The sequence below is a fragment of the Leisingera coralii genome (genome assembly GCF_049056525.1).
Taxonomy (GTDB): Bacteria; Pseudomonadota; Alphaproteobacteria; order Rhodobacterales; family Rhodobacteraceae; genus Leisingera; species Leisingera coralii.
Genome location: NZ_JBHUPT010000034.1, coordinates 57,672 through 169,499 on the forward strand (window position 1 = coordinate 57,672; position 111,828 = coordinate 169,499).

Consider the following 111,828-nt stretch of genomic DNA (forward strand, 5'->3'; position numbering starts at 1 on the left):
CGGGAAGCCGCGCTCCTCTGCCACCCGGCGCGCGTCATGGATATCGATCCCCGCGCAGCAGGCGCCCTTCTTGGCCAGCGCCGCGCCATGATCATACAGCTGCAGCGTCACGCCGACCACGTCATAGCCCTGATCGGCCAAGTATGCTGCAACAACAGAGCTGTCGACGCCGCCGGACATGGCGACCACCACCCGGGTTTCCGAGGGCGGTTTGGCAAAGCCGAGCGAGTTCAAGGTGGTGTTGTGGTCCAGCGCCATGGGGCAGCTCCTGAAGGCAAGGGGGCAGGCGCCGCAGAATATAGGAAAATCCTAACGACTCTCAAGGGGTGTGGTTCACGCGCCGTTAAGCCTGATCGGAAATTCTTTTGGCGGACCCCAACGAGTAAGATCTTCAAAGGGAAGACGGATGTTTTTGAAGAAAGTCGACGGCCCGCGGGCAGTCACCCTGCCGGACGGAACCATCATGACCCGGGCGGATCTGCCGCCGGAAACCACCAAGCGCTGGGTGGCCTCGCGCAAGGCTGCGGTTGTGCGCGGCGTGCTGTACGGGCTGCTGCCGCAGACCGAGGCGATGCGCCGCTACGGCCTCAGCGAGGAGGAATTCCGCAGCTGGGTTGCCGCCGTGGCCGACCACGGAGAAGAGGCGCTGAAAACCACACGGCTGAAGAAATTCCGCAACCCGGACGCAAAATAACTTGGGCCGCCCTTGAGTTGCATTCGTAAATTAACCATCATGGTAACGGGGCATTAACTTTTTTCCACCAAGGTTAACAAGACCTGAGGGAAACAGTGTACAGGCGGAGAATAAAATATGCGCATTCTTTTGGTTGAGGATGACCCGACCACAGCGAAAAGCATCGAGCTGATGCTGACCCACGCCAACCTGAACGTCTATTCGACGGATCTGGGCGAGGAAGGGATCGATCTGGCCAAACTCTACGACTACGACCTGATCCTGCTGGATCTGGGGCTGCCGGATATGAACGGCCATGAGGTGCTGCGCCAGCTGCGCATGTCCCGCATCGAAACCCCCATTCTGATCCTGTCCGGTGCCGATGATACCGACAACAAAATCAAGGGGTTCGGCTTTGGTGCGGATGACTACCTGACCAAGCCTTTCCACCGCGAGGAGCTGGTGGCGCGGATCCATGCGATCATCCGCCGTTCCAAGGGCCATTCGCAGTCGATCATCAAGACCGGCAAGATCTCGGTCAACCTGGATGCCAAGACGGTTGAGGCCGACGGCAAGGCTGTGCATCTGACCGGCAAGGAATACCAGATGCTGGAACTGCTGAGCTTGCGCAAGGGCACCACCCTGACCAAGGAGATGTTCCTCAACCATCTTTATGGCGGTATGGATGAACCGGAACTGAAGATCATCGACGTTTTCATCTGCAAGTTGCGCAAGAAACTCAGCAATGCGACCGGCGGCGAAAACTATATCGAAACCGTCTGGGGCCGTGGCTATGTTCTGCGCGATCCGCAGGAGGACCATATGTCCGGCGGCCAGCGGATGGCGGTCGGCGCCTGAAAGAGTGAGGATCCAGGCGGTACGTAACATGTGCTGCCAGTTGTAAAGGCCTGCCGCTTGGCGGGTCTTTTTCATTTCTGCCGGCGGCGTGGTCTGCACGGACAGAGGCGCTGGACGCGGCGCGCGCGGCGTCCTATCACCAAGGGTGAGAACGAAGAGGGACCGCGCGTGGCAGAGAATTCGGAAAAAGACGTGGCCGGCCTGACGGCGCAAGACGCCCGGGCAGAGTTTCTGGCGCTGGAAGACAAGCTGCGGGCAGCGGATCTGGCCTATCACCAGGCCGATGCGCCGGAGATCAGCGACGCCGAATATGATTCGCTGAAACGGCGCTACCAGGCGCTGGCAGAGGCCTATCCTGAACTGGCAGAAGAAGCCTCCCAGTTGGGGGCGGTCGGCGCGCCGGCGGCGTCCGGATTTGGCAAGATCACCCACGCGGTGCGGATGCTGTCGCTGGGCAATGCTTTCGAGGATGAGGACGTCACCGATTTCGACCGCAGTATCCGTAAATACCTCGGCCTGGGCGGGGAGGCCGCGCTAGGCTATACGGCCGAACCCAAGATCGACGGGCTGTCGCTGTCGCTGCGCTATGAGCAGGGGAAACTGGTGCAGGCCGCCACCCGCGGCGATGGCAGTGTCGGGGAAAACGTGACCGCCAATGCGCTAACCATCAGCGATATACCGCAGCAGCTGGACGGCGCGCCGGAGGTGCTGGAGGTCCGTGGCGAAGTCTATATGAGCCACGCCGATTTCGAAGCATTGAACGCCCGCCATGCAGAGCGCGGCGGCAAGATCTTTGCCAACCCGCGCAATGCCGCCGCCGGATCGCTGCGGCAGCTGGACGCGGAAATCACCCGTGCCCGGCCTTTGCGGTTCTTCGCCTACAGCTGGGGCGAGCTGAGCGAACCTTTGGCGGAAACGCAGATGGAAGCAATCGCGCGGCTGCAGTCCCTTGGGTTTCAGACAAACCCGCTGACTCGTCTTTGCACCAGCGTTGCGGACATGATTAATCACTACCGCAGCATCGAGGAGCAGCGCGCGACGCTGGGCTATGACATCGACGGCGTGGTCTACAAGGTCAATGATCTGGCGCTGCAGGGGCGGCTGGGGTTCCGTTCCACAACGCCCCGCTGGGCTATTGCGCATAAATTCCCGGCCGAACTGGCCTGGACCCGGCTGGAGGCCATCGACATCCAGGTCGGACGCACCGGTGCGCTGAGCCCGGTGGCGCGGCTGACCCCGGTGACCGTCGGCGGGGTGGTGGTGTCCAATGCCACGCTGCACAACGAGGATTACATCCAGGGCCGCGACTCCAAGGGCGAGGAAATCCGCGGCGGCAAGGATATCCGCATCGGCGACTGGGTGCAGATCTACCGGGCTGGCGATGTGATTCCCAAGGTCGCCGATGTTGACCTGGCCAAACGGCCCGACGGCGCAGAGCCATACCAGTTCCCGCATACCTGCCCGGAATGCGGCAGCCCGGCGGAGCGGGAGGAGGGCGACGCCGTCCGCCGCTGCTCCGGCGGTCTGATCTGCCCGGCGCAGGCGGTGGAAAAGCTGAAGCATTTCGTCTCCCGCGCGGCTTTCGACATCGAGGGGCTGGGCGCCAAGCAGGTGGAGCAGTTCCATAGCGATGGCTGGATCAAGGAGCCCGCGGATATCTTTGATCTGCAAGAAAATTACGGCTCTGGCTTGCAGCAGCTGAAGAACCGCGAGGGCTGGGGGGAGAAATCCGCCGACAATCTCTTTGCCGCGATCGAGGAAAAGCGCACGATCCCGCTGGCCAAGCTGATCTTTGCCCTCGGCATCCGCCACGCGGGTGAGGTTGCCGGCCGCGACCTGGCGCTGCACTACCGGGACTGGCAGGTGATGGCGGATGCAATTGACGCGGCCCGTCCGGCCGCCTTGGCGCACCGGGCCGCGGATGAGGCCGAGGAGGCGGAGCGGCAGGCCGCCGCGGATGAGGGCCGCCGCGCCCGGATTTCGGAGACCCGGGCAGCCGCCGTCGCCGCCTGCTCGGTTCCGGCAGAGGCCGCGGCCGCCTGGGCGGACCTGACCGGCGTTGACGGGATCGGCGCGGTACTGGGCCTGTCCCTGTCCGATGCCTTTGCCAACCCGGAGGAGCGCGCGGCCATCGATCGGCTGGTGGCCAAGCTGACCGTCGTGCCGCCTGATGCGCCGGCCGCGGACAGCCCGGTGGCGGGCAAGACCGTCGTCTTCACCGGCACGCTGGAGAAGATGACCCGGGCCGAGGCCAAGGCACGGGCAGAGGCACTGGGGGCCAAGGTCTCGGGCTCCGTTTCCAGGAAGACCGACATTCTGGTGGCCGGTCCCGGGGCAGGGTCCAAGGCCAAGAAAGCGGCGGAGCTGGGCATTCAGACGCTGGACGAAGACGGCTGGCTGGAGCTGATCGCAGGGGCATGAGCGGGCGTCCGGAGATCCTGTTTCGGCTGTTTGCCGGCGCCGAGACCCTGCAGGGTATCGGCCCGAAAACCGCGCAGAGCCTTCTGCAGATCGATATAGAAACGCCGCGGGACCTGTTGTTTTCGCTGCCTTATTCAGTGGTGGATAGGCGGCGCCGGGGCACAATCCGCGGGTTGGAGTTGCCGGCAACGGTGACGGTTGAGGTGACCGTCGGCCGGCACCGGCCCGCGCGCAACAAGGGCGGCGCCTACCGCATCCACGTGGAGGACGCAGAGACAGAGTTTCAGCTGGTCTTTTTCCACGGCCGCAGCCGCTATCTGGAGGCGCAGCTGCCGGAGGGGTCCCGCCGGGTGGTCTCGGGCAAGCTGGAGCTTTTTGACGGGCTGGCGCAGATGGTGCACCCGGACCACATGCTGCCGTTGGAAGAGGCGCATGAGATCCCGGAGTATGAGCCGGTCTACAGCCTGACCCACGGGGTTTCACAGAAAACCATGTACAAGGCAGCGCAAAGCGCGCTGTCGCGGATGCCTGAGCTGGCGGAGTGGATCGATCCGGCGCAGATGCTGAAGGAAAACTGGCCCGCCTGGCACGAGGCGCTGCAGTCCGCCCATGCGCCGCAAGGCCCGGATGACCTGAGTCCGCTGTCTCCGGCGCGGGCGCGTCTGGCCTATGATGAGCTGTTCTCCCATCAGCTGACCCTGGCGCTGGCGCGGCAGACCGAACGCAAGGCCCGCGGGATCGAAAGCCATGCAACCGGACGCCTGCAGTCGCGCGTTCTGAAGGCGCTGCCTTACAAGCCCACCAACGCCCAGGCGCGGGCGATCGAGGAAATCTCTGCCGATATGGCCTCGGCCAAGCGCATGAACCGGCTGCTGCAAGGCGATGTGGGCGCCGGGAAAACCCTGGTTGCTTTCATGGCCTTGCTGGTCGCAGTTGAAGCGGGCGGGCAGGGGGTGATGATGGCCCCGACCGGGATTCTGGCGCAGCAGCACATGGAGGGGCTCGCGCCGCTCGCTGAAGATGCCGGGGTGGTGATCGAGATCCTGACAGGCCGCGACAAGGGGGCTGAGCGCAAGGCCAAGCTGGCGGCGCTCAAGCGCGGCGATATCCAGGTGCTGGTCGGCACCCACGCGGTGTTCCAGCAGGATGTGGAATTCCGCGACCTGCGCCTCGCGATTGTCGATGAACAGCACCGCTTCGGCGTGCGCCAGCGGATGGAGCTGGCAGAAAAGGGCAAGGGCGCCGATGTGCTGGTGATGACCGCAACGCCGATCCCGCGCTCGCTGGCGCTGGCGCAATACGGCGACATGGATGTCTCGGTGCTGGATGAGAAACCGCCGGGGCGCAAGCCGGTCAAGACCGCGGTCATCAGCACCGAACGGATGCAGGAGGTGGTCGACCACTTGCGCAAGGCGATCGGCGAGGGGCGGCAGTGCTACTGGGTCTGCCCGCTGGTCGATGAGTCGGAGCTGAGCGACCTGACCGCGGCGGAGGAGCGTTTCAAGCATCTGCGCGCGGTTTTGGGCGAGGGCACCGCCGGTCTGGTGCATGGCCAGATGCCGCCCGCCGAGAAGGATGCCGCGATGGCGGCGTTCCAGGAGGGCAAGACCAAGGTTCTGGTGGCCACCACGGTGATCGAGGTTGGGGTGAACGTGCCCAACGCCTCGATCATGGTGATCGAGCGGGCGGAGATCTTTGGCCTGGCGCAGCTGCACCAGCTGCGCGGCCGGGTGGGGCGCGGCAGCGCCGAGTCGACCTGCCTGCTGATGTATCAGCCGCCGCTGACCGAAGGCGGGCGCAAGCGGCTGGAGGTTTTGCGCGAGACCGAGGACGGCTTCCGGATCTCGGAAACCGACCTGCAGATGCGCGGCGCGGGCGACATGATCGGCACCGCGCAATCGGGCCTGCCGAAGTTCCGGATTGCCGACCTGGAGCGCCAGGCCGGGCTGATGGCGGTCGCGCAAAGCGATGCGCGGGCGCTGCTGGCAGCAGACCCCAAGCTGGAAAGCGCCCGCGGCAAGGCGGCGCGGGTGCTTTTGTGGCTGATGAAACAGGATCAGGCAATCCGTTTGATTACAGTGGGTTAGCCTGCGTTTCGGCGCGTGTTTCCCACTGATGTTCCACTCCGTTCGCAAATGTTCTCAAAAAGTTCTTTACAGCTGCGGCTGAAAATGAGAACAAAGGGGCAACAAATTTGCCAAAGAGCGAAAAGACAGACTGGAGGAGGCCCGAGCAATGTTTGCACAGATCAAGACCACGATTCAGAACGCCCATTCCACCCTGCTGCAGGACGCCATCGGCGCGGCCTCGCTGATGGTGATGCTGGTGGCCGCGCTGCATTTGCCGGGCCTGCTCTGACCCGCCGTCCGTTTTCCTGAATGCCTTTGCTGTGCCGGGCCGGCCCTTTCCTGTCCCGGACTGCTCAAGGGATCAACCGCCTGTCCCGATCCCCGAATGGATTGCCTCAAGATCCAGCCTGGCCCGCCCGGGTCCCGCACAGCAGAGCATGACTGCCGCCGCCATCCTGCCCGGATGCGCGGCGGTTTTTTGTTGGACGGGCTGAGGCAGCAGCACATTCACCCTTGCAAAGCTGCAAGGGCGGGCGCGGGTTCTGCTGTTTATGGCAGTCAGTGACGCAGGGCGCCGGCGTCAGGCGCATTGCTCCTTGGCGGCGGTCTGCATGGCTTCCAGGGTGGCCTCCAGCGCCAGCATGATTGAGGCGTGGCGGTTCTTGAACTCGCGCGCGGGCTGCAGCACTTCCAGCCCGTCAAAAGGGGCCTCGGGCACCGGGCCGTCCTGGGTCAGCATGGCCTTCAATTGATCGCGCGCGGTCTCGACCTCTGCCAGCGTGCGGCCGATCACATTGGCGCCGACAACGGCTGCCGAGGCCTGTCCCAGCGCGCAAGCCTTTACGTCCTGGCCGAAATCCGTGATCCGCCCGTCCTCGACGCTGATATCGACGGTGACGGTGGAGCCGCACAGCGGGGAGCGTTTCTTGACGGTGGCGTCCGGTGCCTCCAGCCGTTCGAGATGCGGAATATCCGCGGCCAGCGCCAGAATGCGCGAAGAATACAGCTTGATCAGATCGGATTCGCCAGACATCGCTTTCCCGGGCTTTCCCTGCTTGGTGGTTCCCCATACATAGGGAGCCGAACAGCAGATGCAAAAGGTTTTTAGCCATGTCCTTTGATCCCGCCAGCCTGACTTACAATGACGCGGGCCTGATCCCCTGCATTGCGCAGGACGAGGCCTCGGGCGAGGTGCTGATGATGGCCTGGATGAATGCCGATGCCGTCGCCCGGACGCTTGAAACCCGCCGGGTCACCTACTGGTCGCGCTCGCGCCAGGCGTTCTGGATCAAGGGGGAGACCTCGGGCCACGTGCAGGAGCTGGTGGATCTGCGGGTCGATTGCGACCGCGACTGCCTGCTGGCGCTGGTGCGCCAGACCGGGGCGGCCTGCCACACCAACCGGCGGACCTGTTTCTATACCGCGCTGCGGGAGGGGGGCGAGGTCGAGCTGATGAAGCCGATGGAGTGAGCCGCGCCCGCGGGGACGGCCCTGCCGGGCCGTGCCTCCGGCGGGGATATTTTCAGCCAGAAGAAGCCGGCAGGCCCACCATGCCGCGGATGTCTTGCGGGGTGGCGCCCTCGGCGCGGTATTTGGCGATCGCGCGGGCGTCGTCGCGTTTGGCGAGCCGTTTGCCATGTTCGTCGCGGATCAGGCGGTGGTGGTGGTAGACAGGCGTCGGCAGGCCCAGAAGGCTTTGCAGCAGCACGTGGATCTGGGTGGCCTCGAACAGGTCGGCGCCGCGCACCGCATGGGTGATGCCCTGGTCCGCGTCATCCGCCACCACCGACAGGTGGTAGGAGCTGCCCATGCTGCGGCGCACCAGGATGATGTCGCCAACGCTTGAGATCAGCTGCTCAGGATCGAGCTGGCGGGTGCCGGCAAATTCCGGTCCGGTCTCGGTGAAGCTGCGCAGCCCAGCGGTTTGGACGGCCTTTTCCATGTTCAGCCGGACCACGTCACGGTCTGTGGCCTCACCGGGCGGGCGGCCGCGGCAGGTGCCGGGGTAGATGCGGCCGTCGGGGCCGAATTGCGGCACACCTTCCTGCGGCGCCCCGGCCGCGGCCTCGATATCAGCGCGGTTGCAGCCGCAAGGGTAGGTGAGCCCCATCGCGGTCAGCCGGTCCAGCGCGGCGCGGTAGCGGGGCAGCCGCTCTGACTGGCGCATCACCGGCTGCGGCCAGGAGAGGCCGAGCCAGTGCAGGTCGTCATAGATCTGCGCTTCCCATTCGGGCCGGGCGCGGGACTGGTCGATATCTTCGATGCGCAGCAGGAAGCGGCCGCCCTCGGCCATGGCCATATCATGCGCCAGCAGCGCGGAATAGGCGTGGCCCAAGTGCAGCGGTCCGGTTGGCGACGGTGCAAAACGTGTGGTGAATGTCACGCTTTCTCAATTACATAGACGGTGGACTTGAGGTTGATGCCGGGAAGGTGGTCCCCGTGTTCCCGGAATAGCAGCCGTGCCGCCGAACAGTCCAGCCATTCATTGAGCTTGCCGGTATAGGCGCGGTCCTCCAGCGCGTGGTCGTTGTAGGAGAAGGCAAACAGCCCGCCGCGGTCCAGCCCGCGCATGATCACGTCAAAGGTTTCCGGCGGTGCTGCGCCGGTGCCCAGAACGCCGCAGCCGGCGATAGCGCGATAGGTTCCCGGCTTGACCGGCGTCTTATCAGTGACATCCAGCTGGTTCAGCTGCCGGTAGGCGCCTTTGGCGCGGGCTTGGGCCAGCATTTCCGGCGAGGGCTCCAGACCGTCGACGACGTTATAGCCGGCTGCACGCAGCGCCAGGCCGCACAGGCCGGTGCCGCAGCCGAAGTCGAGGACCGGTGCGTCCGGTTCCGGCAGGTATTTCCACAGCGCCGCGGCGATGCGCCCCGGCGTTGCATAACCGTTTTCCGCAATTTCAGCGTCATACGAGGCGGCCCAGCGGTCATAGTGGTCACGGGTCGCGTCCTGGCTGGTAAGGCCATAGGATTTACCGAGGAATTTTTCACTCATGCAATAATCCTAGACCCGTGCTTTGTGCAGCGTCTAGGAAAAGTTTCCGAGCCACTCCTGCCAGACTGCCTTGGCGCGGTCGGTATAGGCCTTGTAGCGGTCCTTGCGGCCGCGGCGGCCGCCTTTGAGGCCGTCGACCGGGCGGAACAGGCCGAAGTTCACGTTCATCGGCTGGAAGGTCTTGGCCTCGGCGCCGCCGGTGATGTGGTGGATCAGCGCCCCCATGGCGCTGTCCTGCGGCACTTCGGGCAGCGCCTGGCCGAGGATCTCAGCCGCGGCCAGGCGGCCCGCCAGCAGGCCCATGGCGGCGCTTTCCACATAGCCCTCGACGCCGGTGATCTGGCCGGCAAAGCGGATGTTGGGCCTGGACTTCAGCCGCATCTGCGCATCCAGCAGGGTGGGCGAGTTGATGAAGGTATTGCGGTGGATGCCGCCAAGCCGGGCAAAGCTGGCGTTTTCCAGTCCCGGGATCATCTTGAACACTTCGGTCTGGGCGCCGTATTTCATCTTGGTCTGGAAACCGACGATGTTGAACAGTGTCCCCAGCGCGTTGTCGCGGCGCAGCTGCACCACGGCATGGGCTTTGACATCCGGCTGGTGCGGGTTGGTGAGGCCCACCGGCTTCATCGGCCCGTGGCGCAGGGTTTCACGGCCGCGTTCCGCCATCACCTCGATCGGCAGGCAGCCGTCGAAATATCCAGCGGTCTCGCCCTCGTGGAATTCGGTTTTGTCAGCTGACAACAATGCGTCGATGAAGGCCTCGTACTGGTCCCTCGTCATCGGGCAGTTGAGGTAGGCGGTGCGCTCTTCCTCGGTCTCGCCCTTGTCATAGCGCGATTGCATCCAGGCCTGGGACATGTCGATGCTCTCGGCATAGACAATCGGCGCGATGGCATCGAAGAAGGCCAGCGCCTCGGCGCCGGTCTCGGCCTGGATCGCCTTGCCCAGTTCCGGCGAGGTCAGCGGGCCGGTGGCAAAGATCCAATGGCCGTCCGCGGGCAGTTCGGTGATCTCCTCATAGGAGACCGACACATTCGGATGCGCCTTCAGCTTGGCGGTCACAGTTTCGGCAAAGGGGTCCCGGTCAACCGCCAGGGCGCCGCCGGCGGGCAGCCGGTGCTCATCCGCGGTGGTCATGATCAGCCCGTTTGCGGCGCGCATTTCCCAGTGCAGCAGGCCCACGGCGTTCTGCTCGTCATCATCCGAGCGGAAGGAGTTCGAACACACCATCTCGCCCAGGTTTCCGGTCTGGTGGGCAAAGGTTTCCACCTTGGGGCGCATTTCGTGGATTACCACCTGAACACCCATGTTTGCCGCCTGCCAGGCCGCTTCCGAGCCGGCCATGCCGCCGCCCACGATGTGCAATGTCTGTGCCGAATGATCTGTCATGCCCGCCACATAGGGCAGGGGACGGGCCTGTGCAACAGGCTTGGGCGCAGGTGGCTGCGGCAGAGCTGCCGCTAACTGCGCACATGCGCCGTCTGGGTGTCAGTTTGTCCGGGTGGCGGGGAAATTTGGGGCCGCCGCTGCGGGAATGATCGGCCGGTGAGAGAGAACCGGTTGGAGGGACCCTTCCGCAGCAGCAGCCCAAATTGTGCAGGCCAGTGACTGTGCGCCGGCCTTGCCCAATCTTTGCCATCTTTCCGCCCGAATTAAAAGGCAGTTGGCTGGCTTCTTAAGGAAACAATATGTTCCGATTGGTAAACAAAGCCTAAAGTTCTCCGAAAATTTTCAGATAAACTTACTCCTGCCAGTCGGGCGTGCGTTTTTCGATAAAGGCGGCCATGCCTTCGATGGTGTCGCGGTACATCAGGTTCTCGACGATCACCCCGCTGGTATAGGCATAGGCCTGGTCCAGCGGCATCTGCAGCTGCTCGTAAAACGCCTGCTTGCCGATCTTCACCGCCGCGCCCAGTTTCGAGGCGATGGTTTCCGCCAGCTTGGTGGTTTCCGCCTCCAGCGCCTCCAGCGGCACGGCGCGGTTGGCCAGCCCCAGCTCCACCGCGCGGGCCGCGTCGATGAAACCGCCTGTTGTCAGCAGCTCAAAAGCCTGCTTGCGCGGGATATTGCGCGACAGCGCCACCATCGGGGTGGAGCAGAAGAGGCCGATGTTCACCCCGTTGACGCCGAACCTGGTGCTCTCCGCCGCCACCGCCAGATCGCAGGACGCAACCAGCTGGCAGCCCGCCGCGGTGGCGATGCCATGGACCTGGGCGATAACCGGCTGGGGCAGGGATTGCAGCCCCGTCATCACGCTGGTGCAGCGGGCAAACAGATCTTGGAAATAGGCTTTGCCGCCGTCCTCAGACGCGCGGCCCGCGGTCATCTGCTTGATGTCATGGCCCGCGCAGAACCCTTTGCCGGTGCCGGACAGGATCACCACCTTGATGCTGCTGTCTTCGCGCAAGGCGTCGATCTGTTCCTGCAGTGCCGCCAGCATCTCGTCCGACAGCGCGTTCAGCTTTTCCGGCGTGTTCATCGTCAGCCGGGCGATAGCCCCCGTGTCGCAACGTTCCAGAATTGCCATCTTGCTCTCCTCCCAAGGGTTGCGGCAACTCTAGTCAGCGCGAAGGGAAAGGAAAAGCATGGCACTGGCATTTGATGTCGCAGGTCTGACGGACTACCTGCACGAGATCTTTCCGCAGGTGAAGGACGACTTTGCCATTGATGCGATGGATGAGCATGGCCTGCGGATGCGCCTGCTGACCGCGGAGCGGCACCTGCGGCCGGGCGGCACCGTGTCGGGCCCGTCGATGTTTGCGCTGGCCGACTGCGCGATCTATGCGCTGATCCTGTCGCGGCTGGGGCGCGAGGCGCTGGCGGTGACCACCAATTGCTCGCTGGATTTCATGCGCAAACCGGTCGCGGGCGCGGATGTGATCGCCGACGCGCGGCTCTTGAAGCTGGGCCGGGTTCTGGCGGTGGCCGATGTGCTGATGTACTCGGAAGGCCAGGATGAGCCGGTCGCCCGCGCCTCGATGACCTATTCGATCCCGCCCAAGCGTTAGAGCGCGGTCGCGAGCGGCTGGCCGACCTTGACCAGCGTTTCCCGGCCCTTGGCGCTGTTGGCCACCAGATCATCCGCAAACCGGATCCTGCCGGGCTCGAACACAACGACCACGGTGGAGCCGCCGAACTTGAAATAGCCCTTCTCGTCCATCTTCTGCACCGTGCCTTCGGTGCGGGTGTTGACGATGGAGCCGACGCCAAAGGCCCCCACCTCGACAAAGCAATAGGTGCCCAGGGTTTCGGTCTCGATCAGCGTCCAGGTCCGCTTGTTCTCGCCGAACACATCCGGCCCCGCCCCCAGCGCAATCGGGTTCACCGAATGCAGCGCGCCGGGAATGTCCCGGGCGCCGGTGATCCGGCCGCCGGCGGGGAAGTGATAGCGGTGGTAGTCCGCCGGGCACAGCCGCACGATGGCCAGCGCGCCGCCGGTGAAACGCTCGGCAATGCCCGGCAGCATCGTGCGGACCGACATCGGGTAGCCTTTTACCGGGACAAAGACATCCTCCGCCAGTTCCGGGAACACCAGCACCCTGCCGTCGGCGGGAGAGACGATGTCCTTCGGATCATCGCTGAAGGGCCGGGCTTCGGGTTTCAGGTGGCGCACGAAGAAGTCGTTGAAACAGCCGTAGCTTTCGGCAGGCGCGGTGGCCTCATCCATGTCGATCGAAAGCTCGTCGATCACTGCGCGGATCTTGCCCCGGGAAAACCGCGAGTCGAACCAGGCGCCCATCAGGCGGCTGATCAGGGAGGAGTGGAACAGCAGCTTCTCGATGGGCCGCGCGCTGGCGTTCTGATAGGCCCAGCGGATCCATTTCTCGCCCAGCACCGCTTCTTCAAAGGTCTCGCCGGTCTCGCGGTCAACAACAAGGATGGGGTTGCGCTGCATTTGGCCTGCCACGTCTGATTAAGGTCCCGCCGCGCCTAGCAAAGACCGGCAGCCAGGCCAAGGGGTATCGGCGCGCAACGTTAGGGCCGGGGCCGTCCAGCACGGAAGGCGGGCGCGGGGCGCTCGGGCAGGAGTGGTACTCAAGCCAAGAAAAAGGGGGCCGGAGCCCCCTCATGCCTCCCGCTTACGGGAACAGCTTCTTCACGTAGTTCGGCAAGGCGAATGCGGCCTTGTGAACCTCCGGATTGTAGTAGCCGGTGTCGATCCCGGCGGCGGCAAAGCGTGCCTCCAGATCGGCCAGGCTCACGTTGCGGGCCTTGTCCGAGTGGCTGCCCCAGCCAAAGGCCATCGGCCCGCCGGCATAGGTCGGCACGGTGGCCAGATAGCACGACGCATCGGCAAACAGCGCCTGGAACGCCCGCAGGGTGCCGGTCAGCTCATCGCCCTGCATGAACGGCACGCCGTTCTGGGTGACGATGATGCCGTCCTCGGTCAGCGAGCGCGCGGCGTGGCCGTAGAAAGTGTCGGTGAACAGCACTTCACCGGGGCCGATCGGGTCGGTCGAATCGACGATGATCACGTCGAACTTTTCGGTGTTCTCTTTCATGAACACCGCACCGTCGTTGATCACCAGGTTCAGGCGCGGATCGTCAAAGGCGCCCTGGCTCAGCATCGGCAGATACTCTTTCGAGAAATCCACCACGCCGCCGTCAATCTCCACCATGGTGACATGCTCGACCGATGTGTGGCGCAGTGCCTCGCGGGCCATGCCGCCGTCGCCGCCGCCGATGATCAGCACGCGCTTTGCATTGCCATGCGCCAGGATCGGCACATGGGTCAGCATCTCGTGGTAGATGAAGTTGTCGCCTTCGGTGGTCTGCACCACGTCATCCAGCGTCAGAATGCGGCCGAACTGGCCGTTCTGGAACACTTTCAGGCGCTGGTGCTCGGTGTTGCTGTCATAGAGCATCTCGTCCACGCGCAGACGCTGGGCGTAATGCGTGTGCAGACCCTCGGTGACCCACTCGTATTTGGCGGCATCGCTCATGCCGCCACCTCTTTGGCGATCAGCTCCTCCCCGCGCAGCAGTTCGCGCACTTCCACCATGTCGGTGGAGAAGGCCTCTTTCAGCACGCCGACGGCTTTCCACGGCTCTGCATCGCCGCACATGAAGACGTCAAAGGCGCCATAGCCGATTTCCGGCCAGGTGTGGACGGAGATGTGGCTTTCGGCCAGAACGGCCACGCCGGACACGCCCTGGGGCGAGAATTTGTGGGTGTGGATGTGCAGCAGGGTGGCGCCGCAGACCTCGACACATTTGCGGAAGGCGTTCTGGATGCGCTCTTCGCAGTCCAGGCCGGTGCCCTTCATCACTTCGATGATCAGATGGGTGCCGGCAAACACCTTGCCATCCTTGCGGATGAAATGGTCTTCGCGGTCCGAATCCACAATGGAGTCAATGTTCGCAGCAGTTACACCGCGGGCGGTATCTTCCTCATGGGCGCCTGTCTCCAGACCGATCCCCAGTTGGAAGAGGTTGGCGTCTTTCATGGCGCTCCCCTTCGTTCCAGTAGATGACAATCCAGACGGCCCTTAGCGCCCCCCCGGATAAGAGTCCGGGGTTGGGATCGGTGCCGAAAGTGAGGGGGCATGTAGGACCCATGAAAGATTCGTTCAACCTTTAATTTCCGCATGGCTGGTAACGCGTGGGCGGGCGGGTCCCGAACACGCGCCACGAGCGCAGAAAACCTGCGCGCAAAAAAAAAGGCCGGGGCGAACCCCGGCCGTCAGGTTGTTCTATTGCCCAGGGGATCATGGGCGCCAGAACGGAAGAGTGGCTTCATAATGGGCGTCGGCGCGGCTCAGCCCGATGTCTTTCAGCTGCGCGTCGCTCAGGTGTTTCAGCTGGCACCGGGTTCGGTGGCGCAGGCTCCACTTGGTCACCAGCACGGCAAAAAGGACGGCCCACTGCGCCAGCACCGGCAGGGCCGGGCGGCTGTTCAGAAAGGACATGTTCGATTGTGCCATTTGCGTGTGCTGTGCCATGGGAGGCTTCCTTCGTATTGTGTTGATACAATCCTGTTGATTTGTCGTAGTGTTCTGATACAAAGGGGTAGGCGTATTGTCCAAGGATGGATTGTAATGGGTACAATTTGGCCGCAGAGCCTGGGAGAGGCCAAAGGTCCGAAGTACAAGAAGGTGGCAGACACGATCCGGTCTGCCGTCGAAGCCGGCAGTTTGAAAATTGGTACAAAGCTGCCGCCGGTACGCGATCTCGCGTACCAGTTGAGCATTACCCCAGGCACCGTTGCCCGCGCCTACAGCATCCTGACAGATGAAGGAGTGCTGGAGGCCGAGGTCGGGCGCGGCACCTTTGTAGCCGAAAAGAAAACCCCGGTGCCGGATGACGTATGGTCGCGGCAGCTGCATTTGGCGGAAGCCCGCGATCCGGGCCATGTCAGCCTGTTCAGCCCGCGGATTGCCGACATGGGGCAGGTGGCCGCGGTGCGCGAGGCGCTGCACAAGGTGGCGGAGGGCGACGCGCGAAAATTCCTGAACTACCCGACCCGCGATGCCTATCTGCCGGTGCGCCAGGCGGCGGCCGCCTGGGTGGCACAGTCACCGGTCGGCACCGTCACCGAAAATGACATTGTACTGACACATGGCGGCCAGAACGGGCTGATGGTGGTGCTGCAGGCGATCCTGCAGGGGCCGCAGCCGGTGATCATGGTCGAGGATCTGACCTATGCCGGGTTCCGCCGCGCGGCGGAGCTTCTGCGGGCGCAGGTGGTCGAGGTGGCAATGGATGAACACGGCATCCGTCCGGATTCGATGGAGCTGGCCATCCGCAAGACGGGCGCCACGGTCCTGTGCACCAGCCCCGAGGTGCATAATCCCACCGGGCTTTACACACCCCTGGAGCGGCGCAAGGAAATCACACGGATTGCCCGCCGCCACGGGGTGCAGATCGTCGAGGACGACTGCTACCGCCTGGGCGAGTCGCGGGCGCCCAGCTACCGGGCGCTGGCGCCGGAACTGGCCTGGCATGTGTCCTCGATCTCCAAGATCCTGACGCCCGCGTTGCGCGTCGGCTTTGCGCTGGCGCCGGAGGGGCGGGCCGCGGACCTGCGGCGGGTGGCGGAATACGGCTATTTCGGGCTGGCGCAGCCGCTGGCCGATCTGGTCCGTATCCTGCTGACCGATCCAAGGCTGCCAGGGCTGGTGGAGAACGTGCGCGCCGAGATGGCCCGCTATGTGCGGGTGGCGGTCAACGCGCTTGGCGGCTTTGACCTCAACTGGAACCCGGATGTGCCGTTCCTGTGGCTGCGGCTGCCGTCGGGCTGGCGGGCGGCGGCCTTTACCCGCGCGGCGGAGGCCAACGGGGTGCAGATCCGCTCTGCCGATGAATTCGCCCTGCGCGACGGCCGCGCCCCGCACGCGGTGCGCATTGCCATCAATGCCCATGTGCCGCTGAAGCGCTTCGAGGAGGCGATGCTGCGCCTGCGTGCCCTGCTCGACAACCCGCCGGAGCAGATCAGCGTCTGAATTTGTGGGGTAAAATAATACCCATTTTGCAACATGTTGAAAAGAAACAATTTATTCTTGTTTACCCCTGTTGACGCGGCAGTCTGATCCCCGTAAACCCCGTCCATCGCATTCAGGCGGACCCGTCCCGGGATTCTGCCTTCACGACAAACAGGATTGACCTGCCATGAAAACCTTCTCTGCTACTCCGGCAGACATCGAGAAGAAGTGGATCCTGATCGACGCCGAGGGCGTTGTTCTGGGCCGTCTTGCCTCGATCGTTGCCATGCGCCTGCGTGGCAAGCACAAAGCCTCGTTCACTCCGCATATGGACATGGGCGACAACGTCATCATCATCAACGCCGACAAGGTGCAGATGACCGGCAAGAAGCGCGACGAGCACTTCTACTGGCACACCGGCCACCCGGGCGGCATCAAGTCGCGCACCAAACAGGAGATCCTGGAAGGTGCACACCCGGAGCGCGTCGTGTTCCAGGCCGTCAAGCGCATGCTGCCGGGCAACCGCCTGTCGCGCCAGCAGATGACCAACCTGCGTATCTATGCCGGTGCCGAGCACCCGCATGAAGCCCAGGCCCCCGAAGTTCTGGATGTCAAATCCATGAACAAGAAAAACACCCGGAGCTGATATCGATGGCTGATCAGATCAACACTCTCGAAGAGCTGGGCGCCGTTGCAGGCGTTGAGGCCGTTGCCGAAGAAACCATCGCGCGTGAGCCGGTTCGTGACGAACTGGGCCGCTCCTATGCCACCGGCAAGCGTAAAGACGCTGTTGCCCGCGTCTGGATCAAGCCGGGCTCCGGCAAGGTCGAGGTGAACGGCAAGGAAATGAACAAGTACTTCGCCCGTCCGGTGCTGCAGATGATCCTGCGCCAGCCGTTCCAGGTTGCCGGCGTTGAAGACCAGTTCGACGTCTACGCCACCGTCAAAGGCGGCGGCCTGTCCGGTCAGGCCGGTGCGGTCAAGCACGGCATCTCCAAAGCGCTGCAGCTGTACGATCCGTCGCTGCGCGGCGCGCTGAAAGCGGCCGGCTTCCTGACCCGCGACAGCCGCGTTGTGGAACGTAAGAAATACGGTAAGGCCAAAGCCCGCCGTTCGTTCCAGTTCTCGAAGCGTTAATTCGGAACACATCCAATTCGAAAGGGTCCGCCGCTGGCGGGCCCTTTTTTTTGCTGCTCCGCATTTGCCAAAATCTTTCAGGGTTCTTTTAGAAAGATTTCCTAATTTGTGTCCGGATTCGAGTGACCAGGAAACGAAGGCAGGACAGAAAATGGCATCACCGGAAAACTTCAAGACTGCCCCGATCGGCAATGGGCAGCTGGAAATCGGCCGCTTCACCCACGGCTATGAAGAACTGGATATCCATGGGCAGGACGGCGGCGCCAATGTGTCCATTGGCTCGTTCTGCTCGATCGCCAGGGGGGTGCGGATCATGCTGGATGCCTCGCCCATGCTGGACCGGACCACCGCCTTTCCCTTTGGCGAGGTTTTTACCGAACAACTCGGCGGCGCCGGGGTTCACGTGCCGCAGCATGGCGGCGGCGACGTTGTTATCGGCAATGACGTCTGGATCGGCGCCAACGCCACTTTGCTCGCCGGTGTGACCATCGGCAACGGCGCCGTCATCGGCCCGAATGCCACTGTTGCCTTCGATGTCGGCGCTTACGAGGTCTGGGCGGGCAACCCGGCGCAGCTGGTGCGCAAGCGGTTCGACGATGCGGTCTGCGAAAAGCTGCAGGAGCTGCGCTGGTGGGACCTGCCGCTGCCGCTGATCCAGGAAATGGCGCCGCTGCTGTCGGCCCAGCCAACGGTGGATCTGATCGAAGGGCTGCAGGGTATCGTCGCCGACCTGGTGACGTTCACGGACCAGACCGCGGACGAAAGCGCAGCCTGAGGCAGGGTGTTGCCCTTGGCAAACCGTCCTGATCTGCGGCCCGGAACCGGCCAGGTTCCAGGGCCGTTAACTTTTTGGCGGAATTGGCGTAACATGGGCTGACTGCTTCCTGTTGGGGGGGACAGCTGCCATGCCGCAAACCATTTACGAGAAATACGGCGGGTTCAGTGCCATCAGCCGCGTCGTGATGACTTTCTACGAGATGGCGCTCGATTCCGATCAGATCGGGGACTACTTCGCCGATGTGGATATGGCGCGGCTGATTGACCATCAGACCAAGTTCATCTCCTCGCTGCTGGGCGGGCCCGCCTCCTTCAGCGACGAACGGCTGGAGGCGGTGCACCGGGCCCTCGGCATCACCCATGAGGATTTCGACGAAATGGCGGCCCTGCTCAAGGAGGCGCTGGAGCAGCACGGCCTTTCTGAGCCCGATGTGCGGACAACGCTGGCTGCGATCGAGTCCAAGCGCAACATCATCGTCACCCGGGAGGCGGCATGAGTATTGCTGCCATCAACGAGCAGCTGCTGCGCGCGATTGGCGTGGGGGTTGCTGTGGTGCGGGCCTCTGATCTTGGGTTTGTCTTTCACAATCAGCCCTTTGCGGAATGGTTCGGCACCCCGGGACCGGATGCGCCGCTGACCGAGACCATTGACGGGCTGAACCGCGAGGACCTGGCGCCGCTCTTCGAGGAGGGGCTGCGCTATTCGGCGGAACTGAAGATCAAGCGCAAGCGCCGCACCCTGGTGTTTGCCATCAACATCTCGCAGGCCCGCCATCTGGACGAGCCGCTGCTGGTGGTGGAATGCCAGAACATCACCCGCATCCGCGAGCTGGAAAGCATGATCGACAGCTATTCCGCGATGGTCGAGCGCAACACCCGCGAGCTGGAGCGCGAGAAGGAGCGGGTGGAGCGGCTCTTGCTGAACCTGATGCCGCGGCAGGTCTACGAGGAGTTCAAGACCTTCGGCGTGGTCACCCCGCAGCTTTACCCGCAGGTCTCCGTGGTGATGCTGGATTTCGTGAATTTCACTGATTTCGCCTCCCGCACCGATCCGACCGTGACCCTGGGAGAGCTGAACGACATCTTCACCGCCTTCGACCGCATCGTCGAGCAATACGGCTGCGAGCGGATCAAGACCATTGGCGATGCATACCTGGCGGTGGCCGGGATGCCGGAACCGATGCCCGAACACGCCACCGCCGTGGCCCATTGTGCCACCCGCTTCCTGCGCTATCTGGACCGCCGCAATCAAAGCCACCAGCACACGTGGCAGGCGCGGATCGGACTGGGCACCGGCTCTGCCGTCGGCTCCGTGGTGGGCATCCAGAAGTACGTCTATGACGTGTTCGGCCCGGCAGTAAACCTGGCCTCCCGCCTGCAAGTCTTCGCCAACCCGATGAAAATCGTCGCGCCCGAAGAGATGAAGGCGGCGCTGTCGGAGGAATTTCACGTCACCGATATCGGCCCCGAGGACATCAAGGGCATCGGTGAGGTGAACCTGATCAATGTCGGCGACGAGCTGAGCGCGCCGCAGCCCGCCAGCCGGTTCTAGCTGTACAGGCTCAACTATCTGGTGCAATCAGCCCCAGCCCGCGCAGGTAAATGCCGATGCCGCTCTCCAGCAGATCCTCGGGCGGGAACGGGGAGGTGGCGCCGGGAGAATTGCGGGCATAAAGCTCCACCACCCCGTGGCTCATCGCCAGAACATGCGCCGAGAACATCGAGGCCGGCGGCCGTTTGTCGGCGGGAATATGCTGGCTCAGGTCCGCTGCGGCGCGTTCCAGGATCTGCCGGGCGCGGGCGGCGGCGTCGGCCAGCTCCGGCGTTCGGTTCACCGAAATACCGCTTTCAAACATGGCGATGTAGTGGCCCGGGTGCTTGCGGGCAAAGGCCAGATAGGCGCGGCCTGTCGCCTCGAACGCCGCCAGCGCCGAGGGCTGGTACTTGTCATAGGCGTGCTGCATCAGGTCGGCGAACATGATGTAACCCTGGCGCGCAGCTTCGGCGATCAGATCCTCGCGACCCTCGAAATGGCGGTAGACCGCCGCCGGGGTGACGCCCGCCTGCTTGGCGGCTTCCGACAGCGTGAACCCGGTCGGGCCCTTGGCCTCGATCAGCTGCAGGGCGGCTTCGACCAGCGCCTGGCGCAGGTTGCCGTGATGATAACCGCGTTTAGGCATCCCAGATGTCCGGGCCTCCGCAAATTTCCGTGTCCAGGGCGCCGATGGCCTTGGCGTCCTTGTTGTCATAATCAATGCCGCTCAGCACCGCGCGGATCGCCGCCAGCCGCGCCCGCCGTTTGCCATCCGAGCGCACGACGCTCCAGGGGGCCTCCGGGCAATGGCTGCGCGCCAGGGTCTCGGAGATCGCGGCGGTGTACGCGTCCCATTTCTCCAGCCCCTTGACGTCGATCGCGCTCAGCTTCCATTGCTTCAGCGGATCGGATTCCCGCTTCAGGAACCGCCGCAGCTGCTCCGCCCGGCCGACATTGAGCCAGAACTTGAACAGCTGCACGCCGTCGTCCACCAGCGCCTGCTCAAACCCCTTCACCTGGTGAAAGAACCGCTCGCGCTGTTCATCGGTGCAGAAGCCGAACACCTTTTCCACCACGCCGCGGTTGTACCAGCTGCGGTCGAAGAACACGATCTCGCCGCCCGACGGCAGATGCTGGATATAGCGCTGGAAATACCACTGGCTCTGCTCCTCTTCGGTGGGTTTGGCCAGCGCCACAACCCGGGCGCCGCGCGGGTTCAGGTTTTCGCGGAAGCGCTTGATGGTGCCGCCCTTGCCGGCCGCATCGCGGCCCTCCAGCACAATGGCAATGCGCGCGCCGCTGGCTTTGACCCAGGCCTGCAGCTTGACCAGTTCGATCTGCAGCGCCTCCAGCTCCTTCTCGTAGGTCTTGCGCGCCATCCGCTCCCGGTGCGGGTAGCTGGGGCTGAGGATTTCGTCCTTGTCCGCATCCTGGATCGCCTTGCGGATCTCCTCCGGCGCGCCGGTCTCAAAGAAGCGGCTGATGGCCCCGTCAAATGGCAGCGTCATGTGCAAAACCCTTCTGTCCTCAACCCCTTATATGGGCTGGCAGTATGGAATGTGAATCGCATTAACGCAAACGTGCGCGGGCGGCGGCGCGGTGCACCGCGGCGGCCACCTCATCGGTTGCCACGTGGTGCGGCATGTGGCCGATCCCCTCCAGAAGGGTCAGGCCGGCCCCCGGGACGTCGCGGGCAAGCTGCCGCGCGTGGATATTGGGGCTGACAGTGTCATCCGCGGTGCCGTGGATGATTTCGACGGGCACCCCGATCTGGGGGTACTGCGGCGCCAGGGCTTTGACTTCCGCCAGCAGGTTGGCCCGCTGCCGGGCATTGGCCCGCAGGGACTTGCGCCGCAGCGTCAGGCCGATGCCGAAATGCTGGGCATAGCCCTCCGGCACCGCCTGCGGGGCAAACACGGCGTCCAGCGTTTCCATGACGGTGGCACGGGACACAAAGGCGGTGAGGGCCGGAACGGCGAACGCGCTGCCGATCCGCGAAGACGTCACCCTGTAAAAGATGTCCAGCGGCGTGTCCCAGGGGTGCGACACCCCGGCAACGGACACCAGTGCCGCAAGCGCTTCGGGGTGGTCGACCGCCCAGGCCAGCGCCACCGCACCGCCATAGCTTTGCCCCAGCACAACAGGCTTTTCCGCGCCCAGCTGCGCCGCGGCCTGGCGCAGCACATCCGCCTGCTGGCGGATCGTCGCGCCGGTGCCGTTCAGGCGGTCGGAATAGCCCAGCCCCGGCCGGTCGAAGACCAGGATACGGAAATCCCTGGCCAGCGCGGGCGCCAGCCGGAACGTCATGTCCCGGGTATTGCCGCTGGAGCCGTGGATCAGCACCAGATCCGGCGCGCTGCCCTTGGGCCGGCCCATCTCCACCACATGCACCCGGTGGCGGCCGACCACCAGAACTTCCCCTTGGGGCGGGTGGCTGGCCTCGGCGGCCGCCTCGCGCCGCCCGGCCTGCCACACGGTCAGCGCGGCGCCGGTTGCGGCAGCAAGGCTCAGATAAACCAGCACCTTAGCGGCCGATCTGATCCAGTTCATATGGCGTGGTCTGGTAGATCTCATTGATCCAGTTGCCGTACAGCAGATGCGCATGGCTGCGCCAGCGGTTCTGCGGCTTCTGGCTGGGATCATCGTTCGGATAATAGTTGTCCGGCACGTTGATCGGGGTGCCATTGGCCACGTCGCGGTCGTACTCCTGCTTCAGCGTATCACTGTCGTACTCAAAATGGTTGAAGATATAGAGCGCACGGTGCGCCTTGTCCTCCACCAGGCAGGGGCCGACCTGATCGCTGCCCAAGAGGGTCCGCAGCCCCGGCGCGGCGTCGATCTCATCCTGCTTCATTTCAGTCCAGCGGCTGACCGGGATCACGAAATCATCCGAGAACCCGCGCAGGTACGGCGAGGCCGGCGCCAGGTTCCGGTGACGGAAGCAGCCGAACGCCTTGTGGTCCAGCATGTGCTTCTTGACGCCGTGGAAATGGTTGATCATCGCCATGCCGCCCCAGCAGACGCCAAAGGTCGAATGCACGTTGGTCTGGGTCCATTCGAACACCTCGCGCATCTCGTCCCAATAGGTGACCTCCGGAAACTCCAGATGCTCGATCGGTGCGCCGGTGATGATCAGCCCGTCGTACTTCTCGTGCTTGATCTCCTGGAAGGAGTGGTAGAACTCCTCCATGTGCTCGGCCGCGGTGTTCTTGGTCTGATGCTCGGTCATCCGGATCAGGCTCAGCTCGATCTGCAACGGCGTGGCGCCGATCAGCCGGGCAAACTGATTCTCGGTCTGGATCTTCTTGGGCATCAGGTTCAACAGCCCGATGCGCAGGGCCCGGATATCCTGACGCGCCGCCTGATCCGGCGACATGACCATCACGCCTTCGTTCGTCAGAACGTCATAGGCGGGGAGGTCTGCGGGGATCTTGATGGGCATGTCACTGTCCTGATTTACGGAAGGGTGTACGATATAGCGGAGGTTGTCAGATAAGCGGCTTAGCCGCGGGCCTCAAGAGCCGAGGCGATCAAATCCACGAAACCGGCCTCATCCTTGACGGCTGAGATCTGGTCGGCGGTGACGGTGATGCCCCAATTGTCCGCCATCGCCTGATAGCGCGGCTGGCGGTGCGCCAAGGCCTGGGCATAGGTCCAGCGGATAAAGGCATCGGGGTCCACATCCCCCTCAGCTACGCCATTTTCCTTGAGATACTCTTTCCAGACCCGGTCCAGGAACTCCGGCTGATAGGACATCGGCTTGGGCGCGCGGTCAAAGCGGCGCACCAGCTCGGCGGTGTGGGCGTCGCTGCCCTTGATCCAGACCATCAGCGTGTGCTTGCTGAGCTCCGACAGGATCTGGTCATTCGGGTCATTTGCGTCCACCCATTCACAGATCGACCCGCCGGTGTCGCAGATGAAATTCGGGTAGCCATAAAGCTGCTGGGCGCGGTCCGCGAAATACTCGGTGTCCAGCAGCGCCCGGATCTCGGCCACCCGGAACTGCTCCTGGCGGCGTTTGTACTCTGTGATTGGCAGCCCGCCCTTGGCGGTGTCGCCGGGCTTGCCCAGATAGGCAGAGACCGGGCGCAGGTTCTCAAAGGTGATGTTGGAGCCGATGAAGATCGAATCCGTCAGCAGCAGCTCGCGCAGGAACGGCACTTTCATCGCCTCGGCCTTGGCGTTGTCGGCGATGTATTCGCCCATGTAGCGGGTGCCGATGCGGTAGTCGATCGAGTAATGGAACCAGCTGCCGGCTCCGCGCAGGACGTTGCTGACATAGGTTTTGCCAAGCCCGGACATGCCAAAGAACAGCACCCGTTTGCTGGGGGCGTCGCGCCAGTCCTGTGCGGAAGAGTAAAGCATGAGATCCCAAGTCCCTGAAGGTTTCAGGCCTTGCTAATCCTCTGCGCGGGCTGGGTCAATTCCGTGCGCGCTTGCGACGCAACCGCGGTTTGCCGTTCAGGATGACAAGCCCGGCCGCCAGGAGGGCAAAGCCCGCATAGGCCTGCGGCTTCAGCGCTTCGCCCAGCACCCAGGCGCCCAGCAGGATGGCGACCGGCGGGATGATCAGCGTGACCAGCATCAGGTTGCCGCTGCCCGCCAGCCCCAGCACCCGGTAATAGAGCAGATAAGCCCCGGCCGTGGCGATCAGCGAGAAATAGGCGACAGAGATCCAGGTGCCCGTCTCCAGCGCCAGCACAGGCGCGCCGTCAATCAGCAGTGCGGCCGGAACCAGGCACAGGGTGGAGCCGGTCAGCATCCCCGCCGCCGCCACCTGCGGTGCCAGGCCGGACAGTTTCAGACGTGCCCATGCGCTGGCAAAGGCATAGGACACCGTGCCCGCCAGGACCGCCAGCTGGGCGGTGCTGCGGATGTCGAAACTGGCAAATTGCTCCAGCCCGATGGCCGTGGCCACGCCCAGGAAGCCAAGCCCCACTCCCAGCGCCTTGCGCGCCGTCAGCCGCTCGTCGGCAAAGACCAGGGCCGCCACGATCACCCCGAAAATCGCCGTCGCCGCGTTCAGGATCGAGGTGAGGCCGGTTTCGATATGCAGCTGCCCCCAGGCCATCAGCCCGAAGGGAATCACGTTGTTCAAAAGCCCCATCACCAGGAAGGCGCCCCAGACCCGCGGCTCCTTGGGCACCGGCAGCCGCATCAGCAGCACGACGGCCCACAGGAACAGCGCCGCCCAGCCGCAGCGGTGCAGCACCAGGGTGACAACGGGGATTTCATCCAGGGCGATGCGGATCGACAGGAACGATCCGCCCCAGATCACGCCGAGCAGGATCAGCTCGGCCCAGGCGCGGGGGGATATGGTCTTTTGCGGGCTCATGACGCTCAGCTAGCGCGCGGGCAGGCATCAAGCGACCCGTTTCTTGCGGCAAAAGAAAACCCCGCCCGGAAAAGGGGCGGGGCAGAGACCGTGTCTGCAGTTTCTGCTGCCTGCCAGAGGATCAGAAGTTGTAGCCGACCTTCAGGCCAAAGCTGACGGCGTCGTTGTCCTGGAAGTTGGAGACCGGGTTGCCGCCCGGCGAGGCGACCGCATCGCCCAGCTGCGTGTAGCGGATGCCGGCAGAGATGGTCATCCTGTCCTGCTGGTACTGCACGCCAAGGCGGATTGCCTCATAGCCATGGGTCGGCGCCAGCGGCGACACCAGGTCATCGCCGTCCACATCAGCATAGATCAGCGCCAGCGAGCCGGACCATTGCTCGTTGAAGCGGCGGCCAACACCCAGCGTGTAGGTAAAGGAGTCGTCCAGGTCGATCAGGTCACGGCCAAGCGTCGTGGGAACCAAGTCGGTCACACTGTGTTCGGCCCAGCGGATGCTGCCGAACAGCAGCGTGTCCTTGGCGACACCGGTCTGGAAGTCCAGGTTCACCGATTGCGGCGTCTTGGTCGTGGTCGAGGTGGATGCGTTCGCGGCGGGGAACCCGGCAAAGGTTTCGTCCACATTGAAATCATGTTCGATTTCGGAACTGTAGGTCAGCGCTGCGCGCAGGGCGATCTCGGGGATCTCGTAGGCCACACCGGCCACCCAGCCAAAGGCGCCGTCCTTGTTCACTTTCACATTGTAGGTGCCGCCGGGAATGGCCCCGTATGCGGCGCCGGCCAGGTTGATTTGGCCATCGATCTCCTGGTAGCGGAGGCCGCCATGGACGCTGAAGCGCTCATTGAACTTGTAGCGCAGGAGGGCGGTGACAGCGTTGGAATCCGCCTGCGCGGAGGTGCCGCCAAGCAGCACGGAACCGCCCTCCGGATAGTCTACGTCCACACCCCAGGGCTGATCAAAGATCAGGGCAAACGACAGCTGCTCGTTGATGTCACGCTTGTACCCCGCGCCGAACATGCTGAAGCGGTCGCCGACGTCTCCGGTGGCCGAGCCGAGCGGGTTCAAGGCCGTCCGGTCGTTGCCCGACAGGTCCACGGACGTGGTCGCAAACGAGAATTCGGCGTAGGTGCCCTCTTCGAAGATAATGCCGATCGGCTGGCCGGTTCGGTCCAGACCGCTGGCCATGGCGGAGCCCGATACCAGCGCCAAAGCCGCCGACGTTGCAAGATAGCGTTTCATTGTTCCTCCCTGTATTGCGGCCTGTGCGGGCCGCTTTACGGGAACGTAAACGGGCAGAAATCCGCAGATCAACGGTAACCAAGCGGCAACTTGCCGGAAACGATCAATTCCGGGCGGATCTGACGGGATTTCCTGCAACTATGTTGAGATAATTTGCGATGCAGATGACAGCCGCGCCGCTCAGCACCCAGGCGTCCAGCGCCTCGCCGTAAATCACCATGCCCAGGATCGCGATGGCGGGCAGGCGGGCAAAATCGACCGGCACCACCACGCTGGCAGGCGCCAGCGACAGGGCGGTGGTCAGGCAGAAATGCGCGGTCAGGCCGGCGACGCCAATCAGCACCAGCCAGGGCAGGGTGACGGAGTCCGGCAGCGCCATATCGCCGTCCCAGCCCGCCGCCAGCAGCCCCATGCCCAGTTGCATTGCGGTGAGCCAGAACAGGATCGAGGCGGTTTTCTCGTGCCTTGTCAGCCGTTTGGTCAGGATCGCGGTGAGCGCAAAGAAAATCGCGCAGCTCGCCGCCGCCCCCAGGCCCAGGCTGAGGGTATCCGGACTGGGGCGGGCGACAATCAGGATGCCGGCAAAGCCCAGCCCCGCCGCCAGCATCCGCCGCCGGGTCAGCACCTCGCCCAGCAGCAGCGGCGACAGGATGATGACCCACAGGGGCGAGGTGAACTCCAGCGCAAAGACCTGCGCCAGCGGCACCAGCGTCACCGCGAGGAACCACAGGTTCTGGCCGGTGAAGTGGAAGATATTGCGCAGGAGATGCACGCCCAGCCGGTCCCGCTGCACCTGATGCCAGCGCCCGGTGGCCGACAGCAGCACCGCCACGATCAGCAGGCCCACCATGCTGCGGTAGGTCATGATCTCGAAGGTGTCCAGCGTCAGCCCGGCCTCGCGGCCGGCAATGGCCATGGCGGAAAAGGAGACGATGGCCCCCACCATCCACACTGCCGCCAGTCCCGCGCGCGATTCACCCTCTGCCATGCCGGCGTCTCCCCGTTTTGCTCAGGCGGGAACAGACAGGGATCCCGGCCGGGGGTCAAGCACAAGAAAGGCCCGGCAGCGGCAGGCGCGCAGCCGCGCCGGGCAGTAAATTCCGCAGTGCCGTCCGGCCAGGCTCGCTGCTGATAATTCTGCGCGCCGGGATAGCCCAATTCTGCACGGGTTTTTTCGCCGCAGAAACTGGACAGGCGATTTCAAAAGACGTGCCGCCGGCCCTCTTGGTCTTGATGAAGATAAGTTTCAGCGGGTGGCAAATGGTCATTGGATTTTCCAAACCGGCGGTGTTTGGGGAGCTGTTCCATCAACACCTGGCGGATTGGTTGACCGGCCCGGACAAAAAGAAACCCCGGCCGCTGGGCCGGGGTTCTTGAATGCTGGGTCATTCCCACTCGATGGTGCCCGGAGGCTTCGAGGTGATGTCATAGGTGCAGCGGTTGATGCCCTTGACCTCGTTGATGATCCGTGTGGCGGTCTCGCCCAGGAACTCGTGGCTGAACGGATAGTAGTCCGCGGTCATGCCATCGACCGAGGTCACCGCGCGCAGGGCGCAGGCATAGTCGTAGGTGCGGCCGTCGCCCATCACGCCGACGGTGCGGACCGGCAGGATCGCCACGAAGGCCTGCCAGATCTCGTCATAGAGGCCATGTTTGCGGATCTGGTCGATATAGACCGCATCCGCCTCGCGCAGGATGTCCAGCTTCTCGCGGGTGATCTCGCCCGGGCAGCGGATCGCCAGGCCCGGCCCCGGGAAGGGGTGGCGGCCGATGAAGCTGGCGGGCAGGCCCAGCTCGTGGCCCAGTGCGCGGACCTCGTCCTTGAACAGCTCGCGCAGCGGCTCCACCAGCTTGAGGCCCATCTTCTCCGGCAGGCCGCCGACGTTGTGATGCGACTTGATGGTGACCGACGGGCCGCCCGAGAAGGACACGGATTCAATCACGTCGGGGTACAGGGTGCCTTGCGCCAGGAACTCGGCGCCGTCGATGGTGTCGGCGTGTTTCTGGAACACGTCGATGAACAGCTTGCCGATGATCTTGCGCTTGGTTTCCGGGTCCGACTGGCCTTCCAGCTCGCCGAGGAACAGCTCGCTTTCATCCGCGTGGATCAGCTGGATGTTGTAGTTGTCGCGGAACATCTTGACGACTTCTTCCGCTTCGTTCTTGCGCAGAAGGCCGTGGTCGACAAAGACGCAGGTCAGCTGGTCGCCGATCGCCTCGTGGATCAGCACCGCCGCAACCGAGGAGTCGACGCCGCCGGACAACCCGCAGATCACCTTCTTGTCGCCGACCTGCTCGCGGATCTGGCGGATCGCCTCGTCCTTGTAGGCGCCCATGGTCCAGTCGCCGGTGAAGCCCGCGATCTTGACGAAGTTCTCGTACAGCGTCTTGCCGTTCGGGGTGTGGTGCACCTCGGGGTGGAACTGCACTGCAAAGAAATTGCGCTCCAGGTCCGCGGTGATCGCGAAGGGGGCGTTGGGGGAGGTGCCGTAGACCTTGAAGCCCGGCGCGATCTCAGAGACGTGGTCGCCGTGGCTCATCCAGACCTGCTCGCGCTCTTCCAGGAACCAGCCGGTGAGCAGCGGGATGCGCTCCTCGGTCGGGGTCACATAGGCGCGGCCGAATTCGGCGGTGCCGTGGCCCGAGACCACCCGGCCGCCAAGCTGGTGCATCATCACCTGCTGGCCGTAGCAGATGCCAAGGATCGGCACGCCGTAGTCGAAGATCTCCTGCGGCACGCGCGGGGAGCCCTCGCGGGTCACGCTGTCGGGGCCGCCCGAGAAGATCACCGCCTTCGGCGCCATCTCGCGCACAAAGTCCATGGTGACATTCTGATAGGGGTGGATTTCGCAATAGACGTTCAGCTCGCGCAGGCGGCGCGCAATCAGCTGCGTGACCTGGCTGCCAAAGTCGATGATGAGAAGGCGGTCATGGGATGTCTCTGTCATGCACGCGCCATAGGGCAGGAACGCATTTTCTGCAAGGGGGTTTGGCGCTTGGCCCGCGCGCGGCCCGGTTTTTCACGGCGGCGTGCCCCGGAGGCCGTGACAGGTATGCCAAAGTCCACCGCCGCGGTGGAAAATGCCCCGTCAATGTCGCTTTTCAACTTGAATGGCCGTAATCCTGCGGCGCGGCGCCGCGCGGTGGCTATAATACCCTCCGCAATGAAATGCCTGTGGTGAGGATAAACCATGACAGAAGCAGCACCGCGCCGTCGTGCCCGCGGTTCCGGCGGCGGCGCCGCCCGCCGCGCCGAGCGCACCAGCGTCAAGATCGAGACCGCCAAGTACATCGAGCGCAACATTCCGAACTTCGAGATCCTGAATGAGGAAGCGCTGGAGATCATCGAGTACAACGCGGAAACCATCCTTGAAGAGGTCGGCGTCAACTTCGTTGAAAACCCGGCGGCGCTGGAACGCTGGCGCGAAGCGGGCGCGGATGTGCAGGGCGAGCGCGTGCGCATCCCCCGCGGCCTGGCCCGCAAGCTGTGTGAAACCGCGCCCGCGGAATTCACCCAGCATGCCCGCAACCCCGAGAAATCGGTGGTCATCGGCGGCCGCAACCTGGTGCTGGCACCGGTCTACGGCCCGCCGTTCGTGCGCGACGCCAATGGCGGCCGCCGCTATGCGACCATGGCCGACTTCAACAAGTTCGTGAAGCTGGCGTATATGTCCAAGTGGCTGCACCACTCCGGCGGCACCGTCTGCGAGCCCACCGACATCCCGGTGAACAAGCGTCACCTGGACATGCTGATGGCGCACATGACCCTCAGCGACAAGCCGTTCATGGGCTCGGTGACCGAACCCAGCCGCGCCCAGGACTCTGTCGACATGGCCGGCATCCTGTTCGGCAAGGAGTTCGTGCAGAACAACACCGTGATGACCTCGCTGACCAACATCAACTCGCCGATGACCTTCGACGACGTGATGATGGGCTCGCTGGAAGTCTACGCGCAGAACATGCAGGCCTGCATCATCTCGCCGTTCATCGTCGGTGGCGCCATGGCGCCGGTGTCGGTTGCCGGCACGCTGACCCAGGTTCTGGCCGAAGTGCTGACCGGCGTCGCCTACAGCCAGCTGGTCCGCCCCGGCGCGCCCGCGATCTTCGGCGCCTTCGTGTCCTCGATCGACATGAACTCCGGCGCGCCGACCTTCGGCACCCCCGAGGCATCGCTGGTCACCTATGGCGCAGGCCAGCTGGCCCGCCGCCTGAACCTGCCGTTCCGCTCGGCCGGCTCCTTCTGCGGCTCCAAGCTGCCGGATGCGCAGGCAGCCTATGAAACCGCTAACTCGCTCAACATGGGCCTGCTGTCCGGCGTGAACTTCATGCTGCACTCCTGCGGCTGGCTCGAAGGCGGCCTGGTTGCGGACTTCGAGAAGTTCGTGATGGACGCCGACCAGCTGGGCGCGCTGCACGGTCTCGCCAAAGGCATCTCGGTGGACGAAAACGGCCAGGCCATGGAAGCCATCCGCGAAGTCGGCCCCGGCGGCCACTACCTCGGCTGCGCCCACACCCAGGCCAATTTCAAATCGGCCTTCTGGAAGTCCGACCTGCTCGACTACAAGCCGTTCGAGCAGTGGGAAGAGGAAGGCGCGCGCGACACCTATGCGCTGGCAACCAACCGGGTAGAAAAGCTGCTGGCCACCTACGAGCAGCCGGCCATGGACCCCGCCATCAAGCAGGCGCTTGAGGAATTCGTCGCCGAGAAGAAGGCCTCGATGCCCGACGCGTTCATGTAATCGCCCGGGAAAAGTTCAGGGGCAGGGGGCCGCGCTCTCTGCCGCTTGGAAACGGCGGTCCGCAAGGGCCGCCGTTTTTGCGTCGCCAGTACGCCCTGCGGCGCGCAGATAGCCCGCTTCGCCGGCCAGCGCGATCAGCACATCCACATGGCGGATCATCGAATAGCCCGCTTCGCCGGCCTTGCGCGCGGCGTTCAGGGTGCTTTCCATCTCCAACAGCCGCATCACCGCAGCGGCCGGCTTGGGCAGTGTCCCATAGCCCAGAATCCGCCGCAGATCGCGCTGGCGGCAATAATTCCGGGCTCCCAGGCGGGCCGCCCTCGACAGGATCCGCGGGCGCTTGAGCAACGCGAGCCGGCTGAATACATCCTGCATTGTGCTCTCCTTTCCAATCTCTGTGCAGGACCTGCTATAACACAACCTATTGTAGTGTTGCGGGGAGGGCGCTATCGGCGAACGGTCCGTTTTGTGATGATTATTCATTTTCTGGAAACAATAGCGCCTGATCTGAATTTCTGTTCAAAATCAGTCGGGTGACCGTGGAGGAGCCTTTGGGCGCAGTGCGCGCGGCCGGCGGGTGGGCCCGACTGACGACCGGGGGTCTGAAAATGCAAAACCTACCGCACGCACCCTTGCCTGGCTGGGTGCCGCTTGAAACCTGCCGTTATCTTCAGCACACGGAGGCGGGCCGCCCGATCAGGCAGCTGGCCCGCAAGGCCGGGTGCCACCCGTCCACAATTCTGCGTCAGGTCCGGCGGGTGGAGACGCTGCGGGACGATCCGCTGATCGACGACGTGCTGACCTATCTTGCCGGGCGTTTTCAGGCCGCCGCCGCCAAGCCCGGCGCGGCTGCGGACAAACCCGCTGCGCGCGGCCTGTCTTCCGGGTTCGAACGCGAGGCGGCCAGTGTGCTGACGCTGCTCAGCCGCGGTGGCGCGGTTCTGGCGGCGGCCGAGGGCATGGAAATGGCGGTTGTGGTGCGGGAAGGCCAGGACAGCGACGGCCAGAAAGTCGCCGTGTCCCGCCCGCTGGCCGGGGCGCTGGCGCTGACCGGCTGGATCTCCTGTTCCCGCCGGGGCCGGATCAGCCGCTACGCCATAACGCAATCCGGCCGCAACGCGCTGAAACGGATCATTGCGGATCAGGAGAACCGGGCCAGGGCGCGGCTGGAGGGCGGTTTTGCCGAGGCGCAGGCACCGTTCATGGCGGCCGGTGCCGGCGGCAAGCCCGGCTATTGCCGCAAGCCGCGCTATGGCACCTCGGAAACCCCGCTGGAGATGCTGGCGCGGCTGTCGGACAAGGACGGCAAGCCGTTTCTCTCCCCGGGAATGGTAAGCGCGGGCAAGCGGCTGCGCGAGGATTTCGAGCTGGCGCAGATCAGCAGCCACCTGATGCAGGAGAAGCTCTATTTCACGCCGGGCAGCCAGGCCCTGCGCAGCAACAGCCACGAGGCCGGCGCCGCCGCCCAGCAGCGCACGACGGAGGCGCTGCAGAAACTCGGCGCGGGTCTCAGCGACATTGCCCTGCGCTGCTGCTGCCATCTGGAGGGGCTGGAAACCGCCGAGCGCAGCCTGGGCTGGCCGGCCCGGTCCGGCAAGGTGGTGCTGCGCATCGCCCTGCAGCATCTGGCGGACTTCTACGGCGAGACCAGCGCCCTGGAGGCGGAGCTGATCGGCTGACAGTCTGACGCCTGCAAAAGAAAACGGGCCCGCACCTGGCGGACCCGTGAAAATGCCTGAAATGGCAGCGCCTTAGGCGGCGACTTCTGCCTTGGCTTCTTTCAGGTGCTTCAGCACGGTCTCCGGGGAGGAGACGCCATAGGGGTCTTCGCCGTGGTTGTCGGACAGGCCCGGCTCTTCGAACCAGGCTTCGACCACGCCGTTGTTGACGATGGCGGCATAGCGCCAGGAGCGGTTGCCGAAGCCCAGGTTGTCCTTGGCGACCAGCATGCCCATCTTGCGGGTGAACTCGCCGGAGCCGTCCGGGATCACTTCCACGTTTTCCAGCTCCTGGGCGCGCGCCCAGGCGTTCATCACGAAGCTGTCGTTCACCGACATGCAGTAGATCGCGTCGATGCCTTCGGCCTGGAAGTCGGCAAAGCCTTTTTCAAAGCCCGGCAGCTGGTAGGTGGAGCAGGTCGGGGTGAAGGCGCCCGGCAGCGAGAACAGCACAACGCGCTTGCCTGCAAAGTAGTCAGCGGTGGTCTTGTCTTCCCAGCGGAACGGGTTCGGGCCCTCGATCGACTCGTCGCGCACGCGGGTGTGGAAGGTCACGTCGGGCAGCTTAACGCCAGCTTTCATCTCTGAATCTCCTGAAGGTTCATGCTCGTTCGGCGCGCAGACTTAAAATGATTCTAAGCCGGTATCAACACGTCCATGAGTCCAGGATGCAGGTTATATTGCTGCGCCGCGGCAGGCGGCGCAGATGCGCCTTTCAAGGCGCGGATCGCGGCATGTTCCGGCCGCCAATCTTTCCTTTCAGCCGCCGGGCGCGGCGCTAGGCCGCAGCCTTCTTGATCGTCACCGTGGTGCCGCGCACCTTCCGCTCAGCGGCGGCGGTGAGGTCATTGAATTTCTTCAGCGTCGCCAGCAGCTTCTTCTTGTCCTTGGAGTCGTTGATCGCGCCGGGGAACTTCTTCTTCACGGCCTGGTACTGGTCGTTGATCTTCTTCAGATCCTTGAACTTGGCCGCCGCCGCCTTGAGATCCGGCGCCGCCGCCTTGAGGCCCTGGCCCGCCTTGTCGATCGCCGCCACGCAATGGGCGTTGATCGCCTTTACCAGCGCGCCGACCTGGTTGGTGTATTTCTTCAGATTGCGGTCCACCAGCAGCTGCGGCAGCTCGGTCGCGTCCATCTTCTTGTCATGGCTGTCCGGCTTTTCCTTCAGGATCTTGTCGACCTTCTTCTGGAAATTCGCCGCATAAAGCTTCTGCGCGGCGTTCAGCTTGCCCTCGTATTCCGAGGCCTTCTTGACCGCGGCAATCTCCTTGTCCAGCTCCCCCTGCAGCGCCTCGATATCCTTCTTGGAGGCCGAGGACTTGGCGCGTTTCTTCAGGTCCTTCCCGATGTCGGCGGCCAGCTTGTTCATCTTGGCCAAATGCGCCTTGGCATCGGTGCAGAAGCTCTTCATCGCATCGACGTCGCCCTGAAGAATGTCCACCGCCTTGTTCCAGGTGATCAGCCCGTCCTTGGAATGCTTGTTCTTCTGGAAGTCGGCCAGCTTTTCGGACTTCACCCCGTCAGCCCGCGCCTTGGCCAGGCTCTCGCGGAAATAATCCTCGCCCTCCCAGGCGTTGCCCAGCGAAATCCCGATCCGCTTCTTGATCTTCTCGCCCTCGGCGGTGGTGAATTTCTTGGTGCCCGCAGCCAGCTTCTTGTGCTCCGCCTTGAACTTCTCCAGCTCCTTGGCCATCACGCCCTCCCTGTACCGTTTAACCGTGCATTCGCCCTGCACAGCTTGACTATGTGCGGCGATGCGGCGCTTTGGCAAAGGAAAACGGCACCTGTATAAGGCGGCGCAAGCCATGATCAGGCCGCAAGGCAGGGTTGACGATATGCCCGTGCCAAGCCAAATCAGCTATGGTACACCCGCAAGGAAGCCAGAGGCCGGAAGGGAAATTCCACGTGAGAGACCTAAAGATCCCGGAGCAGCGCCACCCCGAAAAGGCGCATCGTCCCGACAACGCTCAGCCCAAGAAGCCAAGCTGGATCCGGGTCAAGGCGCCGGGCGGCAAGGGCTATGCCGAAACGCACAAGATCATGCGCGACAACCAGCTGACCACGGTCTGCGAGGAAGCGGGCTGCCCCAACGTCGGCGAATGCTGGAGCCAGGGTCACGCCACCATGATGATCATGGGCGAGATCTGCACCCGCGGCTGCACCTTCTGCAACATTGCCACCGGCCGCCCCGACGCGCTGGACGCGTTTGAGCCGGGCCGGGTTGCCCACGCGGTGCAGAAGCTGGGCCTGAACCATGTGGTGATCACCTCCGTCGACCGAGACGACCTGGAGGATGGCGGCGCCGAGCATTTCGCCCAGACCATCCGCGCCGTGCGCCACCGCAGCCCCAAGACCACGATTGAGATCCTGACGCCCGACTTCATCAAATGCGATGACAGCGCGCTGGAACTGGTGGTCGAGGCCAAGCCCGACGTCTTCAACCACAACCTGGAAACCGTGCCGGGCCTGTACCCTGAGGTCCGCCCGGGCGCGCGCTACTTCCACTCCCTGCGCCTGCTGCAGCGGGTGAAAGAGCTGGATCCGTCGGTCTTCACCAAATCCGGCATCATGGTCGGCCTGGGCGAGGACACGCAGGCGGTGAAACAGGTGATGGACGACATGCGCGCCGCTGACATCGACTTCCTGACCATCGGCCAGTACTTGCAGCCCACGCCCAAGCACCACGCGGTTGACCGTTTCGTGACGCCTGAGGAATTCAAGACCTACGAGAAAGCCGCCTATGGCAAGGGCTTCCTCATGGTCTCGGCGACGCCGCTGACCCGCTCCTCCTACCACGCAGGCGATGACTTTGCCCAATTGCGCGAGGCCCGCAACAAGAAGCTGGGCCTGGCATGACGCCTGAGCGTCTGGCGCAGCTCACCCGGCTGCGCCACGCCCTGCATCAGATCCCCGAAGTCTCCGGCGCCGAGGAAAAGACCGCTGCCATGGTGGCGGGCTACCTGCGCCAGCATCAGCCCGACAAGCTGCTGACCGGTCTCGGCGGCCACGGTATCGCTGCCGTTTATGAGGGCAGGGAAGACGGCCCCACCGTCCTGATCCGCTGCGAGCTGGATGGCTTGCCGATCGAGGAGCTCTCGGATCAGCCCTACCGCTCCACCCACACAGGCCGCGGCCACCTCTGCGGCCACGACGGCCATATGACGATGGTGGCAGCGCTGGCCGAAGACCTCGCTGCCAGCCGTCCTGCCAAGGGCCGCGCCGTGCTGCTGTTCCAGCCCGCCGAGGAAACCGGCAAGGGCGCCGCGGCCGTGATCGCTGATCCCGCATTTGCACAGATCGCCCCGGACTATGCCTTCTCCCTGCACAACCTGCCGGGGCTGCCGGTGGGGCAGGCAGCGCTGTGTACTGGCGCCGCCAACTGCGCGTCCCGCGGAATGCGGATCAAGCTGACCGGCAAAACCTCCCACGCCGCCGCACCGCAGGACGGGGTGTCCCCCGCCGGTGCAATCGCCCTGCTGCTGCCGGGCCTTGCTGCTTTGGGCAGCAGCGGTGATCTGGGACCGGAATTCGCCCTGGTCACCCTGACCCACGCCCGGCTGGGCGAGGCCACCTTCGGCATCGCACCGGGCCAGGCAGAGGTCTGGGCCACCCTGCGCACCGTCACCGACACCCGCATGGAACAGCTGATCACCGCGGCCTCGGGCCTGGTGGAACAGGTCTGCGCGGCAGAGGGGCTGGGGCACTCGATCGAATTCGACGACGTCTTCGACGCCTGCACCAACAATCCGGAGGCGGTTAAGCTGCTGCGCGCAGCGGCAGCGGAGGCGGGCCACCCGGTGCAGATGCGCGGCATGCCCCAGCGCTGGTCCGAGGATTTCGGCCAGTTCGGCAAAACCGCCAAGACTGCGATGTTCTGGCTGGGCTCCGGAGAGAACCAGCCGCAGCTGCACAACCCGGATTACGATTTCCCGGACGCAGCGATCCCGGCCGGGGCCGGGATCTTTCTGCAGACGGTCAGGACCCTGCTGGGCTGACCGTCACTTGGTCAGCGCATCGACCACGGCCACTGCGCCGATGATCGCGAGGGTGCCTTTGACAACCTCAAAGATCTGGTTGTCCTTGCGCACATACTGGTGACCGTCGCGAGGCGGCTTCAGCCCCCAGCGGCCATAGTCATCCACGTAGACCCAGTCGTCACCGCGGATGCGGCCGTCATGGCGGCTGTGATCGTGATCATCGTCATGATCGTGGCTGTGGCGGTGTTTGCGGTGGTGCCGTTTCTTGACCTGGCCGGGGGCGTAATGGGCGGCGCTTTTGCCGTGGCCATGCGCCCATTCCGGCGGCCCTGCGGGGGCCGCTGCGGGGGCAAGGGCGAGGCTCGTGGCAGCCGCTGCGGCCAGCATCAGACTTTTCTGCATTTGCGGATTTCCTGTGAACTCTGCGTTTGGAGTCCAGATGCGCGAGCCGGGCAGAAAAGGCAAATCCGCTGCGCTGAAAAGCGCTGTCCGCCGGCGGAAACCAGCGGACTGGCGCCGGTTCCTGGCAGCGTGCAGGTTCCTGATTTCTGTGGCATTTCTGCACGGAAATAGCGGCAGGCTGCACGGGCGGTGTACAGGAGGTGCACAGGGGGTGCACGCAGGGTGCCCCCAGTTTTCGGGGGGCGGCGGCCTGATCAGCCCTCGTCGGTGAACCGCACCTTGCCGATATGCGGCAGGTTCCGGTTGCGCTGCGCATAGTCGATTCCGTAGCCCACGACAAATTCGTCCGGGATCTCGAAGCCGATCCAGTCGGCCCGGAAATCCACCTCGCGCCGCGACGGCTTGTCCAGGAGCGCGATGGATTTCAGCCGTGCCGGTTCGCGGCTCTTCAGCAGGTTCACCACGTGGTTCAGCGTGTGGCCGGTGTCGACGATATCCTCTACCACCAGCACGTCGCGCCCTTCAATGGCGCCGCGCAAGTCCTTGAGAATACGTACTTCCCGGCTGCTTTCCATCGCGTCCCCGTATGAGGAGGCCTCCAGGAAGTCGACTTCGATCGGCAGGTCCAGTTCCCGCACCAGATCGGCGATGAACACGAAACTGCCGCGCAGCAGGCCAACCACGACCACCTTGTCTGTGCCTTCGAATTCACGGTGAATTTCCGCGCAAAGCTCCTCGATCCGCGCTGCAATCGCCTTGGCCGAGATCATCACATCAATGACATATGGACGCTGTGACATGGCTGCCCCCTTGAATTTCCCGCGCGTACATAGGACATGACGCCCGGTAATTGTAGCAGAAAATCAGCGGACAGATGCCCACACACTCGGAAACCCGCCAGATGCCCTATTCGGCACAGCAGATGTACGATCTGGTGGCCGACGTCGCGCGATACCCCAAGTTCCTGCCCTGGTGCGCTGCCGCCCGCATCCGCAGCCGGGCGCCGCTGGGTGAGGCCGAGGTGATGGAGGCGGATCTGGTGATCTCCTTCAAGGTCTTCCGCGAGCGGTTCGGCAGCCGGGTAACCCTTTATCCAGGCGAGAGAAAAATCGATACTGAGTATCTCGATGGCCCGTTCCGCTACATGAAGTCCCACTGGATTTTCACCCCGCGCGAGGACGGCACCTGCGACGTGTCCTTCTTTGTCGATTTCGAGTTCAAGAACGCGGTGCTGCAGGGCATCATCGGGGTAGTCTTCAACGAAGCGATGCAGCGCATCGTGCGTGCATTCGAACGCCGCGCGGCGGAGCTGTACGGGTAAGCTCCGGCAGGCCGGAAACCAGTTGACTTAAAGCTGGCTTCAAGTCGTATCACCGCGGGGCTTTTGATTTTTCCAACGGAAGGAACCCCCGGAATGGAGCAGGATTTCTGGCAGGCGCGCTGGCGCGAGAACCGTATCGGCTTTCACGAAGCGGCGCCCAACACATTGCTGACTAAACACTTTTCCCGGCTCGGACTAAAGGCCGGGCAGTCCGTCTTTGTGCCGCTCTGCGGCAAGGCGCTGGATCTGGACTGGCTGGTTTCTAAGGGCCTGCGCGTGACTGGCGTCGAGTTCAATCAGGGCGCGGTGGAAGAAGTGTTTGCCCGCCAGGGGCTGGAGCCGGAGGTGGTGCAGACAGGCGCGCTCACACGGTATCAGGCAGGGGAGCTGACGCTTTATGCGGGGGATTTCTTTGCCCTGGCTTCAGCGCATCTGGGACCGGTGAACGCGGTCTATGACCGTGCTGCGCTTGTCGCTGTAAAGCCCGAAGGCAGAACGGCTTACGCCGCACATCTGAACCGGATCACGGGCAATGCCAGGCAGCTCCTGATCGGGTTCGATTATGACCAGTCCCTGATGGACGGGCCGCCGTTTTCGGTGCCGCAATCAGCCGTGCAGGCGCTGTATCAGGACAGCCATGACATCACCCTGATCGAAGAGCGCGCCGCTGGGGGCCGGGTCGGCGAACGCTGCAACGCGCTGGAACAGGCCTGGCTGCTAACGCCCTCGACCTGAAACGAAAACGGGTCCCCGAAGGAACCCGTCCGGCGCCGGAATTGCGCCCTCTGCCGTGAGTGGTGGCATTTGCCGCAGCCGGGATCAGCTGTTCATGTCGTATGCGCGCTCACCGTGAACAGACAGGTCAAGGCCGTTGGTCTCGCTTTCGAGGTCCACGCGCAGGGATGTGATCGCGGCGGCGACTTTCACCAGCACGATGGTCACCACCACGGTGAAGATGCCGACGATGACCAGCGCGCCCAGCTGCGCGGCCCAGGCACCGGCGCCGAAGACGGCGATCATGATGGTGCCGAAAATACCGCCGACGCCATGCACCGCAAAGACGTCCAGGGTGTCGTCGATCTGCATCTTGTTGCGGATCAGGTTGACCGCCTCCTGGCACAGCACGCCGGCAACGGCACCGATCATCAGCGCCTCAACGGGGCCGACAAAGCCGGAGGCCGGGGTGATCGAGGCGAGGCCCGCGATGGTGCCGGTCACCAGGCCCACGAGGGAGGCTTTGCCGTATTTGATCTTTTCCCACAGCGCCCAGGAGAGGGAGGCCGTGGCGGCGGAGATGTGGGTCACGGTCAGCGCCAGTGCCGCGCCGCCGTCAGCCGCCAGCTGCGAGCCGCCGTTGAAGCCGAACCAGCCGACCCACAGCATCGCGGCGCCGATCATCACATAGCCGGGATTGTGCGGCGGGATGGTGCGGTTTTTGCGCGGGCCGAGGAAGAAGGCGATGATCAGCGCCGCCAGGCCCGCGGTTTCATGCACCACGATGCCGCCGGCAAAGTCCTTGACGCCCACGTCGCCGAAGATGCCGCCATCGGCCAGGAAGCCGCCGCCCCAGATCCAATGCACCACGGGCGCGTAGCACAGCAGCATCCACAGGCCGGAGAACACCAGGACAAAGCCGAAGCCCACGCGCTCCACATAGGCGCCGACGATCAGCGCGGGCGTGATGATGGCAAAGGTCATCTGGAAGGCAAAGAACAGAACCTCGGGCAGGGTACCCGACAGGCTGTCGGCAGTGACGCCGTTCAGGAACATCTTGTCCAGCCCGCCCCACAGGCCGCTGGTGCCGCTTCCGAAGGCGATTGTGTAGCCGAAGGCCAGCCACAGAACGCTCATCAAACAGGCAATCGCGTAGCAGTGCATGAAGACGCTGAGCACATTCCGGGCACGCACAAGGCCGCCGTAGAACAGGGCCAGCCCTGGCAATGTCATGAAGAGGACCAGGGCCGTGGCCACTATGATCCATGCGGTATCCGCTCCGTTCATCCGTCTGTTCCTTCCCCTTGAGAAAACGGTGGGACAGGAAAAAGCGGAAAGCTTGCGCAGAAAAAAGCGGCAGCAGGTTTGAAAGCGCCCAAAATCGGGGCTTTTTTACAAGTGCCGAAAAAATGGGCGGCGCTGCGGGTCAGCTGCCCGTTTCGCGTTCGATTTGGGAAACCGCCTGTGCCAGCAGCTCCAGCGCGCGGTCGCGGGTGGCGGCGCGGACCTTGTCCCGGCCGATGGCGCCGAATTCCACCGTTTCCGTGAAGAGGTCCTTGCCGGTGCGCGCGAGGCCGAAGCAGACGCGGCCCTCGGGCTTGAACTCCGACCCGCCGGGGCCGGCGATGCCGGTGACGGAAACCGCAAGCGTCACGCCAGCGTTCACCAGCGCGCCTGCGGCCATTTCCGCGGCAACTTCCTCGCTGACCGCACCGGTGGCGTCCAGCGTTTCCGCCGTGACGCCGAGCATCTGCATCTTGGCGGCGTTGGAATAGGTGACAAAGCCCCGGTCCACCACGGCGGAGGAGCCGGGAATATCCGTCAGCGCTGCGGCGATCATGCCGCCGGTGCAGCTCTCGGCGGTGGCGATGGTGATGCCTGCGGCGGTGGCGCGGCGGATGAGCTCTGCCGTGTCCATGCTCAGAACCCCAGCACGCGGTGCGACAGGAAGGCGAGCAGGCCCACCCCGATGGCGGCCATGATGCCGGCGATCACGTCGTCCATCATCACCCCGGTTGCGCCTTTCTGGCGGTCGGCCCAGCCGACGGGGCCAGGCTTCCAGATGTCGAACAGGCGGAACAGCACAAAGGCGGCAATCCAGCCCGGCCACAGGGCGGTGATCTCGATATCATGCGCCCAGGCCGGATAGGAGACGGCCCAGAGCGCGGTGAACTGGCCTGCGACTTCGTCCAGGACGAATTCCGACGGGTCCATATTCTCGCGGTTGCGGGTCATGGCTTCCGCCGCCCAGACGCCCACGACCATGCAGACCACGGTCGCCAGCGCCAGAAGGAGAAAGCCGCCCAGCTGATGCAGCGCATAGGCCATGGGAAGCGCGGCGAGGGAACCCCAGGTGCCGGGTGCCGGGCGCAGGTAGCCGATGCCGCCGACAGTGCCGATCAGGAGGGCCAGACGCGATGTCTTCATGTCTTCACCAGGGCTGCGGTTGCGATGGCGGCAATGCCCTCGCCGCGGCCGGTGAAGCCGAGGCGCTCGGAGGTAGTGGCCTTGATCGACACCCGGTCTGCGCTGATGCCGAGGATCTCAGCCATGACTTCGCGCATCTTGGCCGCGTGCGGGCCGACCTTGGGGTATTCGCAGACCAGGGTGCAGTCGACGTTCGACAGGGTGAAGCCCATCTCCCGCGCCAGATTGGCGGCGTGGCGCAGGAAGATTTCGCTGGCGGCGCCTTTCCACTGCGGGTCAGAGGGCGGGAAGTGCTGGCCGATGTCGCCCTGCGCCAGCGCGCCATAGATGGCGTCGGTGACGGCGTGCATGCCGACGTCGGCGTCGGAGTGGCCTTGCAGGGTCTTTTCATGCGGGATTTCGACACCGCAGAGGATCACGCTGTCACCGGGGCCGAACCGGTGCACGTCGTAGCCATTGCCAAGCCTGATATCCATGTCTGCTCCCAGTATACGCTCCGCCCGGGCGAAATCCTCGGGGCGGGTGATTTTGATGTTGTCGGGCTCGCCCGGAATGATGCGGACGTCAAGACCTGCAGCGCGCGCCACCTCGACATCATCGGCGGCTCCGCCGGGGTGGGCAAGATGTGCCGCCAGAATGTCCTGAAACCGGAAGCCCTGGGGTGTCTGCGCGGCAAATAGCCCGTTGCGGTCCTGGGTGCCGGTGACGGTGCCATCCGCGCCGGTCCACAGCGCATCGGTGACGGCAAGCGCCGGAGCCGCTGCAGGCCCTTCGTCCAAGGCGCTGATGATATTGCGGATCAGAGCGGTGCTGACACAGGGGCGGGCGGCATCATGGATCAGCACCTTGGTCACGTCTTGGTGATCAAGTGCCTTCAGCCCGTTCAGGACCGAGGCTGCGCGTTCGCTGCCGCCCTCGGCGAGGATCAGGCCGGGCTTGCCGGAGAACTCCTCCCAGGCCTGATGGTCGTCCGCCGAGAGAACCAGAACGGTGAGGCCGACGCCTGCCTTATCAAAGGCTTCCAGCGTCCAGTCGATCACCCGGCGGTGTTTCAGCGGGCGCCATTGCTTGGGCGTGCCGCCGCCTGCGCGGGTGCCGCGTCCGGCGGCGACGATCAAGGCGGCTGTGGTCATGAAAGCCTCGTTGCAAATCCGGCCTTTGTTTATGAGGTGGCGCAAGGATAGGCAATCACCTGGCGGAATGTGCCTAATAATTAGGCAAATGAGGGCTGACTGTGCCTTGCAGAGGGCGGTTTCATTGCTGCATAGCAGGGACTTCGTATAAATACGCTTCAGTTGCACAAGGATTAGGCAGTTGTCCTTCACGCTTGGAACCACCTCCATGTCTCCGCCGATTGCATTGGCGCCGATGGCCGGAATCACCGACCGCCCGTTCCGGGATCTGGTCCGCTCCTTCGGAGTGGGGCTGATGGTGAGCGAGATGGTGGCGAGCCAGGAGATGGTGCAGGCCAAGCCTGGGGTGCGCGAGCGCGCCGAGCTGAGCGCCGATGTGGAGAATACCGCGGTGCAGCTGGCAGGGCGCGACGAGTACTGGATTTCGGAAGCTGCGAAACATGTTGCAGGGCAGGGCGCGCGGATCATCGACATCAACATGGGCTGCCCGGCCAAGAAAGTGACCAATGGCTATTCCGGCTCAGCCTTGCTGAAAACGCCGGATCACGCGCTGAAGCTGATTGAGGCCGTTGTGGATGCCGTAGATGTGCCAGTTACGTTGAAGACGCGGCTGGGCTGGGATGACAACTGCCTGAATGCCCCGGATGTGGCCCGCCGCGCCTGCGAGGCCGGGGTGCAGATGGTGACGATCCACGGGCGCACCCGCTGCCAGTTCTACAAAGGCTCCGCCGATTGGGCGGCAATCCGGGCGGTGAAGGACGCGGTGAATGTGCCGCTGCTGGCCAATGGCGACATCGTTGATACCGCGACTGCGCGGCAGGCGCTGGAACTCTCGGGCGCCGATGGCGTGATGATCGGGCGCGGCGCCGAGGGCAAGCCCTGGCTGCTGGCTGAGGTGGCGCATCACCTGTGGGGCACCCCGGCGCCGGAGATCCCGGAAGGGGATGGATTTATCGAAATGGTTTCAGAACATTACCGGGCAATGCTCGGCTTTTACGGGCAGGATCTGGGGGTGCGCGTCGCGCGCAAGCATCTGGGCTGGTACATGGATGAGGCCGGAACCGGGCCGACGATGCGCCGGGCGGTGCTGACGGAGAAAGACCCGGCCGAGGTCCTGGCCCTGCTGCCGGAGGCGCTGAGCGCGCAGAACGCGGAGGCCGCCGCATGATGGACAGCGCCGCCCTCTGGGCCTCCTTGCCGGTGCCCGCGTTCCTGATCGACGCCTGGGACAATATCGCGGATGTGAATGCGGCCGGAGAGGGGTTTCTCAACACCTCCCGCAAGGCGCTGCTGGGGCAGCCGGTCTGGGACACGCTGGCGATTGACGCGCCGATCGAGGACGCCTTTGCCCGTGCCCGGGTGCAGGGCACGCCGCTGTTCGTGAATGACATCGACGTCGGCTCTGGCAGCCGGGCGCCGCTGCAGTGCGGGGTGCAGATTGCGTCGCTGCAGGGGCAGGAAGGGGTGATGCTGCTGATGGTCACCCCGCGGGAGCTGGCCGGTCGGATGACCCAGACCCATTCCGCCAAATCCGCCGCGGCCTCTGCCATCGGCATGGCGGAAATGCTGGCGCATGAAATCAAGAACCCGCTGGCCGGCATCACCGGCGCGGCGCAGCTCCTCAGCATGAATCTGGGGCCGGAAGATCTGGAGCTGACCGACCTGATCGTCAGCGAGAGCCGCCGCATCGTGAAGCTGCTGGAGCAGGTTGAGCAGTTCGGCAACCTGACCGAACCGGAGTTCAATCCGGTGAACCTGCATGACGTGCTCGACCGGGCGCGCCGCTCGGCGCTGCTGGGGTTTGGCGCCCATATGACCATCACCGAGGAATACGACCCCTCGCTGCCGATGGCTTGGGGCGACGCGGACCAGCTGCTGCAGGTGGTGCTGAACCTGCTCAAGAACGCCTCGGAAGCGGCTGATCCCAAGGGCGGGCATATCCATATCCGCACCTTTTATGAACATTCCTTCCGGCTGCGCCGCAGTGACGGGACCGGCAAGCTGCTGCCCTTGCAGATCGAGATTATCGACGACGGGCCGGGGCTGCCGGAGAAGATCAGGGATGATATTTTCGACCCGTTTGTATCGGGCCGGGAGAATGGCACCGGGCTGGGCCTTGCTTTGGTGAGCAAGATCGTCTCGGAGCATAATGGCTGGATTTCGGTGAGCTCGGTTCCCGGGCGCACGGTGTTCCGGCTGTCGCTGTCGCGCGTGCCGCGTGACGGGAAACCGCAGGAGAGCTGAACCATGGACGGCACCGTTCTGGTCGCTGATGACGACCGCACCATCCGCACTGTTTTGACCCAGGCGCTGACCCGCGCGGGCTGCAAGGTGCATGCGACCTCTTCGCTGACCACGCTGATGCGCTGGGTGGGCGAGGGCAAGGGCGATGTCGTGATTTCGGACGTGATGATGCCGGACGGGAACGGGCTGGAGATGCTGCCCAAGATCCAGGCCGACCGTCCCGGGCTGCCGGTGATCGTGATCTCGGCGCAGAACACCATCATGACGGCGATCAAGGCGGAAGAGGCTGATGCCTATGATTATCTGCCCAAGCCTTTTGACCTGCCGGAGCTGATGAAGCGCACAGCCAAGGCGCTGGCGGCCAAGCGGGTGGCGCCGGCGGCACCGAAAGGCGAGGCGCAGGAGCGTCCGGAGGAGCTGCCGCTGATTGGCCGCAGCGAGGTAATGCAGACGCTGTATCGGCTGATAGCACGGGTGATGAACACCGATCTGCCGCTCTTGATCACTGGTGAAAGCGGCACGGGCAAGTCCCTGATTGCGCAGGCAATCCACGATTTCTCCGACCGCCGGACCCTGCCATTTGTGCATGCGGATGCCGCCAGTCTGATCGAGCTGGAAGGCCCGGCGCGGCTGCTGGCCCAGGCCAAGGGCGGCACGCTGGTGATTGATGAACTGGCCGACCTGCCGGAAGAGGCGCAGGCGCGGCTGGTAAGGATGATGGACAGCCCCGGCGATCATGCGCCGCGCTTCATCGCCTCCAGCCAGAAGGATCTGGCGGCGGCAATGGATGCCGGCGAACTGCGCCAGGACCTGTATTACCGGATCTGCGGCACCGCGCTGCATGTGCCGGCCCTGCGCGAGCGGGTCGAGGATATCCCGCTGCTGTCGGAGCATTTCCTGATCCGGGCCGAGAATGAGGGCGCGCCGCACCGGGTGCTGAGCGAAGGCGCGCGCGAAGTGCTGCGTCATTTCGCCTGGCCGGGCAATGTGCGGCAGCTGGAAAACGCGGTGCGCCGCCTGGCGCTGACCGCGCGCGGCGAGGAGATCACCCAAGCCGATGCCGCTGCGGTGCTGGGGCCGCAGACCGGGCCGGAGCCTGCGGTGGCCGGGCTCTCCAACGAGAAGCTGTCGGAAGCCGTCGGCCGCCACCTGCAGCGCTATTTCGACCTGCATGGCGACATGCTGCCGCCGCCCGGCCTGTACATGCGGCTGCTGCGCGAGGTGGAGACACCCTTGATCGAAATCGCGCTGGCGGCGACTGGCGGCAACCAGGCAAAATGCGCCGAACTGCTGGGCATCAACCGCAATACCTTGCGTAAGAAGATCACCGATCTTGATATTGAGGTGACACGCCGCCGCAAACTGATGTAATATCGCCACAGAAATGTGGCATTGCCGTAAATTTCCTAGGCAGGGCCACGAGATATGGCGGTGACTCGCAAAGAGTCGCACATCAGAATGAGGGCAGTGGGTGGCGTATAAGTCACATCTGAGGGCGGCATACGGTCCATTTGCGGCCTTTGACCGGTGGCGGCGAACCCGCCGCGCCCGAAATATCGGCACCATCGGCCTTGTCTTGCTGGGGCCGGTGCTGGCCTTGGCAACTTTCCTCATCATCGGTCCTCTGGGGCAGGGCGCCTCGTCCAGATCGCTGCGGCTGATCCTGCTGGCTGATCTGGTCTATATCCTGACCATTGCAGCGCTGGTGATGTCGCAGATCGTGCGGCTGTTTGCGGCGCGGCGGTCGAAATCGGCCGGCTCGCGCCTGCATCTGCGGCTGATCGGCGCTTTTGGCTTTCTTGCGTTGATCCCAACCGTGATTGTTGCCGTGTTTGCCGTGCTGACGGTGAATGTCGGGCTTGAGGGGTGGTTTTCGCAGCGCGTGCGCCAGGTGATCGGCAGCTCACTGGAAGCCGCGGAAGCCTATCAGGCGCAGCAGAAGTGGGACCTGACCGAAGATGCCCAGGCGCTGGCGCGCTATCTGGACAGCAGCCGCGCGCGCAGTTTCTTCATCAACGACGCGGAGCTGCGGCAGGTGCTGGCGCAGCGGCAGCTGCAGATCCAGCGCGGCCTGCGCGAGGCGTACATCGTCGACAGCGGCGGGCAGATCCGGGCCCGCGGCGAACGCTCCTATGAGTTCGATTTCGAAAAGCCGAACAACCGTCAGCTGGAGGTGGCCCGCAAGGAAGGCATGCTGCTGATCGAGGATTGGGACAACAGCGAATTCCGTGCCCTGGTGCAGCTGAACGCCTTTGTCGACCGGTTCCTGTATATCAGCCGGGATGTGGACGGGGAGCTCTTGAACCTGCTCGATGACACCCAGGAAACCGCACACCTCTATCAGCAGCTGGAAAGCGAGCGCGGCCGGGTGCTGTTTGAATTTGCGCTGCTCTATATCGGCTTTGCGGTGATCCTGATCCTGGCGGCGATGTGGCTGGGCATGTGGTTTGCCGAGCGGCTGTCGCGGCCCGTGGGGCGGCTTACGGTTGCGGCGCAGCGGGTGGGTTCCGGCAATCTGGACGTGCAGGTGCCGGTGGACGACGGCGGCGACGAGATTTCCCAGCTGGGACAGTATTTCAACCAGATGACCCGAGAGCTGAAGGCGCAGCACGGCCGTCTGCTGGACAACACCCGGCAGATCGAACGCCGCCGCCGCCTGTTCGACTCGGTGCTGTCGTCGGTGACCTCCGGGGTAGTCGGCCTGGATGCGGACGGGCGGGTGACCTTCGTGAACCGCTCTGCCGAACGGCTGCTGGACTGGCGGGAGGATCAGCAGTCGCTGGCGCTGGCGGTGGCGGTGCCGGAGTTCGGGCCGCTGTTTGCCGAGCTGATCGAGACCGGCGCAGATGTGGTGCAGGAGGAAGTCAAGGTGACCCGCCAGGGGCAGCTTGAAAACCTGCTGGTGCGTATGTCGCCGCGCCGCTCCGGCGAGGGGCGGCTGGAAGGCTATGTGGTGGCCTTTGACGATGTGACCGACCTTGTCAGCGCCCAGCGGATGGCGGCCTGGGGCGATGTGGCCCGCCGCATCGCGCATGAGATCAAGAACCCGCTGACCCCGATCCAGCTGAGCGCGGAGCGGATCAAGCGCAAGTTCGCGCCCAAGCTGGGTGAGGAAAACAGCGATCAGCTGCAGTCGATGACCGATGTGATCGTGCGCCAGACCAATGATCTGCGCAGGATCGTCGATGAATTCTCGAAATTCGCCCGCATGCCGGAACCAGAGCGGCGCGAGGAGGATCTGGCCAAACTGGTGCGGGACGCGGTGATCCTGCAGCAGCAGGGCCAGCCGGGTGTCCGGATCCGGGCGAAGCTGCCCAAGGAGGAAATGCCCTCGGATCTGGATGCAACGATGATTGGCCAGGCGCTGACCAATCTGATCAAGAACGCAGGCGAAGCCATCGAAAGCCTGCAGGCCAAAGGCGCACCGGACGGCCTTGTGCCGCAGATCCGGGTGACGGCCGAAAAGGCGGGCAGCTTCTACGAAGTCCGCATCGCCGACAATGGCATCGGTCTGCCGGAAGACCGGGCGCGGCTGTTTGAGCCTTATGTGACCACGCGGGATGCGGGCACCGGGCTGGGGCTGCCGATCGTCAAGAAAATCATCGAAGAGCACGGGGGCACGCTGACGCTGGAAGATGCCCCGGTTTTCGAGGGACACGCGCATAACGGCGCAATGGCGGTGATCCGCCTGCCTGCCGCGGCCAAAGCGGCGGCGCCTAACAAGAGCACAGTGAAAGCAGGTCTGACATGAGTGACATTCTGATTGTAGATGATGAGCGGGATATCCGTGAGCTGATCTCGGACATCCTGGAGGACGAGGGCTATGCCACGCGCAAGGCCGGCAGCTCTGATGAGTGCATGGCCCGGCTGGAGGAATCCAAGCCCGCGCTGATGATTCTGGATATCTGGCTGAAGGACAGCCAGATGGATGGCATCGACATCCTGAAGACGGTCAAACGCGACACGCCGGACATCCCGGTGGTGATCATCTCCGGCCACGGCAATATCGAAATCGCCGTCGCCGCGATCAAGCAGGGCGCCTATGACTTCATCGAGAAGCCCTTCAACATCGACCAGCTGATGGTGGTGATCCGCCGCGCGATGGAAACCTCGCGCCTGCGCCGGGAAAACTCCGACCTCAAGCGCAAGGAGACCGGCCCGGCGGATATGATCGGCACCTCCGCGTCCTTCCGCACCCTGGTTGGCCAGCTGGACAAGGTGACCAAATCCAACGGCCGGGTGATGCTCACCGGCCCTGCCGGCAGCGGCAAGGAGATTGCGGCGCGTTATATCCACGCAAACTCCAACCGGGCGTCGGCGCCCTTTATCACCGTGAACTGCGCCAGCATTGAGCCCGACCGGATGGAAGACGTGCTGTTCGGCCGCGAGTCTTCCGACCGCGGGGTTGAGCCGGGCCTCTTGGAGCAGGCGCATGGCGGCGTGGTGTTCTTTGACGAGGTGGCGGACATGCCGCTGGGCACCCAGTCCAAGATCCTGCGGGTGCTGGTGGATCAGCAGTTCCAGCGGGTTGGCGGCTCGGACAAGATCCGCGTTGACCTGCGGGTGGTGTCCTCCACCAACAAGGACCTGGATGCGGAGATTGAGGCAGGCACGTTCCGCCAGGAGCTGTATCACCGCCTCAACGTGGTGCCGGTTGCGGTGCCGTCGCTGGCGGACCGGCGCGAGGATATTCCGCTGCTGGCGAACCATTTCATAACGCAGTTCAACGAGGCCCAGGGCCTGCCGCTGCGGGAGCTGACCGAGGAGGCCGTGGCGCTGATGCAGACCATGCCGTGGCCGGGCAACGTGCGCCAGCTCAAGAACCTGGTGGAGCGGGTGCTGATTCTGGGCGACGGCAGCGGACCGATCGAGGCCAAGGACCTGCCGCGCGAAGAGGAGAAGACCGAAGAGGAAGGCCGGGTGGTGCTGTCCGGCGCGCTGGCAACCCTGCCGCTGCGCGAGGCGCGGGAGGCGTTCGAGCGGGAATACCTGCTGACCCAGATCAACCGCTTTGGCGGCAACATCAGCCGCACCGCGTCTTTTGTCGGCATGGAGCGCTCGGCGCTGCACCGCAAGCTCAAGTCGCTGGGGGTGGTGACCTCCAACAAGGCAGGCGCCCGGGTGGCGCATGTGGAAACCGAAGAGGAACAGGCCTGATCAGAGGCCGCCGGTGCGCCCGGGAAGACCGGGCGCAGGCGGGATCAGAACAGGTCCTGGCGGATCGGATTCATCGCGAAATGGATCTGAGCGGCCAGCTGAAGCCGGCTGATCGGATCCTCGGGAACGATGGCGGGCAGGCCTGCCTCCCGCGCCAAATTCTCCAGCTGCATGCGGGATGCCGGGCCGAACTGCCCGTCGATGGAAATGCCGGAACCCAGCTGGCGCAGGATGTACTGCGTGCCAGCGTCCACGTCCTGCTCAGACATGCCCGACAGCAGCTCGCGCGCGGCGGCGCGGGCATCCCGGTCATTCAGCGCCATCGCCTTGCCGGCCCGTGCAGCGGCGGCATGGGCGGGAACCCGGTCTGAAAGCCTGTTCAGGGCAACCCAGGCGCCATTGGCACCGCCCCAGGCATCGCCGCGCGACAGCCCCATGTCATACCATTCCAGCGCCTCGGCCTCATCTCTGCCGGGCAGGTCGCCGCCCATGATCATCCGGCCGATCTCTCCCGGGGCGTGCGGGTGGCCGAGCTGCGCGGCCTCGGCAAACAGCGCCCGGGCTTTTTCCTTGTCGACCGGCTTGCCCGCACCGCCATCGCGGTAGACATAGCCGAGGTTGGCGGTGCCGTAGATGTCGCCGCGGCCCGCGGAGGCTTCCAGGTAGGACAGCCCGCGAGCCGGCTGGGCCAGCTCATCGCCGCTCCACAGGAAGAACACGCCCAGCTCATTCATCGAATAAGTATGGCCCAGCTCCACCGCGCGGCTCAGCAGGTCGAAGCCGCGCTGCTTTTCCTCGGGCGTGCTGCTCTTGCGCAATAGACGCTTGCCGCGGGCGTGCATCGAGAAAGGGTCGCCTGCCTCGATCCCCTTGTCCCACAAGTCAAAGGCCTTGTCCGGGTTGTAGGGGATCGGCACGGTTTCGCGGTCGACATTCGGGGTGACATGCAGATAGGCCACCGCATTATAGGCGCGGACATGGCCCAGTTCGGCAGCTTTTTCAAAGGCTTCATAGGCTTCGATCAGGCGGCCCTGGCCCTGCAGCGCGCGGCCCAGCTGGTAATGCAGCCGGCCCAGTTCCGGCGCGGCCTGCACCGCCTCGCGGCAGGCGGCTTCTGCCGCCTTGAGGTCAATTTCATTGGGGTAGCGGTAGAGGCCAACCCCCTGGAGATCCAGCAGATCCCCGGCTTCGAGGTCGCACTGGCGGGCAATCATTTCCAGGTTCACGGTCACGTCGCGCACCGCGCCCGCCTGCGCCAGCCGCAGGACCATCCGGTCCTTGCGCACCTGGCCGCCGTCCTGCCGCGCGGGCAGTTCCGCCAGTTTGGGCGCATAGCTGAGGCTGAGCGCGCTGCCGTCCCCCGATTGCAGCGAAGTCACACCGGAGGAGGGGGATTCCACTATCGTCACCGTGGTGCCGGCCCGGACATAGGGGCTGATTTCCGGCGCCAGTTCCAGCGAGCGGCCGAGCGGGATCTGCACCGACAGCTGATCCGGCAGCTGGTCCAGGCTGGCCGGTGCGGTTTCGGGTTCTGCCTTGGCGATGTTCAACGACCGTTCCGCCGGGCGCAGGTAGATCTTCTGCATCAGCGTCGAGCTTTCCCAGGGCACCTGGGTGTTGCCGGTTGCGCTGTAGACATCGCCGCGGATCGCAGCGAGCACCGTCATCGCGTCCTCATCCGGGCGGTCGGGGAAGTGGCGCACGACAGAGGCGGTGTAGGGGCTGTTGCCGCCCGGCTCGCCATCCAGCGCGGTTGCGCCGGGGGAGGTCGAGAAGGCGACCAGCGTGTTCAAGGGCGGGCGGAACACGTCGAAGCCCTCGCGGGCCTCATAGAGCTGGGCCCCGACCTCGGCGTTGAGCTTGACGTTGGGCACCGGATTGTCGCGGCAGGAATCCAGCATCAGGATCTGGCTGCCCGCCTTGCCGCCGAGAATGGCTGATATCCGGTCCAAGGTGACCGACTGGAAGGGAAGGTCGTGAATGCCCGACAGCTCCGCATCGCTGGTCAGCAGGTAGTTGCGCCGGCCCAGCTGGATACCGTGGCCCGCGTAGTAAAAGAACACCTGGCTGCCGTCTCGGATGTTGAGGGCGGCCTGGCGCAGCAGCGCCTCAAACCCGCGCTTGTCCAGGTCATAGCCTTCAAAGACGGTATAGCCAAAGGACCTGAGCATCTGCGCCATCGCCTTGGCGTCATTGCGGGTATTGGTCAGGTCGGTGACGTGGTCATAGTCCTGGATGCCGATCACGATGGCGGTTTCGGGTGCAGCCGATCCTTCGCTGGCTTCATAGGCGGCCTGTAAGGGGGCCGCGGGCAGCAGCGCTGTGCAGGCCAAAACCGTGGCTGCGGGGGAGAGAGGTCTGGAAGGCAGGGCTGTCATGGCGCTGTCCGGGGTTAACCCCAGCCTCCGCCGCCTCCGGAGCCGCCGCCTCCGCCGCCAGCACCTCCGCCGCCTCCGCCGCCTCCGCCTCCGCCGCCTCCGGCTCCAGCACCGCCGCCGCCGGGCGGCCCGACCGGTTCAGGTGCCGGGGCGGGCGCTTGTGCCGGAGCGGGTGCCGGAGCCGGGGCGCGGTATGTCGTGGGAGCGCTGTATGTCGCGGGGGCAGGCGCCGGAGCGGTTGTGGAAGTCGGGGGCGGGGCAATGGGCGCTGTCGGCTCGCAGGCTGCTGTGACAGCGGCCAAGGGCAGCGCGGCAAACAGGAAATGCATCCGCATCGGGTACCTTTCTCTTTGAAAATACTGGTCAACAAACAATCCGGTAAACAGCTTACTTGATCCGGCGCTGCAAATCAAAGTTAACCCGCGGGCGTTCCCCTGCCATAACCCGGGCCGGGGCTGCAGGCTCAGCCGCGGGGACGAATGATGACGCTGCCATCCCGGTTGCGCTGCGCGCATGCGGCCTCGGTCAACGGTGCCAGCCGCGGACCCGGCGCGGCCGCCGCATTGCGCTGGGTGCAGCGTTTCAGGGCGATCTGCTGATAGCCCTTGGCGGCCATGCAGGATTTTTCAAGCCGCCGGCGCAGCGGCTTGTTCACATCCACAGTGTAGATGCCGCCGTCAACCCAATAGCCGGGGTGGTAATAGCAGTCGCCGCCATGGCAGACCTTGCGGCCAGGGTAGAAGACGGGCGGGCGCTGGCGGATTTCATTGGCAACCGGCGCGTCTTTCAGTGCCTGGGTCTGGCAGCGGAGTTCATCCGACTGCAGGCGGGCCACTTCCGCGCCCTGCCTGTAGTAGACCGGTACCGGACCGCAGGCTGCCGTGCCCAGCAGCAGGGCAAGGCCCGCCAGGATCATGAGATCGCCGCGCATAAGGAAAGAATGGCTGCAATCAGAGGAAGTTACAATTAAATTGACCGTGAAAGCGGGTTCTGTCATTCACTTCGGGCGAAACTCCGCCCGAACATCCGTCAAGGGATACGCATATGAAGGTCATTATCTGCGGCGCGGGCCAGGTCGGCTGGCAGATCGCCCGGCACCTGTCCGGCGAGCACAATGACGTGACGGTTGTTGACAACAACGCAGAGCTGGTGCGCCGGGCCACCGATACGCTGGACGTGCAGGGGATTCACGGCTTCGCCTCCTACCCGGACGTGCTGGAGCGGGCCGGGGCGCGGGACGCCGACATGATCATTGCCGCCACCCACTCGGACGAGGTCAACATGGTGACCTGCCAGGTGGCGCATTCGGTGTTCAAGGTGCAGCGCAAGATCGCCCGCCTGCGGGCCAAAAGCTATCTGACCGCAATCTATTCCGACCTCTATCAGCGCGAGCATCTGCCGATCGACGTGGTGATCAGCCCGGAGCGCGAGGTGGCGGCGGCGGCGATGCAGCGGCTGTCGGCGCCGGCGGCCTTTGATACCGAGACCTTCATGGGCGGGATGGCGCAGCTTCTGGGCATCCAGATCGACGCCGATTGCCCGGTGGTGAACACGCCGCTGCGGCAGCTGACAGACCTGTTCTCGACACTGCGGGCGATTGTGGTCGGGGTGCGCCGCGACGGCACCCTGTTTGCGCCGGAGCCGGGCGATCAGCTGTTTGTCGGCGACAGCTGCTATGTGTTCTGCCACGTGGATGACGTGCCCCGCACCATCGAAGTGTTCGGCAAGCACGAGAAACGCCAGGACCGGGTGGTCGTGGTCGGCGGCGGCAATGTGGGGCTGGAGGTGGCCAAGGCGCTGGAGAGCAGCACCGCGCGGATCCGCGCCAAGGTGATCGAACGCGACCGCAAATGCGCGGAACGGGCGGCGGAAGAGCTGGAGCGCACCATCGTGCTGAACGGCGACGGCCTGGACCGGTCGCTGATGATCGAGGCGGGCATCGACAAGGCGGATGCGATGCTGGCGGTCACCGATGACGACAAGACCAATATGCTGGCCGCAGTGCGAGCCAAGGCCGAGGGCTGCCCGCTGGCGATTGCGCTGATCAACGACCCGACCCTGGTGCCGCTGCTGCCGCACCTCGGGATCGACGCCTATATCAACCCGCGCTCCACCACCGTGAGCTCGATCCTGCGCCACATCCGTTACGGCCGGGTGCGGCAGGTCTACTCGCTGGGGGATGCCGAGGCTGAGATGATCGAGGCGGAGGTGCTGTCCACGTCGCCGATCACCGGGCAGATGATCCGGGAAACGGACTTCCCCGAAGGCGTTCTGGTTGGCGGGGTGCTGAAGAACGGCGAAATGCTGCGCCCTTCGGGGGAGTTGCGGATCGAGGAGGGCGATGTGATCGCTCTGTTTGCGATGGCGGATGACGTGCCGGAGGTCGAACGCCTGCTGCAGGTGTCGATCGACTATTTCTAAGATGCGCCGCCCGGTCCAAGCCCCCATCGGCGTGCTGCGCCTGCCGCTGTTCCTGCTGATCTGGGGCATTGCCTCTTTGGCGATGTGGCTGCCGGCCGTGCACGCGCTGGTGCTGGATGACCACCATACATCGCGCAGCTTCTTCTATGCCGGACTTGCCGGGCTGATCGTGGTGGTGCTGATCGCCCTGTCGATGGGCAGCCGGGTGCCGCGCTACGGGATGCCCGGGCAGCTCTTGTCGCTGCTGGCGACTTTCACCGTGCTGCCGCTGTTCCTGGCAGTGCCGGTGCAGGATGCGCTGGTCACCACCCGCTACCTGAATGCCTATTTCGACATGGTCAGCGCCGTTACCACCACCGGCGCCGATATCTGGGCCGATCCGGCGCGGCTGCCGCCGAGCGTGCATCTGTGGCGGGCCATTGTCGGCTGGCTGGGCGGACTGCTGATGTGGATTGCCGCCTCGGCGGTGCTGGCGCCGATGTCGCTTGGCGGGTTCGAAGTCACCACCAAGGGCGAGCCCGGCGGCGGCACCACGGCGCCCGCGCATATGGAGAAGGCCGATCCGCGCCGCCAGCTGGTGCTGGTCACCAGCACGCTGGCGCCGGTCTATGCGGGGCTGACCCTGGTTCTGTGGCTGCTGCTGATGATCACCGGCGAGCAGGCGCTGGCGGGGCTGAGCCACGCGATGTCAGTGATGGCGACCTCGGGCATCTCCGCAACCGGCGGGGTCGAGAATGCCGCCAGCGGCATTGCCGGCGAGATGGTGATGTTCCTGTTCATGTTCTTTGCCCTGTCCCGGCTGACCTTTTCCAGCGACACGGTGACGGCCGGCCAGGGGCGGCTGGACAAGGATCCGGAGTTCCGTACCGGGCTGCTGATCGTCTTTGGCGTGCCGCTGCTCCTGTTCCTGCGCCATTGGGTGGCCGCCTATGAGGTCGACGCCGGCGAGGACCTGCTGCAGGCACTGCACGCGCTGTGGGGGACGCTGTTCACGGTGATGTCCTTCCTGTCGACCACCGGCTTTGAAAGCGTACACTGGGAGGCCGCGCGCGCCTGGTCGGGGCTTGAAACTCCCGGTATGATCCTGCTGGGGCTGGCGGTATTCGGCGGCGGTGTCGCCACCACGGCCGGCGGGGTCAAGCTGCTGCGGGTCTATGCGCTCTATCTCAATGGACTGCGTGAGATGGAGCGGCTGGTGCACCCCAGCTCCGTCAGCGGCGAAGGCGACCGCACTAAGCGTTTGCAGAAGAACGGCGCCTTTGTGGCCTGGGTGTTCTTCATGCTGTTTGCCCTGTCGCTGGCCCTGATCAGCACCGCGCTGGCGGCGGTCGGCAACGGCTTCGAGCAGTCGATCGTGCTGGCGATTGCCTCGCTTTCAACCACCGGGCCGCTGACCGAAACGGCCGCAAGCCAGCCGATTGTTCTGGGCCTGCTGACCACCCCGGCCAAGCTGATCCTGTGCGTCGCAATGGTGCTGGGGCGGCTGGAGACACTGGCCTTCATCGCGCTGCTGTCGCCCAACCTGTGGCGCAGCTGACTGCGGCTTGCCGGTAAGACGTGTTTTTCGGGTGGAAACTTATTTTTTCTCCGTTCATAGTAGTTTTTAACGTGCGTGCTGGTCCGCAGCACGCGGCAAGAACAAAGGCGAGATAATAAAAAATGGCTTCGGACAGACAGAATCTTCAGGATGCCTTCCTGAATCACGTTCGCAAAACCAAGGTTCCGGTTACAATCTTTCTGATCAACGGGGTCAAGCTGCAGGGTGTAATCACCTGGTTCGACAATTTCTGCGTGCTGCTGCGCCGCGACGGACAGTCGCAGCTGGTCTACAAACACGCGATTTCGACCATCATGCCGGCCCAGCCGATCAGTCTCTATGAGGGTGAAGACTCCAATTGATGGAGCATGAAAGGAAGCGCACCCGTGCCTGGGTGCTGCATCCGGAAATCAAATCCGACAGCGGGCGCCGCGACGCAGCCCCCGCGCTTGAAGAGGCCGTTGCGCTGGCGGCGGCCTTGCCCGATCTCGACGTGATCGGCTCCAACGTGGTGCGCCTGCCCAAGGCGCATGCGGGGATGCTGTTCGGTTCCGGCAAGATCGAGGAGCTGGCAGGCATCCTGAAGGCAAGTGAAATTGAGCTGGTCCTGATTGACGGGCCGGTGTCCCCCGTGCAGCAGCGAAACCTGGAAAAGGCCTGGAAGGTCAAGATCCTGGACCGTACCGGGCTGATCCTGGAGATCTTCTCGGACCGCGCGGCGACGCGTGAAGGCGTGCTGCAGGTCGAAATGGCTGCGCTCAGCTATCAGCGGACGCGGCTGGTGCGGGCCTGGACGCACCTGGAACGCCAGCGCGGCGGCCTGGGATTTGTCGGCGGACCCGGCGAAACCCAGATCGAGGCCGACCGGCGCGCCATCGACGACCAGCTGGTGCGCCTGCGCCGCCAGCTCGACAAGGTGGTGAAGACCCGGACCCTGCACCGTGCCTCGCGCGCCAAGGTGCCGTATCCGATCGTGGCGCTGGTGGGCTACACCAACGCTGGCAAGTCCACGTTGTTCAACCGGCTGACGGGCGCTGAGGTGATGGCCAAGGACATGCTCTTTGCCACCCTGGATCCGACGATGCGCCGGGTAGAGATCCCGGACGGGCCGGAGATCATTCTGTCCGATACCGTGGGCTTCATCTCCAACCTGCCGACCGAACTGGTTGCCGCCTTCCGCGCCACGCTGGAAGAGGTGCTGGCCGCGGATGTGATCCTGCATGTGCGCGACATCAGCCATGAGGAAAGCGAGCAGCAGGCCGAAGACGTTGAGACAATCCTGGCCTCACTGGGGGTGGATGAAAACCGCGCCCGGATCGAGGTCTGGAACAAGCTCGACCAGCTGCCGGAGGAAGAGGCCGAGGCCTGCCGCCAGCGTGCTGAACGCGAGGACGGCATACATGCGATCTCGGCCCTGACCGGAGAGGGGCTGGAGCGTCTGCTGGCGGATATCGCCGAGAAGCTGCAGGGCGTGCGGCATGAGGAGCTTTTGAGCCTCAGCTTTGCCCAGGGCAAGCAGCGCGCCTGGCTGTTCAAGGAAGACCTCGTTCAGCGTGAGGAGCAGACTGAGAGCGGCTTTGACATCACCGTGCTGTGGACAGAGCGGCAGAAGTCCAAGTTCCAGAAACTGTAGCTTCCAGTCATCGGTACCAAGGAAAACGGGCGCAGACGCGCCCGTTTTTTATTGCCGTTTATTGCCGCGGTGTAATGCGGGTGACACCGACCGCGGCGGCGCGGGCCAGCTCTTCGTCCAGCGACATCGGGATGTATTCGCCACGGCGCCAGAGCTGGGCCATGTCGTCGTAATAGCGCGACAGCGGGTGGCCGGACTGGCCGGTGGAGGTGATGAAGACCGAGCTGTCCGGGTCAGCAAAATCATAAACCCCGCGGTAGCCGGCGGAGTGGACGTTGTGGAACGGATCCGGATCCTTGCCCGAGCTTTTGCCGCGCTGCAGAGTGTTGTCGCTGCCGCTGGTGGACTGGCGGATGTTCACGAAATAGCGCAGCAGCGGCACGTCGCCCAGTACCGCATGGTCCTGCGTGGCCTGATGGGCATCGCCCCAGCGCAGCGATTCCAGGGCGCTGCCATAGCGCTCTTCGATCCAGATCAGCGCATCGTCCAGCGCCAGCCGGGCCATGTCGGTGCAGCTTTCCCGGGGCGCGCTCTGGTGGACATCGCACCAGGCGGAGGCGCCATCCACATCGCGGTAGACCCGCTCGATGAACAGGGGCTCCACATGGCGGAAGGATTTGGCCACCGGTCCCAGCTCATCAGTGATCAGCCGGGCTTGCAGCGCCCGCACCCAGGCGGCGTAGATCAGCGGCTCCGGCAGGTGCTCGTTCATCTCGCCATTCCACTCCGACAGCAGTGTCAGGGCAATCTGGCGCTGGCGCTCGCGGGTGCCGGACGGGGCGGCCTCACCGGTGAACCACAGGTCGGCGCCAATGAGCGGCAGGAGGGTGCGGGCGGTGTAGGAGACGGTGTCCAGCTGCGCTTCGATAAAGCTGTCGCGGGTGTGCACCTCGCGGTTTTGCATCAGTTTTTGCCAGCGGTGGATGCGCTGGGTGTCGCCCCAGTCAAAGGAGACGTGGGCCGGGAAGGAACGGTCGAGGATCTTGTTGTTGGTATTGCCCAGGATGCCGCCGGCGGGGCGGATGAATTCCGGGTTATCCGCATAAGGCGCGCGGCCCTGCCAGCGGTTTTCCGGGTGCCAGCCCTGGCTGGGCATGCGGCCCTTGCTTTGGTGTCCGGGATCGCGTGCGGGGAAGGCGCCGACGGTCTTGAGCGCGATGGTGTCCCTGTCTGTCAGCGTCAGATTCTGGGAGGGAGCGATGAAATCCTCGCCGGCGACGATGGCCTCCTGTACCGAGGTGCTGCGCATCAGGTTGATGGCCGCGCTCATCGAGGTGTCCCTGGGGCTGAGCACGGTCCAGCTGAGCGACACGACGTGGCCGGGCGGGGTGATCTCCGCCAGATTAAAGATGGAGCCGGGCAGGACCGGACCATTGTCGGTCCAGCGCAGGGTCAGGGTGACCGGCGCCTCGTCCTTGATCCTGATGATCGACGGGCGGGTGATGAATTCCTTGTAGCCGTCAATGCTCAGATATTCCTGCGGGTTTTCCGGGTTCAGTTTCTCGATGAACAGATCCTGATCGTCGAGGTAAGAAGAGGTGACACCCCAGCCCAGGGTCTCGGACCGCCCGGTAATCACGGCCGGAATGCCCGGGATAGTACCGCCGATCACGCCGCCGGTGCCCAGCTCCAGCCGCGCCAGGTACCAGACGCCGGGGGCGCTGAGGCCCAGGTGCGGGTCATTGGCCAGAAGCGTACCGCCTGCGGCTGAGCGGTTGGGGGCGGCAGCCCAGGCGTTGGAGGCCCCGGCCAGCCCGCGCGGCGCAACCGGGAACAGCAGGCTGTCTTCTTCGGTGCTCTCCACGGAGGCAAAGTGACGGGCACCGGGCACAAGATCGGCGTATTCGGGCAGCGCAGTCAGGCCAGCACCCGGTGCATCCGGCAGGATATCCTTGATCCGGGTTTCATCATTCAGCGCCAGCGAGGTGCGGGCGCGCAGGATTTCCTCCCGCATGTGGCCGGACAACTGCAGCGCCATCAGTTTCATGATGGCGATGCTGTCGGCGGGCTGCCACGGGGCCACAGGCATGTTGAACAGGAACATTTCCGGCGCGCCGCGGCCAAGCGCGTTTTCGTTGATCTCCAGCAGGCGGGCGTTGACGCCGGCGGCATAGGCATTGAGCGCCGCCATTGCTTCGGGCGATTGCACCTCCACCGATTGCTGCGCCAGCCGGTAAATGTCCAGGCGCCGCAGGTAGGTGTCGGTTTCCACCGTGCGGGTACCAAAGATCTCCGACAGGCGGCCCTGGGCGGTGCGGCGCATCACCGCCATCTGCCACAACCGGTCCTGGGCGTGGGCGTAGCCGAGGCCGAAATAGACATCCTCGTCGCTGGCCCCGAAGCTGCCGAAGATATGCGGCACATTGGCGTTGTCGCGGACAACCTCGACCGGTGAGGACAGGCCGGGCAGGGCCAGTTCCTTGTCATACTCGGGCAGCGACTGCGAGGCGAGGTAGTAGATCAGCAGGGTGGCCAGAACGCTCAGCAGAATCAGCCCTGCAGCAATGCGCAGAAGCCAGCGGAAGAGATGTCCCATCAGCGGTTGTTTCCCATTGGGTTTTTGTCATTTCCACCGGCCGGCAGATTGCGCCCTGCGGCGGCGGTGGTAGGGTTGGCGACAACATATGCGAAGACAGATCAAGGGAAAAGCAGATGGCAAAAATCGCGTTTCTGGGGCTCGGCGTCATGGGCTATCCGATGGCCGGGCACCTGCAGGCCGCGGGCCACGAGGTCACCGTCTACAACCGCACCGAAGCCAAGGCCAAGGCCTGGGCCAAGCAGCATGGCGGCCATTTCGCCGCCACCCCGCGTGCAGCGGCTGCCGGGGCGGAGTTTGTGATGGCCTGCGTCGGGAATGATGACGACCTGCGCTCGGTCTGCCTGGGTGCGGATGGCGCGTTCGCCGGTATGGCCAAGGGCGCGGTGTTCGTCGACCACACCACAGTGTCTGCCAAGGTGACGCGCGAGTTGTATGCGGCGGCGCAGGAGCAGGGGATCTCATTTGTCGATGCTCCGATCTCGGGCGGCCAGGCCGGGGCGGAGAACGGGGTTCTGTCGGTGATGTGCGGCGGCGATGAAGATGCCTATGGCAAGGCGGAGCCGGTCATCGGTGCCTATGCCCGCATCTGCCGCCGGATTGGCGAAAGCGGTGCCGGGCAGATGACCAAGATGTGCAACCAGATCGCTATCGCGGGCCTCGTGCAGGGGCTGAGCGAGGCGCTGCATTTCGCCGAGAAGGCCGGGCTGGACGGGCGTGCGGTGGTGGAAGTGATCAGCCAGGGCGCGGCGGGCAGCTGGCAGATGGCCAACCGCTATGAAACGATGCTGGACGATCATTTCGAGCACGGGTTTGCGGTCGACTGGATGCGCAAGGATCTGGGTATCTGCTTGGACGCTGCGGATGAAACCGGTGCCAGCCTGCCGGTCACCGCGCTGGTCGATCAGTTCTACAAGGACGTGCAGAAAATGGGCGGCGGCCGCTGGGATACCTCGTCGCTGTTCAAGCGGCTGCGCAATCTGGGCTAAGCGGAAATGAAAATGGCCTTTCCGGTTGGAAAGGCCATGCCTCCGGCGGGGATATTTCCGGCCAGATGAAGAGGCGGACCCTTCCGCCGCCGCTGCATTCGCTCAGGGGATGATGCGGGTGTATTTGGTGCCTTCCAGGGTGGCACCCACACGCAGGCCAGCCTGGGCAAAGACCACGGCCAGCACCGGCGACGTCAGGGTGTTGGTGTCGGCGCTCAGCGCGTTGCCTTCGTCCTTGATCACATATTCCACATCGGCGCCTGCCGCCCAGCCGGAGGAGCGGCGGAAGCCGGCCAGCGCGTCCTGGGTCATGAAGAACAGCACATGGGCGTACTGCTGGGCGCCGATCTGCAGGCCCGCGTTGCCCTTGTAGGTGGAATAGTAGTCCACCGTCACACCGTTGATCCGCAGCGCGCCGCGGCCATAGGCACCGCCGAAGACAAAGCCGGCCTCGGTGACGAGCGGCATCACCAGCATGCCGGTGGCCTTTTCGGCCAGGGTGCGGGTGTTGGGGTACTGGCTGTACATCTGGTTCAGCGTCGAGTCGACGCGGGCATCGATCGTGGCGGCGTTGCTGTTGCCAACGCCATTGCCGCAGGCGGCGGTGACGCCGGCACCGGCCAGGGCAGCCAGGGCAAAGCCGCGGCGGGTCATGCGGGAGGAGGAAAAACTGCTCATTTCTCAGGGGCCTGTAATAATTTGCTGCAAGGCCGGTTTGCTCCGGCTCTGGGGCTTTGTATACGCGGAAAACCGCTGCCTGTCATCTGCTGCAACACGCGTATTGGCGGCTTCCCGCTGAAGTGCGCGGGACCGGTCCGGCGCGCGGCGTCAGCCGTTCAGCAGCCGGGCGGCGGCAGGCGCGAAATAGGTCAGCACGCCATTGCAGCCGGAACGCTTGAAGGCCATCAGGCTTTCCATCATCACCTTTTCGCCGTCGACCCAGCCGTTCTGGGCGGCGGCCTGGATCATCGCGTATTCGCCGGACACCTGGTAGGCATAGGTCGGCACGCCAAAAGCGGATTTCACGCGGTGGCAGATGTCCAAATAGGCGATGCCCGGCTTGACCATCACCATATCTGCGCCTTCCTGCAGGTCGCGCTCGATCAGCCGCAGCGCTTCATCGCTGTTGGCCGGATCCATCTGATAGGTCTTCTTGTCGCCCTTCAGCGCACCGGAGGCACCGACCGCATCGCGGAACGGCCCGTAGTAGGCGGAGGCGTATTTGGCCGAGTAGGACAGGATTGCCACATTGTGGTGGCCTGCCTTTTCCAAGGCGCCGCGCATGGCGCCGATGCGGCCGTCCATCATGTCGGACGGGCCGATGATGTCGGCGCCTGCCTCGGCTTGCGCGAGCGTCATCTTGACCAGCGCCTCGACGGTGGCGTCATTGACGATCTCACCGTCCACCACATAGCCGTCGTGGCCGTTGATGTTATAGGGGTCCAGCGCCACGTCGGTCATCACCGCAATGTCCGGTGCCGCATCCTTGATCGCGCGGATGGCGCGGTTGGTCAGATTGTCCGGGTTCCAGGCCTCGGCGCAGTCTTCAGTCTTGAGCGATGCATCCGTGTAGGGAAACAGGCAGATCGCGGGGATCCCCAGCGCCTGCGCTTCGACCGCGGCTTCGGCGATCCTGTCCACCGAGCGGCGGACCACGCCGGGCATGGAGGCAACAGGCTCTTCAACGCCTTCGCCATCGCGGACAAACACCGGCCAGATGAAATCGGCGGGGGTCAGGGTGTTCTCCCGGACCAGATCACGGATGGCCTGGCTGGAGCGGGTGCGGCGCAGGCGGGCGGCGGGAAAGGGCGCGACGGTGGGCTTCATGGCGGTCTCTCGTTTTGGCTGGCCCATGGGTGGCATGGAAGCTGCCCCGGGAACAAGAGGCACATTCGCCGCGGCGGAAAACTTGTGCGTCCTGCGGGGCTTGCCTGCGCGCGCTTCCCGGTTGATATAGGTCCGGTTGAAGAAATTCCGGCCCGGAGATCTGCGGGCGCAAGATGGGGGCTGGCGTGGATCTGCTGCATATTATCTATGAGATGATTGAGCTGCGGTCATTCTCCAACCTGTGGTACTGGATATCGCTGGCGGTGCTGTGGTCTTCGGCCAGTCATTGGATCCTGGGGGTTCCTTACGACATGGTCTACCGGGCGCAGCGCAAGGGCGGCCAGGCGGAACAGGATCTGGAAGACATCGCCCGGGTCAATGTGAACCGGATGCTGTATATCGCCGAGGTCTCCGGCCCTTGGCTGGTGGCGCTGTCGTGCTTCGTGTTGTCCGGTCTCGCAATGCTGGGATTTGTCTATTTGCTGGAAATTGCTCAGGCGGTGTTCCTGCTGGCCTTCCCGATGGCGGTGGTCGGTGTGATCAGCTATTTCACCGCCCGCCGGATCGCACGGGAAGGGGCCAAGGGTGAGGAACTGCGCAAGCGCCTGGCCTTCTGCCGCCTGTATGTTCAGTTCGTAGGCGTGATATCGATTGTGGTCACCGCGTTCTGGGGCATGTATCAGAACCTGTCGATCGGAGCTTTGTGACAGGCGGTCAGGGCAACCGCCAGACCGGCGCCCCGGGTGGATTTCAGGAAAGGATAACGCATGGCACAGCGTGCAATCACCATGGGCGGCGCGCCCGAAGGCTTTGATGCCCGGCTGATCCTGAAGGAAGTCGAAGCATCCGGCGCGCCGGTGCTGCATGTGGCACGCGATGACAAGCGGATGGAGGCGATGCGGGCCGCATTGGCCTTCTTTGCGCCGGACATGCCGGTGTTTGTGTTCCCGGGCTGGGACTGCCTGCCGTATGACCGGGTATCGCCCAACGCGGATATCTCGGCCGCGCGGATGGCAACTTTGGCAGCGCTGGTGCATCAGATGCCCAGGCAATTCGTGCTGCTGACCACCCTTAATGCCGCCAGCCAGCGGGTGCCTGCGCGCGAGGTGCTGCGCGAGGCCGCCTTCACCGCCCGCGTTGATCAGCGGATTGATGAAGACGCGCTGCGCAACTTTCTGGTGCGTATGGGGTTCACCCAAAGCCCCACGGTGATGGAGCCGGGCGACTATGCGATCCGCGGAGGTATCATTGACATCTTCCCGCCCGGCGAAAGCGGCCCGGTGCGGCTGGACCTGTTCGGCGATGTGCTGGACGGCGCGCGGCGGTTCGACCCGGCCACCCAGCGCACGACGGAAAGGTTGGAGGTGGTGGAACTGGCACCGGTCTCCGAGGTGATCCTGGATGAGGCGGCGATAACCCGGTTCCGCCAGAATTACCGGATCGAATTCGGGGCCGCCGGGACCGACGATCCGCTGTATGAAGCGGTCAGCGCGGGGCGCAAGCATCAGGGGATCGAGCACTGGCTGCCGTTTTTCCACGAGAAGCTGGAAACCCTGTTCGACTACCTGCCGCAGGCGGTGGTGACGCTGGATGACCAGGTGACGCCGGCGCGGCTGGCGCGCTGGGAGACCATCGAGGACCAGTACCAGACCCGCAAGCACGCGATGGCGCAGAAGGGGCGGATCGATACGGTCTATAAGCCCACGCCGCCCGGGCTGCTGTATCTGGACGATGCCGCCTGGGAGGCGGCTGTCTCTGGCCTGCGCGTGGTGCAGTTTCATCCGCTGCCGCAGGCCTCCGGTCCTGGCGTCGTGGATGCCGGGGGGCGTATCGGGCGCAATTTTGCACCTGAGCGGCAGCAGGAAAATATCAGCCTTTTCGGTGCTTTGTCTGCGCATATTAAAGAAAGGATGCAGGAAGGGCCGGTTCTTGTCGCTTCCTACTCCGAAGGCGCACGCGAGCGGTTGTCGGGGCTGATCGAGGACGAGGGTTTGGCCGAAGCGATCCCGGTTATGGATGGCACCCGTATCGGCAAGTCCGGCCTGCATCTGGCGGTCTGGGCGCTGGAGCACGGGTTTGAGGCACCAGGTTTGACGGTGATCTCGGAGCAGGACGTGCTGGGCGACCGGCTGATCCGGGCACCGAAGAAACGCCGCAAGGCGGAGAATTTCCTGACCGAGACCCAATCGCTCAGCCCCGGTGATCTGGTGGTGCATGTTGATCACGGTATCGGCCGCTACAAGGGGCTGGAAGTAGTGACCGCGGCGGGTGCCGCGCATGAATGCATCCTGCTGGAATACGCCGAAGCTGCAAAGCTATACCTGCCCGTCGAGAATATCGAACTGCTGTCCAAATACGGCCACGAAGAGGGCCTTCTGGACCGGCTCGGCGGCGGCGCCTGGCAGGCCAAGAAAGCCAAGCTGAAGGAACGCATCCGCGAGATGGCGGACAAGCTGATCCGCATCGCCGCCGAGCGCGCCCTGCGCAAGGCGCCGGTGATGGATCCGCCGCCGCACGCCTGGGAGGAGTTCTCGGCCCGTTTCCCCTATCAGGAAACCGACGACCAGCTACGCGCCATCGAGGATGTGATGGAGGATCTTCACTCGGGCCAGCCGATGGACCGGCTGATCTGCGGCGACGTCGGCTTTGGCAAGACCGAGGTGGCGATGCGAGCGGCCTTTGTGGCGGCAATGTCCGGGCTGCAGGTCGCGGTCGTGGCGCCCACCACGCTGCTGGCCCGCCAGCACGCCGCGTCCTTCAAGGAGCGGTTCCGCGGTTTCCCGCTGGAAGTCAGGCAGTTGTCGCGCTTTGTGACCTCAAAGGAGGCCAGCAAGACCCGGGAGGGGTTGGCCAAGGGCACGGTCGATATCGTCATCGGCACCCACGCGGTGCTGGCCAAGAACATCAAGTTCCAGAACCTCGGCCTATTGATCATCGACGAGGAACAGCACTTTGGTGTTGCCCACAAGGAGCGGCTGAAGCAGCTGCGCAGCGACATCCACGTGCTGACGCTGACAGCCACGCCGATCCCGCGGACGCTGCAGCTCAGCCTGACCGGTGTGCGGGACCTGTCGATCATCGGCACGCCCCCGGTTGACCGGCTGGCGATCCGGACATACGTCAGCGAGTTCGACAGCGTCACCATCCGCGAGGCATTGCTGCGCGAGCATTACCGCGGCGGTCAGAGCTTCTATGTTGTGCCGCGGATCACCGACCTGCCGGAGGTCGAGGAGTTCCTGAAGGCGCAGCTGCCTGAGCTGACTTACGTCGTAGCGCACGGCCAAATGGCGGCGGGAGAGCTCGACGACCGGATGAACGCCTTCTATGACGGCAAATACGATGTGCTGCTTGCGACGACGATTGTGGAAAGCGGGCTGGATATCCCGACCGCCAACACCATGGTGGTGCACCGCGCCGACATGTTCGGCCTGTCGCAGCTCTATCAGATACGGGGTCGTGTAGGACGCTCCAAGACACGCGCGTATGCTTACCTCACCACCAAGCCGCGCCAGAGGCTGACCCCGGCGGCAGAGAAGCGTTTGCGGGTTCTGGGTTCGCTCGATACGCTCGGTGCGGGCTTTACCTTGGCCTCGCAAGACCTTGATATTAGGGGCGCGGGCAACCTCCTGGGCGAGGAGCAGTCCGGCCAGATGCGCGATGTGGGGTATGAGCTTTACCAGTCGATGCTGGAGGAGGCGATTGCCAAGATCAAGGCGGGTGAGATGGAGGGTCTGTCGGATGCCGACGACCAATGGGCGCCGCAGATCAACCTAGGCGTTCCGGTGCTGATCCCCGAAGACTATGTTCCGGATCTGGACGTGCGCCTGGGCCTTTACCGCCGCCTGTCGTCGCTGTCGACCAAGGTGGAGCTGGAAGGCTTTGCCGCGGAGCTGATCGACCGTTTCGGCAAGCTGCCCAAGGAAGTGAACACGCTGATGCTGGTGGTGCGGATCAAGGCGATGTGCAAGCGTGCGGGCATTGCCAAGATGGATGGCGGCCCGAAAGGCGCGACGATCCAGTTCCACAACGACAAATTCGCCTCGCCGCAGGGGCTGGTGGAATTCATCCAAGGCCAGAACGGTCTGGCCAAGGTGAAGGACAACAAGATCGTTGTGCGCCGCGACTGGAAGAAAGACGCCGACAAGATCAAGGGCGCCTTTGCCATTGCCCGCGACCTGGCAGAGAAAGTTGTGGCCGAGAAAAAGAAAGCCAAGGCCGGGTAAGAGGGCGCCAAGGAAATTCGAATTTCCTTGGCGAATTTCTTCGCAAGAAATTTGCTCAGCCGCAGCAGGGGCTGGATGCCATCGCCGCCTGGGCGCAGAAACAGGAGGCGGCGACGGCGCTGTCGGCACGCGCCAGCGCGAGGTCCAGTTTCTGTTTTATGTGTTTGATCTCAATAGTTTCTCCGCGGATCTTCAGGCAGTCGTGCAGCCCCTTGAGGCTCCAGATGTTGTCCGGATGGATCGACGCGCGCGGCAGGGTGCCATCGAGCCCGAGGTCGGCGCGGTAGACGGCCTCTGCCTCATCCGCGCGGCCCTGTTCGAACAGCAGCGCCCCCAGTGCATGGCGGGTGGGCTGCATCCAGCCCCAGGGCTCGTCATAGGGCAGGTTGTCGTCCAGCTCCGCTGAGCGCTGCAGATGGGCGAAAGCCGCGTCATAGTTTTCTTTTCGGTACTCGATCTCACCGCGCAGCATTTCCGTTGCGATTTCAAGGAGGTCCACCACACGGTTGTTGTGCAGCAGGCGGCTGTCCGGGACCCGGGCCTTGGCGGCCAGGAAGAGCTGCTCCTCGGCCTCAGCCTCTGCCACGCGGCCGGTTGCGGCAAAGGCGATGGCGCGGGCGTAATGGGTGTTGGCGGTCAGCGTGCGGTAGAGATCGGGGCCCGAGGGCAGCTCCAGCGCCATTGCCTCGTCCCAGCGGCCGAAGCGCACCAGAATATGCGGGTGCATCGCCATGTAGCTTTCGAAATAATCCGCCATCGGCGGGCTTTCGATCCGCAGCATGTCCTCGGGCGTGGTGTCTAATATGCCCTGATTGGCTGCAAGCGCGGGGGCGATCTGGCCCAGGAACATCGCCCCGAAAATCACGAAGTGGTAATTGTGCTGACGGTAGCCGGTATAGATGTTGAAGGCGCCTTCGCGCTGGTAGTACTTGAGGTCCGCCTCAATCGCCTTTTGGTTCCAATGCACGACGCTGTGGTAGTCGCCGCACAGCATGTCGATATGGGTCGGCATATGCACAAGGTGGCCCGCATCCGGCACCAGCGTGCGCAGCACGTCGGCGGCCTTCAGCGCCTTCTCCGGTACGGGCGACATCTCCATCAGATGCACATATAGATGCAGCAGGCCCGGGTGCTGCATGGCGCCGGGGGCGTTGTCCATCGCCCATTCCAGAACCTCCTGCGCTTCCAGCGTGGCGGCGCCTTCGGCGGGCTTGCCGGCTTTCAGGTCCCACATTTGCCAGGGCGTCAAGTTCAGCAAGCTCTCGGCATAAACCGTGCGCAGGTCCAGGTGATCGGGGCAGGCGGCAAAGGCTGCCCGCATCGCATCGGCAAAGGCGTAGTCCCAGGCGTGCATGTCCTCCACCGCCTCGCGCTGGGGATAGCGAGCCTGGAGGGCGCGGATCAGTTGCTGCTCGGCTTCTGTGCAGCCGTCTATGCAGGCGAGCGCGGCCTGTGCAGCGTCATAGGCCTCCGCCAGCGCCTTGGCGCGGCCCTTGTCGTCACGCAAGGCCCAGGGCAGGTTGTAATTCGGGCCGGCCGCATAGGCGACGCCCCAATGGGCCATGGCGCAGCGCGGATCATGCTCCAGTGCGCGCTGGAAACAGGCGATGGCTTCCTCGTGATTGTAGCCATAGGTCCAGACCAGGCCGCGGTCGAACCAGCGCTGAGCCTCTGGCGACGTGGTAGTCACCGGGCAGGAATAGCTGCCGAGATCATAATCGTAGCCCATGAAAAAAACCTCCCCAAATGATTGGAGAGGTTAGGGTTTGGCTGCAAAGCGGGCAAGGCGCTTATTCGGCTGGCAGGCGGGCCTCGGTCCTTGCCATCTGCAGCATCAGCAGGAACCCCAGCGCAGCCATGGCCAGAAGCCCGGCGCCAAGCGGCACCAGGGAGCCGTCGAACAGCAGCCCGACCGGGGCGGCAATGGCGGCGGCCAGAACGGTGGAGATCGCGCCGATCACCGAGGCCGCCATACCGGCGATATGCCCCATTGGCTCCATCGCGATGGCGTTCAGGTTGCCAAGGGTGGTGCCGGCCAGGAAGAACACGCTGGTCTGCCAGGCGATGAACAGGCCGAACAGCAGCCCGTCCGGCATTGGGCCCGTGCTGAGGAAGAGCATGGTGGCAGAGGCGAACATCTGCACGGCCAGCGACCAGGTCACGATCCGCCGCATGCCGACCCGGACCACGATGGCAGCGTTCAGCAGGCTGGCCGTCCCCGCCATCAGCGCCACAAAGCCGAACCAGAACGGGAAGCTGTCGGCGCGGCCGAAGATCACGTCATAGACCGGCTGCACCATGGTCAGCATGGTGAAAAGCATGCCTAGGCACAGGGTTTGAACCATGATCGACAGGCGCACGGTGGGATGGCCCAGCATCTCCTTCACCGCGGCCAGCAGCAGCGGCAGGCGGAACGGGCGGCGGTTTTCCTGCGCCAGGGTTTCCGGCAGGCGCAGCCCCATCCACATCAGGATGACGATGGCGAAAACGGCGAAGGCCAGGAAGATGCCGCGCCAGCCGGAGAATGCGATGATGCCTGCGCCCAGCATCGGCGCGAAAGCGGGGACTAGGGTGAAGATCATCATGGCAATCGACATCATCCGCGCCATTTCCCGGCCGGCATAGAGGTCGCGCACAATGGCGATTCCGACAATGCGCGGCCCGGCGGCACCGAGGCCCATTACCACGCGGGAGGCCAGCAGCAGCTCCAGCGATTGCGCGCGCCAGGCAACGGCGGCAGCAAGGATGTAGAGCACGGCACCGCCGGCAATGACGTTTTTGCGGCCAAAGGCATCGGACAACGGGCCGGTAAAGAAAGTGCCGATCCCCATCCCCAGTACAAAAGACGTCAGCACCAGCTGGGCCCGGTTGACGTCATCGGGGCTCAGCGCCTGGCCGATTTCCGGCAGTGCGGGCAGCATCGCGTCGATGGAAAAAGCAATGGTGGCAAACATCATCGCGATCAGCGCGATGAACTCACCCTTGCTCATGCCGTGGGCAGGGGATTGTGACATTAGGAACCTCGGGCGGCACTGCAGGCGGTCCCGGGGATCGGGCCGGACTGGGAGCCGTCCGGGTGCGTTATCACACTACGAGCAGCCGTGCCAGCGCCCGGCTGCACAGGAGACTGTGCATAGTTGCGATGCTAAGCAGTCGCGTGGCGGCCTAGTTGCCCTCGGCCTCTTTCAGCTGCTTCTGGATGTCCTCGATCACCTGCTTCCACAGCTCAGGCGGCTGGGCGCCGGGCACCGCGTGCTGATTGGCGACAATGAAGGTCGGTACTGAGGTCACGCCCATCTTGCGGGAATGCGCGTCGCGGTCGCGGATTGCCTGCACATCGCTGTCGCCCTCCAGCAGGCGTGCGGTGACATCCGCCTCCATACCGGCCTCGCTTGCGATCTCTGTCAGCACGGTGTGGTCGCCGATGTCCTTGGCGTCAACGAAATAAGCCTTGAACAGGGCATCCACCACTTGCGCCTGCTTCCCCTCGATCCCGGCCCAGTGGATCAGACGGTGTGCGTCCAGAGTGTTGGGCGTGCGTTTCATCGCCTCGAAATTGATCGTCAGCCCGGCTTTTTCCGCGTGCTCCACGACGGGCGCATAGGCCTTCACCGCGCCTTCCTTGCCGCCGAACTTGCGCTCCAGGTATTCGCGCCGGTCCATGCCTTCGGCCGGCATGTCGGGGTTCAGCTGGAACGGGTGCCATTCGATAATAAACGGGTGGTCCGGCACCTCCGCCAGCGCCTTGTCCAGATGGGTCTTGCCGATATAGCACCAGGGGCAGATCGGGTCCGACAGGATGTCGAGTTTGACAGTGGTCATATGGGTCATCCTTTGAACAGGGCGGGCAGGGCGCGGCGCAGCAGCTTGCCGTTGGCGCCGGTGGGCAGCGCGTCCAAATGGACATAAGCGCGGGGCTGCTTGTAGCGGGCCAGGCGCTGGGATGCAAAGGCCTGCAGGTCCTGGGCGTTCAACTCTTCGGGACCGGTGTAGAAGGCGGCGATGATATAAGTGTCTTCCTTCACCTCCACCGCGGCAGCTCCGGCCTGGGTGATGCCGGGATGGGCGGCAAGTGCGGTTTCGACCTCAATGGGCGAGACGCGGTAGCCGCCGGCATTCATCATGTCGTCGCCGCGGCCCAGGTAACGGATCTGGCCGTCCGCTGTCATTGCGCCCTGGTCGCCGGTCAGGAACCATTCGCCCTGGTAACGGGCGGCGGTTTCCTCCGGCGTGTTCAGATAGCCGAGCATCAATCCGGGGTCGGAGCGGTGGATGGCGATGGTGCCTTCCTCGCCTGCGGGAACCGGTCCGTCCGCTCCCAGAATGGCCACCTTGCGGCCCCTTTGCGGCTGGCCCAGAGCACCGTCCTGCGCGGGGCATCCGGGCGAGGAGGAGATGAAAGTGGAGCACTCCGACATGCCGAAAGCCTCATAGAGCCCGCAGCCGGTAGCCGTATCCCAGGATTCGTGAAGGTGGCGTGAGAGCTTTTCACCTGCGCAAAGCCCGTGCCGCAGGTCCGGCAGGTCCAGCGGGCCGCCGCGCAGGAACTTGCGGTAGACGCCAGGGGTTGCGGCGAAGATGGTTGCCTGGTGCCGGCGCAGCAGCTCCGGCAGGTCTTCGGGCGGTGTTCCGGGCGCCGGGATCAGCGCTGTGGCGCCCGCGGCCCAAGGGTCCATCAGTCCGGTGCCCAGCGTGTAGGTCCAGTTGAAGGCGCCCGCGTGCGGCAGCCGGTCCTGCTCTGTCAGCCCGTACCAGCCGTCGACCATCATCTGCCGCGCCCAGACCGCCCGGTGCGCGTGCGCCACGGCGCGCGGATTTCCGCTGGTGCCGGAGGTGTAGACCACATAGGCCAGCCGGTCCGGGTCGCCCAAAGCGTATTCACAGGGGGGATGCCCGTGCATTTTCAGCAGGTCCGGGGTGGTGATCTGCAATGGGTGACTCGCGCAGGCCACCGCCGGATCCCGCAGGACCGCCGCAGGGTTCAGATCGGCGATCATCCGGGCGGTTTCCGGCTCGGTCAGCTGGGCCGAGGTGGGCACCGGCACTAGCCCGGCGGCAATGGCGCCGAGATAGGCAATCGGAAACTCGACCGTGTTCCCGAGCCTCATCAGCACGATGTCGCCAGGGGTCAGACCGGCCGCCAACAGCCCGGTTCCGGTACCGCGCACCGCGGCCTCCAGCCGGGCATAGCTCCAATCTTCGCGAGACTCGCCCTCAAGAACCGACAGTGCGGTCTTCTCCGCCAGCCGGCCGGCATGGCGCAGCACATGGGCGGCAAGATTGAAGGGCGAAGGGCAGGGCGCGAAAGGCCCCTGATCAAAAACCGACAGCATGGCAAATGGCTAGCCTGCACTGTCCTGCGTTGCAAGGCGCGCAGGTGCGGCTTATAGAGTGGCTATGAAAAGCCGCGACCCGAAATCCCTGATCACCATCGCCCGCGCCAATGGCGGCGAAGACGACGCAGAACCGCTGGATCTGGGCGCCCGGGTTCGGGAGCTTCGCAAGGCGCGGGACTGGACGCTGGAGCATGCGGCCAATCAGGCCGGGCTGGCACGCTCGACTTTGTCAAAGATCGAAAACGGCCAGATGTCACCGACTTACGAGGCGTTGAAGAAGCTGGCTGTGGGCCTGCAGATCTCTGTGCCGCAGCTGTTCACCCCGCCGCAGCGGGATCAGGTGAACGGCCGGATGACGGTGACCAAATCCGGCGACGGCTCCGCCCATGCGACCGCGACCTATGAGCACGAGCTGCTGGCCGACGGGCTGTCGCGCAAGCAGATGCTGCCCTACCGGGCACGGGTGCGGGCACGGTCGATGGAGGAATTTGACGGCTGGGTACGCCATGACGGCGAGGAATTCCTGTACGTGCTGACCGGCGTGGTCAAGCTCTACACGGAATTCTATGAGCCGATCGAGATGCGCCGCGGCGACAGCGCTTACTACGACGCGGCCATGGGGCACAACGTCATCTCTGTCAGCCCCGAAGATGCGATGATCCTCTGGGTGACGTCGCTGGCTTAACTAAGCGAGCTAGTGCTTGCGGCCGTCCAGCTCTCTCAGCAGGCTTTCGATGTAAAGGAAATCATCCACCTCCTCCTTGGCTTCATTCAAGGTGAGGTGATGGGTACGGGCCAGATAGGCAACGAATTTGTCCCGGTCATCCAGTATGGACGGCGCATTACTGGCTTTCAGATGCGGAAAGCGCTGTTTGATGCGGGGCATCCTGTCAATCCAGCTGGCAGCTGCTGCTTGTACAGGCATGGGGGGCACTCCCTGTCAAACGGATTATGGTTTTTGGCCACCCATGGTAACACTTTTCGTGTCATTTTGTAACGGTCGCACCTTACGCAGGGGTCAGGTCTGCCGGGGTCGGCGGGTTTCCGCCGGGGCGGCGGGGGCTGCGAACAGCCGTGTCAGCACCACATGGCCGATTCCAACCGCAATCAGCTGCATCGCGATAAACATCGGAATGTGTCCCGGATAGATCCCAGCGAAGGTATCGGTGAAGCCGCGCGCAATGGTCACCGCCGGATTGGCAAAGCTGGTGGAGGACGTGAACCAATAGGCGCCGGTGATGTAGAGGCCAACCAGCGGGGGCACTGCGTCGGGACGCGACCGCAGCCCGCCGAAGATCACGAATAGAAGGCCAAAGGTGGCTAGGATTTCGGAGAACCACTGGGCAGTCCCAGTGCGGTGCATTGTGGCCGAGCTTTGCAGAATTGCAAGGTCGAACATTACGTGACAGGCCCAGACACCAAGGATGCCGCCGCCGATCTGCACAATGATATAGGGGGCTGCCGCGCTCCAGGGGTGCTCGCCGCGCAGGGCAAAGGCAAGGGTTACCGCCGGATTGAAATGGGCGCCGGAAACCGGGCCCAGGGTGGTGATGATCACATAGAGCATGCAGCCGGTGGCCACGGCATTGGCCAGCAACGCCAGGGCGGCGTTCCCATCGGCCAGGGTTTCGGCCATGATGCCGGAGCCCACCACCCCTACCAGCAGCATCGCGGTGCCCAGCCCCTCGGCCAGAAGTTTCTGCGCGGTCATGCGATTTCTCCAATCCGCTTGAGCTGCTGCGACAGTTCCGCCGGGGGCATGGTCTCAAACGGCATCTCCAAAAGCGCCATGGCGCGCTTTTCCAGTGTGGCATAGGCGGCGCGGAAGGCGGCGTCCCATTCGGGCTGCTCTGCCGCTGCGGGATCTTCGACACCCCAGTGAGCGCGCACCGGCGCGCCGGGCCAGACCGGGCAGGTCTCGCCTGCGGCAGAGGCGCAGACGGTAATCACCATGTCCATCTCCGGCGCGTCTTCAGCGGCAAACTCATCCCAGCTCTTGGAGCGGGCGCCCGAGGTGTCGTGGCCAAGGTCTTCCAGCAGTGCAAGCGATTGCGGATGCACTTTGCCGGTGGGGTTGGAACCTGCCGAAAAGGCGCGCACGCGGCCGGCGCCCCGTGTGTTGAAGATCGACTCCAGCAGGATGGAGCGCGCGGAGTTGCCCGTGCAGAGGACGAGAATGTTCATGGATGATGACCGTGCTTGAGGGTTAGTCGGAAGAATTTACGCGGCCGATGTCGTCAACCCGGTGCTGAAGCGACATGCGGTCGAGTGTTTCGAAGGGCAGTGCCACAAAGGCTTTGATCCGGTTGCGAAGCAGCCCGTAGGCCTGCTGGAAGGCAAGGCGGCGTTCGGCGTCCGTGCCTGTCGCCTTGACCGGGTCGGCCAGCCCCCAATGGGCGCTCATCGGCTGGCCGGGCCAGGCCGGGCACTCCTCGTTGGCGGCGTGATCGCAGACGGTGAAGACGAAATCCATTTGCGGCGCCTCCGGGCTGGCAAATTCCTCCAGATCCTTGGATCGCAGCACAGAGGTGTCATAACCCTTGGCTTGCAGCAGCGCGGTCACTTCCGGCCGCGGGCCTGGCGACGGACGGGTGCCTGCGGAAAAGGCCCGGAACTTGCCTTCGCCGGCCTGGTTCAGGATGGCTTCGGCCAGCAGCGATCTGGCGGAATTGCCGGTGCAGATAAACAGGACGTTCAAGGGGCGTTCAGTCGAAGGCATCGGTATCTCTCCACTCGTGACAGGAGTGCAGATATCGGGCCGGTTCTGGCAGCAGCCGGACAGAAGATTGTCGAACATACCGCGCAGGCCCGGCAGGTCAGCGGTGTACATCAGCGAGGTGCCGGTCCGGTGCTGGCTGATCAGCCCGGCCTGTTTCAGCACAGACAGATAGGCGGAGGCGGTATTGGCCTTGAACGCCAGCGCCGAGGCGATTTCTCCGGCGGGAACAGCATCCGGATAGCGGCGCATCAGCAGGCGGAACAGGGCCAGCCGGTTGGGGTGCGCGAGGGCGCCAAGCTTATCTGTGATCTCTATTTCCATAATTCGCGAATTACGGAAATATATAGCGGGAGTCAATTCTATTTTGACGCCCCTGCAGCGGAATTCAGGAGGTCAGTCCGCCTCGTACCACCAGACATCCGGCATAAAGCCGGTGCGGTCGCCATAGACCGGCAGCTTGTCCGGGTAGCGCATTTCCTTAATGTGGGCGATCCGCCCGACATCGAAGGTCCAGAACGGAATAACATAGCGCCCCGCGGTCAGAACCCGGTCCAGCGCCCGCACGGCGGCGGTGAAGTCCTCCGGCTCCTTGGCGGTCAGCATCGCGTCGATCATCGCTTCGGCTGCGGGGCTGTCCATACCCATCAGGTTGCGGCTGCCGGGCTGGGTAACGCCCTCGCTGCCCCAGTAATAGCGCTGTTCGTTGCCGGGGCTCAGCGACAGCTCCCGGCGGTAGCGGGTGAGGTCAAAGTCATAGGCATTCTCGCGCTCGACGTATTGGGCATTGTCTACGGTTTCGGCGGTCAGGGTAATGCCCAGACGCTCAAGCGCGCGGGCGTAGATCTCTGTCACCGTCTTCATCTCGCCGTCGCCCTGGCGGATCAGCACGGTGAGTTCGAGCGCCCGTCCTTCACTGTTGCGCAGGACGCCATCGGTGACGGTCCAGCCGGCCTCTTCCAGCAGCTTCATCGCCTTGCGCAGGTTGCTTCGGTTGCGTTTGCTGCCGTCGCCTTGGGGCAGGGTGTAGCCTTCCAGCGTGCCGGGCAGCAGGCTGCCGGCAAAGGGCTCCAGCAGCGCCCGGACCTTGCCGCTGGCTGCACCCAGCTGCATTCCAAGTGCCGAGCCAGAGAAATAGGAGGTGATCCGCGGCTGCACCCCGCCGGTCACGGTGCCGTTGATGTATTCGAAATTGAAGGCCAGCAGCAGCGCCTCGCGCACGCGCCAATCATCCAGCGGCGCACGGCGGGTGTTCATCACCAGGCCGGTCATGCCGGACGGGCGCTGGTGCGGGATCTCGCTTTTAACCACATCGCCGCGGGTGACCGCCGGGAAGCTGTAGACGCTATCCCATTTGTCGGCATTGAACTCGCGCACCGCGCTCAGCTCGCCCGCCTTGAAGGCCTCGAACAGCACGGTTTCATCGCCGAAGAAGTCGATGCGCATCTCGTCGAAATTCTGGGTGCCGCGCTGCAGGGGCAGGTCCTTGCCCCAGTAATCCGGATTGCGGCGCAGCGTCACAAAGCGGCCCGGCTCATAGGCGCTGACCACATAGGCCCCGGTGCCGATGGGCGCGCCCTCGACGGTGCCGCTGGCAAAATCCTTGCCCTCCCACTGCGCCTTTTTCAGGATCGGGCGCATACCGGCGATCAGCGCCAGCTCGCGGTCCTCGGTGTTGAAGGTCAGGCGCAGGCTGCGCGGGCCGGTCTGTTCGATCCGCTCCACCTTGGTCCAGAATCCGCGGTAGCGGGGATGCCCCTTGGTGCCGAGCGTTTCATAGGACCAGATCACATCCTCGACGGTGACCGGGCTGCCATCGGAGAATCGCCCCTCCTCCCGCAGGGTGAATTCCACCCAGGAGCGGTCCTCCGGGGTCTCAACCGATTCGGCCAGAAGCCCATACAGGGTGAAGGGTTCGTTCCAGGAGCGGCCCATCAGGCTTTCGTAACTCCAGAACCTCAGCTGCCAGGGAGAGGTCCCTTTCAGGGTGAACGGGTTCAGCGAGTCAAAGCCGCCGGTGTTGCCGAAGACCACCTTGCCGCCTTTGGGGGCATCGGGGTTGGCATAGGGCAAAGACACAAAATCCGGTGGCAGGGCGGGGTCCCCGTACATAGCTATGCCATGTGCCGATTCTGCCTGGGCGGAATTCGCGGCAAATGCCAAGGTGATTCCAGCCAATGCAACGCGAAGATTCAGGAAATTTTCTTTTCGCAGTTTCACAACAATCCCGCTCTGCCCTTATTTTCTTGCCTCCGCACGCTACGTGCGCTTTTTCGTCTTTTCAAACTTTTAGCTTGGACGAAAGCCGGAAATTGCTTATAAAGAGGTCACTGCTCGATAGGTTTCTTGCCTGTATGAAACCTGCCTCAATAACTAACGCCCGCCTCGTGCGGGCGTTTTTTTCTGCGGTGTTTTACTTCCGGTCTGACTGAAAATGCCCCTGCGTTCCTGCCGGGCTCTCCGTAGTCTTACGCGTTTCTTTTGCATCTGCAGCATGGCACAGTGGCAGCAGTTTCAATGAGCCAAAGCGGAGAAGCTGATGTCCTTGCAAGGGAAGACTGCCGTCATCACCGGATCGAATTCAGGCATTGGCCTGGGAGTAGCCCGCGAACTGGCGCGGGCAGGGGCCAATGTGGTGCTGAACTCCTTCACCGACGGGGAGGAGGATCACGCGCTGGCAGAAGAACTGGCCCGTGAATTCAGCGTCAAGGCACAGTACATCCAGGCCGACATGTCCAAGGGCGCCGACTGCCGGGCGCTGATCGAAAAGGCCGGGGCCTGCGATATCCTGATCAACAACGCAGGCATCCAGCATGTGTCGCCGATTGACGAGTTCCCGCAGGACAAGTGGGATGCGATCATCGCCATCAACATGAACTCGAACTTTCACACCATGGCGGCAGCCCTGCCCAAGATGCGCGCCGCAGGCTGGGGCCGGATCGTCAACATCGCCTCTGCGCACGGTCTGACGGCATCGCCCTACAAGGCGGCCTATGTGGCGGCCAAGCACGGGGTTGTGGGCATGACCAAGACGGTGGCGCTGGAAACCGCCGAGGAGCCGATCACCTGCAATGCGATCTGCCCGGGCTATGTGCTGACGCCGCTGGTGGAGGCGCAGATCCCCGACACCATGGAGAAATACAACATGGGCCGGGAAGCGGTGATCAAGAAGGTCATGCTGGAACGCCAGCCAAGCCGCGAGTTTGCCACTGTGGAGCAATTGGGCGGCACGGCCGTGTTCCTGTGTTCCGACGCGGCGGCACAGATCACCGGTACTGCGATCAGCGTCGACGGCGGCTGGACCGCGCTGTAATTGCGTTAAACTGATGCGAGAGGGGGCCAGCCCCCTCTTGGCGCGGCGGCCAATTCACCCCCGGGATATTTTCAGCCAGATGAAGAGGCGGATCAGGGTATGACTGTGAAGATCAATCTGGCCCTGCAGGGCGGAGGCGCGCATGGGGCGTTTACCTGGGGGGTGCTGGACCGTCTGCTGGAGGATGAGGGGATAGAGGTTGCCGGGATTACCGGCACCTCTGCTGGTGCGCTCAATGGAGCTGCCTTCAAGTCCGGCATGGTCCGGGACGGGCGGCAGGGCGCCAAGGCGGCGTTGGACGGCCTGTGGCAGCGCATGGGGGCCGTGGGCGACATGCGGTTTACCCATTGGCTGACCCGGTTCGATGCGGTGGCCTGGGCCGGCGCCTGGGAAGCTGTCATGCCGTTTACGCCGATGGAAGCGATGAGCCAGGTGATCTCGCCCTATCACTATGGCCCGTTCTACGAGAACCCGCTGCGGGAAGTGGTTGAAAAGTTCCGGTTCGAGGACGTATGCGCGGGCGCCGGTCCGGAGCTGTTTGTTTGCGCGACCTGCGTGCGCACCGGAAAGATCCGCATTTTCGAAGGGCAGGAGATCAGCACCGATGCGATTTTGGCATCGGCCTGCCTGCCGGATATGTTCCAGGCGGTGGAGATCGAGGATCCGGAAACCGGCCGCATGGAGGCCTATTGGGACGGCGGCTATACCGGCAACCCGGCCTTGTTTCCGCTGTTCAGGGAGCCGCTGCCGGGGGATGTGGTGATCGTGAACATCAACCCGCTGAAGCGTGAGGAAATCCCGAAGACGCCGCAGCAGATCCGCAACCGGGTGAATGAAATCAGCTTCAACTCCTCACTGCTGCGGGAATTGCGGGCCATCAATTTTGTCCAGCGTCTATTGGCGGATGGCACGCTGCAGCCGGGACGGATGAAACAGGTGCGCGTTCACATGATCGCGGATGACGCCCTGATGACGCAGCTGTCGGTCACCACCAAGCTGATCCCGGTGCCGCAGATCCTGGCGCGGCTGAAACAGGCAGGCCGGGAGGCGGCAGAGGGGTTCCTGGCGCGCGACCGGGAGAACCTCGGGGTGCGGTCCTCCGCCGATTTGCCTGCAATGTTCGGTTAGGCGTCTTCTTTTTCGAGCGCCTTGGGCTTTTTGCCGTTTTCCAGCGGTTTTGTCGGGTCCTTGGGGTTCGGATATACCAAGCCTGCCGAGATCACCAGCTTGGCGGAGTCTTCCACCGTCATGTCGAGCTCGATCACGTCTTCCTCGGGTACAAACAGCAGGAAGCCGGATGTCGGGTTCGGAGTCGTCGGGAGGAAGACACTCATCAGCCCGCCGCTGGTTTCGGCCTTTTTGGCAATCTCGCCCTTGGCGGTGGTGGAAATGAAACCGATCGCCCAGATGCCCTTGCGCGGGTATTGTACCAGGCAGGCCTTTTCAAAGCTGCGTTCCGATTGGGCAAAGACGGTCTCGGAGATCTGCTTGATGCCGGAATAGACGGTGCGCACCACCGGCATCCGGTCCACCAGGCTTTCGGCGAAACTGATCAGCGAGCGGCCGAGGATGCCCTTGGCGATCCAGCCGACGATAATTGTGAACAGCAGGAAGATGATCAGCCCGACGCCGCGCAGGTTGATGCCGATGTACTGCTCTGGCCGGAAGGTGTGCGGCACCAGCGGCAGCACCACGCTGTCGATCCAGCCCATCACCGACCACAGCAGCCAGATGGTGAGCCCCACCGGCGCAATCACGACGATGCCGGTAAAGAAGGAGGCGCGCAGACTGGCAAACAGTCCAGGGCGGCGGTGCGGTTCTTCGTCGAAAGGCGTTGTCATCGGTCTGCTTTTGCTGAAATTCCGAATGGAACCTAGGCACTGTTCGGGGGCGGAGCAATGGCTTCCGCCCCCAAATTCAGATCATTGTGACAGTTTGTTCAGTTCCTGTGCGATCTTTGCCGCCAGCCGGGCGTTGTTGCGCACCAGCGCGATATTGGCGGTGAGCGAGCGGCCTTCGGTCAGCTCGAAGATGCGGCGCAGCAGGAACGGTGTCACATCCTTGCCCGCGACACCTTGGGTATCCGCTTCGGACTGGGCCTGGGCAATTACCGGTGCCAGCTCTTCGGCGGCGATCTGGGCATCCGCCGGGATCGGGTTGGCAACCAGCTGGCCGCCCGGCAGGCCCATCGCCTGGCGGGTGGCGTGGGCGCGGGCGATCTGCGCCGGCTCATCCATGCGCAGCGGGGCTTTCAGGTCGGACTGCGCCGACCAGAAAGCCGGGAAGCTGTCCTGGCCATAGGCAATCACCGGCACGCCCTGGGTTTCCAGCACTTCCAGCGTCTTGGGCAGGTCGAGGATCGCCTTGGCGCCCGCGGCCACCACGGTGACCGGGGTCTGCGCCAGCTCCATCAGGTCGGCGGAAATGTCGAAGGTGGTCTCGGCGCCCTTGTGAACGCCGCCGATGCCGCCGGTGGCAAAAATGGAGATCCCCGCCAGCCGGGCGGCAATCATGGTGGCCGCAACCGTGGTGGCGCCAGTGCCGCCGGTGGCGATACAGGCGGGCATGTCCGCGCGGGAGATCTTGGCAACGCCTGTGGCCCGGCCCAGAGATTGCAGCTGATCGGGCTCCAGCCCCACGTGCAGCACGCCATCAATCACCGCCATCGTGGCAGGCACCGCACCGGCGTCACGGATGTCCTGCTCCACTTGCGCCGCGACTTCGACGTTCTGCGGGTAGGGCATGCCGTGGGTGATGATGGTGCTCTCCAGCGCAACGATGGCGCGGCCTTCAGCCTTGGCAGCCTGGACCTCGGACGAATACTGAATGTCGATCACAGCGGGGGTTCTCCTGAAACATAGGTTGCCGCGGCCTTGAGGGCCGAGGCCAAAGCGGTTTTGCGGTCTTCGCCCCGTGCCTCGGCAACGATATGGGCGGCCATGAAAGTATCGCCTGCGCCGGTGACCCGGGCGACGGTGACGCGGGGCGGGTGCAGGGTGATGGCGCCTTCGGCGTCCGCCACGGTCGCAGAGGAGCCGCCATCGGTAACCAGCACCCGGGCGGCGCCGCGGTCGAGCATCGCTTGGGCTGCGGTTTCGCTGTCGGTGAACTCTGCCTGGCACAGGATGCCGGCCTCTTCCAGGTTCACGTAAAGCGTGCCGCGGGTGCGGGTGAGGAACGGGCGCAGCCGCTCCGCCTTGCCCGGCGACGCAGGCGCAACGCGCAGGTCGGCCTTGGCAAAGGCGGGGCTGGCGACGATGTCGTCCAGCAGCGACAGCGTCAGGTTGCCATCCAGCGCCACCTGGCCCTGGTAGGGCGCGTCGTCCGTGCCGAGGGAGCCGTCCGACAGCGGGCGCAGGATCTTGTCGCCGGCGGCTTCCAGCGAATGGGCGTCGGCAATGGCGGCGATCAGACCGTTGGCGCCCTCTACTGCCATGTAGCGGTCGGTGGGCAGGTCTTCGGACCGGTAGATGTGATCGGTGATCAGCCCGAAATGGCCGCAGGCGTGGATCAGCTCGTCGCCTTCGGGGTCGCGGCCCACGGCGGTCAGCAGGGCGGGCTGGACGCCAAACCGGGACAGTGTCATGGCGATGTTCATGGCAACCCCGCCGGGCAGGCGGGTAATGCGGCCGGGCATGTCCGAGCCGCGCTGCATTTCCGTAGTGCAGCGGCCGATGATGTCCCAAAGGACCGACCCGATGCACAAAATGGCGGGGGGCTGTGAGGCAGAGGCTTGTGTCATATTGACCTATTGCCGCCTTTGCGGGACCTCTGCAAGCGGCTTCACCGTGCGGGCACCGCAAAGGTCAGCGCCGCCCAAAGGCTTTCCCACACGTAATCTTCGCCCGTTGGAGCAGGGCGCAGCACAACCGCATCCAGAAGGTACTGATGTCCTAGGGATACGGGGACAAGAGCTTCGCCCTGCGCATCGGTCCGCAGGGTGCTGATGGCAACTTGGCCATCCGGGGCCTTGGCAAAGACCTCGACCTGCGCCCCTGGTCTTGGAGCACCTTGATAGAGGACCCGCACCGGGAGCCCTATTGACAGATCATCCGTATACGGATTGGCGAGCGCGACGATTTCCGTTTCAAGCCCGGTGGCCCGATCAGAGCCGCCGCCCTGTCCGATCGCCACAAAAGCCTTGGCGTATCTGGTGTACTGTTCGACGAACCCTTTGTCCGGCAAGCCACGAGCCTCGTGCCGTGTGCGGATATCGCCAAACCCCTTGTGGTCGGCGAAGGCCTGAAACTCCTCCCAAGTGTCATAGGTCAGCGTTTGCGGCTGCGTCTGATGGATGAGAACGGCCAGCCCGTCTTTCGGCATATCCGCGGTAAATGCGGGCATGTCTCCCATCCGACCCTGGTAAGGCCTGGCTGTTCCGCCCAGTAACACTTCAAACCGGGCGATCCGGTGGTCCAGATATGGCTGCTCGGCGCCCTTGAATTCCTGGCCGTTGCGCAGACGTGCTACCACTTCATCGCCAGAAGCGACTTGATATTTTTCCGGCTCAATCCAAAACTCGTGGGATAATACCGGCACGGCCCCCAAGGTCAGCCCGGCACAGAGAATTGAGCAGAACAGGCGGAATTGCATGAGATTGTCCTTGGCTGTCAGTCGTGGAGCCCCTTGGCTGCGAAGCCTATTTGCGCTGCTGTTGAGTGTTGTTGCAATAGCCGCCTCCGGTGCCCGCGCCCATGAGGTCACGCCGGCGATTGCCGATTTCCGTGTGGAAGACGGCCGAATTGCCTTGGAGCTGAGGCTGAATGTTGAGGCCTTTGTCGCCGGGATCAACTTGGACGGGCTGGAAGACACCAACCAGACCGCGCAAGCCGCTGATTACGATGAGTTGCGCGCGCTGGGCGCGGAGGAGCTGGAACCGATGGTGCAGCTCTTCGCCGAGGAATGGCTTGAGACCTTCTCCGTTCAGGCGCCGGATCCGCTGGACCTGAGCCTGTCCCGGATCACCATTCCGGAAGTCGGTGACGCCAGCCTGCCGCGCGCCACCTTTCTTGTGTTTGACGGTGAGGTTCCGCCCGAGGCCCGCAGCCTGCGCATTGCCTGGCCTGCGGGCTCTGGCGGGGTAGTCCTGCGGCAGAACGGGGTGGAAGAGCCCTATACCGGTTACCTGCAGGGTGGAGAGACCTCCCCGCCGATCGCGCTGGGCGGCGGTGCGGCCAAAATGCCGGTCGAGGCCTTCATGGAATACATTCCTGTCGGCTTTACCCATATTCTGCCTAAGGGGCTGGATCACATCCTGTTTGTGCTGGGGCTGTTCTTCCTCAGCCCGCGGGTCAAGCCGCTGCTGCTGCAGGTGAGCATATTCACCGTGGCCCATACCATCACCCTGGCACTGGGCGCCCTGGGCATGGTGTCCGTTAATCCGGCGATTGTTGAGCCGCTGATTGCCCTGTCGATTGTCTTTGTTGCTGTGGAGAACATCTTTGCCCGCAAGCTGCACAGCTGGCGCACATTTGTGATCTTCGGCTTCGGGCTGCTGCACGGCCTGGGCTTTGCCACGGTGCTTGGAGAGTTCGGCCTGCCGCCCAGCCAGTTCCTGCCCGCATTGATCGGCTTCAACGTGGGGGTGGAACTCGGGCAGCTTGCGGTGATTGCTGCCGCCTATCTTGGGGTGCGCCTGTGGTTCGGGCGGCATCCGAAATACCGCGGCCGGGTGGCGATCCCGGCCTCTGTTACTATCGCGATGATTGGCGGCTACTGGTTCGTGGAGCGGGTGTTCCTGTAACGCCTGCCTGAGGCTCAGCCCATTGCCCGCATCAGCACCTTGAGGCTGGCCAGCGGGTCTTCGGTGTGCCAGATCTCATCGCCGATGCCAAAGAAGTCGGTATAGGGCGCGATGCCGCGTACCAGATCCTCAGTGAGGCCGCCTTCGGCCACCACCGGCACCTCGATCATCTTCGACCACCATTCGAACAGGTCCGCCTCCGCCTGCGCGCCGTCGCCCAGGCCGGAGGTGCCTACCGGGCCAAAGCTCACGTAATCCGCGCCTGCTTCGCCGGCCACCATGCCGTCATGCTGCGAGGCGCCGCAGAAACAGCCGACAATCGCGTCCGGCCCCAGCGCCTTGCGCGCGGTGCGGATGGATTTCGACGCATCGGTCAGATGAACGCCGTCCAGGCCCAGCCGCTCCGCCAGGATCTGGTGGTCAGAGATCACCAGCGCCACGTCGCGCGCCATGGTCACTTCGCGCAGCGCATCGCCCGCGCGGCTCAGGGTATCCTGATCGCGGCTCGCCAGGTCCAGGCGCACGCAGGCCACATCCACCTCATCCAGCACCCGCGCCAGCTGGCCGGGGAATTTGCCCAGCTCGAAACTCGGCGGGGAGATCAGGTAGATCTGCGGCTGCTCGGGTGCGTCAGCAGGGCTTCCCATGGCGGTGCTCCATTGTTCAGGCGGTTTGACGGTGTTTAGCCGATTTCCGGCAGGACGCAAGGATTTGCGGCGGTGAAGCCCCGGTATTTGCAGCCCAAACCCGCGCTGGACCTTGCCCCGCAGCCGCGCGGGCAGTACAGCAGTGCCGATTTTGCCGGAGAACACGATGCCGACCGACACCCCTCAGCCCGCCTTTGTCCTTGTCCGCCCGCAGATGGGCGAGAATATCGGCGCCGCCGCGCGGGCGATGTGGAACTTCGGGCTGGACCGGATGCGCATCGTGGCGCCGCGCGACGGCTGGCCGAACCCCAAGGCGGTGGCGATGTCCTCCGGCGCGGGCCGCCTGCTGGACGAGGCGCAGCTGTGCGCGGACGTGCCGGAGGCGCTGGGCGACTGCACCTATGTGTTCGCCACCACCGCCCGCCAGCGCGGCCTGACCAAGCCGGTCTACAGCCCCGAGCGCGCAATGCAGATCGCAGCAGAGAAGATCGCGGCGGGCGAGAAGGTCGCGGTGATGTTCGGCCCCGAACGCGCGGGCCTGGAAAACGAGGATATCGCCAAGGCCAACGCCATTATCTCGGTGCCGGTGAACCCGCTTTACGCCTCGCTGAACCTCGGCCAGTGCGTGCTGCTGACCGGCTATGAATGGATGCGTCAGTCCGGCGAAGTGGTGCACGAAACCACCGACCTCGGCCGCAAGGGCGACTGGGCCACCGGGGTTGAGGTCGAGAAACTGGTGGAGCACTACGAGGAGCGGCTGGACGAGGCCGGTTTCTTCTATCCGCCGGAGAAGGCCGAGGGCATGAAGACCAACTTGCGCAACCTGTGGAGCCGGATGCGGATGACCCGGTCCGATGTGCAGATGCTGCACGGGATCATGCGGCAGATGGTCCGCTGGAAAGAGCGCGGCGGCGAATAAGCCGCTCTGGACCTTTAGATTACCGGCCCCTAGCTTGGCACCAGAGACAAAGAGGCAAGCATGAGCAAGCGCAGCATTTTCGAAGAGGTCGAGGGCGAGAAGAAGGACGCGCCCGCAGTGCAGACGGGGCTGATCGACCGCGGCCGCGGCGGCGCCCGCAAGGCGATCCGCGCCTGGCTGATGGCGCTGTTTGCGCTGGTGGTTGCGATGATTGTGGTTGGCGGGCTGACCAGGCTGACCGACAGTGGCCTGTCGATCACCGAATGGCGCCCCGTGACCGGGGCCATCCCGCCGATGTCCGAGGCGGAATGGCAGTCCGAGTTCGACAAATACAAGCAGATCGACCAGTGGCGCATCCAGAACCAGTGGATGGAACTGTCTGATTTTAAAGAGATCTATTGGTGGGAATGGGGCCACCGGCAGCTGGGCCGTTTCATTGGCCTAGTCTGGGTGCTTGGTTTCCTGGGCTTCCTGATCGCGCGTAAGATCCCGGCGGGCTGGACCGGCCGGCTGCTGCTGCCCGGTGCCCTCGGCGGCGTGCAGGGCGCTATCGGCTGGTGGATGGTTGCCTCTGGCGTCACCCAGGGCGAGGGGATGACCGCCGTGGCCTCCTACCGGCTGGCGGTGCATCTGGGGCTCGCGTTCGTAATCCTCGGCTTCATCGCCTGGTACGTGCTGATGCTTGGCCGCGAGGAGCGCGAGCTGATGCAGGCACGCCGCGCCAAAGAGGCAAAGCTGTTCAGCCTCTCCACCGGCCTGATGCATTTCGCCTTCCTGCAAATCCTGCTTGGCGCGCTGGTCGCGGGGATTGATGCGGGCCGCTCCTACACTGACTGGCCGCTGATGGGCGGGCAGGTGATCCCGCCGAACCCGTTCATGATCGAGCCCCTGTGGAAGAACTTCTTTGAAAACCCCGGGCTGGTGCAGTTCATCCACAGGGTGGCGGGCTATCTGCTGTTTGCCTTTGCCGGTGTGGCCTGGCTGCGCGGGCGCGGCTCGGCCCATGCGCGCACACGTTTTGCCTTCAACGCCGTTTTTGCGGCGCTGTCAGTGCAAGTGGTACTGGGCATCGTCACCGTGGTCTACGCCGCGCCGCTGCACGCGGCGATCACCCACCAGCTGGTGGCGATTGGCGTCTGGGTGCTGATCCTGCGCGCCCGTTTCCTGTCTGCCTATCCCATCGCAACCTCGATCAAGGATCACTGACCCCATGAGCGCATTTGACGAACTGATGGCCTTTCAGCGCGAGACCCAGGCGCTGGGGCAGATTGCGGGCCGTCTGGGCTGGGATCAGGAAACCGTGATGCCGCGCGGGGCCGCTTCGCAGCGGGGGCAGGAGATGGCCGCGATCGAGGCGGTGCTGCACGCACGCCGTTCCGACCCGCGGGTGGCGGAATGGCTGGAGCAGGCCGAAGCTCCGGATGAGGCCGGAGCCGCCCAGCTGCGCGAAATCCGCCGCAGCTATGAGCGCACGGTGAAGGTCCCCGCCGATCTGGCCAAGAAAATCGCCCAGGTGACATCCGAGGCGCAGGGCAAATGGGCCGCTGCGCGGGCGGATGAGGATGTGGCGGCCTTCCTGCCGGTGCTGGAGGAAGTCGTTGCGCTGAAACGCGAGGAAGGCCAGGCACTGGCGGCGGGCGGCGATGTTTTTGACGCCATGGTCGAGGACTACGAGCACGGCATGACCGGGGCGGGGATCGCCGAGATCTTTGACGCCATGCGCCCCGGCCTGGTGGAGCTGCGTGCCAAGGTGCTGGAGAAACCGGCGCCGCAGACGCTGAAGGGCACCTTCGACGAAGCTGCGCAAATGAAACTCACCCGCAAGATCGCCAAGGTTTTCGGCTATGACATGGCTCACGGCCGCGTTGACAAGGCGGTGCATCCGTTCAGTTCAGGCTCTGGCCTCGATGTGCGTATCACAACGCGGACCAGCGAAGCCGATCCGTTTAACTGCTTCTATTCGACCATTCACGAGGTTGGCCACGGCGCCTATGAGCAGAACATCAGCCGCGATTACTTGCTGACTCCGCTGGGCAGCGGTGTGTCGATGGGCGTTCATGAAAGCCAGAGCCGGATCTATGAAAACCAGATCGGCCGCAACCGGGCCTTTACCGGCTGGCTGTACAAGGAAATGAAGGACGCCTTTGGCGACTTTGGCATTTCCGGTCCGGATGCCTTTTACGCCGCGGTGAATGCTGTGCATAAGGGCTATATCCGGACAGAGGCGGATGAGCTGCAATATAACCTCCACATCATGCTGCGCTTCGATCTGGAGCGGGCGCTGATGAGCGGTGATCTGGAAGTGAAAGATCTGGAAACCGCCTGGAACGACCGGTTCGAGGCCGATTTCGGCTATGCTGTCGACAAGCCCTCCAATGGCTGTTTGCAGGATGTTCACTGGTCAGTGGGCCTGTTCGGATATTTTCCGACCTACAGCTTGGGCAACGTCTATGCCGGCTGCCTGTATCAGGCGCTGCGCCGGGATTTGCCGGGGCTGGATGCGCAGCTGGCTGAGGGCGATACCTCGGGCGCAACCGGCTGGCTGAAGCAGAACCTGCAACAGCACGGCGGTCTGCGCAGCCCGCGCGAAACCATTATCCATGCGGCAGGCATGGAGCCCGGGCACGAGCCGCTTCTGGCTTACCTCGAAGAGAAGTTCAGCCTGCTCTACGATCTCTGAGTCTCGCCGGGCAAGGGCCTAACCCCATTGCGGGGCAGCAGAAAACCAGCTGCCCCGGAAATGCCGTATTTTACGTTTATTCTCGGAAGCTCATGGGGATGTGAGTAAGAGAGTAAAGTTATGCATACAGCCGTAGCCTATCTGATCTTTGCCAGCTTCGTGCTGGCACCAACCCTGATCTGAGGCCGCCTCTCAGATCAATGCCATCCGTTCGGCCCGCTCAGGGTCCGGGAAGGGGCGGTAGAGGCCGATCTCCGCTGTGGCGATCAGGGCCGTGACATGTGAGTAGAGCTTTTCCACTTCCTCGTCATGTTCGCCCAGGACGCGGAAGGCCTGGTCCAGCTGGGTCATGTCCCGGAACTCGATTTCCAGCAGAAAATCCCGGCAATTGTCGCTGGCCAAATTCAGTTTGCGCCGCAGCAGCCGCCAGCCCATCACCACGCCGCGCTCCTGCAGATAGCTCATCCATTGCTCAACCGCGCTGGCAAAGCTCAGCGCCTTGGCCTCGTGATGCAGGTCGATGGAGCAGTGATACAGGTTCATGGGGCGGCCCTTGGCAGAATCAACTCAAGGGAAAGTCTGCCACAGAAAGGTTAGGCGGCGGTTAAACGGAAAACGCCGCCCGGTTTCCCAGGGCGGCGTTTGAATTCTGGCAGGAAGGAGAAGGGCTTAGCTCTCCTCTTCCTCCTCGCCGTTTTCCGCGATCCAGGCAACCGACACGACTTCCTCGCCCTTGCCGGTGTTGAACACCCGGACCCCGCCGGCCGAACGCGAGCGGAAGGAGATGCCATCCACCGGGACCCGGATCGATTGGCCCTTGGAGGTGGCCAGCATGATCTGGTCGTCCAGTTCCACCGGGAAGGAGGCAACGATTTCACCGCCGCGCATCGCCTTGTCCATCGCGGTGACACCCATGCCGCCGCGGCCGCGCACCGGATAATCGTGCGAGGACGACAGCTTGCCGGAGCCGCCCGCGGTGATCGTCAGAATCAGGTTCTCGGCTGCCGACATCTCCGCATAGAGTTCGGTCGAGAAATTCGGATCCTCGACAGCGTCCTCATCCGTGGATTCGGCGTCATCTGTCAGACCGGCCATGGCGCGGCGCATCTTGAGGTAGGCGGTGCGCTGCTCCGGCGTGTATTTCGAGTGGCGGATAACGGACATCGACACAACGCTGTCCTCGCCGGTCAGCTTGATGCCGCGGACACCTGTGGATTCGCGCGAGTTGAACACGCGAACGTCGGTGGAGCGGAAGCGGATGGCGCGGCCCGAGTTGGTGAACAGCATCACGTCATCGTCTTCCGAGCAGATGCGCACGTTCACCAGCTTGACGGATCCGTCCTCCGGCAGTTTCATCGCGATCTTGCCGTTGCGGCGGACGTTGGTGAAGTCGGACAGACGGTTGCGGCGCACGTCGCCGCCCGAGGTGGCAAAGACCACCTGCAGGTTTTCCCATTCCTCGTCCGGCACATCGACCGGCATGATGGCGGCAATGGAAACCCCGGTCGGGATCGGCAGGATGTTGACGATCGCCTTGCCCTTGCCGGTGCGGCCGGACTGCGGCAGGCGCCAGGTCTTGAGCTTGTAGACCATGCCGTCGGTGGTGAAGAACAGGAGCTGGGTGTGGGTGTTGGCCACAAACAGCGTGGTCACCACATCCTCTTCTTTGGTCTGCATGCCGCTGAGGCCCTTGCCGCCGCGCTTCTGGGCGCGGAAGTCGGCCAGCGGGGTGCGCTTGATGTAGCCGCCGGAGGTCACGGTCACCACCATGTCCTCGCGCTCGATCAGGTCCTCGTCCTCCATGTCGCCGGACCAGTCGACGATCTCGGTGCGGCGCGGTACGGCGAAGTTGTCGCGCACTTCGCGCAGCTCGTCGCCGATGATGCCCATGATGCGCTCGCGCGAGGACAGAATCTCAAGGTATTCCTTGATCTTGCGGGCCAGTTCTTCCAGCTCGTCCGTCACCTCTTTCACGCCGATCTGAGTCAGGCGCTGCAGGCGCAGCTCCAGGATGGCGCGGGCCTGGGTTTCGGACAGGTTATAGGTCCCGTCGTCGTTCATGGTGTGGGTCGGGTCGTCAATCAGGCGGATGTAATCCGCGATATCGGCGGCCGGCCAGCGGCGGGTCATCAGCTTTTCCCGCGCTTCAGCCGCGTCCGCCGAGGAACGGATGGTGGCGACGATTTCATCGACGTTGGAGACGGCAACGGCCAGACCGCAGAGGATATGGCTGCGTTCGCGGGCCTTGCGCAGCTCATAGGCGGTGCGGCGCGCAACCACGTCCTCGCGGAAGTCGATGAAGGACGTCAGGAACTTGCGCAGCGTCAGCTGTTCCGGCCGGCCGCCGTTCAGCGCCAGCATGTTACAGCCAAAAGAGGTCTGCATCGGGGTGAAGCGGTAGAGCTGGTTCAGCACCACCTCGGGCGTTGCGTCCCGTTTCAGCTCAACCACCACCCGCACGCCGTTGCGGTCGGATTCGTCCTGCACATGAGACACACCCTCGATCCGCTTTTCGCGAACCTGTTCGGCGATCTTCTCGATCATCGCGGCCTTGTTCACCTGATAGGGAATCTCATCCACGACAATGGCATAGCGGTCTTTCCTGATCTCCTCCACGCGTGTTTTCGCGCGGATGATCACGCTGCCGCGGCCCTCCAGGTAAGCCTTGCGGGCGCCGGAGCGGCCCAGCATTACGCCGCCGGTCGGGAAGTCCGGGCCGGGGATGAATTCGATCAGCTGTTCGCTGGTCAGGTCCGGGTCGTCGATCAGCGCAAGCGTTGCGTCGACCACTTCTCCCAGGTTGTGCGGCGGGATGTTGGTGGCCATGCCGACAGCGATGCCACCGGCGCCGTTGACCAGCATGTTCGGGAAACGGGCCGGAAGCACCGTCGGCTCGCGGTCCTTGCCGTCGTAGTTGTCCTGGAAATCGACGGTCTCTTTCTCGATATCCGCCAGGAGCGCCGCGGCGGGCTTGTCCATGCGGACCTCGGTGTAACGCATGGCCGCCGGGTTGTCGCCGTCCATCGAGCCGAAGTTGCCCTGGCCGTCCAGGAGCGGCAAGGACATCGAGAAGTCCTGCGCCATCCGCACCAGCGCGTCATAGATCGCGCTGTCGCCGTGCGGGTGGTACTTACCCATTACATCGCCGACCGGGCGGGCCGACTTGCGGTATGCCTTGTCGTGGGTGTTGCCGGATTCGTGCATCGCATAGAGGATGCGGCGGTGAACCGGCTTCAGACCGTCCCGCAGGTCCGGGATGGCCCGGCTGACGATGACCGACATCGCATAGTCGAGATACGAGTTGCGCATCTCGGTCTCGATGGAGACTGTCGGCCCATCATATGCCGGGCGTTCCGGCAGGTTTTCTTCCATGTTTTCAGGAGTTTCCGGCGTATCGCTCACGTTGGCTGCCCGCTCTTTCTTCTGGCTCTATATATTGTGTTTGCACCCTATCAGATACCGTATATGCGGCGCAAGCAAACAGCGGGGAACAGCGGAAACAGGCCGTTCACACATCGGTAACGCACTGTTTTTGGGGAAATTAACCAAATGCAGCCTAGCATCATCAGGAGGGGGCAAAGATTGGAGGCTACAGATGGAGACCAGCGAAACCGAGCTGATGCTGAAAGGATACGGGCTGACCACGGCGGAATTCACCTACCGGATGCCTGATTACATCCATGTCCTGAATACGTTTGTCTGGCAGCAATACGACCTGGCGCCGGATCACCCGCGACTGTTCGAGTTCATCGAATTCTGGCAGCGCGAGATTGAGGGGCCGCTGCACTCGGTCCGCTTCACCCACCGAAAGATGATCGGACCGGGCGAGTGGCGGAACGTCGTCGGGGAGTTTCAGGTCCACTAACCGCCTGGCCGCCTAGGCCGAGCAGCTGGCACCGCCAAGCACGCAGAACTTGGCGCAATGGGGATGGTTCAGCTGCACCGGCCGTTCGGCCTCGGCCAGGGTTTCACCCATTTCGAATTCCGGCGCGTAAGGCAGCAGGGTGCAGGCCAGTACTGCGGGTTTCTCTGCGCCTTTGCGCTTGACCACCATCCGCGACGAGGCGCACATGACACTGTCCGGGCTCTTGTTGAGGATCCCCCAGCAAGCAGTTGTGATTTCAGGGACTTCCACGGTTTCGTCCATTTCCGGAAACAGCACGGTCTGGCCCGGGTCCTGCGCGTCGATGGCAAAGCCATGCGCGGCAAACAGCGCGGCATAGCCGGCCCGGGCTTCGGCCTCGCTTTCGGCCCAAACGGTGCGGCCTGCCACCGCCATCCGGAAACCATTGTCGCGCAGCCATTCCATGCCCTCGATGGTCTTGTCAAAGCTGCCTGCGCCGCGCTCCTCGTCATGCAGCGCCGCGCTGTGGTGGTCGACGGAAATCCGCAGGGTCAGCTTGTCCCCAAACTGCTCGCGTAGTTCCAGCAGTCCGGCTTTCACCGTCTTGCGCATCATCGGGCGCATGGCGTTGGTGAGGATCAGCACCTCGAATCCGCGCGCCAGGGCGGCCCGCGCCATGCCGATCATTTCGGGGTTCATGAAGGGCTCGCCGCCGGTGAAACCGATTTCCCGGACCGGCCATCCGCGTTCGGAGATCTGGTCCAGGTAGCTCTGCACTTCGGCCTCGGTCAGATAGACCAGCGCATCGTTGGTGGGGGAGCTCAGGATATAGCAGTTGCTGCACTCGATATTGCACAGCGTGCCGGTGTTGAACCACAGCGTCTGCGGATTGCCGAGCGGAACAGAGGCGCGTTCCTGACCATTTGCCGTCACATAGGCGTCTTGAAACTTGCCTAGGTTCGCAACGGGTTTTTGCAGGTCTTTCATGCAGATGTCCTCTGAGGCAGTTCCTTTCGCGGGAAGCTACCTTATACTGGTCGGGAAATGAAAGCAGCCGGACGGGCACATGACAGGGATGTGAGCGGCAGTGTGCCGCGCCTGCACCGGCTTAGACAGGAAGAACAACAATGGTTTCGCGTGTGATACCGGTCGACCCGTTTGACCTGGTGATTTTCGGCGGCACTGGCGATCTGGCGCAGCGTAAAATCCTGCCGGCGCTGTTCCGCCGCTATTGCGCGGGCCAGCTGCAGGGCGGCGAGCGGATCATCGGAGCAGCGCGGACGGCCATGAGCAGCGCGGACTACCGCACCGTCGTGGCGGAATCGGTCCGCGAACACGCAGGCCCCAAGGCCTGCGGCGGCGGCGCGCTGGAGTCGTTTTTGGAGCGGGTCAGCTATGTCGCGCTGGATGCCTTGGGCGAGGCGGGCTGGCAGCAGCTTGGCCAAGCGCTGGAGGGGGCAGAGGATCCGCGGATCCGCGTGTTCTATTTTTCCGTCGGGCCGGGCCTGTTCGGACCGCTGGCGGAACGGCTGCACCGCCACGGGCTTGCCACGCCGCAGACCCGGATCGTGGTGGAAAAACCCTTTGGCCGCGATCTGGCCTCTGCGCGCGAGCTGAACCGGACGCTCGCCACCCATTTCGACGAGGGCCAGATCTACCGGATCGACCATTACCTGGGCAAGGAGACGGTGCAGAACCTGATGGCGGTCCGATTTGGCAACATGCTGTTCGAGCCGCTGTGGAACAGCCAGTATGTCGACCACATCCAGATCACAGTGGCCGAGACGGTTGGCGTCGAGGGGCGCGAGGAGTATTATGAGCGTGCCGGCGCCATGCGCGACATGATGCAGAACCATCTCATGCAGCTTCTGTGTCTGATTGCGATGGAGCCGCCGGCCAAGTTCGACCCGGACGCTGTGCGTGACGAAAAGCTCAAGGTGATCCGGGCGCTGGATCCGGTGGAGCCGCATCACATCGTGCGCGGCCAGTATCAGGCGCGGCTCGATCCGGAGGCGCCGCACCCGTCCTACCGCGGGCTGGTGAACAACCCGCGCAGCACCACCGAAAGCTATGTGGCGCTGAAGGCGCATATCAGTAACTGGCGGTGGGCGGGCACGCCGTTCTACCTGCGCACGGGCAAGCGGCTGGTGAACCGTTCTTCGGTCATCAACGTGATGTTCAAGGACGCGCCGCATTCGATTTTCGGGGCCGAGGCGGGACGCCATGCCAATCACCTGAAGATCCGGCTGCAGCCGAACGAGGGTATTACCCTCAGCGTGACCATCAAGGAGCCGGGGCAGGGCGGCATGCGGCTGATCGACGTGCCGCTGGACATGAGCTTTGCCGAGGCGCTGGGGCCGGAGGGCAGCGATCCGCCAGACGCCTATGAGCGGCTGATTATGGATGTTGTGCGCGGCAACCAGACGTTGTTTATGAGGGGGGACGAGGTTGAGGCGGCCTGGGCTTGGACCGATCCGATAATTGAGGGCTGGAAATCCAGAGGCGATGTGCCTAAACCCTACGTTAGCGGTACCACAGGTCCAGAGGATGCCGATTTGCTGATGCGCCGCGACGGGCGGGAATGGAGGGGGATCAACCCATGAAATTCAACGAATACCCTGATCAGGACATGCTGGCGATCGAAGTCGCGAATGAGATTGCTGGGGATCTGAAAACGCATCTTCTGCATCATGACTCCGCGTCCTTTGCGGTTGCCGGCGGCACGACGCCCGGACTCATCTTTGACGATCTTTGTGCGGCGGATATCGATTGGGACCGGGTGCATGTAATGGCAACCGATGAACGCTGGGTGCCTTCGGACAGCGCGCGCTCCAATGCTGCGATGATCCGGGCACGGCTGCTGCAAAACCGGGCGTCTGCGGCGCAATTCCTGCCGTTCCATGTGCCGGAACGCGAGCCGGAGGATGTTCTGGCGGAACTCGAAAGCCTGGTGGTGCCGGAGCTGCCGCTGTCGGTGCTGCTGCTGGGCATGGGCGAAGATATGCACACCGCGTCTCTGTTCCCCGGCGCCGTGGGAATCGAAGCTGCGCTGGAGGCGGATGCGCCTGCGCTCACGGTCATGCGCCCAAGCAGCCAGCCGGAAACCCGGGTCAGTCTGACGGCACGGGTGCTGGACGGCGCAATTGCGAAACACCTGGTGATTTTTGGCGATGCCAAACGGCGGGCGCTTGAACAGGCGATGTCATTGCCGCCGGAAGATGCGCCGGTCCAGGCCGTATTGTCCGAGGCCTCCGTCCACTGGGCACCTTGATTTTCAGGAAAACTGAGTATGTTTGAAGGCTTGAAGACGCTGCATGCAGAGAAATGCGGCGGAGATATAACTGAACTTTTTGAAAATGACCCGCAACGGGCCAGCGGTTTCAGCGTGCGGTTCGAAACGCTGTTGTTCGATTATTCCAAGACGCGGATTACTGCAGAGGTGCGCGAAGGCCTGACCGCCTTGTGCGAGGATCGGGATGTTGCCGGACGGCGTGCGGCTATGTTCGATGGCGGACTGATCAACGAAACGGAACAGCGCGCGGTGCTGCATACCGCCCTTCGCGACCCGGACGGGCCAGAGCTGATGGTTGACGGAGAAGAAGTCCGTGCGTCCTTGCGGCATACGCTGGAGCGGATGGAGGATCTGGCGCGCCGGGTGCGCTCCGGTGCTCTGGCCGGGCCGGGCGGCACCTTCACCGATGTCGTGAATATCGGCATTGGCGGCTCCGATCTGGGGCCGGTGATGGCAACCTTGGCATTGGCGGCCTATCATGACGGCCCGCGCTGCCACTTCGTGTCCAACGTGGACGGAGCCCACATTCATGACATCCTGCAACGGCTTGATCCCAAGACAACTTTGGTGATTGTCGCTTCCAAGACCTTCACTACCGTGGAAACCATGACCAATGCTGCCACCGCCCGGCGCTGGGTCGAGGCCGGCGGCGGTGATCCGGCGCGCCAGTTTCTCGCTCTGTCTACGTCCGAGGAGGAAACGGCAGCCTTTGGCATCCCGCCGGAGCATGTGTTCGGCTTCGAGGATTGGGTCGGCGGGCGCTATTCGGTCTGGGGGCCGATCGGGCTGAGCCTGATGCTGGCCGTCGGGCCGGAGCATTTCCGGGCTTTCCTGGCGGGCGGCAAGTCGATGGACGATCACTTCCGCACGGCTCCCTGGGAGCAGAACATGCCGGTGATGCTGGCGCTGACCGGGATCTGGCACCATCAGGTCTGCGGCTATCCGACCCGCGCCGTGCTGCCCTATGATCAGCGGCTGCGGCGCCTGCCCGCGTACCTTCAGCAGCTGGAGATGGAGTCGAACGGCAAATCCGTTGCAATGGACGGCACGCCCTTGCCTTACAACTCCGGTCCGGTTGTCTGGGGGGAGCCCGGCACCAACGGCCAGCACGCTTTCTACCAGCTGCTGCATCAGGGCACCACGGTTGTGCCTGCCGAGTTTCTGGTGGCAGCCAAAGGGCATGAGCCGAAGCTGGAACAGCACCACCAGCTGCTGGTCGTGAACTGCCTGGCCCAATCCGAGGCGCTGATGCGCGGGCGCAGCCTGAATGAAGCCTGCGCGCTGATGAAGGCGGCAGGCTATGAAGGTGCGGAACTGGACCGGCAGGCGCGGCACCGGGTGTTCCCGGGCAACCGCCCTTCCACCACGCTGATCTACCCGCAGCTGACGCCCTATGTGCTGGGCCAGATCATCGCGCTGTACGAGCACCGGGTGTTTGTCGAGGGGGTGATCCTGGGCATCAACTCCTTTGACCAATGGGGCGTGGAACTGGGCAAGGAGCTGGCAAACTCCCTGCTTCCCCTGTTGCGCGGCGAGGGGCCTGCAGAGCGGAAGGACGGGTCAACCCGTGCCCTCCTCAAGTTTGTTCAGGATGCGCAGTAGGACGCAGTCAGGGCATCGTCACGCTGCTGGTTATGGTGTTCACGAACTTGCCGGACTCAGGGTCGGTCAGGGACGAAAACGTGCCGCCGCCCTGTGCTTCGGCCCATGGGCCGGTTCCGCCGCTCAGGGTCCAGCTTCCTGTCATCGCGCCTGATTGATCCATTCCTTCAGCCTCCCAATGCAACACGACCTTTTCCCCCGCGCTGTCGACAAAGGCACAGATGCCACCGCCCTCAACCTCGCCTGAGGCGACCTCGACCGCACCGAAACAGGGGCCTGCGGCACCATTCATAGGATGCTCCGCTTCCTCCATTTCGACGTTTTCATAGGAGCTGCTGATCTGCATCACCATATGGTTTTCGGAAATCTGATTGACCGAGCTGGTCGAAATGCCTGTTCCCTTGCCCGGCTGCTCCCAGGTTGTGCCGGCCATTCCGGTTCCAGCGCTGAATGCGCAAAGCACTGCTGCGGTCAAACATTGACGAGTCATACTGATACCCTCCCAACCATGCCGCCTGCACCTTGCAGGCGTGTGGTATCAGTCTAGCACAATTCGCACGGCGCCGCGCGGCAGGCAACTAGCGGGAGGGCGCGCACCGGTGCACCGCCTGGTGGAGCGCAAGTAAGTTCTTGAAATTCAGGGAATTCTGGAGCGGGTAGCGGGAATCGAACCCGCGCGTTCAGCTTGGGAAGCTGACAGGCTACCATTACATCATACCCGCCTGTGAAAAGCAGGATTATGCTGCAGCGCCAAGGAGGTCAAGGGCGCTGCAGCGGAATTTTCGGCCCTTAAGGCATCAGCCGCGGCGGCGGCGGCGGCGGCCTCCGCCAGCGCCTTCGCTGTCACCGCCGCCGGTGTTGAAGTTCACCTGCGGCAGGGTCACAACGGTTTCCAGGATCGGGAAGGGTTCAGCCGAGTTCGGGATCGCCGAGGCGTTCACGAAATGCTCCTGGAACCGGGGTTCCACGGCGGTTTCGATCTTCTCGATGTTTCGGACGGTTTCCTCGATCTCGCCGCGCGCTTCGGTATTCAGCAGCGCGATGCGGGCGCCAGTGCCGGCCGCGTTGCCGGCCGAAGTGACCTTCTCCAGCACGCAGTCGGGGATCATCCCCAGCACCATCGCGTGCTTGGCAGAGATGTGCGCGCCAAAGGCGCCTGCCAGAACGACCCGGTCCACCTTGTCGACACCGAACTTGTCCATCAGCAGGCGCGCGCCAGAGTACAGCGCCGCCTTGGCCATCTGGATCGCCCGGATGTCCGGGTTGGTGACGGTGATGGTCGGGCCGCCCTCGGCGGAGCCGTCCCACAGCATATAGGCATTGGTGCGGCCGTCCTGAATGCAGCGGGCCGAACCGGTCTGCTCAGCCGAGCCGATCAGACCAGAGGCATCCAGGACGCCCGCCAGGCGCATTTCGGCAATCGCCTCGATGATGCCGGAGCCGCAGATGCCGGTGATGCCGGTGGTGGCAATGGATTCGGCAAAACCTTGTTCGTCGGACCAGATTTCGGAACCGATGACACGGAATCGGGGCTCCTTGGTCTCCGGGTTGATCTCGACACGCTCGATGGCGCCGGGGGCGGCCCGCTGGCCGCTGGAGATCTGCGCACCCTCAAACGCTGGGCCGGTGGGGGAGGAGCAGGCTAAGACCTTTTCCTTGTTGCCCAGCAGGATCTCGGCATTGGTGCCGACGTCGACAACCAGCACCAGATCCTCGGATTTGTCGGGGGCTTCCGACAGCGCCACGGCGGCGGCGTCGGCGCCGACATGGCCCGCGATGCAGGGCAGCAGATAGACGCGGGCAGCGGGGTGGATGTTCAGATCCAGCTCAACCGCGCGCAGCGCCAGCGAATTGGAGGTTGCCAGCGCAAACGGTGCCTGGCCCAGCTCGAACGGGTCGATGCCGAGGAACAGGTGGTGCATCACTGGGTTGCAGACAAAGACCGCATCCACGATCAGCGCCTTGTCGATCTCCGCCTCTGCCGCGATCTGGGTGAACAGCGCGTTCATGCCCTCGCGCACCGCGCGGGTCATCTCCTGGTCGCCGCCCTTGTTCATCATCGAATAGGACACCCGGCTCATCAGGTCCTCGCCAAAGCGGATCTGCGGGTTCATGATGCCCGAGGAGGCGACGACTTCGCCAGTTTGCAAATCGCACAGATGCGCGGCGATGGTGGTGGAGCCGAGGTCAACCGCCAGTCCGTAGACCGAGCCTTCGTAATACCCGGGCCAGATGTGCATGATCTTGGGCGGGTGGTTGGCATCGCCCAGATGAACGGCAACGGTGACTTTCCAGCCGCCCTTGCGCAGCACTGGCTGCAGAACGTGCAGGATATGCAGGTCGGTCTTGACGCCCTTCAGCTCCCACTGGGTTTCCAGCGCCTCGATCAGCCGCTCCATATCGCCGGACGGCTTGTGCATGTCGGGCTCTTCCACCTCGACATAGAACAGCCGGGTGGAGGGGGTCATGATGATGTCGCGGGCCTCGGCACGCTTACGCACCACCTGGCGGTGCACTTGGCTCTCGGGCGGCACGTCTACCACGATGTCGCCCTGGATTGTTGCCTGACAACCCAGGCGGCGGCCGTCGATCAGCCCGCGCTTATCCTTGTAGCGCTGCTCGACCTTGTTCCACTCGCTGAGCGCGCCCTCCTGCACGGTGACACCGTGCTTGGGGAACTCACCGTAGGAGGGCGTGATCTGGCATTTCGAGCAGATCCCGCGGCCGCCGCAGACCGAGTCGAGATCGACCCCCAGCTGCCGGGCGGCGGTGAGGATCGGCGTGCCCACGGGGAAACGCCCGCGCTTGCCGGAGGGGGTAAACACAACGAGGGGTTCGTCAGTCATGCCTGTGGCCTTCTCATTCCGCAATTTAGGCGGAGCATATGGGCTTTTGCGGCAAGCGAAAGGCAATGCGCGGCATTTTCCCGTCTGCTGGCGCCATTTTTGCAGATTTGATGACTTTGGAATGCGGTTTTTTACGGCCCCGGGCTCAGGAGGCCTGCTGCCGCTCAACCTCTTTCAGCCACGCCAGAACCTGCGCCCGGCTGCCGTCCAGCTGCGGGGCAGGCGCGCGCGTTGCGGGATCGGGCAGGCCGCTCATCTTAATCGGATTGCCAGCTGACAAATGCGCGGGGCGCCCGTTTTCTCCCAGAACCTCCACGACCATATTGCGGGCCAGGATCTGCGGATCCTGAAGCACTTGATCGACGGTCTGGATCGGCCCGGTTGGAATGCCTGCCTCCGTCAGCAGAGCGATCCAGTGCTCCTTTGAACCGTCCAGTGTCACGGCCTCGATCAACCGTTTCAGAAGGCGGGCGTTTTCGCAGCGGGCGGGGTTGGTGGCAAAGCGCGGGTCGCCGGCAAGCGGCAATTGCAGCACATCGCAGAGCCGGGCAAACAGCGCGTCGTTGCCTGCGGCGATCACAAACAGCCCGTCCGATGCGTGAAAGGTCTCAAAAGGGGTGATCGAGGGATGACGCGCGCCGGAGGGCTGCGGCGCTTCACCCGTCACCGCAGTAATCGCGATGGCGTGTTCCAGCAGCGCCAGCTGGCTGTCCAGCATGGCGACGTCGACAAACTTTCCTTGCCCGGTTTTCTGAACGTCCAGAAGCGCCGCCAGGATGCCGTGGCCCAGGAACATGCCTGCCACGATGTCGCCGATCGAGGCACCGACCCGCACCGGCTCGCGGTTCTTCTCGCCGGTGATCGACATCACCCCGCCGCGCGCCTGGACCACCATGTCATAAGCCGGTTTCAGGGCATCCGGCCCGCTGTGGCCGAAACCGGAGACGGCGCCGTAGATCAGCCGTGGATATTGCGCGTGCAGCACGTCCCAGCCGTAGCCCAGCCGCTGCATCACCCCGGGGCGGTAGTTCTCCATCAGCACGTCTGCTTGCGCAAGCAGCCGTTCGAAAATGGCGCGGTCCTCCGGCGCCTTCAGATTCAGCGCAATGCTTTCCTTGCCGTGATTGATGGTGGCGAAATAGGCGCTCTCGCCGTCCTTGAACGGCGGGAAGGCGCGGGTGTCGTCGCCATCGCCGGGGCGCTCCACCTTGATCACCCTGGCACCAAGGTCCGACAGGATCATGGAGCAGTAGGGGCCGGCCAGCACATGGGTCAGGTCGAGAACGGTGATGTTTTCCAACGGTCCGGGCATGGTGAGTCCTGTTCGCGCTTCGATGGGGTAAAGTCCTAACTTACCTGTGAAACAGTTCCTTGATGCAAGTCAGGAAAAGCCGGGTTTTCTGCACCGCAGGAATTCTTGCCCTCTGCCTCTTTTCCCCCGGCCGGTTCTGTGCCATAGGGTCACCGCCAAACGGGGTTATGCATGGGGATGACAAATGCAGATTCGTGAGGCTCTCACCTTTGATGACGTTCTTTTGGTGCCGGGCGCGTCCAGCGTGCTGCCGAACACCGCCGATACCCGCACCCGGGTGACCCGGTCGGTGTCGCTTAACATCCCGCTGCTCAGCTCGGCGATGGACACCGTGACCGAGTCCCGCATGGCGATTGCCATGGCGCAGGCCGGCGGCATCGGGGTGATCCACAAGAACCTGAACGTCGAAGAACAGGCCCGCGAAGTGCGCCGGGTGAAACGCTTCGTCTCCGGCATCGTGTACAACCCCATCACCCTGACCGCAGAGCAGACGCTGGCCGACGCCAAGGCGCTGCAGGAGCGCTACCGGGTGACTGGTTTCCCGGTGGTGGACGGCTCCGGCCGCGTTGTCGGTATCGTCACCAACCGCGACATGCGCTTTGCCTCCGATGACAGCACCCCGGTGTCGGTCATGATGACCTCTGACAACCTTGCGATGCTGCAGGAGCCCGCCGATCTGGAAGAGGCCAAGTCGCTGATGAAGGCGCGCCGGATCGAAAAGCTGCTGGTCACCGACAAGAACGGCAAGCTGACCGGCCTTTTGACCCTCAAGGACACCGAGCAGGCGGTTCTGAACCCCACCGCCTGCAAGGATGAATTGGGCCGCCTGCGCGTGGCGGCTGCCAGCTCCGTTGGCGACAGCGGCTTTGCCCGCTCCGAGGCGCTGATCGACGCGGGCGTTGATATCGTCGTGGTCGACACGGCGCATGGTCATTCCGCCGGCGTGATCGAGGCGGTGAAGCGGGTCAAGGCGCTGTCCAGCAAGGTTCAGGTGATTGCCGGCAACGTGGCCACCGGCGAAGCCACCCGTGCCCTGATCGACGCGGGCGCGGATGCGGTCAAGGTCGGCATCGGCCCGGGCTCGATCTGCACCACCCGCATGGTGGCAGGCGTGGGCGTGCCGCAGCTGACCGCGATCATGGATTGCGCAAGCGCCGCAGGCGACACTCCGGTGATCGCCGATGGCGGCATCAAGTTCTCGGGTGACTTCGCCAAAGCCATTGCGGCCGGCGCCTCCTGCGCGATGGTCGGTTCGATGATCGCGGGCACTGATGAATCCCCGGGCGAAGTTATCCTGTACCAGGGCCGCTCGTACAAATCCTACCGCGGCATGGGCTCGATGGGCGCGATGGCGCGCGGCTCTGCCGACCGCTACTTCCAGAAGGATGCCGCCAGCGACAAGCTGGTGCCGGAAGGGATCGAGGGCCAGGTGCCGTACAAGGGCGGTGCATCCGCAGTGATCCACCAGCTGGTCGGCGGCCTGCGCGCAGCAATGGGCTACACCGGCTGCGCCACCGTCGATGAGATGCGCAAGAACTGCAACTTTGTCCGCATCACCGGCGCCGGGCTCAAGGAAAGCCACGTGCACGATGTGCAGATCACCCGCGAAGCGCCGAACTACCGGGTGGGATAAGCTGATGATGGCCGCGTGTGAAATTGGGGCAGGGGCATGACCCCCGCCGCCCGCCTGCAGGCGGCCATTGAAATCCTCGACCAGATATTGGACGGGGAACCGGCGGAAAAGGCGCTGACCTCCTGGGGACGCCGCAGCCGCTTTGCCGGCTCCAAGGACCGCGCCGCCGTGCGAGATCATGTGTTCGACGCGGTGCGCTGCCTGCGCTCGCACGCGGCTCTGGGCGGCGCCCGCAGCGGGCGGGGGCTGATCCTGGGTGCCTTGCGGGAAGCCGGGCAGGACCCGGACGAAGTCTTTACCGGTCAGGGCCATGCCCCCGCGCCGCTGAGCGAGGCGGAACGCCAGGTTCTGCCGCCGCCAGAAGGGGCCGAGGCGCTGGATATTCCCGATTGGCTGTGGCCCGAGTTCAGTGACAGTCTAGGACAGAATGCCGAAACCGCCGCGCAGGCCTTGCGCAGCCGCGCACCAGTGCATCTGCGGGTGAACGCGGGCCGGGGCACATTGCAGCAGGCACAGGACGCTCTGGCCGCCGAGGGGATAGCCACCCAGCCGCACCCCGCGGCTTCAACCGCGCTGGAAGTTACTGATGGTGCACGCAAGCTGCGCAATGCCAAGGCCTATCTGGACGGTCTTGTTGAGCTGCAGGACGCGGCCAGCCAGGCGGTGGTAGAACAGCTGCCGCTGCAAGATGGCATGTCCGTCCTCGATTATTGCGCCGGAGGCGGCGGCAAGAGTCTCGCGATGGCGGCCCGCGCCCGGATCCGCCTGCACGCCCATGACGCCGATCCCAAGCGGATGAAAGACCTGCCGGAGCGCGCCGCGCGGGCAGGCGCCCGAGTGACACTTCTTTCCCCCGCGAATGCCGACCAGTCGGGGCCCTTTGACCTTGTGCTGTGTGATGTGCCTTGTTCCGGCTCTGGATCCTGGCGGCGGGCACCGGAAGGGAAGTGGCGTCTGACCCGCGGCGCGCTGAATGCATTGCGGCAGACCCAGTCGGAAATATTGCGCAGAGCCGCGGTGCTGACAGCCCCTGGGGGCACTTTGGCCTATGCGACATGTTCCATGCTGCAGGGCGAGAACTCGGCGCAAGTTCAGAGCTTTATTCAAGAGTATCCGGAGTGGTCCCTGGCAGCGGAGCAGAGCTGGCAGGTCCAGGATGGCACCGATGGTTTCTATGTTGCCGTGTTGACGCGCGCAAAGGCCGGTTGATAGGGTCGCGGCCGGGAAACCTTCAGTTATCATTAACGTGGTTTTAACCTAAACCGCCGCGTTATGGCGTCACCAAGCACTGACCATGGAGCCGTAATGTCCGGTCGCCAAGAGACTTCCGTTCCGGAACTGCGCGTTTATGCGCCTGAACACGCCAGGCTGGCCGCGACGCTGCTGCTGGCCTTGATGCTGATGTTCGGACCCTGGCTGTTTCCGATGCCCGACTGGATGAGCCGCGGGTTCATCATGGTGGGGCTGACGCTGACGGCGGTGGCGGTGCTGATGGTGGCGCAGACCCGGATGCGGCTGAACGCGCGGGCAATGGCGGCGGAACTGCTGACCGGTTTCATCGAAAAAGATGCAACACCCAGCTTTGTCACCGACGATGACGGGGTAATCCATGCCTGCAACGGCGCCGCGGTAAAGCGGTTCCAGGACGCCAGCCGTGACACGCTGGCGGGCACTTTGCGCTCGATCCTGGCGAACCCCTCCGCTGTTCTGTACCGGCTGCAGTGCCGCGCTCGCGTCGATGGCGCCGCGCGCGAGGATATCGTGACCCGGCGCGGCCACGTGCGGCTGGCCGTGCACCAGATGAATGGCGGCAGCTTCCTGTGGCGGGTTGAGGATATTCTGGACCGCGGCGGAAATGGCCGCGGGGCAGAGTCGATGCCGGTACCGATGATCACCGTGGGCCGCACCGGTGCGGTTCTGTTCATGAACGAGGCCGCCCGCAGCCTGATTGGCGAAAGGGTGAAGTCCACTGATCGCCTGTTTACCGCGCTGCCGGTTTTGCCGGGGCGGATCAACACGCTCAGCACCAAGAACGGCCCTGTGCAGGTTCTGGTCAGGGAAAACAACCGCAACCAGGGCCGCAGCGAGCTGTTCCTGATGGAAGTGGACGAAAGCGGGCTCGACGCGGCGCAGGCCGGGCTGGAGGCCTTGCCGGTGCCCTTCCTCAAGGTTGCGCCCACCGGTGAGATCCTGACCACCAACCGGATGGCCCTGCGCCTGCTGGGCGTGGAAAGCTGCGCCAACCTGAAACTCGGTCAGCTGATGGAAGGTCTTGGCCGCCCGATGTCCGACTGGCTGCGCGACACCGCAGACGGGCTGGCCCCCAACAAATCCGAGTTCCTGCGCCTGTCGCGCTCGGACAAGGAGGTCTTTGTCCAGGTCACCCTGACCCGCGTGGTCGAGGAGGGCACCCCGGTGCTGATCGCGGTTCTGAACGACGCGACTGAACTGAAGACGCTGGAGGCGCAATTTGTGCAAAGCCAGAAGATGCAGGCGATCGGTCAGCTGGCGGGCGGGGTTGCGCATGACTTCAACAACCTGCTGACGGCGATTTCCGGCCATTGCGACCTGCTGCTGCTGCGGCACGATCAGGGCGATCAGGATTATGGCGATCTGATCCAGATCCATGAGAATGCCAACCGGGCGGCCTCGCTGGTCAGCCAGCTGCTGGCGTTCTCGCGCAAGCAGACGCTGCAGCCAGAGATCCTGGACGTGCGTGACACGCTGTCGGATCTGACCCACCTGCTCAACCGCCTGGTGGGCGAGAAGGTCACCCTGACTCTCAGCCACGACCCGGTGATGAAATCAATCCGCGCCGACAAGCGGCAGCTGGAGCAGGTGCTGATGAACCTGGTGGTGAACGCGCGCGATGCGATGCCGCAGGGCGGCGAAATCCGCGTCGAGACCGAAGTCCTCTCTCTGGACAAGCCGCTGGAGCGGGACCGGGCCACCGTGCCTGCCGGCGATTGGGTGACGGTGAAGGTCTCCGACGAAGGCGTCGGGATTGCGCCGGACAAGCTGCAGAAGGTGTTCGAACCTTTCTACACCACCAAGCGCACGGGCGAGGGCACCGGCCTGGGCCTGTCCACGGCCTATGGCATCATCAAACAGACCGGCGGCTATATCTTTGTCGACTCGGTCAAGGGTCACGGCACCCAGTTCACGCTGTTCTTCCCGGTCTTCAAGCAGCAGGCCGACGCGCTGGCCGCGGAGAAGACCGCCGAGGCTGAGGACAAGACCGCAGCCAATCAACATGGCGAGGGTGTGGTTCTGCTGGTCGAGGATGAGGCGCCTGTGCGGGCCTTTGCCTCCCGCGCGCTGCGGATGCGCGGCTACACAGTCCTGGAGGCGGAATCAGCCGAAGATGCGCTGCGCACTCTGGAAGATCCGGGCCTGACGGTGGATGTCTTTGTCACCGACGTGGTGATGCCCGGCATGGATGGCCCCAGCTGGGTGCGTGAAGCTCTGAAGGAACGGCCGGATACCCGTGTGGTCTTTGTGTCCGGCTACGCCGAAGGCGCCTTTGGCGAGGCGGATCCGGAGGTGCCGAACTCGGTGTTCCTGCCCAAGCCTTTCTCGCTGAACCAGCTGACCGAGACGGTGCACGCCCAGTTGCATTGACGCCTGAAGAACTGCGCAAGGAAAAAGCCGCCGGACCCGGCGGCTTTTCTGTGTCAGCGGACCGGGATCGACTCGTAAAGCTCGAACTCCGCCGCCCGTTTGCGCCGCAGGCGGGCCTTGGCCTCCGGGCTCAGCGGCAGGTCCGCCGCCGGGCTCACGTTCTTGCGCTCCAAGAGCAGTTCCGTGTCCAGGCGCTGTTCCAGAAACGTTTTCAGCGCATCCTGGTCCTCGTAGCGGAACAGATGGCTGACCTTGCAGCCGTTCGGTTGCGCTTCCAGGAACTTTGCCTGGCTGCCGACATTGGCAAAGGCGGGCGGCTTGCCCTTGCAATAGCCATGCAGGAAGTCTTCGAAACTGACATCCTTGGTCGAGTTCGGCTTGCCGTCCAGCGCGGGCCGCTGCCGGTAGCGGTACCAGCTGCCGAGCCAGCTGACTGGCTCCCGCATCACCGCTGCAATCTCCAGTTCGGCGCCGCAGACCTTTTCGAACATCGGCCGGATCCACCGGTTGTAGCGGTAGAGCGGTGCGTGCTTCAGCTCCGGCGGGTCGGAGATCACCAGGTCCGCCCGGTTGCGCAATGCGGCCTGAAACGCGGTGGTGCCGGTCTTGGGAACGGACAGAAGCGCCAGCCGTTCCTTGAAAAATATCATCATTCCGTTAACTGCCCGGTAAAAATTCTTGCGCGGCCTTAACCATAAACCACTCTTTAACATCCCGCCCTTGATCTGGGTACATCAGTTTTACCTTGCAATGTTCCCTGTTTGATCTCATAAGGAACAAGAGGTGAACAAAGCAGTGATTGCCGCACGCCCCGGTGTGTGACAGATAGAAAGGGACAAGGGACTATGGCGGATCTTTTGACCATGAAAAATAAAGTAAGCGGTGACAAGCAAAAGGCGCTGGACAGCGCGCTTGCCCAGATTGAGCGGCAGTTCGGCAAGGGCTCCATCATGAAGCTCGGCGATGGCAATGCCATGCAGGAGATCGAGGCGAGCTCCACCGGCTCTCTGGGCCTGGACATCGCGCTGGGGATCGGCGGCCTGCCGATGGGACGGATCATTGAAATCTACGGCCCGGAAAGCTCGGGCAAGACCACGCTGACCCTGCATTGCATTGCAGAACAGCAGAAAAAGGGCGGCGTCTGCGCCTTTGTCGACGCGGAGCACGCGCTGGACCCGCAGTATGCGGCCAAGCTGGGTGTCGATCTGGATGAACTGCTGATCTCGCAGCCCGACACCGGCGAACAGGCGCTGGAAATCACCGACACGCTGGTGCGCTCTGGCGCGGTCAACATGGTGATCGTCGACTCGGTGGCGGCGCTGACGCCCAAGTCCGAACTCGAGGGCGACATGGGTGACAGCAGCGTCGGCGTGCAGGCCCGTCTGATGAGCCAGGCAATGCGCAAGCTGACCGGCTCCATCAGCCGCTCCAAGTGCATGGTGATCTTCATCAACCAGATCCGCATGAAGATCGGCGTGATGTTCGGCAGCCCCGAAACCACCACCGGCGGCAACGCGCTGAAATTCTATTCCTCCGTCCGCCTGGACATCCGCCGTATCGGCTCGATCAAGGACCGGGACGAGGTGGTCGGCAACTCCACCCGGGTCAAGGTCGTCAAGAACAAGGTGGCGCCGCCGTTCAAGCAGGTGGAATTCGACATCATGTATGGCGAAGGCATCTCCAAGATGGGTGAGCTTCTGGATCTGGGCGTGGCGGCCGGTGTCGTCAACAAGTCCGGCGCCTGGTTCTCCTACGGGGATGAGCGGATCGGGCAGGGGCGCGAGAACGCCAAGGTCTTCCTTCGGGAAAACCCCTCCATCGCCTATGACATTGAGGACAAGATCCGCGCCGCGCACGGGCTGGAATTCGAACGCCCGGACCTGGATGATGCGGACGATATCCTTGAGGCTTAAACGCCGGATAATCTGATCAAATCACAAGAACAGGAGGGCGTGGCGCAGGCTGCGCCCTTTTTCGTCGCCAAGCGCCGCTTCCCGCTGTGGACAGTGCCCCGGCAGGGCGGTAAACCTGCCCGGAACGCTTGTTTTAAGCCCGCAAGAGATCCCGCATATGCCGACGCTCAACGATATCCGCTCAACCTTTCTGAACTACTTTGCCAAACAGGGGCATGAGGTCGTCGAATCCAGCCCGCTGGTGCCGCGCAATGACCCCACCCTGATGTTCACCAACTCGGGCATGGTGCAGTTCAAGAACTGTTTCACCGGCGTGGAGACCCGCGACTACAAACGCGCGACCACCTCGCAGAAATGCGTCCGCGCCGGCGGCAAGCATAACGACCTCGACAATGTCGGCTACACCGCGCGCCACCACACGTTTTTCGAGATGCTCGGAAACTTCTCCTTTGGCGATTACTTCAAGGAAGAGGCGATCCCCTTTGCCTGGGAGCTGATCACCAAGGAATTCGATATTTCGAAGGACCGGCTTTACACCACGGTCTATCACACCGACGACGAAGCCTTTGAAATCTGGAAGAAGATGGGCGTGCCGGAAGACCGGATCATCCGGATCGCCACCTCTGACAACTTCTGGCAGATGGGTGATACCGGCCCCTGCGGGCCCTGCACCGAGATTTTCTATGACCACGGCGACCACATCTGGGGCGGCCCTCCGGGCTCGCCGGAGGAAGACGGCGACCGGTTTATCGAGATCTGGAACCTCGTCTTCATGCAAAACGAGAAGTTCGCGGACGGCACCATGGTCGATCTGGACATGCAGTCCATCGACACCGGCATGGGGCTGGAGCGGATTGCGGCGCTGCTGCAGGGCACCCATGACAACTACGAAACCGATCTGTTCAAAGCGCTGATCGAAGCTTCCGCGAATGTGACGAACACCGACCCGTTCGGCGATCAGAACGTGCATCACCGGGTGATCGCCGATCACCTGCGCTCCTGCTCCTTCCTGATTGCCGAGGGCGTGCTGCCCTCGAACGAAGGCCGCGGCTACGTTCTGCGCCGGATCATGCGCCGCGCGATGCGCCATGCCTCGCTGCTGGGCGCCACCGATCCGGTCATGCACAAGCTGGTGCCCGCGCTGGTTCAGAAGATGGGCGCGGCCTATCCGGAACTCGGCCAGGGCCAGGCGCTGATCGAGGAGACCTTTGAGCAGGAAGAAACCCGTTTCCTCAAGACCCTGGACCGCGGCCTTAAACTGCTGGACGAAGCCTCTGCCGGTCTGGGCAAGGGTGACGTGCTGCCGGGTGAGACCGCGTTCAAGCTGTATGACACCTATGGCTTCCCCCTCGACCTGACCCAGGATGCCCTGCGCGCCAAGGAGATCGAGGTCGACACCGACGGCTTCGACGCCGCCATGAAGGCGCAGAAGGAGCAGTCCCGTGCCGGCGGTATCGGTTTGGGTGAAGCGGCGGACGTGAAGGTCTATTTCGACATTGTCGACGCTGCAGGCACCACTGACTTCCTGGGCTACGAAACCGAGAAGGCCGAGGGCCAGATTGTGGCCATCGTCAAGGACGGCGCGCAGCTGCAATCTGCGGCCAAGGGCGACACGGTTCAGATCATCCTGAACCAGACCCCGTTCTATGGTGAAAGCGGCGGTCAGGTTGGTGACACCGGCGTGCTGACCGTCGAAGGCGGCGCAGCCCGCATCATCGACACCAAGAAGGTTGAAGGCCTGTTCCTGCACATCGCCGAAGTCACCGAGGGCAAGATTGCCGTCGGCCAGGGCGCGGCGATGGAAGTGGATCATGACCGCCGCAGCAAGATCCGGGCCAACCACTCGGCAACCCACCTGCTGCACGAAGCCCTGCGCAACGCGCTGGGTGAGCATGTGGCGCAGAAGGGCTCGCTGAACGCCGCTGACCGCCTTCGCTTCGACTTCAGCCACAATAAGGCGATGAGTGCTGACGAACTGAAGAAGGTCGGTGCCGAGGTCAATGATTTCATCCGCCAGAACACGCCTGTGTCGACCCGGATCATGACTCCGGATGATGCGCGCGAACTGGGCGCCCAGGCCCTGTTCGGCGAGAAATACGGTGAGGAAGTGCGCGTTGTCTCCATGGGGCGCGCTCCGACCGGCAAGGGCCATGACGGCGATACCTACTCGATCGAACTGTGCGGTGGTACCCATGTGAAGCAGACTGGCGACATCGGCACTTTTGTGATCCTGGGCGACAGCGCGTCCTCTGCCGGCGTGCGCCGGATCGAGGCATTGACCGGTGCGGCGGCGGTTGAGCATCTGGAGCGGGAAGCGGGCCGTATGGCGGATATCGCGGCGGCGCTGAAGGCGCAGCCTGCGGATGTCATGGACCGTCTCAAGGCGATGATGGATGAGCGCAAGGCGCTGCAGAATGAGATCTCCAATCTCAAGCAGCAGGTCGCGATGGGCGGCGGTTCCGGCGGCGGCGCCGAGGCCAAGGAAATCAACGGCAAGAAATTCCTGGCGCAGGCGCTGCAGGGCGTGTCCGGCAAGGACCTGCGCGGCCTCATCGACAAGCACAAGCAGAACATCGGCTC

At 63.9% G+C, this 111,828-nt stretch carries 102 protein-coding genes and 1 tRNA gene (2 of these 103 running past the window's edge); 47 read left to right on the forward strand and 56 right to left on the reverse strand.

Translation table 11 applies throughout. From position 1 onward, the window contains the following. Positions 1-258, reverse strand: partial view of a tRNA 2-thiouridine(34) synthase MnmA gene (gene mnmA, locus ACFMBG_RS12695; protein WP_421055068.1) — the 5' end (the start) only. Its footprint begins 888 nt before the window's first position; only the first 258 of its 1,146 coding nucleotides appear in the window; its start codon is at positions 256-258; the stop codon falls past the left edge of the window. A 148-nt stretch (positions 259-406) separates the two neighbouring features. Between mnmA and sciP the strand changes: the two genes are divergently transcribed. The 5 genes from sciP (at position 407) to ACFMBG_RS12720 (ending at position 6,310) form a co-directional block, all read left to right on the forward strand. Then, positions 407-694, forward strand: a complete 288-nt coding sequence (gene sciP / locus ACFMBG_RS12700; RefSeq protein WP_008557698.1) for a CtrA inhibitor SciP — start codon at positions 407-409, stop codon at positions 692-694. 117 nt (positions 695-811) lie between these two features. Further along, the gene (gene ctrA / locus ACFMBG_RS12705) at positions 812-1,531 is read left to right on the forward strand and encodes a response regulator transcription factor CtrA (RefSeq protein ID WP_008556381.1); all 720 of its coding nucleotides are present in this window, start codon (positions 812-814) and stop codon (positions 1,529-1,531) included. 201 nt (positions 1,532-1,732) lie between these two features. Next, a complete protein-coding gene (gene ligA / locus ACFMBG_RS12710; protein WP_421055190.1) occupies positions 1,733-3,952 on the forward strand; it encodes an NAD-dependent DNA ligase LigA in 2,220 nt (739 codons plus the stop codon). Further along, a complete protein-coding gene (gene recG, locus ACFMBG_RS12715; RefSeq protein ID WP_421055069.1) occupies positions 3,949-6,039 on the forward strand; it encodes an ATP-dependent DNA helicase RecG in 2,091 nt (696 codons plus the stop codon). Before ligA ends, recG begins: the two co-directional genes overlap by 4 nt. Before the next feature lie 148 nt (positions 6,040-6,187). Next, complete coding sequence (locus tag ACFMBG_RS12720) at positions 6,188-6,310, forward strand: hypothetical protein (RefSeq protein ID WP_421055070.1); 123 nt, start codon at positions 6,188-6,190, stop codon at positions 6,308-6,310. Between the two features lie 291 nt (positions 6,311-6,601). Here the strand turns inward: ACFMBG_RS12720 and ACFMBG_RS12725 are convergent, their stop codons facing one another. Next, positions 6,602-7,054, reverse strand: coding sequence for an iron-sulfur cluster assembly scaffold protein (locus ACFMBG_RS12725; RefSeq protein WP_421055071.1), 453 nt, complete (start codon positions 7,052-7,054; stop codon positions 6,602-6,604). A gap of 77 nt (positions 7,055-7,131) precedes the next feature. Between ACFMBG_RS12725 and hisI the strand changes: the two genes are divergently transcribed. Next, positions 7,132-7,491: a phosphoribosyl-AMP cyclohydrolase gene (gene hisI, locus ACFMBG_RS12730; RefSeq protein WP_421055072.1), complete on the forward strand. Its 360-nt coding sequence runs from the start codon at positions 7,132-7,134 to the stop codon at positions 7,489-7,491. A gap of 52 nt (positions 7,492-7,543) precedes the next feature. Here hisI and gluQRS read toward each other — a convergent pair whose 3' ends face one another. The 4 genes from gluQRS to ACFMBG_RS12750 form a co-directional block, all read right to left on the reverse strand. After that, the gene (gluQRS, locus tag ACFMBG_RS12735) at positions 7,544-8,404 is read right to left on the reverse strand and encodes a tRNA glutamyl-Q(34) synthetase GluQRS (RefSeq protein WP_421055073.1); all 861 of its coding nucleotides are present in this window, start codon (positions 8,402-8,404) and stop codon (positions 7,544-7,546) included. Further along, positions 8,401-9,015 carry a class I SAM-dependent DNA methyltransferase gene (locus tag ACFMBG_RS12740; protein WP_421055074.1) on the reverse strand — a complete coding sequence of 205 codons (615 nt, stop codon included), beginning with the start codon at positions 9,013-9,015 and terminating at the stop codon, positions 8,401-8,403. The genes gluQRS and ACFMBG_RS12740 overlap by 4 nt, the downstream gene beginning before the upstream one ends. 33 nt (positions 9,016-9,048) lie before the next feature. After that, entirely contained in the window at positions 9,049-10,404 is a 1,356-nt protein-coding gene (trmFO, locus tag ACFMBG_RS12745; protein ID WP_421055075.1) for a methylenetetrahydrofolate--tRNA-(uracil(54)-C(5))-methyltransferase (FADH(2)-oxidizing) TrmFO, read from the reverse strand. Positions 10,405-10,756: 352 nt separating this feature from the next. Then, on the reverse strand, positions 10,757-11,542 hold the full coding sequence (locus ACFMBG_RS12750; RefSeq protein ID WP_421055076.1) for an enoyl-CoA hydratase: 786 nt from the start codon (positions 11,540-11,542) through the stop codon (positions 10,757-10,759). A gap of 58 nt (positions 11,543-11,600) precedes the next feature. Here ACFMBG_RS12750 and ACFMBG_RS12755 point away from each other — a divergent pair, with 58 nt between their 5' ends. Continuing rightward, positions 11,601-12,023: a PaaI family thioesterase gene (locus ACFMBG_RS12755; RefSeq protein ID WP_421055077.1), complete on the forward strand. Its 423-nt coding sequence runs from the start codon at positions 11,601-11,603 to the stop codon at positions 12,021-12,023. Here the strand turns inward: ACFMBG_RS12755 and asd are convergent. From asd to ACFMBG_RS12775, 4 genes are all read right to left on the reverse strand, one after another. Further along, a complete protein-coding gene (gene asd, locus ACFMBG_RS12760) occupies positions 12,020-12,910 on the reverse strand; it encodes an archaetidylserine decarboxylase (RefSeq protein WP_421055191.1) in 891 nt (296 codons plus the stop codon). The genes ACFMBG_RS12755 and asd overlap by 4 nt on opposite strands. Positions 12,911-13,094: 184 nt before the next feature. After that, entirely contained in the window at positions 13,095-13,958 is an 864-nt protein-coding gene (gene speE, locus ACFMBG_RS12765; protein ID WP_421055078.1) for a polyamine aminopropyltransferase, read from the reverse strand. Further along, entirely contained in the window at positions 13,955-14,461 is a 507-nt protein-coding gene (gene speD, locus ACFMBG_RS12770; protein ID WP_421055079.1) for an adenosylmethionine decarboxylase, read from the reverse strand. The genes speE and speD overlap by 4 nt, the downstream gene beginning before the upstream one ends. 261 nt (positions 14,462-14,722) lie before the next feature. Next, a complete protein-coding gene (locus ACFMBG_RS12775; protein ID WP_259969605.1) occupies positions 14,723-14,956 on the reverse strand; it encodes a DUF1127 domain-containing protein in 234 nt (77 codons plus the stop codon). 96 nt (positions 14,957-15,052) lie between these two features. On the opposite strand from ACFMBG_RS12775, the gene ACFMBG_RS12780 reads away from it, so the two are divergent. From ACFMBG_RS12780 to ACFMBG_RS12805, 6 genes are all read left to right on the forward strand, one after another. Next, the gene (locus ACFMBG_RS12780; RefSeq protein WP_421055080.1) at positions 15,053-16,456 is read left to right on the forward strand and encodes an aminotransferase-like domain-containing protein; all 1,404 of its coding nucleotides are present in this window, start codon (positions 15,053-15,055) and stop codon (positions 16,454-16,456) included. Between the two features lie 166 nt (positions 16,457-16,622). Further along, positions 16,623-17,081 (forward strand): 50S ribosomal protein L13, encoded by a 459-nt coding sequence (gene rplM, locus ACFMBG_RS12785; RefSeq protein WP_174146423.1) that lies wholly within the window; start codon positions 16,623-16,625, stop codon positions 17,079-17,081. Positions 17,082-17,086: 5 nt separating this feature from the next. Then, positions 17,087-17,572, forward strand: a complete 486-nt coding sequence (rpsI, locus tag ACFMBG_RS12790; protein ID WP_421055081.1) for a 30S ribosomal protein S9 — start codon at positions 17,087-17,089, stop codon at positions 17,570-17,572. 151 nt (positions 17,573-17,723) lie between these two features. Further along, complete coding sequence (locus ACFMBG_RS12795) at positions 17,724-18,347, forward strand: CatB-related O-acetyltransferase (RefSeq protein ID WP_421055082.1); 624 nt, start codon at positions 17,724-17,726, stop codon at positions 18,345-18,347. 130 nt (positions 18,348-18,477) lie between these two features. After that, on the forward strand, positions 18,478-18,846 hold the full coding sequence (locus ACFMBG_RS12800) for a group I truncated hemoglobin (RefSeq protein WP_421055083.1): 369 nt from the start codon (positions 18,478-18,480) through the stop codon (positions 18,844-18,846). After that, positions 18,843-19,901: an adenylate/guanylate cyclase domain-containing protein gene (locus tag ACFMBG_RS12805; protein WP_421055084.1), complete on the forward strand. Its 1,059-nt coding sequence runs from the start codon at positions 18,843-18,845 to the stop codon at positions 19,899-19,901. The genes ACFMBG_RS12800 and ACFMBG_RS12805 overlap by 4 nt, the downstream gene beginning before the upstream one ends. A 10-nt stretch (positions 19,902-19,911) precedes the next feature. Here ACFMBG_RS12805 and ACFMBG_RS12810 read toward each other — a convergent pair whose 3' ends face one another. The 10 genes from ACFMBG_RS12810 to guaA form a co-directional block, all read right to left on the reverse strand. Then, entirely contained in the window at positions 19,912-20,529 is a 618-nt protein-coding gene (locus ACFMBG_RS12810; RefSeq protein WP_421055085.1) for a TetR/AcrR family transcriptional regulator, read from the reverse strand. Continuing rightward, positions 20,522-21,391: a polyphosphate kinase 2 gene (gene ppk2, locus ACFMBG_RS12815; protein WP_421055086.1), complete on the reverse strand. Its 870-nt coding sequence runs from the start codon at positions 21,389-21,391 to the stop codon at positions 20,522-20,524. The genes ACFMBG_RS12810 and ppk2 overlap by 8 nt, the downstream gene beginning before the upstream one ends. Before the next feature lie 61 nt (positions 21,392-21,452). Continuing rightward, positions 21,453-22,433 carry an alpha/beta fold hydrolase gene (locus tag ACFMBG_RS12820; RefSeq protein ID WP_421055087.1) on the reverse strand — a complete coding sequence of 327 codons (981 nt, stop codon included), beginning with the start codon at positions 22,431-22,433 and terminating at the stop codon, positions 21,453-21,455. Continuing rightward, on the reverse strand, positions 22,408-23,325 hold the full coding sequence (gene metA, locus ACFMBG_RS12825) for a homoserine O-acetyltransferase MetA (protein WP_421055088.1): 918 nt from the start codon (positions 23,323-23,325) through the stop codon (positions 22,408-22,410). The genes ACFMBG_RS12820 and metA overlap by 26 nt, the downstream gene beginning before the upstream one ends. 59 nt (positions 23,326-23,384) lie before the next feature. Next, on the reverse strand, positions 23,385-24,248 hold the full coding sequence (locus ACFMBG_RS12830; RefSeq protein ID WP_421055089.1) for an ATPase: 864 nt from the start codon (positions 24,246-24,248) through the stop codon (positions 23,385-23,387). A 55-nt stretch (positions 24,249-24,303) separates the two neighbouring features. After that, a complete protein-coding gene (locus ACFMBG_RS12835; protein ID WP_421055090.1) occupies positions 24,304-25,218 on the reverse strand; it encodes a DMT family transporter in 915 nt (304 codons plus the stop codon). A 121-nt stretch (positions 25,219-25,339) separates the two neighbouring features. After that, the gene (locus ACFMBG_RS12840; RefSeq protein WP_421055091.1) at positions 25,340-26,455 is read right to left on the reverse strand and encodes an OmpP1/FadL family transporter; all 1,116 of its coding nucleotides are present in this window, start codon (positions 26,453-26,455) and stop codon (positions 25,340-25,342) included. 103 nt (positions 26,456-26,558) lie between these two features. Then, entirely contained in the window at positions 26,559-27,443 is an 885-nt protein-coding gene (locus ACFMBG_RS12845; protein ID WP_421055092.1) for a DMT family transporter, read from the reverse strand. A 55-nt stretch (positions 27,444-27,498) separates the two neighbouring features. Then, positions 27,499-27,723, reverse strand: coding sequence for a hypothetical protein (locus tag ACFMBG_RS12850; RefSeq protein WP_421055093.1), 225 nt, complete (start codon positions 27,721-27,723; stop codon positions 27,499-27,501). A 117-nt stretch (positions 27,724-27,840) separates the two neighbouring features. Beyond that, a complete protein-coding gene (gene guaA / locus ACFMBG_RS12855) occupies positions 27,841-29,403 on the reverse strand; it encodes a glutamine-hydrolyzing GMP synthase (protein WP_421055094.1) in 1,563 nt (520 codons plus the stop codon). A 243-nt stretch (positions 29,404-29,646) separates the two neighbouring features. Here guaA and ACFMBG_RS12860 point away from each other — a divergent pair, with 243 nt between their 5' ends. Then, positions 29,647-31,194, forward strand: a complete 1,548-nt coding sequence (locus ACFMBG_RS12860; protein ID WP_421055095.1) for a trimethylamine methyltransferase family protein — start codon at positions 29,647-29,649, stop codon at positions 31,192-31,194. A 15-nt stretch (positions 31,195-31,209) separates the two neighbouring features. Here the strand turns inward: ACFMBG_RS12860 and ACFMBG_RS12865 are convergent, their stop codons facing one another. Further along, a complete protein-coding gene (locus ACFMBG_RS12865) occupies positions 31,210-31,569 on the reverse strand; it encodes a DUF6477 family protein (protein WP_421055096.1) in 360 nt (119 codons plus the stop codon). Positions 31,570-31,802: 233 nt separating this feature from the next. Here ACFMBG_RS12865 and ACFMBG_RS12870 point away from each other — a divergent pair, with 233 nt between their 5' ends. Then, positions 31,803-32,873 carry a DUF6456 domain-containing protein gene (locus ACFMBG_RS12870; protein ID WP_421055097.1) on the forward strand — a complete coding sequence of 357 codons (1,071 nt, stop codon included), beginning with the start codon at positions 31,803-31,805 and terminating at the stop codon, positions 32,871-32,873. A 72-nt stretch (positions 32,874-32,945) separates the two neighbouring features. On the opposite strand, the gene ACFMBG_RS12875 is transcribed toward ACFMBG_RS12870, so the two are convergent. Together ACFMBG_RS12875 and ACFMBG_RS12880 are read right to left on the reverse strand one after the other, a co-directional pair. Next, positions 32,946-33,494 (reverse strand): peroxiredoxin, encoded by a 549-nt coding sequence (locus ACFMBG_RS12875; protein ID WP_421055098.1) that lies wholly within the window; start codon positions 33,492-33,494, stop codon positions 32,946-32,948. A 196-nt stretch (positions 33,495-33,690) separates the two neighbouring features. Beyond that, positions 33,691-34,605, reverse strand: coding sequence for a hypothetical protein (locus ACFMBG_RS12880; protein ID WP_421055099.1), 915 nt, complete (start codon positions 34,603-34,605; stop codon positions 33,691-33,693). A 212-nt stretch (positions 34,606-34,817) separates the two neighbouring features. On the opposite strand from ACFMBG_RS12880, the gene lipA reads away from it, so the two are divergent. Further along, the gene (lipA, locus tag ACFMBG_RS12885) at positions 34,818-35,768 is read left to right on the forward strand and encodes a lipoyl synthase (RefSeq protein ID WP_421055100.1); all 951 of its coding nucleotides are present in this window, start codon (positions 34,818-34,820) and stop codon (positions 35,766-35,768) included. Beyond that, positions 35,765-36,907, forward strand: coding sequence for an amidohydrolase (locus ACFMBG_RS12890; RefSeq protein ID WP_421055101.1), 1,143 nt, complete (start codon positions 35,765-35,767; stop codon positions 36,905-36,907). Before lipA ends, ACFMBG_RS12890 begins: the two co-directional genes overlap by 4 nt. Before the next feature lie 3 nt (positions 36,908-36,910). Here the strand turns inward: ACFMBG_RS12890 and ACFMBG_RS12895 are convergent, their stop codons facing one another. Continuing rightward, complete coding sequence (locus ACFMBG_RS12895) at positions 36,911-37,291, reverse strand: hypothetical protein (protein ID WP_421055102.1); 381 nt, start codon at positions 37,289-37,291, stop codon at positions 36,911-36,913. 254 nt (positions 37,292-37,545) lie between these two features. Then, the gene (hpt, locus tag ACFMBG_RS12900; protein WP_421055103.1) at positions 37,546-38,091 is read right to left on the reverse strand and encodes a hypoxanthine phosphoribosyltransferase; all 546 of its coding nucleotides are present in this window, start codon (positions 38,089-38,091) and stop codon (positions 37,546-37,548) included. Between the two features lie 74 nt (positions 38,092-38,165). Between hpt and ACFMBG_RS12905 the strand changes: the two genes are divergently transcribed. Together ACFMBG_RS12905 and tmpT are read left to right on the forward strand one after the other, a co-directional pair. Continuing rightward, on the forward strand, positions 38,166-38,612 hold the full coding sequence (locus tag ACFMBG_RS12905) for a type II toxin-antitoxin system RatA family toxin (RefSeq protein WP_421055104.1): 447 nt from the start codon (positions 38,166-38,168) through the stop codon (positions 38,610-38,612). A 93-nt stretch (positions 38,613-38,705) separates the two neighbouring features. Next, positions 38,706-39,347 carry a thiopurine S-methyltransferase gene (gene tmpT / locus ACFMBG_RS12910; RefSeq protein ID WP_421055105.1) on the forward strand — a complete coding sequence of 214 codons (642 nt, stop codon included), beginning with the start codon at positions 38,706-38,708 and terminating at the stop codon, positions 39,345-39,347. 84 nt (positions 39,348-39,431) lie between these two features. Here tmpT and ACFMBG_RS12915 read toward each other — a convergent pair whose 3' ends face one another. From ACFMBG_RS12915 to ACFMBG_RS12930, 4 genes are all read right to left on the reverse strand, one after another. Beyond that, on the reverse strand, positions 39,432-40,613 hold the full coding sequence (locus tag ACFMBG_RS12915; protein ID WP_421055106.1) for an ammonium transporter: 1,182 nt from the start codon (positions 40,611-40,613) through the stop codon (positions 39,432-39,434). A gap of 139 nt (positions 40,614-40,752) precedes the next feature. Next, on the reverse strand, positions 40,753-41,244 hold the full coding sequence (locus tag ACFMBG_RS12920; RefSeq protein ID WP_421055107.1) for a CinA family protein: 492 nt from the start codon (positions 41,242-41,244) through the stop codon (positions 40,753-40,755). Between the two features lie 2 nt (positions 41,245-41,246). Beyond that, on the reverse strand, positions 41,247-41,753 hold the full coding sequence (locus ACFMBG_RS12925) for a phosphatidylglycerophosphatase A family protein (RefSeq protein ID WP_421055108.1): 507 nt from the start codon (positions 41,751-41,753) through the stop codon (positions 41,247-41,249). Next, on the reverse strand, positions 41,750-42,886 hold the full coding sequence (locus ACFMBG_RS12930) for a bifunctional 2-C-methyl-D-erythritol 4-phosphate cytidylyltransferase/2-C-methyl-D-erythritol 2,4-cyclodiphosphate synthase (RefSeq protein ID WP_421055109.1): 1,137 nt from the start codon (positions 42,884-42,886) through the stop codon (positions 41,750-41,752). Before ACFMBG_RS12930 ends, ACFMBG_RS12925 begins: the two co-directional genes overlap by 4 nt. Before the next feature lie 181 nt (positions 42,887-43,067). Between ACFMBG_RS12930 and dusB the strand changes: the two genes are divergently transcribed. The 5 genes from dusB to ntrX all read left to right on the forward strand — a co-directional run bounded on the left by dusB (position 43,068) and on the right by ntrX (position 50,287). Next, positions 43,068-44,054 carry a tRNA dihydrouridine synthase DusB gene (dusB, locus tag ACFMBG_RS12935; RefSeq protein WP_421055110.1) on the forward strand — a complete coding sequence of 329 codons (987 nt, stop codon included), beginning with the start codon at positions 43,068-43,070 and terminating at the stop codon, positions 44,052-44,054. Next, positions 44,051-45,130, forward strand: a complete 1,080-nt coding sequence (locus ACFMBG_RS12940; protein WP_421055111.1) for a two-component system sensor histidine kinase NtrB — start codon at positions 44,051-44,053, stop codon at positions 45,128-45,130. The genes dusB and ACFMBG_RS12940 overlap by 4 nt, the downstream gene beginning before the upstream one ends. Positions 45,131-45,133: 3 nt before the next feature. Continuing rightward, the gene (locus tag ACFMBG_RS12945; protein WP_421055112.1) at positions 45,134-46,501 is read left to right on the forward strand and encodes a response regulator; all 1,368 of its coding nucleotides are present in this window, start codon (positions 45,134-45,136) and stop codon (positions 46,499-46,501) included. Between the two features lie 100 nt (positions 46,502-46,601). Next, a complete protein-coding gene (locus ACFMBG_RS12950; protein ID WP_421055113.1) occupies positions 46,602-48,881 on the forward strand; it encodes a sensor histidine kinase NtrY-like in 2,280 nt (759 codons plus the stop codon). Next, positions 48,878-50,287 (forward strand): nitrogen assimilation response regulator NtrX, encoded by a 1,410-nt coding sequence (ntrX, locus tag ACFMBG_RS12955; RefSeq protein WP_421055114.1) that lies wholly within the window; start codon positions 48,878-48,880, stop codon positions 50,285-50,287. Before ACFMBG_RS12950 ends, ntrX begins: the two co-directional genes overlap by 4 nt. 44 nt (positions 50,288-50,331) lie before the next feature. Here the strand turns inward: ntrX and ACFMBG_RS12960 are convergent, their stop codons facing one another. Both ACFMBG_RS12960 and ACFMBG_RS12965 read right to left on the reverse strand, forming a co-directional pair. Beyond that, on the reverse strand, positions 50,332-52,665 hold the full coding sequence (locus ACFMBG_RS12960) for a caspase family protein (protein WP_421055115.1): 2,334 nt from the start codon (positions 52,663-52,665) through the stop codon (positions 50,332-50,334). Between the two features lie 463 nt (positions 52,666-53,128). Then, a complete protein-coding gene (locus ACFMBG_RS12965; RefSeq protein WP_421055116.1) occupies positions 53,129-53,596 on the reverse strand; it encodes a hypothetical protein in 468 nt (155 codons plus the stop codon). 113 nt (positions 53,597-53,709) lie between these two features. Between ACFMBG_RS12965 and trkA the strand changes: the two genes are divergently transcribed. The 4 genes from trkA to hflX all read left to right on the forward strand — a co-directional run bounded on the left by trkA (position 53,710) and on the right by hflX (position 58,256). Then, entirely contained in the window at positions 53,710-55,086 is a 1,377-nt protein-coding gene (gene trkA / locus ACFMBG_RS12970) for a Trk system potassium transporter TrkA (RefSeq protein WP_421055117.1), read from the forward strand. A gap of 1 nt (position 55,087) precedes the next feature. Then, positions 55,088-56,623 carry a TrkH family potassium uptake protein gene (locus tag ACFMBG_RS12975; protein ID WP_421055118.1) on the forward strand — a complete coding sequence of 512 codons (1,536 nt, stop codon included), beginning with the start codon at positions 55,088-55,090 and terminating at the stop codon, positions 56,621-56,623. A 122-nt stretch (positions 56,624-56,745) separates the two neighbouring features. Beyond that, positions 56,746-56,985: an RNA chaperone Hfq gene (gene hfq, locus ACFMBG_RS12980; protein ID WP_005611588.1), complete on the forward strand. Its 240-nt coding sequence runs from the start codon at positions 56,746-56,748 to the stop codon at positions 56,983-56,985. Then, on the forward strand, positions 56,985-58,256 hold the full coding sequence (gene hflX, locus ACFMBG_RS12985; protein WP_421055119.1) for a GTPase HflX: 1,272 nt from the start codon (positions 56,985-56,987) through the stop codon (positions 58,254-58,256). The genes hfq and hflX overlap by 1 nt, the downstream gene beginning before the upstream one ends. Before the next feature lie 58 nt (positions 58,257-58,314). On the opposite strand, the gene ACFMBG_RS12990 is transcribed toward hflX, so the two are convergent. After that, positions 58,315-60,792 (reverse strand): penicillin acylase family protein, encoded by a 2,478-nt coding sequence (locus ACFMBG_RS12990; RefSeq protein WP_421055120.1) that lies wholly within the window; start codon positions 60,790-60,792, stop codon positions 58,315-58,317. Positions 60,793-60,878: 86 nt separating this feature from the next. On the opposite strand from ACFMBG_RS12990, the gene ACFMBG_RS12995 reads away from it, so the two are divergent. After that, positions 60,879-61,781: an NAD(P)-dependent oxidoreductase gene (locus ACFMBG_RS12995; protein ID WP_421055192.1), complete on the forward strand. Its 903-nt coding sequence runs from the start codon at positions 60,879-60,881 to the stop codon at positions 61,779-61,781. A 102-nt stretch (positions 61,782-61,883) separates the two neighbouring features. Here ACFMBG_RS12995 and ACFMBG_RS13000 read toward each other — a convergent pair whose 3' ends face one another. Both ACFMBG_RS13000 and hemB read right to left on the reverse strand, forming a co-directional pair. Continuing rightward, complete coding sequence (locus ACFMBG_RS13000; protein WP_421055121.1) at positions 61,884-62,459, reverse strand: lipid-binding SYLF domain-containing protein; 576 nt, start codon at positions 62,457-62,459, stop codon at positions 61,884-61,886. Positions 62,460-62,609: 150 nt separating this feature from the next. Beyond that, positions 62,610-63,608 (reverse strand): porphobilinogen synthase, encoded by a 999-nt coding sequence (gene hemB, locus ACFMBG_RS13005; RefSeq protein ID WP_421055122.1) that lies wholly within the window; start codon positions 63,606-63,608, stop codon positions 62,610-62,612. 185 nt (positions 63,609-63,793) lie between these two features. Between hemB and ACFMBG_RS13010 the strand changes: the two genes are divergently transcribed. Next, positions 63,794-64,315 (forward strand): component of SufBCD complex, encoded by a 522-nt coding sequence (locus ACFMBG_RS13010; protein ID WP_421055193.1) that lies wholly within the window; start codon positions 63,794-63,796, stop codon positions 64,313-64,315. 60 nt (positions 64,316-64,375) lie between these two features. After that, on the forward strand, positions 64,376-67,831 hold the full coding sequence (gene mfd, locus ACFMBG_RS13015; RefSeq protein WP_421055123.1) for a transcription-repair coupling factor: 3,456 nt from the start codon (positions 64,376-64,378) through the stop codon (positions 67,829-67,831). Positions 67,832-67,886: 55 nt separating this feature from the next. On the opposite strand, the gene ACFMBG_RS13020 is transcribed toward mfd, so the two are convergent. From ACFMBG_RS13020 to ACFMBG_RS13035, 4 genes are all read right to left on the reverse strand, one after another. Beyond that, the gene (locus ACFMBG_RS13020; protein ID WP_421055124.1) at positions 67,887-69,560 is read right to left on the reverse strand and encodes a tetratricopeptide repeat protein; all 1,674 of its coding nucleotides are present in this window, start codon (positions 69,558-69,560) and stop codon (positions 67,887-67,889) included. A 61-nt stretch (positions 69,561-69,621) separates the two neighbouring features. Continuing rightward, on the reverse strand, positions 69,622-70,845 hold the full coding sequence (locus tag ACFMBG_RS13025) for a multidrug effflux MFS transporter (RefSeq protein WP_421055125.1): 1,224 nt from the start codon (positions 70,843-70,845) through the stop codon (positions 69,622-69,624). A 151-nt stretch (positions 70,846-70,996) separates the two neighbouring features. Continuing rightward, complete coding sequence (locus ACFMBG_RS13030) at positions 70,997-71,653, reverse strand: DsbA family oxidoreductase (RefSeq protein ID WP_421055126.1); 657 nt, start codon at positions 71,651-71,653, stop codon at positions 70,997-70,999. A gap of 5 nt (positions 71,654-71,658) precedes the next feature. Next, entirely contained in the window at positions 71,659-73,164 is a 1,506-nt protein-coding gene (locus ACFMBG_RS13035; protein WP_421055127.1) for a class I adenylate-forming enzyme family protein, read from the reverse strand. A 64-nt stretch (positions 73,165-73,228) separates the two neighbouring features. Between ACFMBG_RS13035 and ACFMBG_RS13040 the strand changes: the two genes are divergently transcribed. After that, complete coding sequence (locus tag ACFMBG_RS13040; RefSeq protein ID WP_421055128.1) at positions 73,229-73,852, forward strand: helix-turn-helix domain-containing protein; 624 nt, start codon at positions 73,229-73,231, stop codon at positions 73,850-73,852. Positions 73,853-73,861: 9 nt separating this feature from the next. On the opposite strand, the gene ACFMBG_RS13045 is transcribed toward ACFMBG_RS13040, so the two are convergent. From ACFMBG_RS13045 to ACFMBG_RS13065, 5 genes are all read right to left on the reverse strand, one after another. Further along, positions 73,862-74,053, reverse strand: a complete 192-nt coding sequence (locus ACFMBG_RS13045) for a hypothetical protein (protein WP_421055129.1) — start codon at positions 74,051-74,053, stop codon at positions 73,862-73,864. A 132-nt stretch (positions 74,054-74,185) separates the two neighbouring features. Next, positions 74,186-74,878 carry an aquaporin gene (locus tag ACFMBG_RS13050; RefSeq protein WP_421055130.1) on the reverse strand — a complete coding sequence of 231 codons (693 nt, stop codon included), beginning with the start codon at positions 74,876-74,878 and terminating at the stop codon, positions 74,186-74,188. Then, on the reverse strand, positions 74,875-75,351 hold the full coding sequence (locus ACFMBG_RS13055; protein WP_421055131.1) for an arsenate reductase ArsC: 477 nt from the start codon (positions 75,349-75,351) through the stop codon (positions 74,875-74,877). Before ACFMBG_RS13055 ends, ACFMBG_RS13050 begins: the two co-directional genes overlap by 4 nt. A gap of 22 nt (positions 75,352-75,373) precedes the next feature. After that, positions 75,374-76,207 carry an arsenate reductase/protein-tyrosine-phosphatase family protein gene (locus ACFMBG_RS13060; protein ID WP_421055132.1) on the reverse strand — a complete coding sequence of 278 codons (834 nt, stop codon included), beginning with the start codon at positions 76,205-76,207 and terminating at the stop codon, positions 75,374-75,376. A 72-nt stretch (positions 76,208-76,279) separates the two neighbouring features. Next, positions 76,280-77,995 carry an extracellular solute-binding protein gene (locus tag ACFMBG_RS13065; protein ID WP_421055133.1) on the reverse strand — a complete coding sequence of 572 codons (1,716 nt, stop codon included), beginning with the start codon at positions 77,993-77,995 and terminating at the stop codon, positions 76,280-76,282. 427 nt (positions 77,996-78,422) lie between these two features. Here ACFMBG_RS13065 and ACFMBG_RS13070 point away from each other — a divergent pair, with 427 nt between their 5' ends. Continuing rightward, positions 78,423-79,196, forward strand: coding sequence for a 3-hydroxybutyrate dehydrogenase (locus tag ACFMBG_RS13070; protein ID WP_421055134.1), 774 nt, complete (start codon positions 78,423-78,425; stop codon positions 79,194-79,196). Positions 79,197-79,295: 99 nt separating this feature from the next. Continuing rightward, positions 79,296-80,324: a patatin-like phospholipase family protein gene (locus ACFMBG_RS13075; protein ID WP_421055135.1), complete on the forward strand. Its 1,029-nt coding sequence runs from the start codon at positions 79,296-79,298 to the stop codon at positions 80,322-80,324. Here the strand turns inward: ACFMBG_RS13075 and ACFMBG_RS13080 are convergent. From ACFMBG_RS13080 to ACFMBG_RS13095, 4 genes are all read right to left on the reverse strand, one after another. After that, a complete protein-coding gene (locus ACFMBG_RS13080) occupies positions 80,321-81,037 on the reverse strand; it encodes a DUF502 domain-containing protein (RefSeq protein WP_421055136.1) in 717 nt (238 codons plus the stop codon). The two genes, ACFMBG_RS13075 and ACFMBG_RS13080, sit on opposite strands and share 4 nt — an antisense overlap. 81 nt (positions 81,038-81,118) lie before the next feature. Continuing rightward, the gene (locus ACFMBG_RS13085) at positions 81,119-82,033 is read right to left on the reverse strand and encodes a pseudouridine-5'-phosphate glycosidase (RefSeq protein WP_421055137.1); all 915 of its coding nucleotides are present in this window, start codon (positions 82,031-82,033) and stop codon (positions 81,119-81,121) included. After that, positions 82,030-82,938, reverse strand: coding sequence for a PfkB family carbohydrate kinase (locus tag ACFMBG_RS13090; protein ID WP_421055138.1), 909 nt, complete (start codon positions 82,936-82,938; stop codon positions 82,030-82,032). The genes ACFMBG_RS13085 and ACFMBG_RS13090 overlap by 4 nt, the downstream gene beginning before the upstream one ends. Positions 82,939-82,979: 41 nt before the next feature. After that, the gene (locus tag ACFMBG_RS13095; protein WP_421055139.1) at positions 82,980-83,789 is read right to left on the reverse strand and encodes a DUF4198 domain-containing protein; all 810 of its coding nucleotides are present in this window, start codon (positions 83,787-83,789) and stop codon (positions 82,980-82,982) included. On the opposite strand from ACFMBG_RS13095, the gene ACFMBG_RS13100 reads away from it, so the two are divergent. Next, positions 83,788-84,939: a HupE/UreJ family protein gene (locus tag ACFMBG_RS13100; protein WP_421055140.1), complete on the forward strand. Its 1,152-nt coding sequence runs from the start codon at positions 83,788-83,790 to the stop codon at positions 84,937-84,939. The genes ACFMBG_RS13095 and ACFMBG_RS13100 overlap by 2 nt on opposite strands. 14 nt (positions 84,940-84,953) lie before the next feature. Here ACFMBG_RS13100 and ACFMBG_RS13105 read toward each other — a convergent pair whose 3' ends face one another. Continuing rightward, the gene (locus ACFMBG_RS13105; protein ID WP_421055141.1) at positions 84,954-85,586 is read right to left on the reverse strand and encodes a thiamine phosphate synthase; all 633 of its coding nucleotides are present in this window, start codon (positions 85,584-85,586) and stop codon (positions 84,954-84,956) included. A gap of 166 nt (positions 85,587-85,752) precedes the next feature. On the opposite strand from ACFMBG_RS13105, the gene ACFMBG_RS13110 reads away from it, so the two are divergent. Genes ACFMBG_RS13110 through ACFMBG_RS13120 form a run of 3 tightly spaced genes read left to right on the forward strand, consistent with a single transcriptional unit; the run spans position 85,753 to position 89,185 of the window. Continuing rightward, positions 85,753-86,505 (forward strand): RNA methyltransferase, encoded by a 753-nt coding sequence (locus ACFMBG_RS13110; protein WP_421055142.1) that lies wholly within the window; start codon positions 85,753-85,755, stop codon positions 86,503-86,505. Positions 86,506-86,565: 60 nt separating this feature from the next. After that, complete coding sequence (ctaA, locus tag ACFMBG_RS13115; RefSeq protein WP_421055143.1) at positions 86,566-87,711, forward strand: heme A synthase; 1,146 nt, start codon at positions 86,566-86,568, stop codon at positions 87,709-87,711. Positions 87,712-87,715: 4 nt separating this feature from the next. Continuing rightward, entirely contained in the window at positions 87,716-89,185 is a 1,470-nt protein-coding gene (locus ACFMBG_RS13120) for a carboxypeptidase M32 (RefSeq protein ID WP_421055144.1), read from the forward strand. Positions 89,186-89,377: 192 nt separating this feature from the next. Here the strand turns inward: ACFMBG_RS13120 and ACFMBG_RS13125 are convergent, their stop codons facing one another. Further along, positions 89,378-89,728, reverse strand: coding sequence for a DUF6614 family protein (locus ACFMBG_RS13125; protein WP_421055145.1), 351 nt, complete (start codon positions 89,726-89,728; stop codon positions 89,378-89,380). A 126-nt stretch (positions 89,729-89,854) separates the two neighbouring features. Beyond that, the gene (gene gyrA, locus ACFMBG_RS13130; RefSeq protein ID WP_421055146.1) at positions 89,855-92,557 is read right to left on the reverse strand and encodes a DNA gyrase subunit A; all 2,703 of its coding nucleotides are present in this window, start codon (positions 92,555-92,557) and stop codon (positions 89,855-89,857) included. A 223-nt stretch (positions 92,558-92,780) separates the two neighbouring features. Here gyrA and ACFMBG_RS13135 point away from each other — a divergent pair, with 223 nt between their 5' ends. Beyond that, a complete protein-coding gene (locus tag ACFMBG_RS13135) occupies positions 92,781-93,050 on the forward strand; it encodes an usg protein (protein WP_421055147.1) in 270 nt (89 codons plus the stop codon). 12 nt (positions 93,051-93,062) lie between these two features. On the opposite strand, the gene ACFMBG_RS13140 is transcribed toward ACFMBG_RS13135, so the two are convergent. Then, positions 93,063-94,016: a radical SAM protein gene (locus ACFMBG_RS13140; RefSeq protein WP_421055148.1), complete on the reverse strand. Its 954-nt coding sequence runs from the start codon at positions 94,014-94,016 to the stop codon at positions 93,063-93,065. 140 nt (positions 94,017-94,156) lie between these two features. Between ACFMBG_RS13140 and zwf the strand changes: the two genes are divergently transcribed. Genes zwf through pgi form a run of 3 tightly spaced genes read left to right on the forward strand, consistent with a single transcriptional unit; the run spans position 94,157 to position 97,923 of the window. After that, a complete protein-coding gene (gene zwf, locus ACFMBG_RS13145) occupies positions 94,157-95,632 on the forward strand; it encodes a glucose-6-phosphate dehydrogenase (RefSeq protein ID WP_421055149.1) in 1,476 nt (491 codons plus the stop codon). Continuing rightward, positions 95,629-96,300 (forward strand): 6-phosphogluconolactonase, encoded by a 672-nt coding sequence (gene pgl, locus ACFMBG_RS13150; RefSeq protein ID WP_421055150.1) that lies wholly within the window; start codon positions 95,629-95,631, stop codon positions 96,298-96,300. Before zwf ends, pgl begins: the two co-directional genes overlap by 4 nt. Positions 96,301-96,318: 18 nt before the next feature. Continuing rightward, positions 96,319-97,923 carry a glucose-6-phosphate isomerase gene (gene pgi / locus ACFMBG_RS13155; protein ID WP_421055151.1) on the forward strand — a complete coding sequence of 535 codons (1,605 nt, stop codon included), beginning with the start codon at positions 96,319-96,321 and terminating at the stop codon, positions 97,921-97,923. Positions 97,924-97,930: 7 nt separating this feature from the next. Here the strand turns inward: pgi and ACFMBG_RS13160 are convergent, their stop codons facing one another. The 4 genes from ACFMBG_RS13160 to ACFMBG_RS13175 all read right to left on the reverse strand — a co-directional run bounded on the left by ACFMBG_RS13160 (position 97,931) and on the right by ACFMBG_RS13175 (position 102,081). After that, entirely contained in the window at positions 97,931-98,356 is a 426-nt protein-coding gene (locus ACFMBG_RS13160; protein WP_421055152.1) for a hypothetical protein, read from the reverse strand. A gap of 215 nt (positions 98,357-98,571) precedes the next feature. Beyond that, positions 98,572-98,645: transfer RNA gene (locus ACFMBG_RS13165), tRNA-Gly, on the reverse strand. A 75-nt stretch (positions 98,646-98,720) separates the two neighbouring features. Further along, the gene (locus ACFMBG_RS13170; RefSeq protein WP_421055153.1) at positions 98,721-100,769 is read right to left on the reverse strand and encodes an ASKHA domain-containing protein; all 2,049 of its coding nucleotides are present in this window, start codon (positions 100,767-100,769) and stop codon (positions 98,721-98,723) included. A gap of 145 nt (positions 100,770-100,914) precedes the next feature. Further along, a complete protein-coding gene (locus tag ACFMBG_RS13175) occupies positions 100,915-102,081 on the reverse strand; it encodes a CaiB/BaiF CoA transferase family protein (protein WP_421055154.1) in 1,167 nt (388 codons plus the stop codon). Positions 102,082-102,265: 184 nt separating this feature from the next. Between ACFMBG_RS13175 and guaB the strand changes: the two genes are divergently transcribed. The 3 genes from guaB to ACFMBG_RS13190 all read left to right on the forward strand — a co-directional run bounded on the left by guaB (position 102,266) and on the right by ACFMBG_RS13190 (position 107,335). Next, positions 102,266-103,714, forward strand: coding sequence for an IMP dehydrogenase (gene guaB / locus ACFMBG_RS13180; protein WP_421055155.1), 1,449 nt, complete (start codon positions 102,266-102,268; stop codon positions 103,712-103,714). Between the two features lie 36 nt (positions 103,715-103,750). After that, positions 103,751-104,923 carry an RsmB/NOP family class I SAM-dependent RNA methyltransferase gene (locus ACFMBG_RS13185; RefSeq protein ID WP_421055156.1) on the forward strand — a complete coding sequence of 391 codons (1,173 nt, stop codon included), beginning with the start codon at positions 103,751-103,753 and terminating at the stop codon, positions 104,921-104,923. 96 nt (positions 104,924-105,019) lie between these two features. Then, positions 105,020-107,335, forward strand: a complete 2,316-nt coding sequence (locus ACFMBG_RS13190) for a hybrid sensor histidine kinase/response regulator (protein ID WP_421055157.1) — start codon at positions 105,020-105,022, stop codon at positions 107,333-107,335. Between the two features lie 53 nt (positions 107,336-107,388). Here the strand turns inward: ACFMBG_RS13190 and ACFMBG_RS13195 are convergent, their stop codons facing one another. After that, entirely contained in the window at positions 107,389-107,988 is a 600-nt protein-coding gene (locus tag ACFMBG_RS13195) for a gamma-glutamyl kinase (RefSeq protein ID WP_421055158.1), read from the reverse strand. A 192-nt stretch (positions 107,989-108,180) separates the two neighbouring features. Here ACFMBG_RS13195 and recA point away from each other — a divergent pair, with 192 nt between their 5' ends. Together recA and alaS are read left to right on the forward strand one after the other, a co-directional pair. Then, on the forward strand, positions 108,181-109,248 hold the full coding sequence (gene recA / locus ACFMBG_RS13200) for a recombinase RecA (RefSeq protein WP_421055159.1): 1,068 nt from the start codon (positions 108,181-108,183) through the stop codon (positions 109,246-109,248). A 157-nt stretch (positions 109,249-109,405) separates the two neighbouring features. Continuing rightward, positions 109,406-111,828: the 5' portion of an alanine--tRNA ligase gene (gene alaS / locus ACFMBG_RS13205; protein WP_421055160.1), read on the forward strand. 229 nt of this gene lie beyond the right edge of the window; the window shows 2,423 of its 2,652 coding nt (coding positions 1-2,423); its start codon is at positions 109,406-109,408; its stop codon lies beyond the right edge, outside the window.

Bases quoted from the DNA above. Each gene is read 5' to 3' on its own strand.
- sciP (WP_008557698.1), top strand. From the start codon at position 407: ATGTTTTTGAAGAAAGTCGACGGCCCGCGGGCAGTCACCCTGCCGGAC.
- ctrA (WP_008556381.1), top strand. From the start codon at position 812: ATGCGCATTCTTTTGGTTGAGGATGACCCGACCACAGCGAAAAGCATC.
- recG (WP_421055069.1), top strand. From the start codon at position 3,949: ATGAGCGGGCGTCCGGAGATCCTGTTTCGGCTGTTTGCCGGCGCCGAG.
- ACFMBG_RS12720 (WP_421055070.1), top strand. From the start codon at position 6,188: ATGTTTGCACAGATCAAGACCACGATTCAGAACGCCCATTCCACCCTG.
- ACFMBG_RS12725 (WP_421055071.1), bottom strand. From the start codon at position 7,054: ATGTCTGGCGAATCCGATCTGATCAAGCTGTATTCTTCGCGCATTCTG.
- hisI (WP_421055072.1), top strand. From the start codon at position 7,132: ATGTCCTTTGATCCCGCCAGCCTGACTTACAATGACGCGGGCCTGATC.
- ACFMBG_RS12740 (WP_421055074.1), bottom strand. From the start codon at position 9,015: ATGAGTGAAAAATTCCTCGGTAAATCCTATGGCCTTACCAGCCAGGAC.
- trmFO (WP_421055075.1), bottom strand. From the start codon at position 10,404: ATGACAGATCATTCGGCACAGACATTGCACATCGTGGGCGGCGGCATG.
- ACFMBG_RS12750 (WP_421055076.1), bottom strand. From the start codon at position 11,542: ATGGCAATTCTGGAACGTTGCGACACGGGGGCTATCGCCCGGCTGACG.
- ACFMBG_RS12755 (WP_421055077.1), top strand. From the start codon at position 11,601: ATGGCACTGGCATTTGATGTCGCAGGTCTGACGGACTACCTGCACGAG.
- asd (WP_421055191.1), bottom strand. From the start codon at position 12,910: ATGCAGCGCAACCCCATCCTTGTTGTTGACCGCGAGACCGGCGAGACC.
- speE (WP_421055078.1), bottom strand. From the start codon at position 13,958: ATGAGCGATGCCGCCAAATACGAGTGGGTCACCGAGGGTCTGCACACG.
- speD (WP_421055079.1), bottom strand. From the start codon at position 14,461: ATGAAAGACGCCAACCTCTTCCAACTGGGGATCGGTCTGGAGACAGGC.
- ACFMBG_RS12775 (WP_259969605.1), bottom strand. From the start codon at position 14,956: ATGGCACAGCACACGCAAATGGCACAATCGAACATGTCCTTTCTGAAC.
- ACFMBG_RS12780 (WP_421055080.1), top strand. From the start codon at position 15,053: ATGGGTACAATTTGGCCGCAGAGCCTGGGAGAGGCCAAAGGTCCGAAG.
- rplM (WP_174146423.1), top strand. From the start codon at position 16,623: ATGAAAACCTTCTCTGCTACTCCGGCAGACATCGAGAAGAAGTGGATC.
- rpsI (WP_421055081.1), top strand. From the start codon at position 17,087: ATGGCTGATCAGATCAACACTCTCGAAGAGCTGGGCGCCGTTGCAGGC.
- ACFMBG_RS12795 (WP_421055082.1), top strand. From the start codon at position 17,724: ATGGCATCACCGGAAAACTTCAAGACTGCCCCGATCGGCAATGGGCAG.
- ACFMBG_RS12800 (WP_421055083.1), top strand. From the start codon at position 18,478: ATGCCGCAAACCATTTACGAGAAATACGGCGGGTTCAGTGCCATCAGC.
- ACFMBG_RS12805 (WP_421055084.1), top strand. From the start codon at position 18,843: ATGAGTATTGCTGCCATCAACGAGCAGCTGCTGCGCGCGATTGGCGTG.
- ACFMBG_RS12810 (WP_421055085.1), bottom strand. From the start codon at position 20,529: ATGCCTAAACGCGGTTATCATCACGGCAACCTGCGCCAGGCGCTGGTC.
- ppk2 (WP_421055086.1), bottom strand. From the start codon at position 21,391: ATGACGCTGCCATTTGACGGGGCCATCAGCCGCTTCTTTGAGACCGGC.
- ACFMBG_RS12820 (WP_421055087.1), bottom strand. From the start codon at position 22,433: ATGAACTGGATCAGATCGGCCGCTAAGGTGCTGGTTTATCTGAGCCTT.
- metA (WP_421055088.1), bottom strand. From the start codon at position 23,325: ATGCCCATCAAGATCCCCGCAGACCTCCCCGCCTATGACGTTCTGACG.
- ACFMBG_RS12830 (WP_421055089.1), bottom strand. From the start codon at position 24,248: ATGCTTTACTCTTCCGCACAGGACTGGCGCGACGCCCCCAGCAAACGG.
- ACFMBG_RS12835 (WP_421055090.1), bottom strand. From the start codon at position 25,218: ATGAGCCCGCAAAAGACCATATCCCCCCGCGCCTGGGCCGAGCTGATC.
- ACFMBG_RS12840 (WP_421055091.1), bottom strand. From the start codon at position 26,455: ATGAAACGCTATCTTGCAACGTCGGCGGCTTTGGCGCTGGTATCGGGC.
- ACFMBG_RS12845 (WP_421055092.1), bottom strand. From the start codon at position 27,443: ATGGCAGAGGGTGAATCGCGCGCGGGACTGGCGGCAGTGTGGATGGTG.
- ACFMBG_RS12850 (WP_421055093.1), bottom strand. From the start codon at position 27,723: ATGACCATTTGCCACCCGCTGAAACTTATCTTCATCAAGACCAAGAGG.
- guaA (WP_421055094.1), bottom strand. From the start codon at position 29,403: ATGACAGAGACATCCCATGACCGCCTTCTCATCATCGACTTTGGCAGC.
- ACFMBG_RS12860 (WP_421055095.1), top strand. From the start codon at position 29,647: ATGACAGAAGCAGCACCGCGCCGTCGTGCCCGCGGTTCCGGCGGCGGC.
- ACFMBG_RS12865 (WP_421055096.1), bottom strand. From the start codon at position 31,569: ATGCAGGATGTATTCAGCCGGCTCGCGTTGCTCAAGCGCCCGCGGATC.
- ACFMBG_RS12870 (WP_421055097.1), top strand. From the start codon at position 31,803: ATGCAAAACCTACCGCACGCACCCTTGCCTGGCTGGGTGCCGCTTGAA.
- ACFMBG_RS12875 (WP_421055098.1), bottom strand. From the start codon at position 33,494: ATGAAAGCTGGCGTTAAGCTGCCCGACGTGACCTTCCACACCCGCGTG.
- ACFMBG_RS12880 (WP_421055099.1), bottom strand. From the start codon at position 34,605: ATGGCCAAGGAGCTGGAGAAGTTCAAGGCGGAGCACAAGAAGCTGGCT.
- ACFMBG_RS12890 (WP_421055101.1), top strand. From the start codon at position 35,765: ATGACGCCTGAGCGTCTGGCGCAGCTCACCCGGCTGCGCCACGCCCTG.
- ACFMBG_RS12895 (WP_421055102.1), bottom strand. From the start codon at position 37,291: ATGCAGAAAAGTCTGATGCTGGCCGCAGCGGCTGCCACGAGCCTCGCC.
- hpt (WP_421055103.1), bottom strand. From the start codon at position 38,091: ATGTCACAGCGTCCATATGTCATTGATGTGATGATCTCGGCCAAGGCG.
- ACFMBG_RS12905 (WP_421055104.1), top strand. From the start codon at position 38,166: ATGCCCACACACTCGGAAACCCGCCAGATGCCCTATTCGGCACAGCAG.
- tmpT (WP_421055105.1), top strand. From the start codon at position 38,706: ATGGAGCAGGATTTCTGGCAGGCGCGCTGGCGCGAGAACCGTATCGGC.
- ACFMBG_RS12915 (WP_421055106.1), bottom strand. From the start codon at position 40,613: ATGAACGGAGCGGATACCGCATGGATCATAGTGGCCACGGCCCTGGTC.
- ACFMBG_RS12920 (WP_421055107.1), bottom strand. From the start codon at position 41,244: ATGGACACGGCAGAGCTCATCCGCCGCGCCACCGCCGCAGGCATCACC.
- ACFMBG_RS12925 (WP_421055108.1), bottom strand. From the start codon at position 41,753: ATGAAGACATCGCGTCTGGCCCTCCTGATCGGCACTGTCGGCGGCATC.
- ACFMBG_RS12930 (WP_421055109.1), bottom strand. From the start codon at position 42,886: ATGACCACAGCCGCCTTGATCGTCGCCGCCGGACGCGGCACCCGCGCA.
- ACFMBG_RS12940 (WP_421055111.1), top strand. From the start codon at position 44,051: ATGATGGACAGCGCCGCCCTCTGGGCCTCCTTGCCGGTGCCCGCGTTC.
- ACFMBG_RS12945 (WP_421055112.1), top strand. From the start codon at position 45,134: ATGGACGGCACCGTTCTGGTCGCTGATGACGACCGCACCATCCGCACT.
- ntrX (WP_421055114.1), top strand. From the start codon at position 48,878: ATGAGTGACATTCTGATTGTAGATGATGAGCGGGATATCCGTGAGCTG.
- ACFMBG_RS12960 (WP_421055115.1), bottom strand. From the start codon at position 52,665: ATGACAGCCCTGCCTTCCAGACCTCTCTCCCCCGCAGCCACGGTTTTG.
- ACFMBG_RS12965 (WP_421055116.1), bottom strand. From the start codon at position 53,596: ATGCGCGGCGATCTCATGATCCTGGCGGGCCTTGCCCTGCTGCTGGGC.
- trkA (WP_421055117.1), top strand. From the start codon at position 53,710: ATGAAGGTCATTATCTGCGGCGCGGGCCAGGTCGGCTGGCAGATCGCC.
- ACFMBG_RS12975 (WP_421055118.1), top strand. From the start codon at position 55,088: ATGCGCCGCCCGGTCCAAGCCCCCATCGGCGTGCTGCGCCTGCCGCTG.
- hfq (WP_005611588.1), top strand. From the start codon at position 56,746: ATGGCTTCGGACAGACAGAATCTTCAGGATGCCTTCCTGAATCACGTT.
- hflX (WP_421055119.1), top strand. From the start codon at position 56,985: ATGGAGCATGAAAGGAAGCGCACCCGTGCCTGGGTGCTGCATCCGGAA.
- ACFMBG_RS12990 (WP_421055120.1), bottom strand. From the start codon at position 60,792: ATGGGACATCTCTTCCGCTGGCTTCTGCGCATTGCTGCAGGGCTGATT.
- ACFMBG_RS13000 (WP_421055121.1), bottom strand. From the start codon at position 62,459: ATGAGCAGTTTTTCCTCCTCCCGCATGACCCGCCGCGGCTTTGCCCTG.
- hemB (WP_421055122.1), bottom strand. From the start codon at position 63,608: ATGAAGCCCACCGTCGCGCCCTTTCCCGCCGCCCGCCTGCGCCGCACC.
- mfd (WP_421055123.1), top strand. From the start codon at position 64,376: ATGGCACAGCGTGCAATCACCATGGGCGGCGCGCCCGAAGGCTTTGAT.
- ACFMBG_RS13020 (WP_421055124.1), bottom strand. From the start codon at position 69,560: ATGGGCTACGATTATGATCTCGGCAGCTATTCCTGCCCGGTGACTACC.
- ACFMBG_RS13025 (WP_421055125.1), bottom strand. From the start codon at position 70,845: ATGTCACAATCCCCTGCCCACGGCATGAGCAAGGGTGAGTTCATCGCG.
- ACFMBG_RS13030 (WP_421055126.1), bottom strand. From the start codon at position 71,653: ATGACCACTGTCAAACTCGACATCCTGTCGGACCCGATCTGCCCCTGG.
- ACFMBG_RS13035 (WP_421055127.1), bottom strand. From the start codon at position 73,164: ATGCTGTCGGTTTTTGATCAGGGGCCTTTCGCGCCCTGCCCTTCGCCC.
- ACFMBG_RS13040 (WP_421055128.1), top strand. From the start codon at position 73,229: ATGAAAAGCCGCGACCCGAAATCCCTGATCACCATCGCCCGCGCCAAT.
- ACFMBG_RS13045 (WP_421055129.1), bottom strand. From the start codon at position 74,053: ATGCCCCGCATCAAACAGCGCTTTCCGCATCTGAAAGCCAGTAATGCG.
- ACFMBG_RS13050 (WP_421055130.1), bottom strand. From the start codon at position 74,878: ATGACCGCGCAGAAACTTCTGGCCGAGGGGCTGGGCACCGCGATGCTG.
- ACFMBG_RS13055 (WP_421055131.1), bottom strand. From the start codon at position 75,351: ATGAACATTCTCGTCCTCTGCACGGGCAACTCCGCGCGCTCCATCCTG.
- ACFMBG_RS13060 (WP_421055132.1), bottom strand. From the start codon at position 76,207: ATGGAAATAGAGATCACAGATAAGCTTGGCGCCCTCGCGCACCCCAAC.
- ACFMBG_RS13065 (WP_421055133.1), bottom strand. From the start codon at position 77,995: ATGTACGGGGACCCCGCCCTGCCACCGGATTTTGTGTCTTTGCCCTAT.
- ACFMBG_RS13070 (WP_421055134.1), top strand. From the start codon at position 78,423: ATGTCCTTGCAAGGGAAGACTGCCGTCATCACCGGATCGAATTCAGGC.
- ACFMBG_RS13075 (WP_421055135.1), top strand. From the start codon at position 79,296: ATGACTGTGAAGATCAATCTGGCCCTGCAGGGCGGAGGCGCGCATGGG.
- ACFMBG_RS13080 (WP_421055136.1), bottom strand. From the start codon at position 81,037: ATGACAACGCCTTTCGACGAAGAACCGCACCGCCGCCCTGGACTGTTT.
- ACFMBG_RS13090 (WP_421055138.1), bottom strand. From the start codon at position 82,938: ATGACACAAGCCTCTGCCTCACAGCCCCCCGCCATTTTGTGCATCGGG.
- ACFMBG_RS13100 (WP_421055140.1), top strand. From the start codon at position 83,788: ATGAGATTGTCCTTGGCTGTCAGTCGTGGAGCCCCTTGGCTGCGAAGC.
- ACFMBG_RS13095 (WP_421055139.1), bottom strand. From the start codon at position 83,789: ATGCAATTCCGCCTGTTCTGCTCAATTCTCTGTGCCGGGCTGACCTTG.
- ACFMBG_RS13105 (WP_421055141.1), bottom strand. From the start codon at position 85,586: ATGGGAAGCCCTGCTGACGCACCCGAGCAGCCGCAGATCTACCTGATC.
- ACFMBG_RS13110 (WP_421055142.1), top strand. From the start codon at position 85,753: ATGCCGACCGACACCCCTCAGCCCGCCTTTGTCCTTGTCCGCCCGCAG.
- ctaA (WP_421055143.1), top strand. From the start codon at position 86,566: ATGAGCAAGCGCAGCATTTTCGAAGAGGTCGAGGGCGAGAAGAAGGAC.
- ACFMBG_RS13120 (WP_421055144.1), top strand. From the start codon at position 87,716: ATGAGCGCATTTGACGAACTGATGGCCTTTCAGCGCGAGACCCAGGCG.
- ACFMBG_RS13125 (WP_421055145.1), bottom strand. From the start codon at position 89,728: ATGAACCTGTATCACTGCTCCATCGACCTGCATCACGAGGCCAAGGCG.
- gyrA (WP_421055146.1), bottom strand. From the start codon at position 92,557: ATGGAAGAAAACCTGCCGGAACGCCCGGCATATGATGGGCCGACAGTC.
- ACFMBG_RS13135 (WP_421055147.1), top strand. From the start codon at position 92,781: ATGGAGACCAGCGAAACCGAGCTGATGCTGAAAGGATACGGGCTGACC.
- ACFMBG_RS13140 (WP_421055148.1), bottom strand. From the start codon at position 94,016: ATGAAAGACCTGCAAAAACCCGTTGCGAACCTAGGCAAGTTTCAAGAC.
- zwf (WP_421055149.1), top strand. From the start codon at position 94,157: ATGGTTTCGCGTGTGATACCGGTCGACCCGTTTGACCTGGTGATTTTC.
- pgl (WP_421055150.1), top strand. From the start codon at position 95,629: ATGAAATTCAACGAATACCCTGATCAGGACATGCTGGCGATCGAAGTC.
- pgi (WP_421055151.1), top strand. From the start codon at position 96,319: ATGTTTGAAGGCTTGAAGACGCTGCATGCAGAGAAATGCGGCGGAGAT.
- ACFMBG_RS13160 (WP_421055152.1), bottom strand. From the start codon at position 98,356: ATGGCCGGCACAACCTGGGAGCAGCCGGGCAAGGGAACAGGCATTTCG.
- ACFMBG_RS13170 (WP_421055153.1), bottom strand. From the start codon at position 100,769: ATGACTGACGAACCCCTCGTTGTGTTTACCCCCTCCGGCAAGCGCGGG.
- ACFMBG_RS13175 (WP_421055154.1), bottom strand. From the start codon at position 102,081: ATGCCCGGACCGTTGGAAAACATCACCGTTCTCGACCTGACCCATGTG.
- guaB (WP_421055155.1), top strand. From the start codon at position 102,266: ATGCAGATTCGTGAGGCTCTCACCTTTGATGACGTTCTTTTGGTGCCG.
- ACFMBG_RS13185 (WP_421055156.1), top strand. From the start codon at position 103,751: ATGACCCCCGCCGCCCGCCTGCAGGCGGCCATTGAAATCCTCGACCAG.
- ACFMBG_RS13190 (WP_421055157.1), top strand. From the start codon at position 105,020: ATGTCCGGTCGCCAAGAGACTTCCGTTCCGGAACTGCGCGTTTATGCG.
- ACFMBG_RS13195 (WP_421055158.1), bottom strand. From the start codon at position 107,988: ATGATGATATTTTTCAAGGAACGGCTGGCGCTTCTGTCCGTTCCCAAG.
- recA (WP_421055159.1), top strand. From the start codon at position 108,181: ATGGCGGATCTTTTGACCATGAAAAATAAAGTAAGCGGTGACAAGCAA.